Genomic DNA, 114,565 nt, shown 5'->3' on the forward strand with positions numbered 1-114,565 from the left:
TTCAGGGTTACAGGTTTTATGTTCCTTATGGGGAGAAATTCGCCATCAACCCTTTTGGTTGAGTGGAAATCGCCTATTTAGTTTAATTCAAGCCTTATTAGCCTTAGCATGTTTTGGCTGTTTAGCCTACGCTTTTATCTATGATGATTTCAGCGTTGCCTATGTCGCTGCTCATTCTAATAGTCAACTACCCTCATTCTTCAAATTTGCAGCCACTTGGGGAGGACACGAAGGGTCAATGCTGTTTTGGCTAACGGCATTGGCATTATGGACAGGCATATTTTGCATTTTTTCAGGCAAAATCGACCGCTTGTTTACTTACCGCACCCTAGCCTCTCTCGCCTTAATTATTTTAGGCTTTGCTTTGTTTATTCTCTTGGTCTCTAATCCATTTGAGCGTAGTTTTCCCCCTTCCCCAGAGGGGCGAGATCTTAATCCTATGTTGCAAGATGTCGGATTAATTTTTCACCCACCACTGCTTTATTTAGGCTATGTAGGCTTTGCTGTCACATTTGCAATGGCAATGGCAATGTTGCTTGGTGGCGTGTTTGATTATGCTATTGCTCGTTGGATCCGCCCTTGGACAATGGTAGCTTGGGGATTTCTAACCGCAGGCATAATGTTAGGTGCTTGGTGGGCTTATTATGAACTTGGCTGGGGGGGCTGGTGGTTTTGGGATCCTGTTGAAAATGCCTCTTTAATGCCGTGGTTACTTGGTACTGCTCTGTTACATAGTTTAGTCGTTAGCGAACAGCGAGGCATTTTTAGTTATTGGACAATTTTATTAGCCATCTTTGCCTTTGCGTTAAGTCTGTTAGGCACATTTATTGTTCGTTCTGGGGTTCTTACTTCTGTTCACGCATTTGCAGTGGACGCAGAGCGAGGAATGGCTCTGCTTATTTTGTTCTTTAGCTTGAGCTTTGTTGCATTGACTCTATTCGCTTTACGAGTGAATTTATGGCAAGGCAATGTTCGTTTTCATCTGTTTTCAAAAGAAACGGCATTATTATTGGTTAATGGCTTATTTGCATTAGCCACGCTGGTGGTTATTCTTGGCACATTTTATCCGATGATTTTCAGTGCGATGGGCTGGGGATCCATTTCAGTTGGTGCGCCTTATTTCAACACGATTTTTGCCCCTTTAGCATTGATTTTGTTATGTCTAATGGGATTTGCAATAGTGCTACGTTGGAAGCATATTCCACAACGTCAAATCTTATGGCAACTGGCATTATTACCCGTTGCGGTGCTACTTAGTTTAGGCTTCAGTTATCAAGTTTTGCCACAAGTCTATGTGCATCAATTGCAATGGCAACCTACTCTTTTTATCTCACTCGCGATTTGGGTTGTACTAACTCATCTACCTTATCAGCGATTTATGTGGCAAATCCGACCGCTTGCAATGCGACTGGCTCATATTGGTTTTGCGATAAGTGTGATTGGGGCAATGATGAATAGCTATTATGCTGATGAAGTTGGCGTGAGACTAAAACCAACGCAGTCTGCTGAATTAGCAGGGCTACACTTTGAATATGTCAAACACCACAATGAAATTGGGGCAAACTACACTGCCGAAGTAGCAGAGTTTCATCTTTATGATCAACATCATCAAAAATTGGCAACCTTGTTGCCCGAACGCCGTTACTATGATGTCCGTACAATGACAATGGCAGAAGTGGGGCTAGCCCATTATGGTTTAGATGATATTTATATTGTGATGGGCGATAAGTTTGGTAATAAAGAGTACGCATTTCGTCTGCACTACAAACCTTATGTTCGTATTTTATGGCTAGGCGGTGCAATAATGGTCTTGGCGAGCCTATTGGCATTGGTTGGTTATCGGAGAAAAAAATGAAAAAAGGATTGCTGTTTTTACCGCTTGTTATCTTATTTGCGGTTGTACTTTTTTTAGTAATGCAATTAAAAGAAAAAGACAATGTGTCGTTAAGCGAAGATTGGCAAGGTAAGCCGTTGCCTGAATTTAGCTTAAAACATTTACTGGATAATCAAGCGGTTATCAGTAAAGCAAGTTTACCAAATGAGCCTTTTATTTTAAACGTTTGGGCGAGTTGGTGTACTTGGTGTATTAAAGAGTTTCCGATTTTACTTGAGATGAAACAACAAGGGGTAAAAATTGTTGGGCTGACCTACGCAGATCGCCCCGAAAATGCACGGCAAGCCCTTGCTCAGTGGGGAAATCCATTTGAGCTAGTGATTGATGATTGGGATAAAGGTTTTTTAACGGAAACCCTCAGAATTTCTTCTGCCCCCTCAAGTTATCTCATTGATAAAAATGGTATTGTTCGTTACCAACAAAAAGGCTACAACCCTAATTTTGCTCAAGATTTTATGCCTCGTTTGCAAGCATTGAAGGAACAGGATAAATGAAACGGATCTTATTTTTACTGTTCAGTTTTATCGCCCTCGTAGCTCAGGCAGAAATGGTGGACACCTTTCAGTTTCATTCTGATAGCGAACGTATTCGTGCGATTAACCTAGCGAAATCATTGCGTTGTTTACAGTGTCAAAACCAAAATCTGGTAGAGTCCAACGCTTCTCAAGCCTACAAATTACGCATAGAAGTCTATGAAATGGTCAATCAAGGAAAAAGCGACCAAGAAATCATTCAAATAATGACAGAGCGCTTTGGAGATTTCGTCCATTATCAGCCACCCTTTAATCCTCAAACGTGGGTATTATGGGGAATGCCTGTTGGCTTACTTATTCTACTCTTTAGCCTAATTTTTTGGCTAACACGGAGAAAGCAAAATGATTAGGAACGAACTTAATCGGGATTATTATCAACAAGCGGAACGATTTGCGGATACTTTTGCAGAGAAAGAGCGTACTGAATATTTAGCCGAATTGGCAAGTCGCCAAGCATTTGAACAACAAAATGAAGTTGTATCGCAATGGCAAAAAAATCCACTTAAACGCCCGCTTGTAGTGACTGTTTTGTTGATTGCCCTTGTCTCTAGCATTATCTATTATTGGCAGACAGGGCGTTATAGCCTTGCTATTCAAGGGGAGCAGGCTTTTGCTCAATTTCAACAACAACGTGCAGAAGAAAGTAGCGAACAGCGTAATGATCACTATATTACCAACCTTCAACATCAGCTTCGCCAAAATGCCAATGATGGCAAACTCTGGTTTGAACTAGGGCAGGCTTATTCGCTCAATAACGATTTTGAAGCAGCCTTAACCTGTTTTCACAATGCTCAGACCGTGCTAGGCGAAAAGGCGAGTATTTTAGGTGCAATGGCAACAGCCGATTACTATTTAAATAAACAACGACTTTCCCCACAAGCAAAGGCTTGGCTTGAACGAGCGTTACAAATTGATGACAAAGAGAGTGCTAGCCTACTTCTGCTTGCCTCCGATGCTTTTTTACATAACGATTTCAAACAGGCAATTCATTACTGGGAAAAAGTATTAGACAACCAGAACGAAGCCTTAGATCGTAAAGAGATCATTCAAAGTATAAAAATGGCGGAGCAGATGTTACGTGAGAAATAGCGCCATTTATGGCTATTTGATATTGATCATCACAATAATATTTTAAAAGATTCTAAATTTTTAATCTTAGTTTTTCTTTATAACAAACAACACCAACTCTCTCATCTGGAAACTTACCGATACTTTTGCTTCCAGTGGCAAATCCGCCGTTTGGTAAGCGGTGACATTTGTGCCGTTTATTGCAATTTGATAACGGTAGAATTGCCCTAAGAACAGTTTTTCAACCACCACACCTTGCCCGTTGTCATCGGCTTTCAGGGTAATCTGCTCAGGGCGGAGCAACCAATGATAATCACCAAGCGGATACTCGATTTCAGGGAATTGATAAGTACCAATCGGGCTTTCAAGGAAGTGATTTTCTAACACTTTGCACGGCAGGTAGTTTGTACCACCTAAAAAGTCAGCAACGAAGGCATTCACTGGGGCGTGGTAGAGCTCGGTTGGCGTACTGAATTGTACGATCTTACCTTGATCCATCACTGCAATTTTATCCGCAAAGGCAAAGGCTTCTTCTTTGCTATGGGTAACGAAAATCGCAGGGACTTTTTGGCTTTTTAAGATCTGTTTAATCTCTTGGATCATCGCATAACGGGTTTGGCTGTCGATGTTGGAAAAAGGTTCATCGAGCAGTAATAATTCAGGTTCACAAGCTAAAGCACGGGCAATGGCGACACGCTGTTGCTGTCCGCCAGAGAGTTCGTGTGGGAAACGTCCTTCAAAGCCTTGTAGTTTCACCACTGACAACATCTGTTGGGTGCAACAATGTTGGTCGGATTTACACATTTTGCATAAGCCGAATTGAATATTTTGTGCTACCGTTAAATGCGGAAATAGGGCGTAATCTTGGAAAATCAGCCCGATTTGACGCTGTTCAATCGGTTTTTTCTGCAAATCTTCCCCTGCAAGAAAGATTTTACCTTCACTAATCGGAAGTAAACCTGCAATCGCTTTGAGTAGCGTCGTTTTGCCACAACCACTTGCCCCTAATAGACAGACGATCTCATTTTCGCCTACGGCAAGATCGAGGGATTTTAGTACCACATTGTCGTCAAATTGACAGCTCAAATTTTGAATATCAAGTAATTTCATATTAACGTTCTTTTTGCGATTGAGAGATTAACGAACGGGTCAGCCAAATAACAGGGATTAATCCAACCAACACTAACACGATGGCAGGCAAGGCGGCACGCTCTAATTGTTCATCTGAGGTAAAGGTGAAAACGTGGGTCGCTAAGGTATCAAAGTTGAACGGTCGCAATAACAGTGACGCATTTAACTCTTTCATACTTTCAATAAAGACCATCAAGCCTGCGGTAATAATTCCTTTGGTAATCAAAGGGATATGTACACTTCTAAACATTGATAAGCCTGTTTTTCCCATCGTTTGACTTGCCATATCTAACGACGGCGAAATTTTGCCGAGAGAGGTTTCAAGACTGCCGATTGCCATTGCGGAAAAGCGGATTACATAAGCAAGGACTAAGGCAAACAGTGAACCAGAAAAAATTAAGCCGACAGGGGGTAGATCTAAGGATTTCAGCAGGGCGTGTAGTTGATGATCGGCAAAGGTCAATGGCGACAATAAGCCGATTGCCAGTACAGTCCCTGGAATGGCATAGCCCAATGAGGAAAATTGCAACGATAAGCGGGTTGATTTCGCCCAAAATCTGCGATTGACCGACAGACGATGAGCAAAATGCAGTAACATAGCAAGGGCAACGGTAATGATCGAGGCAATAATGGATACTTTTAAGCTATTTGAGGCAAATTGCACAAAATCTAAATTCCACGACTGTTCAAAATAGTGGAAAGACCAGTAGATTAATCGACCGAATGGAATAAAGAACGCCAGCGCCAACAAGCCCCAGCACCAACCTTGTGCAAGCCACAGTTTCCAACCTGTGAGCTGTTTGAACGAGGTTTTCTTTTCATAGCCACGCTGATAGCTTTTTTGTTTACGACGGCTATATTGCTCAAGGCTGATAAACAGAAAAATCATCAGCAACATAAAAATGGAAATACGGCTTGCAGTGCCGAGATCTTGAAAGCCGAGCCACGAGTCGTAGATGGCAGTCGTCAAAGTTGGCACTGCAAAATAGGACACGGTGCCGAAATCGCCTAAGGTTTCCATTGCGACTAACGCCATACCGACAGCAATTGCAGGGCGAATTAAAGGGAAAGTAATTTTACGGAAAATATCCGCTGGCGATGAACCTAACATTCTGGCACTGTGAGTGAGGTTTTCCGATTGTTCTAATAATGCCACTCGAGCCAGTAAGAAAATATAAGGGTAGAGTACAAGGGCTAGCACAAAGCAAGCACCGTAAAGGGTGCGGATTTTCGGGAACCAATAATCGTGCGGTGTTTGCCAACCGAAAATACCACGCAACATTTCCTGAAATGCCCCAGAATAGTCGAGTAAATCGGTATAAAGATAAGCGATTAAATAAGCAGGCATTGCTAACGGCAAGCAAAGCAACCATTGAAGCGTTTTTTGCCCACAGAATTGATAATTAGCGACGATCCAAGCGGACGGTAATGCAAAAAAAAGTGCAAGGACGACAGTGCCTAAGACTAACAGGCTTGAGTTAAGCAGATAAGTGCCTAGCATTGTATCCCAGAGATGAACGAGATTTTCCATTTCACCTTCAAAAGCGTGATAGCCAATGGCAAGCAACGGAAGAAGGATTAACAGCGTAGTTGCAAGGGCGGAAAGTTGCCAAGTCAGGTATCGGTTTATCATAAATCGATCAAAATCTCATTCCATTAAAAAACAAAATTCCCCCTTTGCGAAGAAGGGGGTAGAAATTAAATTCGACGTATTTGTAGGGACACGAAGCTTCGTGTCCCAATATCCACATTGGTTGTGTATTAGCATTGGACGCCAAGCGTGGCGTCCCTACAAACGTTACAATATTAATTATTTCGCACCGAAATCATCAAATTTAACTTCATCAACTAATTTCAATGCTTTTTCATAGTTTTTCGCAATGTCTTCTAATTTTAATGCATCGGTTGAGTAAGTTCCCCAGCCTTTTACAAGATCAGAAGGTGCAACATCAGCTTTTACTGGGTACTCGTGGTTAAGTTTAGCATATAAAGCTTGAGCTTGGTTGCCACTGAGATACTCAATTAATTTAATTGCATTTGCTTTGTTCGGTGAATGTTTCGCTAATGCTACACCACTGATATTAACGTGTGTACCGTATTGACCGTTAGGGAAGTTAATGATCGCAGACTCAGCCCAAGATCTTTGTTTTTCATCATCTAACATTTTACCGTAGTAGTAGCTGTTACCTAACGCATAATCACAAATGCCTTCTTTGATTGCTTTAACTTGGTCACGGTCGCCACCTTGTGGTTTTTGTGCAAGATTTGCTTTTAAGCCTTCTAAGAATGCTTTGGTTTTTTCTTCACCGTAGTGTTCGATCATTGCAGCAAAGAGAGAAACGTTGTAAGCATTTTTGCCAGAACGAACGCACACTTTGCCTTTATATTCAGGCTTAGCTAAATCTAAATAGTCAAACCCAGCAGGTAATGCACCTACACGATCTTTTGATGTATAAATAACACGAGCACGTTTGGTTAAACCGAACCATTCGCCATTTGAATCACGGAACTGCGCAGGAATATTTTTCTCTAAAGTTTTTGAGTCTACTTTTTGAGCCAAGCCAGCTTTGACAATTTGCATTACACGGCTAATATCTACCGTTAAAAGCACGTCCGCAGGGCTTAATTCGCCTTCTTTTTGTACACGTTCAACTAAACCTTTGTCTGCAAAGATCACGTTTACTTTGATACCTGTTTGTTTTTCAAAGTCTTTTAACATCGGCTCAATTAAGTACGGCTGACGGTAAGAGTAAACATTGACTTCGTTTGCAGCTAACGCAGAAGTTGAAATAACAGAAGATAATGCAAGTGCAAGCACAGAAAGAGATTTTTTCATAAAAATGTCCTCATTAGGAAAGGGATAAACTCACTATAAATAGCGAGCGTTTACAAAACAGTGTGAGTTTAAAATGTTTACATTTTTATGTCAAGTAAGAACTATTTTTATTTACTAATGGGTAGTTAATCTCATTCTTAATAAGATGAAAAGTGAAACCTTTTTGGGGCATCCTATAGTCGCAGCATATTATCCGGTATTATGAATCAAGTGCACAAATACCTCATTTCAATAAAATCTGTGTATAATACCTGCTGTTTTGTTAGCAATAATTTTGCTTTCAATGAAGTTAATGTTTGCTCGTATAATTTTGTACTGCCTTCGTGATTAATAGAGCAACAGACTGTAAAGCCTATGTTAAGCAGAGTATTGTCTTTTTCATTTAAATTATTCCGTAAATTAAGATAGGTTAAAAACTAACTTAATTGTGCAAAAAGAAACAAAATGCAATCAAGATTTAATTGATAAACATTAAATTTAGCGTCTAAAAAATATTTAGAGATGAAAGAAAGGTTTTAACGATTATTCAAATAGCATTTATAAATTAAATCTATTGAATTAGATCAAAATAACCGTAGTTTTTTATAGGGATAATATATTCGCTTTTTACTTTATGGAGTGTTACCAATGAAAAAACTACTGTTATCAGCGATTGCCTTAGGCGTTGCTGGATTTTTAGGGATGGTTGGGTATTTGCATACCTTTGACCAAGACCAAGCAGCAAAACTACTTGCACAAACTAATTTTAGTGGTAAACAGCAAGAAGTGGCGAAAGTCTTTTTTGAAAATGGCTGTCAGTATTGCCACAGTCCTAATGCAGAAATGCCTTTCTATGCCAAAATTCCTGGTGTAAGTTCAATGATGGAAAATGATGTTGCAACAGGCAACCGCTTTTTCCGTTTGGATAAAATGTTAGAAGGAATGAAAGATCCTGCTAAATTATCTGAAGCAGATCTGGCTAAATTAGAAACGGTGTTACGCAACGATACCATGCCAATTGCGAGCTTTGTTCATATTCACTGGGGTTCTCGCCCTGATGAGCAAGAAAAGAAAACGGTGCTTGACTGGATCCATCAACAGCGTGCGGAGCATTTTGTTCCAAAAAATACGGCTGGAGTTGATCCAACTCGCTTAGTTCAACCTATTCCTGATGCATTAACTACAGATCCACGCAAAGTTGCCTTAGGGGATCAAATCTATCATGACGGGCGTTTATCAGGCGATGGCACTGTGGCTTGTAGCAACTGCCACCAATTAGATAAAGGCGGTGTGGACGGCTTGACTACATCAACAGGTATTCGTGGGCAAAAAGGCGGTATCAATGCCCCAACGGTATATAACGCAGCCTTTAACCACTTGCAATTCTGGGACGGTCGTGCGAAAGATTTAGCGGATCAAGCAAAAGGCCCACCGCTTAACCCTGTCGAAATGGGTTCACATAGTTTTGATGAAATTTTAGCGAAATTCAAACAAGATCACGCTTTTATGCAAGAGTTCTTAGCGGCTTATCCTGAATTAACCGCAGACACTTTAACAGATGCCATTGCAGAATTTGAGAAAACGTTGATCACGCCAAACAGTGCTTTCGACAAATTCTTAAAAGGCGATCAAAATGCCCTGAATGACGCACAAAAACGTGGTTACGAAGCATTTAAAGCGGCGAAATGTGACACTTGCCATACAGGTACCGCAATGGGTGGACAATCCTTTGAATATATGGGCTTATATGATGATTATTTCAAAACGCGTGGCACACCAATTACCGCAGACGATCACGGTCGTTTCTCACAAACCAAAGATCCTGCTGATATGCATCGCTTCAAAGTACCAACCTTGCGTAATGTGGCTTTAACCGCCCCTTATATGCACGACGGTAGCGTTAAGGACTTAAAAGAGGCTGTTCGAGTAATGGCTCACTATCAAAGTGGTAAAACCTTAACCGATCAAGAGTTGAACGATATTACTTCATTCCTAGAAGCCTTAACTGGTGAATATCAAGGTAAAGTATTAACTCGTCAGGATTAGCATAAATTGCTAAGTCGTCACAAAAACGATATAGGAGAAATTAATCTCTGACATATCGTAAGAACAAGAAACTAAAAGGGCTGAAATCAATATAATATTGTTTTCAGCCCTTGATTAATAATTTAGATTTATACAAACCTTCCTTGCTTAATTTTCATCAAACAAGAATTTTTCAAAACATTAGCGACGTAAACCTAAACGTGCGATAGTTTCTGAGTATTTAGCAAGATCAGTACGTTTTAAGTAGTCTAATAATTTACGACGACGTGAAACCATACGTAATAAGCCACGACGACCGTGGTGATCTTTCTTGTGCTCAGCAAAGTGTGCTTGTAAGTGGTTAATTTGTGCTGTTAAAAGAGCGATCTGAACTTCTGAAGAACCAGTATCTTTTGCATCACGACCAAATTCAGCAACGATTTTTGCTTTTGCTTCTACGCTTAGAGACATTTTTTACTCCTAAAAAGTAGTTAAGTTTATATTCATCAATAGCCGATCTCTAATTCAGCTACGACACGAAGTTGCGTATTCTAAAGAGAAAAGCTGTCAAGAGCAATGCTTTTCTCTCAGAATAGCTTAAACTAATGTTTGGTATCCGATTGACTTTGTGGTTGTAGATATTCTTCTCGATTCGGATCAACTTGTTTTGATTTACGAATCATTGGCTCAATAGTTGTACCTTGTACCAAAATAGAGAACATCACAACAGAATATGTCATCACCAGAATTAGATCTTTAACATCAATACCATTTGCATAAGCAGTTTTGGCTGGAATAGAAAGTGCCATTGCTAATGCCAAACCTCCACGTAATCCGCCCCAGCTCATGATTTTTAAGGTATATGGATTGTAAGTACGGAACTGTTGTAGCGCCTTATATGGTAACCATAAGCTGATATAGCGAGATGCTAGACAAATCGGAATTGTCAGAATCATCATCACAATACCGTAGATATTAAAATCGACGAGTAAGATCGCAAAACCGATAAGGAAGAAAAGCAGAGAATTTAAGAAATGGTCAATCATTTCCCAGAAGTGATCAAGATAACGTTGGCTCTGTTCAGAAAAGCCTGAACGACGGGTCCAGTTACCAATCATAATGCCTGCCACAATCATTGCCAACGCACCTGAAACGTGCAGAACATTGTTTGCAAACATAAAGCCTGCGGTTGGAATGGTCAAAGTTAATAAAATTTCTAAGCTACCATCATCGGTTGATGAAATTAAAATATGAGCAAGGAAGCCTAGCACAAATCCAAACAGGATACCGCCGATAGCTTCATGCAAAAAGAGGCTCATAATTCCACTAAAACTGGCTTCTTGACCACCAAATGCAACAGCAAACACAGTGACGAAGATAACTAAACCAACACCGTCATTGAAAAGCGACTCACCTTCTACTTGCATAGATAAACGCTTCGGTGCTCGTAAATTTTTGATGATCGCAAGTACAGCAATTGGGTCAGTTGGAGAAATCAGAGCACCAAAAACGATACAGTAAATCAAATCAATTTGTAGCCCAATTAAGTTGGCTACCCCATAGACGAAGAAACCAATAATCAAAGTTGAAGCTAAGGTTGAGAATAACGCAAAAATGGTAATTTCCCATTTTTGATCTTTAAGAACAGGGAGTTTAATTCCTAGTGAACCTGCAAAGAGTAGGAACCCTAAAATACCGTTAAGTAAGAAACTCTTGAAGTCGATCTGTTCCATGACTTCTGTTGCGACAGCATCAAGGTTAAACCAGCCGAAAGTTCCGAGTAACAGTAGTAAGAGAGAACCGATCATTGCTGCAGCTGTAATAGCAATGGTCGATTGGATTTTATCGCTGATTTTATGAGTAATGAAACCTAATAAAATAGAAAGTGCTGATAAAAAACAGATATAAGTATAAATACCCATGATGGTATCCTTATGGAGACAAAAAAGAAAGATCCTTGTTATAAATAGTCTGCAAATTAAACCAAATTTTTAATCTGATTGCAAAAAAATAAAAGATATTGAGTGAGCTATTTCACAAGTAACAATTTGAGAATTTTCCACTTTAACGGTATAATTAAGAGTAGTTTTTTGTAATTTTAGGGATCATAAAGATGATTGAAAAAATGCATGAGAAATCTGGTGGGTGGGTATTTAAAATCATTTTTGCATTAGTTTCTCTTTCGTTTGTATTAGGCGGTATTGGTGGTGGGTTGATGGCTACAGACAATTCCGTTGCCAAAGTCAATGGAGAAGAAATTTCTCAACAAGCATTTAGCCGAGCAAAAAATCAGCAGCAAAATATCCTAAATGCTCAATTAGGTGAGCGTTTTTGGGATTTAATGGACAATCCTATTTATGTCAAACAGTTCCACGAGAGTATTTTAAATGGTTTAGTTGATGACGAGCTTCTTCGTCAATACGCTAAGAGCCTTAAAATTGACGTTAGTGCCGATCAAATTAAATCAGAAATTGTAAACAGTCCTGCTTTCCAACAAGATGGTAAATTTAATAATAATTTATATCAGCAAGCATTACGTAATAATGGTTTAACGGCTGATGGTTATGCTGCAATTGTTTATGAAGGCATGCTATTTGCGCAAATTCAAGAGGCTATTGTAAATAGTAGTTTTACCGTTCCTGCACAACAAGAACTATTAGCGAAATTATTGTTACAAAAACGTCAAGTACGTCTGGCGACCTATTCAATTGCAAAAGAGGTGAACAATCAAACCGCTTCTGCAGAAGAAATGCAAGCCTATTATGAGGCAAATAAAGCGAATTTTGTTAATCCAGAAAAATTGACCGTAGAATATATTTCTATTGAACCAAAGGATTTGGCTAATAAAATTCAAGTTACTAACGAACAAATTGACACTTATTATCAAACAAACAAAGCTAAATATACGACAAAAGGCGAAGCGAAAATCGCACATATTCAAGTAGCCACTGAAGCTGAAGCAAATGAAATCGTACAAGCGCTCGCTAAAGGTGAGGATTTTGCACAATTAGCAAAAGCAAAATCACAAGATAAATTATCTGCTGCTCAAGGTGGAGATTTAGGTTGGGCGAAAGCGGGCGTCTTCCCGAAAGCCTTTGAAGATGCGGCTAATATGTTAGACGCTGGAAAAACAAGCCAACCAATCAAGGTAGATAATGCTTTCCATATTATAAAAGTATTAGAACGTAATGTAGAAACTGTTGTGCCGTTAGAGAAAGTAAAAGCTCAAATTACGGATACAATTCGTAACGAGTTACTTTTAACGGAGTATTCAAACATCACCCGTGAAATGGCAAACGTAGCATTTGAAAATAGTGGCTCACTTGAAGCGGTCGCAAAAGTAGCGAATGTTCTAGTTCATAAAACAGATGCTTTCACACGTGAAACTGTACCTGCTGAACTTGATAACGAGAAAGTCCTACGCGTTTTATTCGACAGTGAAGTGCGCCAAAATGGGCAAAATTCAGAAGCTATTGATTTAAGTGATGCCACAAATACTAAAACGATGTTTGTTCGTGTAAGTCACTATCAAGTTGAAAACGTACAAACTTTTGACGAAGCAAAATCAGCAGTTGAACAAGCAGTGAAACAACAAAAAGTGCTCAAAGTCTTAGAAGAGAAAGCCACTACACAAGTTGCAGCATTGAATAAAGGCGAAACAGTAGAAGTCGCATTTGGTGCCTCTGAAGAACTTGTCTTTGCACAGGCACAAATCACTGAACCGGCTTTAGCACAAGCGGTCTTTTCAATGGCAAAACCTGCAGAAAAACCGACATATCAGACCGCTCGTAATACGAATGGTGACGTGGTTGTTATCGCTTTAGATAAAGTGAGCGATGGCACAGCTGACGAGTTTAAACCTTTACAAGCACAGTTTAACCAAGCAGAGCGAGTTGTGTTACGTAATGATTTACTCAAAGATTTACGTGAACGTGCAAAAATAGAAGTAAATCAAGACTTCCTTGATCAACTCGAAAGCAGTAAATAATATGAATGTGAATTTTGTTAAAAATTTGTAATTGACTTTACCTATAAATTTCCGCAAAATTCACGTAAATTTTTTAATCTTCAGGGCAGGGTGAAATTCCCGATCGGCAGTAAAGTCTGCGAGCGGCGGCGAAAGCCAAAGCAGGAACTGGTGAAATTCCAGTACCGACAGTGATAGTCTGGATGGAAGAAGAGCTAGAATGTCTACACTCGAACACTGTTCGAGTGCTTTTCTTATGCTTTTAACGCCTTGAGATCGTGAGATTTCAAGGCGTTTGTTTTTTCCTCTCCCGTTTACGGGAGAGGGAGGAGCCAATTCGGTAGAATTTGCGGAGGGAGAGGGTTTGCAATAAACTTCCCTCTCTCTGCTTTTCGTAAAGCCGTTACTTTGCTCAAAGCTGTCTCTCTCCCGTGAACGGGAGAGAATTATTCTTCTTCCTTGCCCTTCAATTTATGATTTAAAACCCAAAATGACACACTCTATTTTTATGGCTCGTGCCATTGAACTGGCTGAACTTGGTCGTGGCTGGACAAATCCTAATCCGTTGGTTGGTTGTGTGATTGTCAAGGACGGCAACATTGTTGCGGAAGGCTATCACCAACGCTACGGCGAATGGCACGCCGAACGTAATGCGATTTTACATTGTCAGGAAGATTTAAGCGGAGCAACGGCTTACGTTACCCTTGAGCCTTGCTGTCACCACGGATGGACACCGCCCTGTTCTGATTTGTTGATTGAACGGGGGATTAAAACCGTCGTTATCGGCTCAAGTGACCCCAATCCTCTCGTGGCAGGCAAAGGTGTGGCACAACTTCGCCAAGCGGGGATTGAAGTGATTGAAAATGTGATGAAAGCCGAATGTGATGCGTTAAATCCAATTTTCTTTCACTATATTCAAACCAAACGCCCTTATGTGTTGATGAAATATGCGATGACCGCAGACGGTAAAATTGCCACCGCAACAGGCGAGGCCAAATGGATCACAGGGGAGCAAGCCAGAGCCAATGTGCAATGCACCCGACATCAATACAGTGCGATTATGGTTGGAGTAGATACCGTGTTGGCGGATAACCCGATGCTCAATAGCCGAATGCCAAATGCCAAACAGCCAGTACGGATTGTGTGCGATAGCCGGTTACGTACGCCATTAGAGTGTCAATTAGTCCAAACAGCCAAAACCTATCGCACGATAATTGCGACAGTTTCAGACGATTTGCAAAAAATCGCCCAATTCCAACCGCTTGGGGTGGAAGTACTGGTCTGTAAAGCAAAAGACAAGCGGATCGATTTAGCCGATCTTTTGCAAAAACTCGGCGACCAAGGCATTGACAGCTTATTGTTAGAAGGTGGTTCAAGTTTAAATTTCAGTGCGTTAAACGCTGGCATTGTAAACCGTGTGCATTGTTATATCGCCCCGAAATTAGTCGGTGGAGTTACCGCCAAAACGCCCATCGGTGGTGAAGGGATCGGCGTGTTGGCAAATGCGGTGCAATTGAAAAATGCAAAGATCCGCCAAATCGGCGAAGATCTTCTGATTGATTATGAAGTAGGAACACATTGATATGTTCACAGGTATTATTGAAGAAGTCGGCAAAGTCGCCAAAATCCACAAACAAGGGGAATTTGCCGTTTTAACCATCACGGGAAGCAAAATTTTTACGGATATGCACTTAGGCGACAGCATTGCGGTCAATGGTGTCTGTCTAACCGTAACCGAATTTGGTGCGAACCATTTTTCCGCAGATGTGATGTCGGAAACACTCGCTCGTACATCATTGGGCGAATTACAACCGAACAGCCCCGTTAATCTTGAACGTGCAATGGCGGCAAACGGACGTTTCGGCGGACATATTGTGTCGGGGCATATTGATGGCACAGGGGAAATTGTCAGCATTACCCCTGCGAATAATTCGGTCTGGTATCAGATTAAAACCACGGCAAAGCTGATGCGTTACATCATTGAAAAAGGCTCAATTACGATTGACGGAATAAGCCTGACGGTGGTTGATTGTGATGAAAATAGCTTCCGAGTGTCGATTATTCCACATACCTTAAGCGAAACGAATTTAGGCACGAAAAAAGTCGGCAGTATCGTGAATTTAGAGAATGATGTGATTGGAAAATATGTGGAAAAATTGCTGTCGCCGAAACAGAGTGAGCCACAGAGCAATATTACAGAAGAATTTTTAAAGCGGGCTGGATTTTAAGTAGCAATATTACAGAAGAATTTTTAAAGCGGGCTGGATTTTAAGTAGGGACACACTGTGTGTGTCCACAAAATGAATGAATAACGGACACACTCAGTGTGTCCCTACAGTATTAAACGAAAAGGAAAGCAAATGTTTCAATTTTCAAGCGTAGAACAAGCCTTAGACGCATTACGCCAAGGCAAAATTATTATCGTCAGCGATGACGAAGACAGAGAAAACGAAGGGGATTTTATCTGTGCGGCGGAATTTGCCACTCCTGAAAATATCAACTTTATGGCAACTTATGGTAAGGGCTTGATTTGTATGCCAATTTCAACGGCGATAGCCAAAAAGCTCGACTTACCGCAGATGGTTTCTTACAACACCGATAACCACGAAACTGCCTTTACCGTTGCTATCGATCACATTGATACAGGCACGGGCATTTCGGCTTTTGAGCGTTCGCTTACTGCACTGAAAGTGGTGGACGACAACGCCAAACCAAGTGATTTTCGCCGTCCAGGGCATATGTTCCCCCTGCTTGCAAAAGACGGTGGCGTGTTGGTGCGTAACGGACACACAGAAGCAACGGTGGATCTGGCTCGTTTAGCAGGGCTTAAACAGGCAGGGCTGTGTTGTGAGATTATGGCGGACGACGGCACAATGATGAAAATGCCTGAACTACAAGCCTTTGCCACAAAACACAATATGCCGTTTATCACAATCGCCCAGCTTCAAGAATACCGCCGAGCAAAAGATTGTTTAATTGAGCAGATTTCTGTGGTCAAAATGCCTACCAAATATGGCGACTTTACCGCACATAGTTTTATCGAGAAAATCACAGGCAAAGAACACGTTGCCTTAGTGAAAGGGGATATTGGCAATGGAGAAGAGGTGCTGTGCCGTATTCACTCTGAATGTTTAACCGGCGATGCCTTTGGTTCACAACGTTGCGACTGCGGTCAGCAATTTGCCGCTGCAATGAGCCAAATTGAGCAAGAGGGTAGAGGCGTGTTGCTCTATTTACGTCAAGAGGGGCGAGGCATTGGCTTAATCAATAAACTGCGTGCTTATGAGTTGCAAGATAAAGGAATGGACACCGTCGAGGCAAATTTAGCTCTTGGCTTCGGTGAAGATGAACGTGAATACCATATCGGTGCACAGATGTTTCGCAGTTTAGGCGTAAAAACAATCCGCTTGCTAACCAATAACCCAGCGAAAATCGAGGGGTTACAGCAAGTTGGCTTAAATATCGTGGCACGAGAACCGATTATGGTTGAACCGAATAAACACGATTTGGAATACCTTAAAGTTAAACAAGTTAAAATGAGACATCTGTTTAATTTTTAACGTCTACTCTCTCTCGTTTACGGGAGAGAGACAGCTCAAAATAGCGTAAGGCTATTTTGAGCAGAGAGAGGGCAAGCGGTCAGATTTTTTAAAAATTCTGAAAAGCCCTCTCCCTCCGAAAATTCTTCGAATTTTCTCCACCCTCTCCCGTAAACGGGAGAGGGGAATCTACATTCAATATAAGGAAAAGCAAAAATGGCAATTATCACAGGTAATTTAGTGGCAACAGAGTTAAAATTCGGCATTGTGTGTGCGAGATTTAACGATTTTATCAACGACAAACTGTTAAGCGGTGCGATTGATACACTCGTTCGCCACGGTGCAAGCGAAAGCGATATTGATACCGCTTGGGTGCCAGGAGCATTTGAAATTCCGTTGGTTGCGAAAAAAATGGCGGAAAGCGGTAAGTATGATGCAGTAATCTGCTTAGGCACAGTAATCCGTGGCTCAACCACGCACTATGATTATGTGTGTAACGAAGCCGCAAAAGGCATTGGTGCGGTGAGCTTACAAACCGGTGTTCCCGTTATTTTCGGCGTATTAACCACTGAAAATATCGAACAAGCTATCGAACGTGCAGGCACAAAAGCTGGCAATAAAGGCTCAGAATGTGCGTTAGGTGCGATTGAAATGGTGAATGTGTTGAAGGGACTTTGATATTTTTATTCACTAGAGCCTTCTCCTTTTATGGTCACATTATGGCGATCGTCAAATAACACAATAAACTACTTTGGATAATACAATTTACCTTCGCCATATAAAAAGAGTTTATAACAACAACCCATCATCACTCAACTTCTCGTGGCGACTTTGCTCAAATAGACGCAATAAATCTGGTACATCCATCTTCTTGCGGGCATCGCCCGCCACATCAAAAGCCACCTGACCTTGATGCAACATTACAGTTCTATCCCCATAATCTAGGGCTTGTCGCATTGAGTGCGTCACCATTAACGTAGTGAGTTTTTGCTCTCTAACAATTTTATTCGTTAATTCTAACACGAAAGCGGTCGTTTTCGGGTCAAGTGCTGCAGTATGTTCATCAAGCAGTAAAATATTTGAAGGTTGCAACGATGCCATTAATAAACTAACCGCTTGGCGTTGCCCCCCTGATAATCTGCCCATTTGGTCAGTCAAGCGATTTTCCAAGCCTAATCCAAGTAAGGATAATTTCTCTTTGAATAGCTCTCTGACTTGGCGGTTCAGTGCAAAACCTAACCCTCGTTTTTGACCTCGTTGATAAGCTAAAGCCATATTTTCTTCAATGGTTAAGGTTTCGCAAGTTCCTGTCATTGGATCTTGGAAAACACGGGCAACTTGGTTAGCTCTTTGCCAGCTAGTCAATTTACTGACTTCTTTACCTTGAATAAAAATCTCACCGCTATCTATTGGATAATCGCCACTGATGGCATTAAGTAAGGTCGATTTTCCTGCCCCATTACTGCCAATTACCGATACAAATTCCCCTTCGGCAACATTCAGGCTCAATCCTCGTAGTACAGGATTTTCAATCACAGTGCCTTTATTGAACGTAATAAATAGATTATTCAACTCAATCATTATCGACCTCTTTTTGCTGTGAATTTGTGCTTGAATTTAGGTAACGCAAGAACCGCTACAACCAATAATGCTGTGATTAAATTAAGATCTTGAGGTCCAAAACCGATACCACTTAGCGTTTCATTATTTAAGGCTAATGCAATGAAAAAGCGATAAAGAATAGAGCCAATAATTACCGCAGCAGTTAGACAAATAATACGTTTTGCAGAGAAAATCGCTTCACCGATAATCACTGCAGCCAATCCGATCACGATAGTACCGACCCCAATCGAAATATCAAAGCCACCGTTACTCTGTACATAAAGCGAGCCTGCTAATGCGATCAATCCATTAGAGATAGCCATACCAAGCAAGGTCATCTTATTAATTGCAATACCTTGAGCTTTTGCCATACGGGGATTTGTCCCTGTAGCACGCACAGCTAAACCAATTTGTGTCGCAAAGAAAAGATCGAAAATCAACTTAGCAATAATCACCACAAAAATTGCCATTAACAGTCGCACCATTGCTAATTGAACATCATCTTCAGCAGTTATCGCATCATAAATCGTCGCTTCGCCCAGCAAAGAAACATTAGGCGATCCCATAATTCGTAAATTGATCGAATAAAGTGCAATCATCATCAAAATGCTGGCTAACAATTTTTCGATTTTAAAACCAATATGCAGACTTGCTGTAATCATACCTGCAACAGCACCAGCCAACATTCCGCACAACGTGGCGATCCAAGGATCGATATGATGCAAAATGCAAAGCACACAAACACCGCCACCTAAAGGAAAAGAGCCATCAGCGGTTAAGTCTGGGAAATCTAGAATTTTGTACGAAATCAGCACCCCTAGAGCAACTAAAGCATAAATCAAGCCCAGCTCTAAAGCCCCTATCCAAGTAACATTGGTGAAATAAGTCGTCAAAAATTGAAGTAAGGAATCCATCTTAAAAATACTATTTTACTAGTACAACAATGTTTCGCATTGTACGCTATTTCAGATAAAAAAACAGTAAAAAAATAGATTTTTGTAAATTTTTTCACGCAAACCTTTGCTTTTCAATGGGTTGCCGACAAGAGAAAAAATAAGCGGTAGAATAAGCAGTAGATTTTTCAAATAATAGAGGATACAAATAAAATGAACGCAATCGAAATTTTAGGCTATGTTGCAATGATTTTAGTCGCAGGTTCTTTCTTATTAAAAGACGTAGTAAAACTTCGTTTAGTGAATGCACTTGGTGCTGTATGTTTCGTGATTTATGGTATTTTGATTAATTCATTCCCTGTAACAGGATTAAATATCTTTGTGGTGTGTGTGAATGGGTATTATATTTGGAAGAGTCGCTGTTCCAAATAAAGAGTTCATTTAGAATTGCTAAATAATAGGCATTTGATTTCATAAGTAATCAGATGCCTATTTATGTATAGTAAAGAGTCATTCATGTAGAGCTCTTCTAGAGTTCTATATTTTCAATGTTGCTGACCTAATATCACAAAGCCAATGCGGCGCCGTTGTGCGATGCAAGATTTTAAACGATGAGCTTGCAAAATTCGGCGATATTTACTGATAGTTAAGCGTTTAACACGCTGTTTCAATTTACGTTTTATCATAAATACTCCTTATTTACTCTATTTTTAATTGATTTTTATGATTTCCTGTGTGTTATTTGAGTTTGATATTTCTTGCTCTTTCACTCTCTGATGATTGATCAAGCTATTGTAATAACGTCGGATATTTTCTACATATTGAAAGGCTTCAAATCCACGAGCATATCCGTATTTTAGTTGAGTATAGTAATGTTTTTTAGCAAGTAGAGGCAAATTTTTCTTTACATCAAGCCAATTATCTGGATTTCCTCCAAGTTGTTTAGTTAAACGCCGCACATCAATCAAATGTCCCATTCCCATATTATATGCCGCCAAGCTAAACCAAATACGATCTTCCGATGCAATACTTTGAGGTAGCTGATTCATTAATAAATGTAGATATTCTGAACCAGCTTTAATACTTTGTTCAGGATTAATACGATCTGTTACATTCATCCTTTCTGCGGTATCTTTAGTGAGCATCATTATGCCTCTCACCCCTGTTGGTGATGTTGCCGTAGGATCCCAATGAGACTCTTGATAAGCAATGGCCGCAAGCATCTGCCATTCTAATATTCCTCGGTATTTTTCAAATAAATGTAAATATTTAGGCAAAACAGTGTCGATAGCTTTTAAATAGCTTTGGCTATCCACATAGTCAAAGCGATTTAAATAATTGAAATATTTTTCCTCAATTCTTGCTATTAAGCCTGTTTCATTCGCATTATCCATAAAACTTAATACGGCAGCTTGCAGTTCACTATACCCGCTATTTTGTAAATACCATACAACAGGCTCCTCATCGGTTAAATCAAATCCAACGGCAACATCAGGTTTAATATGTTGTGCAGCTGAGACATCAATAGACACGGCTACAGTATAAGGAATTTTGCCATCGGCTACTTGTATTAATAATTCCTCTTGAGTGAAATTGTCTGTTACTTTCCATTTCAATGAGGGGTACTGTTCTTGCAATGTTGTTAAAATTGGAATAACAGCTGAACCTGCAGGGATTAGTAATTCATCTTTTAAATCACCAATGCTGTAAGGGCGCTGACTTCCTTTTTTATACACAATCTGCCATGAGGCAGAATAATAACTTGGACCAATTTGGAATTTATCTGCATTTTCTAATTGATATAGCAATCCTGCAGCGGCAATATCAATTTCATTGAGTTTCAAACCATTAAATAATTGTTCGCTATTATTGTAGTTTTTAACTTCTAACCCGACACCTAAATATTCAGAAAACGCTTTAGCAAGCTCATATTCTATCCCTGCGGTTCCTTCTGCTCCCTCAAAATAAGAGATGGGGTGATTAATCATTCCCACCTTCAGTATTTTACGTTGTTGGATCTGCGTATAACGATTTTCTTCTGCCTGCATTGCTTGTTGCCAAGGAAATACCATATCCCATGCCCACAGCAATAATGCAATCCCACATGCAATTCTGATAGCTAAGCCTTTCAATTTCTCCTCTCTAACCTTCACTCTCAACAGAGTGCTGTAGTTTAGCAAATCTATTATGAGTTCAATATGAATATATTCTTAATAAATCAATTTAGTTTAACCAGTATTCCCAGTTTGAAAAGAGGAATTAGGGGTTGATATGTCGTTGATAAGCTAGAAGCGTATTTTGCATTAACATAGCAACGGTCATTGGTCCAACACCACCTGGTACTGGAGTAATGAATTTTGCCTTTTGGGAAGCCGCTTCATATTCAACATCTCCTACCAATTTTCCCCCAATACGATTAATGCCCACATCAATCACTATGGCATTTTCTTTAATCCATTCCCCAGGAATTAAATTAGGCTGTCCAACTGCGACTACTAATAAATCGGCCTGGCGTACATGATTTTCTAGATTCTTTGTAAAACGATGAGTGATAGTGACAGTACAGCCTCCTAGTAATAGTTCCAATGCCATTGGACGCCCAACAATATTGGATGCTCCAACGATAACGGCATGTTTTCCATAAAGATTCTCCCCTGTTGTTTCTAAGAGCTTCATTACACCATAAGGGGTACAAGCTCTTAATGTTGGAATACGTTGGCATAAACGCCCAACATTATAGGGATGAAAACCATCGACATCTTTATCTGGAGAGATGGCTTCAATGATTTTTGTTGTATCAACATGCTCGGGAAGAGGGAGCTGAACTAAAATACCATCAATTTTTTCATCATTGTTTAATTTGTTGATTAAAGAGAGCAGTTGTGTTTCCGTTGTGTCTGCAGGTAAATCATAAGATTCAGAATAAATTCCTAATTCCGCACATGTTTTACGTTTACTCCCAACATATACCTGTGAAGCGGGATCTGAGCCAACGAGAATGACGGCTAAACCAGGAGCACGGTATCCTTGTTGCACGTAAGACGCAATGTGTTCAAAAATTTGAGTTTTAATTTGTTGTGCAAGTTTATTACCCGAAATAATTTGTGCGGACATGACTAATTTTCCCTATGTAATTGACAATATACATTCGGTATTCTCTCAAAAAAATTGCTTTTTAGTAAGCATTAATCTTGAAGATGTTTAAAGAACGAACATTTAATTGCAATTACTTAAAAACTTATTGACCTTAATAATAAAATTTTTATAATAGCACGCACCTTTTTTCAAGACAAGGCGGCGAGTAGCGCAGCTTGGTAGCGCAACTGGTTTGGGACCAGTGGGTCGTAGGTTCAAATCCTATCTCGCCGACCATTCTATCGTTTTCAAACTACTATCTTATCATAGTGCAATGCGCCCTTAGCTCAGCTGGATAGAGCAACGCCCTTCTAAGGCGTGGGTCAAAGGTTCGAATCCTTTAGGGCGTGCCATTAAATTATTTTAAAATCAATCACTTACAAACTATGCAACTAATCTTAATCGTGGTTCATTTTGCGAATGTTCCGTAAATGTACCGTAAATTTCGACCTTGTTTGCGTGTTCCAGTAAATGATCTGCATTTAAATGAGCATACTTTTTAACCATTTCTAAGGTTTCCCAACCGCCTAATTCTTTTAATGTGAAAAGTGGTGTTCCTGCTTGAACGTGCCAACTCGCCCAAGTGTGCCTTAAATCGTGAAAGTGGAAATCAGTTAATAAGCATTTTTTTGTAGCCAAATTAAATGCTTTTCGGTTAATATCCTGTAAAGGATTGCCGTTTCTGCCCACAAATACATATTTAGAATGGCGGTTGCGGATAGACTCAAGAAGTTTTATGGCTTCTTGGTTCAATAATAGCGATCGTGCCTTACCTGACTTTGCAACATCATTAGTCACGATTGCTACTTTCCTTTCAAAATCTATCTTATCCCAAGTTATTGTTAAAATCTCTGTGCGTCTTGCTCCCGTCATCAAGGCAAATTTGCAGATAGATTTCATCCAGTCTGAACTTAATTTATCTATGAGCTGTTTTGCTTGTTGTTTCGTGATCCAACGCACTCGAATTGGCGGTTCTTTCTTTTTCTGTATATATGGCACAGAATCCAGCATACCGAGCTTATGAGCGATATTTAATACTCTCAATAAAGATTTTACATACTTGTTTTGCGTACTATGAGATAATGGGTTCTTAGTATTCGCATTCTTTTTTGGGATATTTAAGATAATTTCTTGTGCTGTTAAAGAGCTGAGTTCTCGCCCTGCGAATTTAGAGAGCCAGTATTCTGCGTGTCGCTTTTTCGTGGCTTTATCCTTTAATTCTTCAGCGGAACGGACATAATGTAATAAAGCATCTTCGAAGATGTATTTTCTCTTTGTTTCGAGCTTATCTTCTGCCCACATTTCTTGCTTGAGTTTGTCGTGATACTGCTGTGCTTCACGTTTTACAAACGTGCGAGTGCTTCTCTTAATTCTCTTGCCGTTTGGGGTTGTGATATCAACCCACCACGGACCGTTTGCTTTTCGTCTGTAGATCGACATTTTCTTTTCTCCTCGACCGACAGAGATACCCCACGGTCATTATTCGCTTGTTTTTTTTACTCGGTCAAGATCTGAACGTTTAACCCGCCAAACTTTAGATCCTGCCATTTTAAAAAATCCCCAATCTGCCAAATGCTGGCGGACGGTATTTGGGTGGCAATTTAACTCTTTGGCGACTTGGTTAATTGTTAAGTGTTCTATATGTGTCATTCTTTTTACCCAATAAAAAACCTAGCTTTCGCTAGGCTTGTTCGTTGATCCATAAAATAAAACCGCCCATAAAGAGCGGTTGGTTGTGGTTAAAAGTTTGTTAATCGTTGTTGATTAAGCTGGGGTAGGGCTTGCTCAATGAATGGGTCAAGCCACACGTTAAACTCGTGTGCGATGTTGTAGGCTTTTCCTGCAATATCGTTTTTAACATAGCGAGAAATGCCTAAATCTTCATGCAATTTGCGATGGAATACTTCTACTTCTTTTGCAAAAGCTCTTGCTCTTACTAGGTATTTGGCAATTTGTTCTGCATCTAAACCTGCAATGGTGATGTCTTTTTTACTGCGGTCAATCGGGCGGTATTGATTGCCGAGTGTGTTTAAGAAGTTGATAACGCGTTCAAACATTGTTTGCGGTAGTTGGTCATACTTCGCTACGTTAAAAGTGCTTTTGAGCCGAGAGTAGATTTCTTGCCAGTGTAATCCTGTTCGATAGTGAGCCTGTTGTACCGCTTCCTGTATAGCTCGTTGTTGCTCAGGGGTGATTGTAAGCGGTGCGATTTGTTGTTCATTTTGCGAAATTTCACGATCAAGAATATCCAGCACCCATTTGCGAAAATCTTTGGCGACTTTGGTGCGGGCGAACATTGCGATAAGGTGAGCTCCACGCAAAGAGAAGACGCGAACTTGTTGTTTTCCGCCTGCGGTTTGCAGTTCGATAAGTGCGGTCATTTCTGCGGTAAATTCGTCTGCGTTGCGGTCGTAGATTTTTACGATTGCTTTTGTAGGATCAGCGTATTCTAATGCTGTACCTAAATCGTTTGCTGTTAAGAATGTGTGGTTGTTTTTATTGATAACCGAAAGAGTAGTGTTTTGAAATGTTAATGTAGTCATTTTATTGTTCCTTGTGTTTGTTTTAAAACTCATCACAAGCTACTGCAATAACTGGTGATGAACTGGCTAAGGTTTGCAGTAACCGTTACACAAGGAAGACGGCAGATCTTTCGATCTCCTTAACCAGCCCATCATTGACTACTTTTAAAGGGGTTCCCCAATTTGGGGGGACCTTTGAAAGGTTTGATTTGACTAGATTTCGGCTATAAAAAAAGTCGCTTTGAGCGACTATCATTTTTCACCGCTCTTGGATATTCAGGACTGCGATCCCGACTTTCTGTTGAAAGTGGGGGTATCTTAAACTGAATTGGGTGACGGTGTCAATAAAAAAGCCTGCGTGGTGCAGGCTTTTAAAATCAATTATTATTTTCTTCGGTGTTATTTGACTTTGGTGCTTCAATTTTTTTGCCGATCACAAACACCCCTGCAATAGTCGCCAACACACTAATCATTACTGTTGCAGCTAATCCTGGGTGACCTTGTGAAACAAGATAAAAACAGAAGCCTGCTACAATAACAACACTCAACATACCAAACCATAAACCGAGTGATTTTTGTTTTAGTGAGGTTTTATTTAATTCAAAACGTTCATTTTTTGCCTGTTCGGCATAAGTCATCACTCTGTCGCCAAAGTTAGGAATATGCTTGGCATATTCTGCCATTTCTCTTGCTGGTGGCAGTGGACCGTGGTGTAAAGACATTGCTTGTTGAACAATGATTGTTTGTGCTGCATCGGTATTGATAACTTCAGCAAGTAATTCTGGGTCTTTAGTAACAACTTCGACGATTTCTTGTTTATTTTCGCTGTGCATTAACAACTTCTCCTATCCCTTTTCGTAAATCATCGCCAAGCTGCCTAAAATCATTCTGCATATTTTTTAAGTCATCTTGTGGAGAACCGATATCAATTGAAGCAAATAATGGGGCGATATTGAACATAGAACCAAAACCAATAAAGAAATTGGCAATGCATTGATGTTTTGTCATTTTCATATTGATTTCCTAAATTAAAGTTATTAAGCCACACACAAAAAAAGCCTGCAAATGCAAGCCCTGTCACGTTCTGTATTTTAAAAAAGCACTTTCTGTTGAAAGTGGGGGTATCTTAAATCAAAGGGCGGTGGGTGTCAATACTAGATAAAACAAAGGGGAGCCTTTTAGCTCCCCACTTCACGATTAAGTTAGCTTGTTATCGCTTTGCTTAATCGACCAAACATTTTTCAGCTTGGTTTTACAAGCCCCTTTCGGGTTCACTGTTAATTTAACTTAACTTTAAGGCTTTAGCAACTGCTTTTTTGATATTTGCAAAATCTTCATCATCGATCACAGGTACGACATATTCACGTTTTTTTAGCTTATAACGATCTAATCTTGATAATGATACTGTATAAACCATATCACATTTAGCCCAACATTGAATATTGCTTTTATCAGGTAACGGGTTATTAGGCATTGGGTAGTGATAGGGCTCTAATGGCTCTGGTTTGGTAGTACTTAATGGCACAATGGTAACCAATTCGCTATTTTTCTTGTGCTTTGATATAACGACAACAGGACGAGTTTTCACCATTTCAGGGGCAATAAAACCCGAAAAATCGCACATTACAACGGCTTTTTCTTTAGGTTGATATTTTAATGCCATTTTAAAATCCTTGTAATAAAAAAGCCGTAAAATACGGCTTGAAAGTGCGGTTATCTTAATCCTAATTGGCGGTGGGTGTCAATATCAATAAATTATATAAATAATGCTTGTATTTTGTTTTTATTATTTATATAATGAACTTGTTTTCGGAATGGTTCTGAAAATAAGAAGCCCGACTGAAATCGGGCCTTTAAAAAAGGAGCTAGGATTATGTTTTGGAAAATCGCAATCCTAGTTATCTTGTTAGTGGTAAGCTCAAATGCTTACTAGTTAATGGATAACCCTGCGGGGGATATGTGAGAGTGTCCCCCAACGGCTCCTAATATAACAACTTCAGTTTTAAAAATCAACCAAAGGTAATAAAAATGGCAAACGCTCAAACAGAACATTCTCGTAAACTTCGTGCGGAAACTTCACGCCGATTAAATGATAAAGCCTTAGCAGAAGGTAAGGCACGCCGTATTTTAATGCAATTACCTTCGGAAGTTGCCGATGAATTTGATGCCATTTGTGCTGAAATGGGTGTTTCTCGTCCACAGGCGATCAAGGCTTTATGTGCGTTGTATCGGGGGAAGTAGGGGAGGTTTTTTCTCCTGTTAAAAATTAAACCCCTGCCCGTGTGTTACGACTTTTTCGATTTCTTCGTAGCGGCGGACGTTAAATTTCTCAAACTCTAATACTTTGACTAGGCTTTCTGCTTTAGCCTTGAGTTGTTCGAGTTCTTGCTGTTGTTTGAAATTCTGTGCGACAAGTTCTGAAATGTGTTCGTTTGCTCGAATAACGGCAAGGGCTTGCCGTGAGCAGAGTGTTACATAATAGTTTAACTGCTTACGCAGTTTGAAAGGATTGAGGGTTTTCATAGTGGTTCCTTTGGTCAATCGAGTTAGTTAAGAATTCTACTTTGAGCAACTTCGATCAGTAGTTTGTATTCGTGATGGGTCTTGTCGTCGTGGACTTCTTTTGATTTTGATAAAAACTCGTCCACCGTGCCTGTAAAGCAACCACGAGTAACAATTAACCCAAATTTTCCATTAGAGACCGTAAGCGTTCCATTTTCTGAACCAACATTACTTGCCCAAAAAATCATTTTCCGTTCAGAGATAACTGCAAAAGATCTCACCCAAGCATTACCGAACACCCGAGCGTTACCGTACACCAGAGCATCACCGTACACCCAAGCGTCACCGTACACGCAAGCGTCACCGTACACCCGAGCATTACCGTACACCCGAGCGTTACCGTACACCCAAGCGTCAGCGTACACCCGAGCGTTACCGCACATCCAAGCATTACCGAACACCCGAGCATTACCGTACACCTGAGCATTACCGTACACCCGAGCGTCACCGTACACCAGAGCATTATCGTACACGCAAGCATTACCGTACACCCGAGCGTCACCGTACACCAGAGCATTATCGTACACCCAAGCATTACCGCTATGATCTAAATTCTTTTCGGTTTCGATATAGCCGCCTAATTGGCCTGCTCCAACTAAACCAAATGTAATAAGTGCTTTAATTCGATAGAGCGTTCTGCCGAAATGTTCTACTGTGTCATCTTTGAGTAGTTCGTATTTCTTTTGTGTAGTTTGTTCTGTCATTTTTAATCTCCTTGCAATAAAAAACCGCCTGTATTGCTACAAGCGGTTGGTTTTCGTGAAAATGTTGCAATAAAAAAGCCACCGTAAAAACGATGGCTTTTCTTAAAACTTCTTGATTTTGTTAGTACACTAATCTATAATGCACTTGTTTTCAGCAATGGTGCTGAAAACGAGCTGGGTCTGACCTTAAATCTAACCCAACTTTTGGAGGGATAACATATGCTTTACCGCATTATCCTAGTTATCATTCTCTTAGTAATTAGCTCCCCAGCATACTAAGTTGAATGAACTAAGCAGGGGGAGAAATCTCCCTGCTCTTCAAAACTGATATTAAGGATTTATTATGGCATTGTCAAGAAGTGAGATTGTGGCTCGCAGTGATGCAAAAAAGGGGATGCAAGCCAAAACCTATAAACTTCCGCAAGCGTTGGTGGCTGAAATTGAGTTGTTGGCCAAACAGTGCGGTATCTCTCAAGGATTGTTAATTGCTCAAGCCGTTGAGCTGTTTAAGCAATCGCAGAAAGGGGCGTAATGCCCTTTATTAAAACGCCCTCAAAATCAAGGGCGTTGCCATTAATTCACTTTCAACGCCTTCAGCGTTTCAATAAATTGCGGAATGTACTTATCAAAGGCTTTCATCAACACAGGATCGGGGTTTTCGGTGTGGATAAAAAGCGTTTGTTTTTGATATTCGGGGCAGTAGCTGACAAAATCCCAACTGTCATACCCCGTAACCCATAAGGCGACTTGTACCTGTATGATGTACTCACTGGGTACCACGCCCTCAATGATATATTTGATGTGGGTTTTCATTTTGGGGCATTTAATTTCTAAGCCTTTTCGTAAGGTTGGGATAAGTCCATCTGGGCTTACCATCATATCTTTGTCGGCATTACGATATACACCACCAACCTGAACGACATCATTGCCTGTGGCGAACTCATACGCCATTCTTGCTTGTTCTTCAAGCTGATTACCTCGCAACATATCGCTGGATTTAAAGCCTTCCGTTAAGCCCTCAATGCTTTCTGCGACAAGTTCGGCAAGGTAGCTTGTCCACGCACTTGATTTTTTACCGCTTGGGGTGACGATATTTGACACCCCTGTTGCAGTGGGAATACCTAATCGTGCGGTAAGCCATTCTTCTGAGCCTTGCTCACAGTTGAGTGTGATCAGGTTTTCTATCATAACGGTATATTTTCCCCTAGGTTTTCGCTTTGTGCCTGTAATTTATCAACACGCTCATTCAAGATTTTGATTAAATGTTCAGCTTTGTCTTTCGGTAGTTGATCAAGGCTGTTTACACCATAGTACGCAATAGCTTTGGCGACATCGGTTTGTGTAATTTGGATAAGTTGATCGAGTTGTTGGCGTTGTTCATCAGCGATCCTAACAACGCCATCTACATCGATTACGGTTTGTTGTGGTGAAGCTGGATTAATAGGCTCTTCAGTTATCTCATCAGCAGTGATTACACCGCCCAATTCATCAGGAAATGCTTTACGCAATGCACCCGCTTCAGCACATTTAGCAAGCTGCCCTCGAGGGCGTTTCGTCCACATTGAATTAACTTTATATTTTCCTGTTCGTTGTTTGTCTTTCCATATTTCTGTTATTGCACAGGCTTCAGTAAAATACTCAGTATGAGAAAATGCACAACGTTCACCATTAACAAAACGATAAACAGTTACTTTGCACCATTCAGGAGCATTCACACCAAGATATTCTATAGTATCGCCAAATACAGGATCATCTTGTCCTGCCATTTGCCCGGTACGAAATGCTGTAATTCGTTGTTCATAAATACCCGGCATAATTACATCACGCCATTTTTTTCTCCTGTTTTTGCATCCGTTACGCTCATTGGCACAATATGACAAGGTTTCTTGAGAATATCCATTTTACGAGCCTTGCAATAATCAATCGCAAGTAAAATACTTTCGTCTTTCGCACCAGGGAAAATACTGTTTTGTAACGTATTCCATATTGCATAATCTATGCCACGTTCAGAAAGTGCGGTTTGAATGTTGGATGGTAAGTTTGTTGTCATAATTTATCCTTATTTTGCTTTATTAAGTGAAACACAATCCCCAAATCTCCCTTTAAGCTCACGAGCAATATTAACAGCGTGGGATTGAATGGTTTGATTTAATCGAATGGTTATCACAAAATCCCCTAAAGGCTCTGTGGTTTCCGTTTTTGCAAAATCCTGTGGATTTTCGACCGCTTGTTGCTGTGCCATTTCATCTGCAATAGCTTTTGCCTCCGCTTGAACTTTTTCCGCCTCAGCTTTTGCTTTAGCCTCTTGTTCTGCCTTGGCTTTAATTTCCGCCTCTCTCTGTTCTTCTTCGGCAATGCGTTGCTGAATGATTGGCTCTAACTCTTCTTCCCCTGCAATCAACACTAACCAGTCTTTAAACAGGTATTCGTAATGAATTGGAATGAGCTTTCTGCGTGCGGAAATTCGAGCTGCCTCCGCTCCGACTTCTGCGGTAATTGCGGTTTCTTCGGCGTTCACCGCACTTGTTAAAGTTGCCAGTGTACTTCTACGCTTGGTTGCTTCTTCAAGGCGTTTTTTGATATTTTCCTTTGGAATATTACGCTCAAGGGCAAGCGATACATCGCTTTCGTGACTGCCTTTGATTGTTAAAATTGACCCTATCCCAAATTCTGTGTAAACACCCATTTCAACTTAACGGTGATCGCCTAGACGATCACCAAAATCAATCATAAATCGATTCATCGCCAGTTTCCAGTTCTGAATCGGCATTGTCCATTTTTTTGGTGCATCTTTAATCGCAAGCCAAATCACTTTGAAAACTGAATCATCCGTCGGGAATACATTTCGTTTTTTAATCACGCGACGAATCACGCTATTAAGCGATTCCACGGCATTCGTGGTATAAATCGCTTTACGAATATCAGCCGGATAATCAAAAAATGTGGCAATATTTGCCCAGTTATCTTCCCAGCCTTTCGCCACAAGCGGGTATTTTGCCTGCCATTTTTGCGAAAGTGCGGTCAGATTTTCACGAGCTTGTACTTCCGTCGGGGCCTGATAAACCTGCTTTAAATCTGCGGTGACGGCTTTGTAATCTTTCCACGAAACGAATTTCAAGCTGTTACGCACTAAATGCACAATGCAAAGCTGAATCTTCGTTTTAGATAACCAAGATGGTCGGTCAGTTCATCATTTAACGCAGCCTCGACGGTGATTTTCTTGAGCATCCGTGAAAATTGATTGAGGTCTTCTGGTGTTTTTAGGTTTTTGGCAAATTCCGCTTCCAAGGCGTGAAGTTGTTTTTCGTTCATAATAAAATACCTGTGTCTGAATGTATTATCTCAGAAACAGGTATTTACACAAATTGTGGGAGAGGCTCCTTATCTGGTCAAGCATCTACAGAATCATTTACTAACGGTTCATATAACTTAAGCTTCTTTGGACCAAACGCTGAAGAAATTGGCGGTAAAATGTCATTAGATGGTAATAACTACGGCTTAGCAGGCACTCGCGGCGAAATCCAAAAATAATTTGATATTGTAGGTCGGGCATTTATGCCCGACACCCCAATCAATAACCATTTGTCGGGCATAAATGCCCGACCTACATTTTATGAAATCATCTCAATTTCCTTTTATTCTTTTATTTGTAAGTCCGATACTTTTGGCAAATCCTTTTGCTGATCCTGTGAGCTTTGAACGATTGTCACAAGCGGTCGGTTTTGAGCAAAAATTTGCAAAAAAATCGGCGGATCTGACCGCTTCCCCAAAAGCCGTTTTGTCATTGCCTAATCCGCAGAGCCTTGAAGCTCAAATAAACCAAGCGATTATCGAACAACAGTGGCAGCGTTTACCGACATTGTTACAGGCTTATCAACAACAATCTCATTACGATATAACCCTTGTTCATTATGCTTTAGGGGCATTTTATTACGGGCAGCAACGTTATCCTGAGGCGATTGAACATTATCAAGCGGTTTTAGCGCAACAGCCAACATTGGCTTACCCTCGTTTTGATTTAGGAGTAATGCTTTACGAAAATCAACAATACCGCCAAGCTACCGAACAACTTACAATGGCGAAAGCAAATTTAGCCCTGCCAATGCAGCAGCTGACCGAACGTTATTTGGCTAGAATGGCGGAAGAGCAGAGTTGGCAACCAGATTTCAGCCTACAATATGTGCGTACCGATAATGTAAATAATGCTTCCTCTTCGTCTGTGGTAAATATCAATGGACGGCAATTTGTCAAAGATAAAACCGCTTTACCGCAATCAGCGGAAGGTTTTCGTTACGGTATTGGCGTGTCAAAAGCTCATAACTTAGCAGGTAATCACTATCTTAACGGCTCAGTTCATTACAGCGGGGTTTACTACTGGGATAATCAGGATTACAGCGAACAATCGCTCCGTTTTAGTTTGGGCTATCAATATCGCAATGCCAAAATGGGCTTAGGCGTTACACCTTTTATTGAACAAAATTGGTTAGGTAGCCCACGTTATAGCAGACAATTCGGTACAACATTGCACGGTTATCGCTACTTAACGCAAAAATGGATCGTATCCTCTCGTTTAACGCATAGTCAAAAACGTTATCACGATAGTTTAACTGCCAGCCGTTATAATGGTTTTCAAAACAGTGGCGCTTTGACATTACGTTGGCAAGCGGTCAGATCTTGGCAAATTTTTGCAAGTATTGAAGCTAATCGAGATCAAACTAAAGAAAAAGCCTCTTCTTCCCATAAAATTGGGGGAACGCTTGGTGTTATTTACCGTTGGAAAAATTGGGGCAGCGAACTCAGCGGAGGCTATGCCAAACGCAATTTTGAAGGGAAACATTACCTTTACGGCTATAAGCGTGTCGATAATGAATATCGGGCGAATTGGTCATTGTGGAATAAACAATGGACTTGGAAAGGGTTAATGCCGAAGCTGAATTTTAGTTATGTGAAAATTCGAAGCAATATGCCTGATTTCTATTCAAGAAAAACTGGAGAATGGTTTTTGACGGTGGAAAAACGGTTTTAGGCTTGATTTCCTACCACCACATAATCCAACGGCTCGTCCCAACTCTCCAACGGCAAATACTCCAACTGCTGACATTGATGAGCCAACCCAACGCTGATTAACTGTTTAGCTTGAGAAAGGGTGCGGTCGTAAAAGCCGCCACCCATTCCCAGCCGATTGCCTTGTGTGTCACAGGCAACCAGTGGGACGAAGATCATCTCTAACTCATTGAGTGGCAACACATTTCGTACATCTAATTTCGGTTGCAAAATCCCAAAGCGATTTCGTTCTAACTGTGCTTCCCCTTGATATTGGAGAAAAAGCAGTTGGTTGGCTGAAAAGGGGTGTAGCACGGGAAGATAGATTTTTTTGCCTTGTTTGATAAGTCTATCCATTAACGCAAGCGGTGAGATTTCACCGTTAAATGGCAAATAAAAGGCAATATGTTGAGCGGAATAACGTTCAATGAGTTCTAATGATTTTAGGATAATATCTTGTGCCGCAAAGGCTTGTTCATCAGCGGTTAAGGCTAGACGTTTGGCTCGCATCTGCTTGCGAAGTTGATAGCGTTGTTCGCTTATAGAAAGTGGAGAAATATCGTTCATAAAAAAGACCCGAAGTGCCGTCATCAGTTGTGGTCCTTGAACCAGACGGTCCAAGGGAGTCGAACATTATCGTTTTTAGGCTTCTCGTAAACGAGCCTGCTCACCAACAATATAAGAGCTCAACTCAAAGTGTTTTAAATATCGGCTCAGGGACGTAACTAACAACGCACACCTCAGGCAAAGAGAATACTAACGGAATTTGCTAATTTTTCCTAGTGTTCAGATCAATAAAATCATAGAAATTCGCTTTATTCGTTATTTTCTTGACCAACAGAAACCGAATCCATCCCACTAGATTGGAATTTTGCAAGAGAACTATCTAGTTGCTCTACGCACGCCATTAACACATTTTTGTTTTCAGCATTTTTGCGTTGTTCTTGTTCTAATTCATAGTTGAGATTTAAGGCAACGATCGACAACACTTTTTCAAGCTGAATAATACCAGATTGCTCTTTTAGCACTGCAACTCGATCTTCTAACCGCTTGGCTGAAGCCAATAACGCTTCTTGTTGTTCTGGCGGGCAGTATAAACGTAGCACTTGTCCAAAGAGCGATAATTCAATGTTATTTTTCGACATTGTTGAGAAATCCTTACGAACACAAAAATTTTTGCTATTATGCCACCCTTTGAACAAATCACAAATAATCTAATATGGCAATTTCACAATCAAACGACTTTAAACAACTCATTTCTGAGTTACATATCGACTATACCCCTGCTGAATTTCACGGTTTTTTAAGCGGATTAATCGCTGGCGGTATTCAAGATGAGTCTTGGAAAACATTAACCTATCAATTTACCAATGATGGACACGCATTTTCTCAAGCTCCACTTGCAAAATTAACCGAGTTTTATCAACAACTTAGCGATAGTTTTGATGAAGCTAACACACTCTTTTCATTATGGTTAAATGAAGAAGATGGTTTTGCAATGGCAGATGGTATTGCAGAATGGACTGGGCATTTTTTACTTGGGTTAGGTTTAGCACAGCCCACTTTGCAGCAAGAAACTGACGAAGTTGGTGAAGCCATTGATGATTTAGATGAAATCGCCAAATTAGGTTATAGTGAAGAAGATAAAAATGATGAATTGCTTGACTCAGGCGAAGAAATTATTGAGTATCTGCGAGTCGTCACACTCTTTTTACATAGCCATTTCGCCAAACCTAAAATGGCGGAAAAACCAAAGGTTCATTAATATCAGGGGCATACGCCCCTTTTATTATGCCGCTTGGCGATGATAATGCCTTAACGCCTGCTCTTTTTGACGGGCTGAGCTAAAAGATGAAATCCTTTTTAAATAACCGATAACTCTAGTGGCGTGATCGATGTCTTTAGAACCGCAACAGCTACATTGTGAAAGGGTGCGTTTATCAATATGGTCACAGGTGTTACATAAGGTGATTTTCACATTGATACAAAAATAGTTACAGCCCGTTTTTGCCGCAATGTCCAATAGTGAGCGGTAGCTTTGCTGGCTCAGGGCTTCTTCTAAATTCAGATGTAATGCTGAACCGCCATCAAGGTATTCAACCAACGCTTTTCCGTGTAATAGGAATTTATCTAACGCATTGATTTGTTCATCTTCCACCACATAAAAATAAGAGTTATAGCACTCTCTCGGTACAACATAGCCCGCTTCTTTATCCCACTTCGCATTCTTCACCCCTTGTATTAGAATATGGGCAAAAGAAAACCCCATTACGAGTACCTTCATAATGGGGTTATAGAGAAAGTAGAGTTGCTTCGCCCCTTGTGCCATTAAGCACGTAGTGTAGATATAAGCCTACTTTCTCATCCACTATCACCCCGAATGGTATCTCAGGCACGTTTTCCGTAGCCCGCATTCACAAGGTTTGGAGGTCAAATGGATAACCCATTATATTACGTTGGCATTGATATTGCCAAAGCTAAATTTGATGTTGCCATTAAATTACAAAATGGCAAACATAAGCATAAAGTGTTTAAAAATAATCCAGAAGGATTTCAATCACTTATGCAATGGCTCAATACATTTGGTGAAACTTTTCACTGCGTGATGGAAGCCACCAATATTTATCACGAAGCTTTGGCAGATTTTCTGTTCCAACAGCAAATCACCGTTAGCGTGATTAACCCTAAATGCAGTGCAAATTTCACGAAAACCGATAATTTACGCTCTAAAACCGACAAAATCGACGCAAAAATGCTTGCTGATTATGCCGATGAAAAGCGTCATAAATTACCGATTTATCAGCCAATTTCACCTGCTCAACGGGAATTGTTGCGTAAAAATCGCCAACTTGACCACCTGAAAAAACAGTTGGCACAAGAAAAAACACGGCTAACAATGTTGCTTGACAGCGATTGCATTGCTTCAACACAGCAGATGATTGCCTTCATCAAAGCGCAAATTAAGGCTTTGGAAAAAACAATTAAACAGTGCATTAATGCAGATAATACATTGAAAAACAATGTAAAATTACTTTGCACTATTCCTGCTATTGGCTTTGCAACCGCCGTTCAACTGATTGCCCATTTAGGTGATGGAAATCGTTTTAAAAACGCGAAAGCAGCCGCCACTTTTGCAGGTTTAACCCCGATGATTAAAAGTTCGGGGAAAAGTTTAAATACCGTTATTGGTATTTCAAAAATCGGGCAATCCGACATTCGTAAGGCACTCTTTTGCCCTGCAATGAACTTTGCCTTTGGCAGCTACAAAAACAGCGTATATCGCTCGTTTGTGCTGCGATTGCTTGAATGCGGCAAACCTAAAATGGTGATTATCACGGCTTTAATGCGTAAATTAGTCACTATTGCACAGGCTGTTTTGCAAAAACAGACAGCATTTAATTTAGACACATTTATGAAATAAAATTTGTTGTGTCTTATGGTATCTAAATTTTCCGCAGGGACAAATTCGGTATTAAATTTCACGCCGTAGGTTTTGCAAGCGGTCTGATTGGCTTGATAAATTGCAAATAGTCGCTCACGCACAAAATCAATATATTCTGAATTGTACCCCACCTTAATGCCCCGAAACTCTGCCGCTTCGACCATTCCGTTAATACCAATTGTCAGGAACTGCTTATCTAATGAGATAAACCCAGCATCATAAACAGGTAACATTCCCTCATTGAGATAATCTTCCATTAGCTTTCGGTAAGCATATTGATATTGATGGATCTTACCGACTTCTGTCACTAAATCTCGTCCATCTTGCTCCAAACGGTTCATATTGAGTGTAATAACATTAATTGAGCCTGTTGCAACGCCACCAGCCCCTAAGGAGTAAGAAAAGGAGTGATCGGCAATTTCATTGCGTAAACGGCAACAAGATGCAAGCGAATCAGGATTATCCGATTGATAAATAAAGAAGGAATTTCCTTCGGCTAAGGATTTTGCCATTTTATCGGCAAAATCACTGTCTTTGCATTTGCCATTTTCAGTCAGCATTGCCGCTGTCACGACTGGAAAGGTTAAAATCGCTTTTGTCCGCTCTTGATTAAACCACTGCATAAAGAAATCTTGCAACGCTGATGTGGTTTGCCAATTCGGTGCGGTGAGATCAGGAAAAACAAAATTGCCGAACATCGCATTAAAATAGTAATGGTCGTAAATGGAAATATTCCAAAAGACACTTTGATAACCACGAGCGGCAGCAGGTTGATTAATGCTATACACCACTTGCTGTAAATGGTTGGCAATTTCGTGTTGATGTGTTTGAAGATAATTATCGCCATAATCCTTACGAGCAAAACAGTCAAAATAGGTCAAAAACTCGACAGTTGCCACTGCCCCTGCAAATTGAGAGCTAATCGCAAAGACAAGGTTAATAAAAGAACCACAAAAAGAGGCAAGATGTTGTGGTGCTCGAGATTCCCCACCCAGTTTGGTTAAACCGTCTCTTAAAAAAGGATAAAGTGTTACCGATACACAATAAGGCTTCAGACTGGTTTCATCGTGAACATAGATTTCGTGTGCTTCAATTTGACGCAGATATTCGTCCGCAAGGGATTGACCAAAAATCTCTGCAATTTTACCGCTTACTTTGGCTCGATTGATTTGTACAAAGAAATCCTTCATCAATTCCTGTTCCATTGTTGCTAAATTCTTTTGGGTAACGTTAGCATTGGCGTCCATTTTTGAACCGTCCGCTGCATTTTTAGCGTGAATGTATTGGTCGATAAAATTTAATTTGCCGAGTAGTTGCGAATGTTCAAGTCTAATCATTGTTTATCCTGTCTAAAATGTGCATTTAGCACTTCGCCTGTTTGAAGATTAATAAATCGTTGGTTTGTGGTAATACAATTTAATCCGCCAAGTTCAGCAATCCAGCGACCTGTTTTGACATAGTCCAACACTGCTAAAATCTCTTGTGGCAGTTGCTCAAGCTCTAATCCTGTATAAAGACAAGTTTTTAAACCAGACTGACGAACAAGCCGTAACCGTTGTAATAACAATTCAGGCAACCACTCTCCCCCCATAAACAACACACAACTAATCAGCCCTTGATATTGCGCTAATCGCTGTTGTAAGTAAATTTCTGAGAGAATCTGACCGCTTCCAAGTTTCCAACTTTCTATGCTGTGGCAACCTTTACAACCTAAAGGACAGCCTGAAATCAGAAAAGCTAAAGAGGTTTCATTGGGAACTTCTTGCCACACAATCTGTTCTGAAATAAAACGGAGCTGCTTCATTATATAACCACTATATCTTGTGGTTTTAAGCCATTAAAAACACAATATGTAGTATTTTATGCATTTTAATGTAAAGGGGATTGATAAAAATCAAAGTGAGTGAAATCACTTTGATAAGCTCAAAAGAAAAGGAAGAAAATCAAAAGGATAGAAAATGTAAATTTTTTCGTATGATTAATGCCCCAGCCAATTTCTCAACATCTGTTCCCCGTATTCCGTAATAAAAGACTCAGGGTGAAATTGCACGCCATAGATCGCAAGAGAGCGATGTTTAACCGCCATTAATACGCCTTGATCGCAAGTTGCAGTAGCAACAAGCGGTGTGTTTTCTAATGATTTTTGCGAAATTGCCCAAGAATGGTATAAGCCGATATTGAATTGCTTCGGTAAATTTTTAAACAATGGGTTGGCTTGTTGCTGAATTAATGGGCGTTGCTGTCCGTGGCGAACTTGATTAAGATTGTAAAGTTCACCGCCAAAAAATTCGCACAAAGTTTGGTGTCCAAGACAAACCCCTAAAATTGACTTATGTTGGTGATAACGTTCTAGCATTGCAAATAGTTGTGGATATGCTCTTGGTACATCAGGACCTGGTGAAATCATAATATGACTAAAACGTTCCACATCGTCTAAATCTAACTCTTCCACCGACACCACCTGCATTTCAACCCCGATTTTGCGTAATAAATCAACAAGGTTAAAAGTAAAAGAGTCGTGATTATCAATAATAAGCAACATTAAACATTATCCTGTGTTATCGGTTTTTCAACCAGTAAATGTAAACGAGTCGTATCCCAATCGGTTTCAAGTAATTCAACTTGTGGCGTTGTCTGATGTGCTTTAGCGGAAAGCTGTTGGAACCGCTCGACTTTCCCTAGTAATCCCTGTTTACCGACCAGTGCTGTTACACTTTGGTTATATTGATTGCTCGCTGTATTCAAGGTGTTACCCAATTTAGCAAGACGCTCTGCAATGACGCAAACCTGGTTATAAATATCCCCTGCTTTTTCGCTGATCTCTCGTGCCTCTGCATTACCTCGCTCAATTCGCCATAAATTTGCGACCGTGCGTAAAATCGGCATTAACGTTGTGTGAGAAACTAAAATGACATTACGTTCATAACCATAATTAAAGAGCTGTGGATCGTGTTTCATTGCTTCAATATAAGCAGGTTCAATCGGCACAAACATCAGCACGAAATCAGGACTTTTTATCCCAATCAGCTGGCTATAATTTTTCTTAGACAATCCATCAATGTGAGTACGAAGTGAACGGCAGTGTTCATCAAGTGCTTGTTGAATTGCAAAATTATCTTCGGAGCGTACCGCTTGATCGTAGGCAATCAAGGAAACTTTACTGTCTAAAATCAAATGCTTATCGTCAGGCAACTTCACCACAAAATCAGGAGCAAAGCGTTTTCCCTCTTCATCTCGGTAGCTCTCTTGGGCGACATAATGTTCCCCAGCCAAAAGTCCTGCCGTTTGTAACGCACTTTCTAACTGAATTTCTCCCCAGTTTCCGGCAATTTTATTATTGCCTTTTAATGCCGTGGTGAGATTTTGTGCTTCCTGTGACATTGACAGCCCAATCTCAAGCACGCGTTTGATCTCAGCCCCTAAATCCGCATTGCCTTTTATTGCTTCACTATGCACCTCATTGACACGTTTTTGGAAACTTTCGATCTGCTCTTTAAAAGGCTTGAGCAGTAAGTCGAGTGCTGACTGATTACTCTCAGAAAAGGATTTACTCTTTTCTTCCAGAATTTGTTGAGCAAGATGTTGAAATTCAACATTTAACTGCTGGCGGACTTCTAGGAAATTCTTCTGTTGAGTTTCAAAATTTGCCTGTTTTTCCGAAAGTGTCGTGCGTAATTCCGTTAATTCTTGCTGTGATTGGGAAAATTTAGCCTGTAACTGACCGCTTTCTGCTTGCTGATGTTGTAGCTGTAACTGAGTTTGTTGTAACTGTTCTTCCAAACTTTCCGCTTTAGTCTGAGCCGAACCGATCCGCTCTTTTAATTCATTAATATAACGTTCTAGTTGGTCTTCCTGTAATTCTGCCTGCTCAAGCTGTTGCTGAAGTTTTTGAATCGCTAAATCTCGTTCATTTAAACGCTCAAGGGTTGATTCTGCTTTTGTCTGTTGCTGAACAGCAAATTGTTCTACTTGATTTTTTTCAAGGGAAATTTGCTCATATTTTTGCGAGAGCGTTGAAAACTGCTGTTGCAATTGTTCAAGAGCCTGTTGTCGTTCTTGACTATCTCGTTGTGAACGGGAATAGCTAAAAAAGAGCCAAAGTGAGATCAATAAGAGTAATGCTATCGTTGCATAAAGCCAAATTGGGTCGAGATTCATAGGAATAAACACTGTAAAAATAACTAGTGGTATTTTAACGAGTTTTACTGTTAAAAAGCAAGGGGGAAAAGTAGAGTCAGAATGGGACAGCTGTACTCTATATAAAAAATTGCTACAATAGCCCACTATTATAGCCTTGCCTATATACAAGCTATCATTTTTTACAAATAGGATTTTATATGACTCAATATCTTTCAACTTCATTTCCAGCTCACCGCCCTCGCCGTTTACGCAAACACGATTTTAGTCGCCGTCTAGTTGCTGAAAATACCTTAACTGCGAGTGATTTAATTTACCCTGTATTTATCATTGAAGGGGAAAATCAACGTGTAAAAGTGCCTTCAATGCCAGGTGTTGAACGTTTAACCTTAGATCAATTACTGATTGAAGCGGAATTATTAGTCAAATATGGTGTGCCAGCTATCGCACTTTTCCCTGTGGTTGGCGATGCAAAAAAATCACTGATGGCAGAAGAAGCTTATAATCCTGACGGTTTGGCACAACGTGCAGTAAGAGCGTTAAAACAAGCCTTTGGAGAAAAATTGGGCGTGATTACAGATGTGGCGCTTGACCCATTTACGACTCACGGACAAGACGGCATTATTGATGAAGATGGTTATGTGGTAAACGACATTACGACTGAAATCCTAGTGAAGCAAGCGCTTTCTCACGCACAAGCAGGCGCAGATATTGTCGCACCAAGTGATATGATGGACGGACGTATTGGTGCAATCCGCCAAGCGCTAGAAGCTCACGGTTTTATCAATACCCAAATTATGGCATATTCTGCAAAATATGCGTCAAACTATTACGGACCTTTCCGTGATGCTGTTGGCTCTGCGGGTAACTTAAAAGGTGGTAACAAGAAAACCTATCAGCTTGATCCTGCAAATGGAAATGAAGGTCTGCACGAAGTCGCTCTTGATATTCAAGAAGGAGCAGATATGGTGATGGTCAAGCCAGGTATGCCTTATTTGGATTTAGTTTATCGTGTAAAAGAGACGTTTGGTGTGCCAACTTTTGCCTATCAAGTATCGGGGGAATATGCAATGCATATGTCTGCGATTCAAAATGGTTGGTTAAAAGAAAAAGAGTGCATTATGGAATCACTGCTCTGTTTTAAACGTGCAGGGGCAGATGGGATTTTGACCTATTTTGCGAAACAGGTAGCAGAGTGGTTGTATCAAGAAAAGTATAAATGAGCTGAGTTACGGAGAACATGGCGCTACTATTCCAATACCTTCCATATGGAACTTTAATTTTGAAGTAGAATTACTGGACATTGCCCCTATATTGCTTTTAACTCTATACTATTATTTATGATTGATGGAATGTAAAATTTTTCCAATCTGAATATTGGGTAGAATAATTAAATGAATTAATAAAAATTCTGGTATGTCAGGAAATAAAATGCTTATGAATTTGCTACATCCAACCGATTTAAAACAGTGCCAACTCACTCATCTTCATTCCTTCACTAAAGGAATGACCGTATATAAGCAAGGCGAAACCGCTAAAGAGTTTTATTACGTCAATAGTGGGCTTATCGGGCTTTATCACACCTTAGATAACGGCAAAGAGAGCCTTGTTCGCCTATATCAAAAGGGCGACTACTTCGGTTATCGAACTTTGTTTGGCGATAATGGCTACCATTGCAACGCCAAAGTTTTGGTTGAAGCAGAGATCATTCGGATTAAGCCCAAAGACATTGATACTTTCTTCGTAGAAAATCCACAGATGAGCAAATTTTTGTTGCAATCCCTTGCAAATGAACTGCGAGAAGCGGAACAACGCTTGGCAAAAAGTGCCTATTTACGCACCCTTGATCGTGTTATCGACAGCATTTATTTTCTCACGGAAAACTTCCCTTACTATAACTGGACGCACCGTGAAATCGCAGAATATGCCGGTTGTGAAACGGAAACGGCGATCCGCATTACTAAAGAGTTGAAACGCAGCGGGTTATTGCAAGATTGGCATAAACAGAAGTAGGTCGCTATGTTTGAAAACGCCCCCAAAGCCCATTTTCATTTGATGGCAAAGCCGAGTAGCTTTCAATGTAACATCAAATGTGAATACTGCTTTTATCTTGAAAAAGCACATACCATTGAGCAAGATGTACGTTTTATGAATGAAGACACCTTGCGAAATTATGTGCGGAATTACATTCAATCCAGTGCAGGACAGCGAGTAGAATTTGCGTGGCAAGGGGGGGAGCCAACGTTATTAGGCTTGGATTTTTTCAAACAAGCGGTCAAGTTTCAGCAAGAATTTGCAAACGGTAAAACGATCACCAATGCTTTCCAAACCAATGGCATTGCACTAAATCGCCAATGGGCAGAATTTTTCAAAACACATCAATTTTTGATTGGCATTTCGATTGATGGCTTGAGTGAAGTGCATAACAAATATCGCATATCAGTCAATGGTCAGCCGACCTTTGAACGGGTTAAACGAGCGGTAGATTTATTGAAAGACTATGGCGTTGAGTTTAATACATTGACGGTGATTAACGATCAAAATTGGCATAAAGGCAGAGAAACCTACCTTGCTTTAAAAGAGCTGGGTTCAACCTTTATGCAATTTATCCCGATTGTTGAAACAGGCTGTGGCACAACACCTTTTGCAAAAAAGGACACAAAACCGACCGCTTTCTCTGTGCCACCACAGGGCTATGGGCATTTTCTGCTTGAAGTGTTTAAAGAGTGGGTGCAACAGGATGTCGGCAAAATTTATGTGCTGGAATTTGATAATCTGCTTGGGCAATGGCTTGGCTACCCGTCAAGTAGTTGTGTTCATCAGGAGAGCTGTGGCACATCACTGATTGTGGAAGCAAATGGTGATGTTTATTCCTGCGACCATTTTGTTTATCCAACCTATAAAGTGGGTAATTTAAACGAACAGCCGTTGGGCGAGATTGTGCATTCCCAACCACAATACCAATTTGGACAACAAAAAAGAACTGCACTCACTCAGGCTTGCTTAGCTTGTGATGTGCGAACGTTTTGTCACGGCGGTTGCCCGAAACATCGAATGATTAGCTTACCAAATGAAGCAAACAAACACAACTACCTGTGCCAATCCTATCAACTCTTTTTCCGAAAAACCGCCCCATTTATGCGAAAAATGCGAGATATTATTCGTAGTGGTGGATCGGCTGGGGATATTGTGAATTTTATTGGCGATAAAGATGCTAACAAGAATATATAACAAACATTATTCATTGGATAAAAAAAGAATACAGCCATATGACCTTTATGCTAATAAAAGAGTTATAAAAAAGGTAGTCCTGAGGTCAGCTGAAGAAAGAAAAATCTTATATTTATCAATGAGTTTCTAACCTTTATCTAAAAAAGAAGGTGTAATAGACAAAATAGTTGCTGATTCGTCAAAAACTATGCCAAGAGGACAAAACAGTTGCTAATGTTTATTTTCTCTAAATGTTAGCAACACTTTTGTCTACTATGCCTTTTAAGTTAACTACTCACAATCACCCTCAAGCTATCCAATCGCCAATTTGCTTGGTCTAGATGTTTCAGTGATGCTTCTCGCAACTGCTCTAGGGCTTGAATTTCATCAGCACGAATGTTTTTATTCACCGCTTGTAGTGATGTCAAGCGGTGTAATTCAGCACCTAAAGTGTGATCCGCATTCTGTTTTGCCTGTTCAATTAAGGATTGTGCCTGTGGCACAACTTTTTCATCGCTGAATGCAATCAGCTTCTCAATATCACCACGAGCCATCTTCGCAATTTTATTTGCCATCTGTTTATTGACCGGCTTGAGCTGTTTTTCCAACCCTGCAAACGACACCTGCGATGCCATATCGTTGCCTTTGTTATCCAGCAAGATACGCACAGGCGTTGGCGGTAGGAAACGGGTGAGCTGTAAATCTTTTGGTGCTTGGGCTTCTACGATATAGATCGCTTCAAGCAGTAACGTGCCTGCCAGCAAGTTTTTATTAACGAGTAATGAAACAGCACTCTTACCAATATCGGCGGACGTAATAAGATCGATACCGTTGCGGATCATCGGGTGATCCCACGTTAAGAACAACACATCTTCTCGCATTAAGGCAAGTTCACGGTCAAAAGTCACGGTGTTGCCTTCTTCAGACAAGCCTGGGAAATCAGGCACAAGCATATGTCCTGTCGGGCTAATCACAATGCTTTTCTCGCCTAAATCTTCCTGCTCTAAGCCAATTACATCAAATAAATTCAAGGCAAAATTGACCAACTGCGGATTGTCGTCTTGTTCAGCAATAGCTTGAGCTAATTGTTGAGCAGTTTCACCGCCGTTCGAGTTGAGTTCTAACAGACGATCTCGCCCTTTTTCTAATTCCACTTTAAGCTGTTGTTGGCGTTTATGGGTTTGTTCCACAAAGGCTTCGAAGGCTTCGCTACGTTCAGGATTGAGTAGGTAAGCGGTGAGTTCCGCATTAAATTCTCTAAATAACGTTGCCCCCATCGGACAAGTTTCTTCAAAGGCATTTAAGCCACGATGATACCATTCCGCTAAGATCAACTGGGTGGAGTGATTGAAACAAGGCACATAGATTTCAATATCGTGTTTTTGCCCGATACGGTCTAAACGCCCGATACTCTGCTCGAGTAAGTCTGGATTATCAGGCAGATTAAACAGCACTAAACGGCGTGCAAACTGGAAGTTTCGACCTTCTGAACCGATACTTGAGCTAATCAGCACCTGCGCGCCATCTTCTTGTTGAGCAAAGTATGCAGAGGCTTTATCTCGCTCCACAATCGACATTTTTTCGTGGAACACCGCAGAGCGAATAGCTTCTTTTTCACGCAACACTTGTTCTAGCTGAATGGCGGTATCCGCTTGCTTACAAATCACCAGAATTTTTTCATCACGATGATTTTTCAAGAATGTAATTAACCACTCAATGCGTGGATCAAACTCGTGCCACTTCGCATTTGGGTTCATACGTTGGAATAGGCGTTCAGGGTAGAGCAGATCTTCCATCTTATTTCCCCCCATCATACACATTACTTTCAAAGCATTTGCATATTGTGTAGGCATTTCCAACACAATTTCATTGTAAATACGATGTGGGAAGCCTTTTACGCCTTGGCGAGTATTGCGGAATAGCACACGGCTTGTTCCGTGTCGGTCAATTAACTCACTAATTAACTCTTGGCGGACTTCCCGACGCTGTTCTTCGCTAGCATCCGAATTAATAATACGGAACATCGGCTCAACATCTTCTTCCGCCAGCAATTCGCTGATACTTTCCTGCTCTTTGGCACTTAACGGCTTATCGTTAAGCAAGGTAGCGACCGCATCGGCGACTGGCTGATACTGTTTTTGCTCTTCCACAAAGGCTTGATAATCGTAGAAACGGTCAGGATCTAGCAAGGCTAAACGAGTAAAATGGCTCTCTTGTCCTAATTGCTCAGGGGTCGCCGTGAGCAACAAGACCGCTGAAATCTGCTTGGAGAGCTGTGCGACAAACTGATATGCCATACTTGGATTTTGCTCGTCCCATTCCAAATGGTGAGCTTCATCAACAATCAACATATCCCAATCGGTATCAAGCACTTGTTTTGCACGCTGTGGATTTGCCGATAACCAATCGATAGAGGCAATCACTAAGGCTTCCGTTTCAAAAGGATTTTCACTGATGTCGTTATTATCTTCATCTTTCTTCGTGAAATCGGCACAACGTTCTTCATCAAACAGCGAGAAATTCAGGCTAAAGCGACGAAGCATTTCAACCAGCCATTGATGTTGCAAACTTTCCGGCACAAGCACCAATACACGATCTACTCGTCCGGAGAAAAGCTGTTGTTGCAAAATCATACCTGCTTCAATGGTTTTACCCAACCCCACTTCATCTGCAAGTAACACACGGGGAGCAAGACGTTGCCCGACTTCTTTGGCAATATGTAATTGATGGGGAATTAGGCTTGCACGAATACCACGCATTCCACGCAGTTCAGATTGAAACTGGGCTTGTTGATGCTTCAAAGCACGATAACGCAGGGCGAAACGATCACTGCGATCAATTTGGGCAGAGAATAGACGATCCTGCGGTTTACTAAAACTCACTTTATGATCGAGTTGCATTTCAGGCAGAACGCTCTCTACTTGAGTATCGACACGTTTACCTAAATAGAGTGCAACCCCTTGATTTTCAACGACATCTTCAATATCTAACTGCCAGCCATCAATACTGGTAACACGATCGCCTTTTTGGAATTGCACACGGGTTAAAGGGGCAACGGCAACAGCGTACACACGTTGTTCGTCCGATGCAGGAAATGAAAGGGTCACAGTGCGGTTATCCACTGCAGTGACAATGCCTAATCCTAAGTTATTTTCCGACTCACTAATCCAACGTTGTCCGACTACAAAGCTCAAACTTACCTCTCTGCGGTTCTACTAAAATTTTCGGAGACTATCTGATCTTGGTGGAGTAAGCGGTCAGATTTTGCCATTATTGTTTCCATAATTTGAACTGATTAATCAAACCATTCGTTGAACTGTCGTGGCTAGTAATGGTTTCGTTATTTTCTAGCTCTGGCAAGATACGGTTAGCAAGTTGTTTACCTAACTCAACACCCCATTGATCAAAGCTATAAATATTGAAAATTACGCCTTGAACGAAGATTTTATGTTCATACATTGCAATCAACGCTCCTAAGGTGAATGGGGTGATTTTTTGGACTAGAATTGAGTTCGTTGGTTTGTTGCCCGTAAATACTTTAAATGGCACAATTTCTACAACTTCTTCTAAAGATGTACCCGCTTGTAAGAACTCTTGTTCCACTACTTCTTTTGACTTACCAAAAGCAAGTGCTTCAGTTTGTGCGAAGAAGTTTGAAAGCAATTTAGGGTGATGATCGCCAATCGGATTATGGGTTTGTGCAGGTGCAATAAAATCACAAGGGATCAATTTTGTACCTTGGTGAATTAATTGATAGAAGGCGTGCTGTCCATTTGTACCTGGTTCACCCCAAATGATAGGCCCTGTTTGGTAATTGACAAATTTTCCATCTCGCCCAACATATTTACCGTTAGATTCCATATTGCCTTGTTGGAAGTAAGCCGCAAAACGGTGCAGATATTGATCATAAGGTAAAATTGCTTCTGATTCTGCACCTAAGAAGTTATTGTTCCAAATACCGATAAGGGCGAGTGTCAATGGGATATTTTGCTCTGTTGGAGCATTAAGGAAATGTTTATCCATTGCGTGAGCACCATCAAGTAGTTGCTCAAAGTGTTCAAAACCGATAGAAAGAGCAATAGATAACCCAATCGCAGACCAGAGTGAGTAGCGTCCACCAACCCAATCCCAAAATTCAAACATATTTTCTGTATCAATACCAAATTTAGCGACCTCTTTGGCATTCGTTGAAAGAGCTACGAAATGTTTCGCCACAGCAGATTCGTCTTTTGCAGTATCTAATAACCATTGACGTGCTGAAAGAGCATTCGTCATTGTTTCTTGAGTAGTAAAGGTTTTTGATGCCACAAGGAAAAGGGTTGTTTCTGGATTGATTTTCGCTAAGGTCTCAGCAATATGCGTGCCATCGACATTAGAAACAAAGTGCATTGTTAAGTGATTTTTGTATGGACGTAATGCTTCAGTGACCATATATGGGCCTAAGTCTGAACCGCCAATCCCAATGTTTACCACATCAGTAATCGCCTTGCCTGTGTAGCCTTTCGACACCCCTGAAATAACACGCTCACAGAAGCCTTTCATCTTCGCTAAAACTGCATTCACTTCTAGCATCACATTTTTGCCATCTACTTCAACAGGGGTATTTGAGCGGTTGCGTAAGGCTGTATGAAGCACCGCACGATTTTCCGTACGGTTAATTTTTTCGCCATTAAACATTGCGTAAGTGGCTGATTTAACTTGGCATTCATCGGCTAATTGACGCAATAGTGCAAGGGTGTGCTGGTTGATCGCATTTTTAGAAAAATCAACGAGAATTTGATCTTCAAAACGTAAGGAATATTTATCAAAACGTTTTGGATCTTCATTAAATAGTTGTGGAATCGTCAAATTCTCAGCTTTGTGCTGTTCAAGGGCATTCCAAGCGAAAGTTTGGGTTGGATTGATGTTTTGCATTGAATTATCCTCTAAAATTTAATTTTGTGATTCAGTTGATGATGTTGAGCTTAGTTCATCTAAGCGTTTTTCTAATTCATTCAATTTTTCACGGGTACGAAGTAAAACTTGAGATTGAACTTCAAACTCTTCACGAGTGACCACATCAAGTTTAGCAAGCTGGGCTTGTAAGATTTGTTTAAATTTTTCTTCTAAATCATTGCCTACATTTTTTAAACCTTGTGGTAATGCGTTGTGAAGTTGCTGTGCGATAGACTCTAAATTTTTTGGATTAAGCATAATGTTCCCCTTGTAAATTAGGGCATTAATTCTAAAGAATTTCAGTAAAGATAAAAAGCAAAGAATAGAGAGAATTTGAAAAATCAGAGAATTATTTGATCTAGAGAAATAAGAAGATGGCTGGGGTACTAGGATTCGAACCTAGGAATGCTGGGATCAAAACCCAGTGCCTTACCGCTTGGCGATACCCCAAAAGAAAAAAACTAACTTGCGTTAGTTCATTCGATTTGAAATAAGATGGCTGGAGTACTAGGATTCGAACCTAGGAATGCTGGGATCAAAACCCAGTGCCTTACCGCTTGGCGATACTCCAGTCGTTTTATTTGCAAGCTTAAAATGGTGCGGGACGAGGGACTTGAACCCACACACCTCTCGGCGCCAGAACCTAAATCTGGTGCGTCTACCAATTTCGCCAGTCCCGCAAATGGTGGCTACAACGAGATTCGAACTTGTGACCCCAACATTATGAGTGTTGTGCTCTAACCAGCTGAGCTATGTAGCCATTTGCGTCACCATATCGGCTTTGCGGGGCGTATTATGCTGATTTCACTCTACCTCGTCAAATACTTTTTTGAAAAAAGTAAATTTTTCTGCTTGTTTGACTAGAGATTCGGCAAATTGTCAGAAAAAACAACAATAATCTCTATAAAAGACTGATTTTATAATAAGTTAACGATTGCCGTTTTAAAATTCCATTTCTTGTTTTATCTGTTTTAATATAGGTTCAACATCTGGTAATACATCTTCCCACAACTGAAACGTATAAGCTGCTTGTCCAACTAACATTCCTAAACCATCTTGGTATTGTGTTGCCCCTTGTGAACGGGCGTATTCAAGAAATGGGCTCTGCATATTTGGAGCATATTGCATATCATAAATGTTGGCTTGTGTAAGTAATCGTGCTGGCAATTCGACGCACTTGCCTTGCAATCCAAGCGATGTCGCATTGATAATTAAATCGAACGACTGTTCGGGAAGTTCATCGAAACAAGCGGATTGAATTTGCCCAAACTTTGCAAACTTTTTAGCTAAACTGGCCGCTTTATCTGCCGTTCGATTGTAAATGGTGATCTGCTGTTGAGCTTGTAATAAGGGATAAAGCACACCTTTGGTTGCTCCCCCAGCCCCTAAAATCAGTATCCGTTGATGTGGTTTAAGCCAACCTAAACGGGCAAGATCGGACACTAATCCAACACCATCAGTATTATCCGCATATAAACGCCCATCATCTAACCGCTTGAGCGTATTACAGGCTTCGGCTTGTAAGCAACTTTCGCTATAAAGATCCGCAAGGGCAAAGGCTCTCTCTTTAAAAGGGGCTGTGATATTTGCACCTTTCGCACCTTCTGCAAAAAATTGTTTGAGTTGCTGTTCAAACTGTTGTTCATCGCCTAATTTCGCTACATAAGAGATCGCTTTGCCCGTTTGTTGCCCGAAAAGTGTATGTATTCTTGGGGATTTGCTTTGTGCAATCGGATTTCCCCACACTGCGTACTGGTTCATTGTCTATCCTTGTCGAAAAATATGTTGGCTAAAAATGTCACGGATTTCAGACGGATTTGATTTTCCGCCTGTGGCTTGATCTAATACTGGGAACGAGTTGCCAAATTGCTGTCGCACTTCGTCGGCAGTTCGGCAAGGTGGGAGCGTCGTTAAATTTGCACTGGTAGAAGTGAGTGCAAAACCTGTCGCTGTACAAAGTTCAACAACCGCTGGCACTTGGCATAATCGCACGGCAATGGTTTCAAACTGCCCTTTCAAATAACGTGGAACCGTTGCTTTGGCTGGCATTATCCAAGTAATCGCCTGCTCGCCAAGCGTTTCAAAACGTTGCCATTCCACCTCTGTCAAATGTGTATCATCAATGTAGGGCAGAAGCAGTTCTTTATGGTGAGCAATTAAAATCAACCCCTTGTCTTCTGGACGATTTTTTAATTGAAGCAGGGATCTCACCGCTTGTTCACTTTGCGGATTGCAACCTAATCCAAAAACGGCTTCAGTAGGATAGGCAATCACTTGATTTTGTTTAAGTTTTTCAATAAGTTGATTAAAAGAATACATTATTCGCTTTCACTAAATAGATGCTGACATTTTCTGTTTGCACAGAGAAAATAGGTTTTCCCACGCACTTTTTTTATGGTGGCGAGTTCACCCAAACATTGTGGGCATTGTTGTTTTACAGGCTTGGTAGGTAAGGTAAATTTACACTCAGGAAAACCTGAACAGCCATAAAATATTTTACCTGAACGCCCTGTGCGTGCCACTAATTTATGTTTTTGACATTCTGGGCAGTCAAATTCTTCTTCGATTTCAGTTTCTTCGTGTACCGTAAAATGGCAGTCAGGATACTGGCTACAACCGATAAACATACCAAAATGCCCTTGTTTTAATTGCAATGGCGATTGACATTCAGGGCATTGTTCATCAAGGGTTTTGATGATATGACTTGCTTGGTGGATAGGTTTGAGATAATCGCATTGCGGATAGCTACTACACCCTAAAAAAAGTCCCTGCTTTCCCCGTTTTAGTTGTAATGGGGAATGGCATTGCGGACATAATTCTGTCTGTTTCGTGGACTTAAAAAGGCTCATTTTTAAACTATATTAACTCAAATTCAATCACAAAAAAGTCGTTATCGTTCGGGTAAATCTCTTTGATCACTTGTTTTAGTTCGGCAAGTGTCATATTTTCCTGTTTAGCATGTGTTTCATTAAGCCGTTCAAACTGAATAGGGGTAACAGACAGCACACGAATACGGGCAAACAAGCGGTCTGTTTCATTTGTAAAAACACTCAACTCTTGACCCGCTTGAAAATAGCTTTCTGACTTATCTCGAATGGTAATGGTCTTTTTACCACTGACAATATCTGCTTCAAAACGGCTAAAAAAAGTAATTTTATTCATCATAGTCACCATAATCCAGATCCAATAAATGCCTAAAATGATCGTTATAAAAACCGTGGCTAACCATATATCGCCACATTTTTTGCTTCGCTTTTATATCCCAATGTGATGGTCTTTTTTTCTCAAAAAGACGTTCGGCAAGTTCAAAAAAATCAACTTCCGCTTCATCAATGGCTTGGCTAATCACCCACTCTTTTACCCCTTTGAGCTGTAACTCTTGTTTTAGACGGCGTGGTCCATAGCCTTGTTGTGAACGATAGCGGACGTAACTTATCGCAAAGCGTTCATCACTTTGCCATTTATTCGCTTTTGCTTGTTCAATGGCTTGCTCAATTTCTTGTGCATTATATTCTTTAAGTTGTAATTTGCGGCGAATTTCAGCTTCGCTATATTCTCGTTTAGAAAGTAGATAAAGCAAATAGCTATTCGCAGAATATTTATGTGTCATTTATTTACCGCAGTAAAATAAAAATGCGGTTTTCACAAACCGCATTTCGCTATTATAGTTCTTCTTCGTTAAACTCTTCGACATCGCTCTCGTCGATACTGTCGCTTGCCGTTACTTTTAATAGGCTATTTGGGTTTGAAGCCAGTGTATTTCGGATTTCTTGTTCGAGTTTATCTGCAATTTCAGGGTTCTCTTTTAACCATTTCACTGCATTATTTTTACCTTGTCCAATTTTCGTTCCATCATAAGAGAACCACGCCCCTGATTTCTTAATAAAGCCGTTTGCTTCAGCTAAAATCAGTAGTTCGTTCATACGAGAAATTCCTTCGCCGTACATAATATCAAATTGTACTTCACGGAATGGCGGTGCAACTTTGTTTTTCACCACTTTTACTTTGGTTTCACTACCAATAATTTCATCGCCATCTTTGACTACACCGCAACGACGAATATCTAAACGAACAGAGGCATAGAATTTCAATGCATTACCGCCTGTTGTCGTTTCTGGATTACCAAACATTACGCCAATTTTCATACGGATTTGGTTAATAAAGACCACTAAACAGTTGGTATTTTTGATATTTGCAGTGAGTTTACGCAACGCTTGTGACATTAAACGTGCTTGTAAGCCCATATGCGAGTCGCCCATATCCCCTTCAATTTCAGCTTTTGGCGTAAGTGCAGCGACAGAGTCCACAATAATAACATCAACTGCCCCTGAACGAACTAACGCATCACAGATTTCAAGAGCTTGTTCACCATTATCTGGTTGAGAAATCAATAAATCATCTGTATTTACCCCTAAATTGCGAGCATAGACAGGATCTAAAGCGTGTTCAGCGTCAATAAAAGCACAGGTTTTATTGCCTTTTTGAGCTTGAGCAATTAAAGAAAGTGTTAATGTTGTCTTACCTGACGATTCTGGCCCATAGATTTCAACAATACGCCCCATTGGCAAGCCACCAATACCTAAAGCAAGGTCTAGCCCTAGTGAGCCTGTTGAAACAGACTCAATATCTAATTGCTCAGTCTGCCCTAATTTCATAATAGAGCCTTTACCAAATTGTTTTTCAATTTGAGCTAGTGCCGCTTCTAAGGCTTGTTGTTTCTGTTCTGGTGGAACTTGTTTAATGACGGTATTGTTTTTTGAAGATTTTTTATTCTCAGCCATAATGCTTTCCTTTGTTCATTGTTTGGATAGGGCAAATGCATTGCCATAAAACTGTAAATTATTATACTGTTTAACCATACAGTTGCAACTGTTTTTTTCAGTTTTTCGATCTATATCACAAAATTTACAACTTTATCGAAAAATCCTATCGCTTGTAATCGGCACTGCCCTTTGAAGATCAAAAGGATTTAAGGCATTAATCACCATTATTTGTTCATAATCAAAAAGTGCTTCTACAGGTATATCAATTAAGCTAATTTTTTGTTCGTCTAATAAATAACTTAGTTGTGTACCTTTTAATAAATAATGATTTGGGCTATACCATTTTCCTTGTTTTAAAAAAAGTAAATTACCAATAGAGCAATCACTAATAAAGCCATTATTAACAAGAATAATTTCATCACCAGCGGTTTGTTTTAATTTATCTAATTCAACTCGGTCAGTATATTTGAATTGATAATCAAAATTTTCTACATAAACGCATTGAAAGGTTTTTATTGCTTTAGGTATATAATGGAAAAACTGAACTTGATATTCTTTTGTGTTATAATCAATACGACAACGTACTAATCCTTTTTGATATGCTTCAGGCACTTTAATAATATCTAACAGTTCAAAACTATTTTCGTGCTTAAAATAATATATAAATGCATTATTCATTCGTTGTTGATGATAAAAAATATTTTGTATCTTACCATCAATAATTGCTACCGTTTCAAAGAGTGGATATTGGCACATAAACTTTCTCTAAAATTTCATTATATTCTCCATCTAGCTGACTTAATGCAGTAATTCCGCCACCGCTACGAAAATAATATGTATCCCCTTGTTTTTCAATATAGCGAATAGCCACCGCACTCTCTACATTTTCACCATCAAAATAACCGAAAATCCCCGTATAATAACCACGTTCTTGTTGTTCTGCTTGTTGAATAATTTCAACGGTTTTCACTTTAGGCGCACCGCTAATTGAGCCTGCTGGCAAGAGTTTATCCAACATTGTGCCAATATTTTCTTGCCAATTTTCATCAAGTTCCCCACAAATTTCAGAACTCGTCTGATAAATCGCCCCACGATGTGTTTCCACTTTTTCAACATAGCGATATTTCGTGACCTGAATATATTTTGATACTAAAGCTAAATCATTCCGAATTAAATCAACAATGGTATTATGTTCGGTAAACTCTTTTTCTGAATTTAATAATTTATTTATCGCATCTTCTTCATTTGCATTTATTGTTCCTTTCATAGGATAAGAATAGATTTTATTCGCTTTAATACGAATGAAACACTCAGGGGAAAAACAGACAAATCTTTCATCTAATAACAATTTGTATTTAGCTTTACTTTGCTGAAAAATTTGTGCTAAATGATAATTTGTTTTAATTTCAGTTTGCTGAGTTAAGTTTAAAAGATAACTATTCCCAATTTGGATCTGTTGTTGAACAAAATCAAAGGCTTTTTTATATTGTGGATAATCAGGTGGAATAATCTCTAACTCAAAATTTCCATTTATTTTTAATGGTTGAATGAACTTTTGTTGTCCATTAAAATCAAAATAAAGCCCTTTATCTTCAATTTCAGATAAAGGATAAATTAATGGTTTCTGTTTTTCAAAATCAATTAAAAAGAAAAAAGGCAAACGCATTTTCCCATATTGATTGGCTATTTGAATAAATTGTTGCATTTTGATATTTCTATTATTCGGAGTTAAAACCTATGTCCCATTCACATTCTTATATGGAGACGCACGCCCAACAAAATAAGACTATCCTATTGATTAATTTAGCTATTATAACGACTTTTATGGTTGTTGAAGCAATCTCTGGCTATTTCTTTAATAGCCTTGCCTTACTTGCTGATGCCAGGCATATGGCAAGCGATAGTTTATCGCTCTTATTGTCACTTTTTGCATAACCTTGCAAAACGTTTTCACGAAATGGATATTCACGCTACATTGCAAAATGATTTAGCCGTTTATTTTGAACAGCACGGAAAAACAGAGAGCACCCACCATCATTAACTATTTGATATTAATCAAATAGTTAATAAAGACCGACTAAAATAGTCGGTTTTTTGTTGCCTTTAGTTTAAAAAAGCATAACATTTTCAACATAGTGCAACTTTGGAGAAAAATATGGACAACTTAATTTGCTATAAACAGATGCCAGTTTGGGATAAGGAAAGCCTACCACAGATGTTTCAAGAGAAACATAATACTAAAGTAGGAACTTGGGCGAAATTAACAATCTTAAAGGGATCATTGAAATACTATGAATTAACTGAGGAAGGTGAAATCGTCAGAGAAATGATTTTCGACGAACAAAACCAGCCACCTTTTGTGGAGCCACAAATTTGGCATAAAGTTGAGCCATTAAGTGAAGATCTGGCGTGTCAGCTCGCTTTTTATTGCTCGCCGGAAGATTATTTCGCTAAAAAATATAATCTCACTGCAACACATTCTGAAGTATTAAATGCGATAAATTATCTTTCGACAGGCAAAGTGTTAGACCTTGGCTGTGGAAGAGGGCGAAATGCACTTTATCTTAACTTAAAAGGGTTTGATGTAACCGCAGTTGATCAGAATGAAGAAAGTATCCATTTCCTCAATTCAATCATCGAAAAAGAAGATGCACAACATATCCAAACGGGTATTTACGACATTAACCAAGCCAATATACAAGGCGAATTTGATTTTATTGTTTCCACTGTCGTAATGATGTTCCTAAATCGTCATTGTATCCCTGCAATTATCGAAAATATGCAAAAAAATACCAAAGTCGGGGGATATAATCTTATTGTCTGTGCAATGAACACGCAGGATTTCCCTTGTCCAATGCCTTTTTCATTTACATTCCAAGAAGATGAACTGAAACAGTATTATCAAGGCTGGGAACTTGTTAAATACAATGAAGATTTGGGGCATTTACATAAAACCGATGAACACGGCAATCGTATTCAGCTACGTTTTGTGACAATGTTGGCGAAGAAGTTGGGGTAGATCGCCTAGTTCTAATCTTCAACTCAATTTTATGGCATAATGGAAACTTTATAAGAATCTATTGTTATCAATGACAATAGATTTAGACCATTGACAAACTATATATTAGATGGATTGAATATTGTAGGGTGGGTTTTAACCCACCAATAAAATCAATATGTTACGGCTATATGGTGGGTCAAGACCCACCCTACAAGCTACTTTGTAAATAATCTGAATCTATTGTTATCAATAACAATAGATTCTTCGTTTTATACATTATTTGGATTTTATCAATGCAAGAACCTTACTATCGCAGGCGTTTTTCCGTTGCACCAATGCTCGATTGGACAACTCGCCACTGTCGCTATTTTCACCGTCAATTTACTCAACATAGCTTACTTTATAGTGAGATGATTACCGCACCCGCAATTTTGCACGCGAAATATGATCTGCTTGCTTACGATCCCACAGAAAACCCTGTGGCGTTGCAATTAGGGGGAAGTGATCCTGAACAGTTAGCGAAATGTGCAAAATTAGTGGAAGAACGGGGCTATGCGGAAATCAATCTGAATGTCGGTTGCCCATCAGATCGTGTTCAAAATGGTATGTTTGGTGCCTGTTTAATGGGAAAAGCGGATTTAGTCGCTCGCTGTGTAGAAGCGATGAAAAACGAAGTGAGTATTCCTGTTACCGTTAAACATCGTATTGGCATTGACGATCTAGATAGCTATGAATTTCTATGCGATTTTATTGAGAAAATTCAGCCTTACTGTAACGATTTTATTGTTCACGCGCGTAAAGCGTGGCTGTCAGGTTTAAGCCCGAAAGAAAATCGTGAAATCCCACCGCTTGATTATGAACGAGTTTATCAACTCAAGCGGGATTTTCCACATCTTAAAATGAGCATTAACGGCGGGATTAAAACGATTGAAGAGATCAAACATCACTTGCAATTTGTTGATGGCGTGATGGTTGGGCGTGAAGCCTATCAAAATCCGTCTTTGCTTGGTTATATTGATCGAGAACTGTTTGACCCAAACGCCGATATTGTTACACCAAAACAAGCCGTTGAAAGAATGCTACCTTATATTGAACAGCAACTTTCACAAGGCGTTTATCTCAATCATATTGTCCGCCATATTCTTGGAGCATTCCAAAACTGTAAAGGGGCAAGACAGTGGCGTAGGCATTTAAGTGAAAATGTGTGCAAACAAGGGGCGGGTGTAGAAGTGGTTGAACAAGCATTATCTTTTTTGCCTTACTAGTTGCAAAATCTATTAAATACTTAACGACTCAGGTGCTTATGGTTTATTGCAGGTGTAATAGACAAATTTGTTGCTAAAAAGTGGCTTAAAGCCTTATAGTACAAGGATTTAAGCCCTCTTTTTGAAATATGAACAAAAAACTGCCCATTTTGCCAAAGTCAGAAAATAAAGAAACATGGAATAAAAAATAATACTCAACGTTATTTTTGTAATGAATGTCATAAAACCTTTATCTTAAAATCTAAATTAGATCCAATTAAAATTTGGACTGATTACACATCCGGAAAACAAACCTATCAACAACTTGCCGTTAAATATCATTGTTCAGTCAGAACGATTCAAAGATATATTGATAAAGCCCCTAAAACACCTTTAAAACCGCCTTTAAATCGATACCTAAACATCATTATGGATACAACGTTTTTCTGTCGTTATTTTGGCGTATTAGTGCCAATGGGTTCTAATTCAAATAATGTGATTTCTCATTATTTTGTGTGAACCGAAAAAGATATTTACTACAAACTTGCTCTAAATAGGTTAAGAGAAAAAGGCTATATAATTCAATTGATTACCTGTGATGGTAGACGTGGTTTGATGAAAGATTTATTTAATACACTAGTACAGATGTGTCAATTTCATATGGTGGCAATTGTGATGCGGAAATTAAGAAAAAAACATCAATCACAAGCGGGTAAAGAATTAAAAATAATTGCAAAAACACTCACAAAAAGCTCAAAAAATGAATTTTATCGGCGATTACACTCTTGGTTCATAAAACACCAAGCATTTTTAAAAGAAAGGAGTGATAAAGCGAATGAAAAAGGCTATTTTCCTTATAAACATCGCAATATAAGAAGTGCTTGTGCCAGTTTAAAGCGTTATATGGATTTTATTTTTATCTATGAAAAACATTCTGAATTAAATATAGAAAAGACGACAAATAGCTTAGAGGGATTATTTAGTGAACTTAAACGAAAATTAAATAATCATAATGGATTAACGAAAAAGCGTAAGATTATGTTTATACAGGATTTTTTAAATAAAAAGAGTTGCTAACATTTAAAGAAAATAAACATTAGCAACCATTTTGTCTACTATGCCCCTTTATCTACTATACTGGATTAACCATTAATCATCTAAGAAACTGCGTAGAGTTTCGGAACGGCTAGGGTGGCGGAGCTTGCGTAACGCTTTTGCTTCAATTTGACGAATACGCTCACGAGTTACATCAAATTGTTTACCCACTTCTTCAAGGGTGTGATCGGTATTCATATCAATACCAAAACGCATACGCAATACTTTTGCTTCACGAGGTGTTAATCCCTCCTCTAATACAGCATTCGTTGCAATTCGCAAACTTTCTGCTGTTGCAGAATCAAGAGGCAACTCAAGAGAGCTATCTTCGATGAAATCCCCTAAATGTGAATCATCGTCATCCCCCACTGGTGTTTCCATTGAGATTGGCTCTTTAGCAATTTTGAGGACTTTACGAATTTTATCCTCTGGCATTCCCATTTTTTCTGCTAACTCTTCAGGTGTTGCTTCACGTCCCATCTCTTGTAAGCATTGGCGAGAAATACGATTTAATTTGTTGATCGTTTCAATCATATGCACAGGAATACGAATAGTACGAGCCTGATCTGCAATTGAGCGAGTAATCGCTTGGCGAATCCACCAAGTCGCATAAGTTGAGAATTTATAACCACGGCGATATTCAAATTTATCTACTGCTTTCATTAAGCCGATGTTACCTTCCTGAATTAAATCAAGGAATTGTAAACCACGGTTGGTATATTTTTTAGCAATAGAGATAACAAGACGTAAGTTGGCTTCTACCATCTCTTTCTTCGCTTTGCGTGCTTTTAATTCGCCATCTGCAATGCGTCCGCCAATTTCACGGATTTGCGTAATGGTTAAACCTGTTGTTTCCTCAAGTTTCTGCAAGTTTGCGATATTTACACGAATATTATCTACATAGTTGGCTAATTTTGGCACACCACCCTTTTTAGCATTGATCGCTTTATCAATCCACGCCTCAGATAATTCATTACCTTGGAATACTTTGATGAAATCCGTCTTTTTCATGCCTGCATATTCTACAGCATAGCGTTGAATTTGACGTTCTTCTGCTCGCACTTGCTTCATCATTTTTTGCATCGTTTCCACTAACAAATCAAATTGTTTTGGCACTAAGCGAAATTCACGGAAAATATCGGAAAGTGCTTGAATTTGATCTCTTGAACGCTTGCTAGTACGTCCATGTTTTTGGATTGCTTGTAAGGCTTTTTGATGTTGCTCTTTTAATAGCGTAAATTTCTCACGAGCAAGTTCTGGATCAATGCTATTATCATCACCACCATCGCCTGATGATTCACCATCTTCACTTTCATCATCAATATCTGCAACGGTATCACTTTCGCTTTCTTCATCTAGATCGGCATCGAGGTCATCTACAGGGGTACTTTCTACCGCATTCGGATCAACGAAAGCGGTTACAAGATCGGATAAACGTACAGTGCCTTCTTCGACTTGATCATAACGAGCAATTAATTCACTTAAGGCCTCAGGGTATTCTGCAATGACACACTGAACTTCGTTAATTCCTTCTTCAATGCGTTTTGCAATATCAATTTCACCTTCACGTGTAAGCAACTCAACCGTTCCCATTTCACGCATATACATACGAACAGGATCGGTAGTTCGACCAATTTCAGATTCTACCGTAGAAAGTACTTTAGTCGCCTCTTCCACTACGTCTTCATCGGCAATATTGCCTGCAAGCATCAAATCATCGGCATCAGGGGCAGTTTCCAGCACCTTAATCCCCATATCGTTAATCATTTGAATAATGTCTTCAATCTGATCTGCATCGACAAGTTCTTCTGGTAAGTGGTCGTGAACTTCTGAAATCGTTAAGTATCCTTGCTCACGCCCTTGAGCGATAAGAAGTTCTAACTGAGATTGTTGTTCTTCTAATTGAGAGTATTGTTCCATAGCTTTATCCGTTCTTAAGAGCAAAAATAAGTAGTGGATTATACCACTGCTTGAGGTGCGATAAATAGTTTTGCAAAAAATTATAAGTATTTGACCGCTTACCGCCCAGTCAATAACATCATTAATTCCTGTTTTTCCTGCTGATTTAAACCTGTTGTACGATCTTTTGCCATTAAAATTTCAATTTGTCGATCAAGCAGTTTCTTATAGAAAAAATCAAGCGTATCAATAAAAGTGTTTTCGACATTTTCAGAAGATACCAAGTGATCCCAATTTGCCAGCAGTTCCAAGTGGCGATAGTTTGGACTCTCTCGCAAATGTTCCAATACACCGCCCATCGAAATACCCAGATTAGCGTGACAAATATTGACTAATTCCAGAAAAAGATCGAAACCTTTTTCCTGCAAACTCTGTAAAAATGTCACATCTTCAGGCACATTTTGAACCAAATGAGGATTTTGAAGTAGTAACGCAATCAGTAACCGCATCGGTGTCCTTTCAATATGTGGCATATTGTGGCGTTTAGGTGCAGTTTCAACACTTTTCTGAGGCAACATCACCTCTAATTGTGTTGGATCAAGAATACCTAGTTTTTGCCCCAATATATTTCGTAAATACAAACGTAGCATTTCACCTGGGATACGCTTGATCAAAGGCAATGCTAATGAAGCGAGCTTAGATTTTCCCTCTTTAGTAGAAAGATCGACCTGCGTAAGCAAAGAATCAAATAAAAATTCACTCAATGTCAATGCTTGTTCCAAATAGCGTTCAAAACCCTCTTTACCCTGAGAGCGAATAAAGGTATCAGGATCTTCCCCATCGGGTAAGAAAATAAATTTCAGTTGTCTGCCATCGTGTAAATAAGGCAACGCATTTTCTAATGCTCGCCACGCAGCATCTCGCCCTGCACGGTCGCCGTCGTAGCAACAGATCACTTGCTCTGTTGATCTGAACATTAACTGAATTTGTTCACCTGTTGTCGCCGTTCCCAAAGAGGCAACAGCATTATTCACCCCAAATTGAGCTAAAGCCACTACGTCCATATAGCCCTCAACGACAAATAAAAAGTCAGGGTTTTCATTATGTTGTAAGGCTTGATACAAACCATAAAGCTCATTGCCTTTATGATAAGTGGCAGATTCAGGGGAATTAAGATATTTGGGTTTTTCGTCGCCTAATACACGCCCACCAAAAGCAATCACTCGACCACGCTTATCTCGAATTGGAAACATCACACGATTACGGAAACGATCATACACATTGCCACGATCATTTTTAGAGAGCATACCCGTATCAAGCAACTTTTGAACTTCTTCAGGATTATTTCCAAAGCGACGAAGCACTGCGTCCATCGCATTCGGAGAAAAACCGATTTCAAAGCGATCAATAATCTCTTGAGATAAACCTCGTTGCTGCAAATAGGCTTGACTAGCACTATCTTGCGTTAATTGCTGTTGATAGAACTTAGCGACCAAATCTAACAATTCATAAAGATTACGCCGAGTTTTATAACTGGCTTGTGGTTTGCCATCTCTATTGATCACATTTTCACGAGGCACTTCTAACCCGTGCAATGCAGCAAGTTCCTCAATTGCTTCAGGAAACTCTAACTTGTCATATTCCATTAAAAAGCTAATCACATTACCGTGTACACCACAACCAAAACAGTGATAAAACTGTTTAGATTGGCTCACTGTAAAAGAGGGACTTTTTTCGTGATGAAAAGGACAACAGGCTTGGTAATCTCGCCCTGCTTTTTTGAGTTTAACACGACTATTGATCAGCTCGACAATATCGGTTCGAGCAACAAGATCATCAATAAATGAACGAGGAATAGAGCCTTTCATTGATTATCTCCTTGCTAGCAAGTGGGTAGTTTCGCAAACTTTTTTACAATGCTCACCGCTTGTAATGGACGGTATAAACATTGAAACCGTGATTCCTTAAAGGTTTCACGGTTCCAATTTAACTTCTGTTACCTAATTTAAAATTAGTATAAACGAGTGTTACGCGCGTTCTCACGGAAGTTACGTTTAGCGTGACGTTTTGCTAAAGACGCTTTTTCACGTTTACGAATTGTAGTTGGTTTTTCATAGAACTCACGAGCACGAACTTCAGCTAAAAGACCTGCTTTTTCGCAAGAGCGTTTAAAACGACGTAATGCTACGTCAAATGATTCATTTTCACGAACTTTAATTACTGGCATAAGCCATCACCTCAGGAAATATATGTTTAAATGAAGCCGCACAAATTGGTGGCGGCATAGAACTAAAAAAGGTGAGGCATTTTAGCTTAGACTAACTAATAAGTAAAGAGCACCTTGTCAAAATAATCTACAAACATACAGCTTTTCCAAAATAACTTTACTTTGGTATTCACTGAACAATAATCTTGGAACCATTAGAAAATACGATGCTTCTTGCCTCATAAATTGCATTTAATGCAATATTATTTCTAAAACTATCCTGTATATTCTGAGGCAAAGTATCCAATGAAATAGAAAAGCATTTTCCTATATATTTACAATCTTACTCCATCACCAACTGGTAACTTGGTTTTAGAAAACATGTATAAAAACGAAGTATCTATAAATTCTTAAAAATACTTCAATACTTTTATTCTTGTAAAGAAAAAATACCGATTTTCTAATAATCTCAAAAACTGGTATTTACATAAATTACTCCTCAATATCTAAATATCAATCTTATTGAATTTTGTTTATAGAGAAGTATATTTCATTTCAATTATACGAAATGGACAAATATTATTTAGTATCTATGACTGGTGTTGCTTCTTCAGTCTGAGAAGACACTGCGTCCTTTATCCCATCCACTTTAGTTTCAACTAATTGTTTAGTTTCTTCTACTTTAGTTTCTGTTGTTTGTTTTACCTCAGCAACTTTCTCTTTTGCTTGATCACAAGCGGTTAAAGAAAGTGTTGCTGCACCTAAAACTAAAGCGGCTAATAAAGATTTTTTCATAAAAATAATTCCTATAAATTAAGGTTTAAATTGCCACATTTAGAGTAAATACTTAGGAATTAGTTCCCTAAGCATTTACAAGTGATTAAAGATCAACCTTTTATTTTTGCACCCCTAGGTGCAGAATAAACGTGGCTCACTGCACTACTATGTCCGCCAAAGCCTTTTCCGTAGAAATAGTATTTTGAGTTCTGCCACTCTTTTGCTTGAATTAAGGCAATTTCTTCCGCTGGTGCTGCTGCAACCGTCATTTCTACTTGCGTATGTGCAACACGAGAGAATGTGCCTAGTTTCCCTTCAAACTGATATTGACTTTGATAAACCTTAATCGGTTTTGGAATCGGAGCTGCAACTTTCTGCTCAGATTCGACCGCTTGAGGCCCTAGTTCTTCCAATTTAATATGGCGACGTTCGTGATTTTCTTTAACTAAATCTCGGTTAGTCGGTTGAGAAACCACAAGTCCGAATGGTTTAGCCGATAAAGCCACTGCTTTCGGATCAACTTCTGCGGATTCTGCTTCAACTTTCGTACGACGTTTGTGGTTGTCTTTGACTAAATCACGATCTGAACTTTGAGTTACGAAATAACCAAATGGTACCGCTGAATCTTGATGAGCCTGAGTGTTAGCTTCCTCTTTTGCGGGTTCAGCTACTTCTCTTGCTACAGATTGAACTGGCTGTTCTTGCTGTTGTAACATCTCATCAACAGATAAGAAACGAGGTTTCTCTTCCGCAACAGCTTTTGGCATTTCGCTAAATTTAATCCAAACCTTACCGCTTGCAAGTTCAGGCGAAGCGACAGCCGAAGTTAATGGCATTACTGCTTTTACTTCCTCACGACGCTCACGACGACGCTGATTGCCTACGCGTAAATGGCGAGGTAAACGGCGTTGGCGAGGCTCACGTTGCTCTGTACGCTCTTCTACTACAGGCTCTGCCACAAATGAATCAGCCGCATTCTCTTCTGCTGGTGGTAAAGAAGCGGTAATTTCCGCTGAATGTTCTGCAGTTTCAATTCGCACTTTCTTACGTAAGTCACGACGCTGGCGACGCTCAGCCACTTTCGCTTCACGCTGTTGCGGAACTGAAACACCTACCACTTCTTCTACAATTTCACGACGTTTCTTAGGCTCTACTGGAACGACTTCAGCTTCTTTCGTTGCTTCAACGACCGTGTTTTTACGCTCTTGGCGTTCGTTGCGGTTTGGTTTTTCACGGCGTTGCTGACGACGTTCACGCTGGTTACGAGCCTTACCTTTACCTTGCTTCTTCTCAGGTTCTTTCTCTTCGCTTGCAAACATTGCTTTGATTTTCGCAATAATTCGACTGATTAACGAAGGTTTTGCTGGCTCAACTGGTGTTGGTGCAGGCTGTAAATTTAACTCTGAACTTTGTAATACTGATTCAACGGTAATCACTGGCTTATTACGGCTAACCAACGCTTCTTCCGAATGGTGATGATGAATGTGATTTTCTTCATCTTGTTCTTGGTAGCGTTTCACTAAATCGTAACTTAAGGTTGGAACGATCTCATTCTCACGCAGGCGATATACGCTAAAGTGTGGGGTTTCCATACTTTCGGTTGGTACAACAATCACTTGGACATCGTGGCGTTTTTCAATGTCGCTAATCGCCTTACGTTTTTCATTTAATAAGTACGAAGCAATTTCCACAGGCACAATAGCGTGAACCTGTACTGAGTTTTCTTTAATCGCTTCTTCTTCTAATAAACGTAAAATGGAGAGTGCAATCGACTCGTTATCACGAATTTTTCCTGTACCTTGACAGCGAGGGCAAACGTGTGATGACGCTTCACTTAATGATGGACTTAAACGCTGACGGCTCATTTCAAGTAATCCGAAACGAGAAATGCGTCCAAACTGGATTCTTGCACGATCTTGGCGTGTCGCTTCACGGATACGATTTTCCACTTCACGTTGATGACGAACTGGAGTCATATCAATAAAGTCGATCACGATTAAACCGCCCAAGTCACGCAAACGTAACTGACGAGCAATTTCGTCTGCCGCTTCTAAGTTGGTATTTAATGCTGTTTCTTCAATGTCTCCACCACGGGTCGCACGAGATGAGTTGATGTCGATAGCTGTCAATGCTTCGGTTACATCAATCACAATAGAACCGCCTGACGGTAAACGCACTTCACGTTGGAATGCTGATTCGATTTGGGATTCGATTTGATAGTGACTGAACAACGGTACTTCACCTTCATACAGGCGAACACGGTTGATAAAATCAGGACGCACAAGGCGGATATGATTTTTTGCTTTCTCAAATACCTTACGATTATCGATCAAAATCTCACCAATATCACGACGAAGATAATCACGGATTGCACGCACAATCACATCACTTTCTTGATGAATTAAGAACGGTGCAGGGCGAGATTCTGCCGCTTTTTTGATTGCTTCCCAGTGATGTAATAAAACTTTTAAGTCCCATTGTAGCTCTTCAGGGGATTTACCCACCCCAGCAGTACGCACAATTAAACCCACATCTTCAGGTACATCTAAGCAATCTAACGCTTCTTTCAGATCTAAACGCTCGTCCCCTTCAATACGACGAGAAATACCGCCAGCACGAGGGTTATTTGGCATTAAAACAAGATAGCTACCAGCCAAAGAGATAAAGGTCGTTAAAGCCGCCCCTTTATTACCACGTTCTTCCTTGCTGACTTGAACAATAACTTCCGCCCCTTCTTGAATAATATCTTTTATGTTTGGGCGACCTTGGAATACATAACCTTGAGGGAAGTATTCACGAGAAATCTCTTTTAACGGAAGGAAACCGTGACGCTCTGCACCGTAATCAACGAATGCTGCTTCAAGACTAGGTTCAACACGGGTAATTTTACCTTTGTAGATATTTGCTTTCTTTTGTTCGTGTCCCGGACTTTCAATATCCAAGTCGAACAGTCGTTGCCCATCAACAAGGGCAACACGCAACTCTTCTTTTTGAGTTGCATTGATTAACATTCTTTTCATTGTGTTTTCTCATTTTATTTTTGTTAGTGCTATTCATAGGGTTTGGGTTTGTATTTTTGCTAATCTGTCAATCTCCCGACTGTCTAAGGACAAACTGACGTGAACCCTATGATCTAAGGTGATCTGTTTTATGTCTTACACTCAAAATCTGACCGCATAATCAATCACGATATTTGCATTTTTAACCGTTGCAAGCGGTACTTTTGTCTGATTTTCTACAATTTTATTCAGTAAAATTCAATAGACAGAAAAAGCGAGTCATTATGGCATTTTAAGAGAAAAATAGAAAGGCAAAAGTAAATAACGTACCATAAATAACATTGAATGTATTTTATACAATGTTTGCGGCTGCTAACGAAAAAGGTAGTCTCTCTAATAACTTCTGATGAATCTGACCAAATGCCCCATTACTCATCACTAAAATATGATCCGTTGGTTTAGCTTCCTTGACAATCAATTCCACTAATTCATCTAGGCTTGCCGACCATTGTGCCGGCTGGCTTAGTGCATCTGTAATCGTGCTGACTTGCCACGGAATGGTATCGGGTTGATAAACAAAGACGGCATCAGCGTCTTTCAACGATGGGCCAATTTCCTCTTTGTGAACGCCCATTTTCATTGTGTTTGAACGAGGCTCTAATACCGCTAAAATGCGTTGTTCTTTACCTACTTTGCCACGAAGTGCGTCGATGGTTGCTAAAATAGCGGTTGGGTGGTGGGCAAAATCATCATAAACGGTAATGCCATTCACTTCCCCTTTGACTTCTAAACGGCGGTTGGCATTGATAAAGCTGTTTAAACCTAAACAGGCTTGCTCAACGCTTACCCCCGCGTGATGTGCTGCGGCAATCGCCATTAAGCCATTGTGCATATTGTGAGCGCCGAGCAAGTTCCATTCCACTTCCCCTGCTTTTTGCTGTTTATGGTAAATCGCAAAATGGGAGTAATCCGAACTTAACGGCTCGGCGTACCAATCTTGATCTTGCCCGATAAATTGCTGCTCGCTATAACAGCCCATTTTTAAGGTGTTTTGGACATTTTCATCTGATGTTGCAGACAAAATGCAGCCATTTTGTGGCATTGTGCGGATAAGATGATGGAACTGGCGTTGAATTGCTTTTAAATCATCAAAAATATCTGCGTGGTCAAAATCAATGTTGTTGATAATTAAGGTTTTTGGATTGTAATGTACGAATTTAGAACGTTTGTCAAAAAAGGCTGAATCATATTCGTCCGCTTCAATCACAAAGAAATCGCTTGAGCCTGCACGAGCTGAAATACCAAAGTTGCCTGCAACACCGCCGATTAAGAAACCTGTATCAATGCCAGCTTGATCTAAAATCCAGCTTAACATTCCCGTTGTGGTGGTTTTGCCGTGCGTGCCTGACACAGCAAGCACCCAACGATCTTTGAGTAAATGATCTCTTAGCCATTGTGACCCTGAAGTGTATGGCAAGCGGTGATTTAAGATATGTTCTACGCAAGAATTACCACGGCTAATCGCATTGCCGATAATAATCATATCGGGAACAGGATCGAGCTGTGCAATATCGTAATGGGGGATAATTTCAATGCCACTTTTTTCCAAAAAGGTACTCATTGGTGGATAAACATTGGTATCTGACCCTGTGACTCTATAACCTAACTCCCTTGCAATAATCGCCACGCCACCCATAAAGGTTCCGCAGATCCCTAAAATATGAATATGTTGCTGTTTCATAGCATTCCTTACATAAAAATTGTGAACAGTATCACAAAACAAAACTTTACTCGAAAACAGGGTTTCAATGGGCGAGTATAATAAAGCAAACTGTATTGAATAGCTAATAAGGAGATAAAAAATGAAAACATTAGGCGAATTTATTGTTGAACGCCAAGCAGAATATCCAGGAGCTACGGGGGAACTCAGTGGTATTCTATCTTCCATTCGTTTGTCTGCAAAAATCATTCACCGTGACATTAACCGAGCAGGTTTAACCCAAGATATTTTAGGTGTATCTGGCGATGAAAACATTCAGGGCGAAACCCAGATGAAGCTCGATGTATTTGCCAACGAAACAATGAAAAAAGCATTAATTGCTCGTGGCGATGTGGCAGGATTTGCATCTGAAGAAGATGATACTTTCGTGGCGTTTGATACAGAACGTGGTAGAAATGCAAAATACATTCTAATGACAGATCCCCTTGATGGTTCGTCCAACATTGATGTGAATGTGTCTGTCGGAACAATCTTTTCGATCTACAAACGTGTATCACCGATTGGCACGCCTGTGACGATGGACGATTTTTTACAACCTGGGCGTAAACAAGTTGCGGCAGGCTATGTGACCTATGGTTCATCAACAATGTTAGTTTATACGACGGGTAATGGCGTAAACGGCTTTACCTATGATCCTTCTTTAGGTTTGTTCATTCTTTCTCACCCAAATATGAAAATGCCGTTTGAAGGCAAATATTATTCGATTAACGAAGGGCAATATCTCAAATTCCCAGAGGGCGTGAAGAAATTCATTAAATTCTGCCAAGAAGAAGATAAAGCAACGGGGCGCCCATACTCTTCTCGTTATATCGGCTCATTGGTTTCAGACTTCCACCGTAACTTGTTAAAAGGCGGTATCTACATTTACCCAAGCACGAAAAGCCACCCGAACGGTAAATTACGCCTACTTTACGAAGGCAACCCGATGGCATTCTTAGCGGAACAGGCTGGCGGTATGGCGACTGACGGGTTTAATCCGATTTTAGACATTAAACCAACTGAATTACATCAACGTGTGCCATTCTTTGTGGGTTCAACAGCAATGGTACAAAAAGCGGGCGAGTTAATGGCTGAATTTCGCTAGTAAATAATGGAAAGAAACCCACCGCTTGTTTACGCAAGCGGTGAGTTTTTTATATCATTTTGTTATAAAGACCACATTTTTGTTCTTTACCTTCAGCAAAATAATCGGTATCTTGCTTGCAATTTTTCACTCTTTATTGGAGATATTATGAAACTAAATACTAAATTCTCTCTCTTAGCCACGACATTATTGGTTTCAACTGTTGCTCAAGCCGCAGATAAAACGTTCATTAACTGTGTTAGCCGTTCACCAACAGGCTTTAGCCCTGCATTAGTGATGGACGGGATTTCGTATAATGCAAGTTCACAACAAGTGTATAACCGCCTTGTTGAGTTCAAACGTGGTTCAACAGATATTGAACCTGCTCTTGCAGAAAGCTGGAGAGTGAGTGATGATGGTTTAACTTATACCTTTAATTTGCGTAAAGGTGTGAAATTCCACTCAAATAAAGAGTTTACCCCAAGCCGTGATTTTAATGCGGACGATGTGGTGTTTTCATTCCAACGTCAGTTAGATCCAAATCACCCATACCACAATGTATCTAAAGCTACTTATCCGTACTTCAAAGCAATGAAATTCCCAACATTGTTGAAATCAGTGGAAAAAGTTGATGATCATACAGTGAAAATTACCTTAAACCGTCAAGATGCGACATTCTTAGCGAGTTTAGGTATGGACTTTATCTCGATTTATTCAGCGGAATATGCGGATAAAATGTTAGCGGCAGGCAAACCAGAAACCATTGATACAACACCTATTGGTACTGGTCCGTTTGTGTTTGCAGGCTATCAAGTGGATCAAAAAAGTCGCTATTTCGCACATAAAGAGTATTGGAAAGGAAAAGCGGATATTGACCGCTTGATCTTTGAAATTGTCCCTGATGCAACGGCTCGTTATGCAAAATTACAAGCGGGTGCTTGTGACTTAATTGACTTCCCAAACGCTGCAGATCTTGAGAAGATGAAAACCGATCCGAAAGTGAATTTACTTTCTCAATCAGGGTTGAATATTGCTTATATTGCGTTCAATACTGAAAAAGCACCGTTCGATAATGTGAAAGTACGCCAAGCGTTAAACTATGCGGTGGATAAAAATGCCATCATTGATGCCGTTTATCGTGGTGCAGGTGTGGCGGCGAAAAACCCACTTCCACCAACAATTTGGGGCTATAACAACGAAATCACTGGTTATGAATATAACCCAGAAAAAGCAAAACAGTTATTAAAAGAAGCTGGCTTTGAAAATGGTTTTGAAACGGATATTTGGGTACAGCCTGTGGTGCGTGCTTCTAACCCGAACCCACGTCGTATGGCAGAATTAGTGCAAAGCGACTGGGAAAAAGTAGGCGTGAAATCAAAACTGGTTAGCTACGAATGGGGCGACTACATCAAACGTACCAAAGCAGGTGAATTGACTGCGGGGACTTACGGTTGGTCGGGTGATAATGGCGATCCGGATAACTTCTTATCGCCACTATTCGGCAGTGAAAACGTGGGTAACAGTAACTACGCTCGCTTTAAAAATCCTGAATTAGATGCGTTGTTACACAAAGCGGTTGGTTTATCTGACAAGGCAGAGCGTGCAAAAATTTATGAACAAGCACAAGTATTGTTGAAAGAACAAGCGCCTTGGATCAATGTGGCACACTCAATTAACTTTGCCCCAACAAGTAAACGTGTTCAAGACTATAAACAAAGCCCATTTGGTTATACTTACTTATATGGTACGAAGTTGGCGGATTAATCTGTCTTAACAGGAAAGGGAAGCAAAATAAGCTTCCTTTTTCATTTTATTACCGATGAGAAGATAAATCAGCTATAATTCTTCCTAAAAACAAAGAGATAAAATACACATCTTAAATAAGGGAGAATATATGGAAATTAAATCATCACGGAAACGCTTGACCCTCAATGATATTGCACAACTTGCGGGTGTATCAAAAACCACAGCAAGTATGATCTTAAATGGGCAGGCAGAACAATTTCGCATTAAGCCTGAAACCCGCCAAAAAGTTGAAGAAATCGCAAAACAGCACGGTTACCGTGCAAATGCTTATGCAAAAGCACTTAAACTACGTCGCACCAATGTTATTGGTCTGGTCATTCCTGATTTAACCAATTATGGCTTTGCCTCTACAGCAAAGACTTTAGAGAAATTGTGCCGAGAGAATGGTTTGTACTTAGTCATTGCTTGTTCTGATGATAATCCTCAACAGGAGAAACAAGCGATAGATCGTTTACTTGACCGTCAAATTGATCTCCTAATTACCGCTCCAACACATCAAGATCCAAAATACTATAAATCCGTATTAAAGCATACTCTTCTACTACAACTTGACCGCTATGTTCCTCAACTTGAATTAGGTTATGTGATTAGTGCTGATACCGAAAAAATTGCAGAACTAGTATCTCTAACGATCCAACGCTATCAACTTAAAGAATATTTTTATTTTGGCGGTCAATGCTCACTTTCTCCTAGTGAATCTCGTTTAGCTGGTTTTCGCCAAGGCTTAAAGCAAGGTAACTTACAAGAAGAAAGCGGTTGGATTTTACATAAAAATTACCAACCTGAATCAGGTTATCAGTTGATGGCAGAGCTGGTTGAACGTTTAGGGCGTTTGCCTGAAGCAGTATTTACCGCGTCTTATACCATTTTGGAAGGTGTTCTACGTTACCTCACTGAACACAAGCAAATGGATAAACTGTTGAACGGTCAATTACATTTAGCCACTTTTGATGATCACGATTTACTTAACGCTCTGCCGTTTCATATTCATTCGATTAAACAGAATCATCAACAAATTGCATTTTCGCTGTTTAATCTGATACGCCAAAAGTTGCAAGGAAAGCCAATGGAGCAGTTAAAAGTAGAATGTGAAATTATTTGGAGAAGATAAGATGATTACAAGTATAGCCTAGATTTTTCTCCCTACAATAATAGTTAATCCATTCTTGTCTTACTATATTGTAAACAAAAATTTCCAAAATTCTTTTTTCGGAGTATCATAAGCGGACAGATCAAAGGCTTATTTTACAAAAGGAAGAGAAGATGCGATTTGCGATTGAGTGTATTGAACGTGTGGGCGTTGCTCAAGATATTTTAAGTTTATTGGCAACGAAAGGCATAAATTTAGAAGGGATCGAACTGCAAAAATTAGGCGAAAAAGGGCTTGTTTATTTGCGTACTAAAGCAATGGAGACTAGCCAGCAAGCTAATTTTGTCAAACAGTTGAAGAAAATTCCAAGTATTACTGCTGTTCAAGAAATTCATCATCTTCCACAAGAACGTAAAAATCTTGAGTTGAGAGCCTTAATTGAGGCGTTGCCTAATCCTGTTTTATCGCTTGATCTCAACGGTAAAATTGCCTTTGCTAATTCTCAAGCCTGTAAAGTTTTATTACCGATTTATCGCCAGTCGCTACCTAAGAAAAAACAAGAGCAAATTCTTTCTCTTGAAGGCGTTGATCTCAACGAAATTATCGTCAATCTCAATCGCACCAAATGGTATCAGTGGGTTTTGCAACAAGGGCGTTCTATTTTACCGACAACGTTACAGCCAATTTCTCACCCTATTCAATTTAATGATCAAGTATGGCGAATGGATTTACTGCCGATTGAATTGTGGGAGGCGGCACAAAACCGACCGCTTGGGTATGTTGTTACTCTGCAATCTCAGCAAACAATGCAACTCGATTTACGTCAATTTATGGCAAATCAAAACAGTGATTTCGATCATATTTTGACGAAGAGTGCCAAAATGAAAGCGGTGATTGAACAAGCCAAGAAATTTGCGACACTCAATGTGCCTTTGCTTATTCAAGGCGAAACGGGAACAGGTAAAGATTTGTTTGCCAAAGCGTGCCACCAATTTAGTTTTCGTCGGGATCAAAAATTCATTGCCGTTAATTGTGCTGGATTGCCTGAAGAAGAGGCTGAGAGCGAAATGTTTGGACATCACGGTGGCGACCGTACGCACGTTGGCTTTTTTGAGTATGCCAATGGCGGAACAGTATTGCTCGACTCGGTTGCAGAACTATCCCTTGAAATGCAAGGCAAATTATTACGTTTTTTGAATGATGGATCATTTCGCCGCGTAGGTGAAGATAAAGAAATTCAAGTTGATGTGCGTGTTATTTGTACATCACAAAAACCGCTTGCGACCTTAGTTGCGGAAGGAAAAGTACGCGAAGATTTATACCATCGCTTGAATGTGCTTACCTTGAATTTACCGCCGTTGCGTGAAAGACAAGGGGATTTAATGCTACTGACCGATCACTTTATTACCCAAATCAGTCAGCAACTAGGCATTCGTAAACCGCTTTACGATGAACATTTTATCAAAGCTATGCAAGCCTATCATTGGTCTGGAAATTTACGCGAACTTTATAATGCAATTTATCGAGCTTGCTCTTTAGCTACCGATCAACTTAAATCGAGTGATCTTAACTTGCCTGAAACGGTACCAAGCCATTTTGAAATTTCACATTTAGAGCAAGGTTCATTAGAAGAGCTGGTTAATCGTTTTGAAGCCTCACTGTTACGCAAGTTCTATACGGAATATCCAAGTACGCGTAAATTGGCTCAACGCTTAGGTGTTTCACATACTGCAATTGCCAATAAATTGCGGAGTTATGGGATCAGCAAATGATGAAACAACTTATGCTATGGGGATTTGCATTTTTAGGCACATATCTTACCGCTTACGCATCTCCTAAAATTCCACAAGCGTTACTGACAGACAGTCTGGTTTACTGTACCAGTGCCTCTGGTTTTTCTTTTAATCCTCAAAAAGCCGATGTTGGTTCAAATATGAATGTCGTTACAGAACAGATTTACGACAAACTGATTGAATTTGATCCCGAACAAAACCAGCTGAAGCCTGCCCTTGCAGAACGCTTTGAAATGAGTGAGGACGGTTTAACCATTACGTTATATTTACGCAAAAAAGTCTCTTTTCATCATACAAAATGGTTTACGCCAACACGCTATTTGACAAGTGAAGATGTGATCTTTTCTTTAAATCGAATTTTAGGCAAAGTTGGGGAACTGCCTGAGCTTAATCGAGAAGTACAACATCAAGTTCGTCACCGAATTGCAGACCGCACCCATTTCTCTTATTTTGAAAGTGTCGATCTTGCTAATCAGATCGTCGAGATTTCAGCGCCTTCATCGCATATCGTTAAAATTCGTTTGGCACAGCCTGATAGCTCAATTTTGGCTCATCTTGCCAGTCAGTATGCGGTGATTTTATCGAAAGAGTATGCCTTACAACTCAATGCCGATGATAATTTAATGCAACTCGATATTCTGCCTGTTGGCACGGGGGTATATCAGCTTGATAATTATGTACAAAACGATTTTGTTCGCTTACAGCCTAATCCTCGCTATTGGGGCAAAAAAGCCAATATCAGTAATTTAGTGGTGGATTTCTCTACCTCTGGCACAGGGAGAATGGCAAAGTTTTTGAACAACGAGTGCGATATTTCTGCCTTTCCAGAACCAAGTCAGCTCTCTATTTTGGATAAAACGCAAGGCTATGTAATTGAAACGGCTGGGGCAAACCTTGCCTTTTTAGCCTTTAATTTCCGCCAAGATAAAATGAAAGATCCAGCATTACGCCAAAAAATTGCGACAAGTATTGATCGTGAGCGTCTGGCGCGTATTCTGTTTTACGGCGTTGCTGAAGTACCACAAAATGTACTGCCGAAGGCGTTGTATGCGCAAGAAAATCCAACAAGCTACCCTTATTATCCGCCTGATACGAGTAAAAAAATGGAGGAAACAGACCGCTTAACGCTATGGGTAATTGATGAGAAACGTGTTTATCACTTGCACCCGTTAAAAATGGCGGAATATCTGCGTGCAGAGTTGGCGAAAGTGGGGATTACACTCAATGTTCGCCAAGTGAGCCGAGCCTACTTAACTCAGCAACTTGAAAATCATCAGGCAGACTATGATTTAATTCTAAGTGGTTGGTTAGCCAATAATTTTGATCCTGATAGTTTTCTCTCTTCGATTTTAAGTTGTCGCTTGCAAGATGCGGTGACCAATCTATCGAATTGGTGTAGCGTGGAATTTGATGAATTGCTTAAATTAGCAAGAACCGCTGAAGATCCACAAAGCCGAATGCAATATTATCAACAACTTCAAACTCTACTTGAAGAACGCTTACCGCTGTTACCTTTGGTGAATGTCAAACGGTTGTTAGTTGCCAATAACAGCGTTAAGAATGTCAAAATCAGTGCGTTTGGGCAGGTTAAATTATCTGACATTAAGGTGAAATAAAATGTTGTTCGTTCTTATTCGTAAGCTCTTGTTAATCATCATTTCACTGATGATTTTATCGCTTATCAGTTATTTTATTTTGCTGAGAAATCCGCATTATTCTGTCATTGAACAAGGCTTCTCAGGCTATGCAATTTATTTGCAACAATTGCTTGAAGGGAATTTAGGCGTTAGCGAAATGACAGGTGAGCCTTTAACGAAATTAATTTTAAATGTCTTTCCAGCCACGATCTCGCTCTGTTTATCGGCTATGTTACTTTCGCTGATGCTAGGCATTCCGCTTGGCTTTTTTGCGGCGCTACAACGGCAAAATATGATTGGCAAACTGTTAGGCTCACTGGGATCATTAAGCCTTGCTGTGCCTGTATTTTGGCTTGCCATTGTCTTATTGGCGTATGCTTCTAGCCATCATTGGGCAATTTCAGCTGTCGGCGAACTCCACCCCATTTATGCGGTGCCAACAATCACAGGCGTTAAAATTTTAGATATTTTTCTTTCAGATGCACCACATAAATTAAAAATGATGCAAAGCGCCTTGCATCATCTTGCACTGCCCACCCTTGTATTAGCTGTGCCAGCGACGTTAGAAATTATCCGAATGACAAAACAACGTACGGAATATGTGCTGAAACAAAATTATGTCAAAGTCGCTCGTACACGAGGCTGGTCGCCACTTAAAATCTGGTGGGTGCATATTTTACGCAATACCTTGCCTCCACTTATTCCGATGATCGCAAGAAATATCACTTTAATTTTCGCCTTTGCTATGCTTGTCGAAAATGTGGTGAGCTGGGGAGGCGTAGGACGTTGGATAGTTAATGCCCTTGCACTAAAAGATTACAATGCGATTTCCGCAGGCGTGCTTGCGATTGGTATTTTTGTTCTCAGTGTGGATTTACTGGCAAGCCTATTAACTACCCTACTTGACCCATCGCAGAAAAAAGATTGGTATGCCAAGGTATAAGAAACAATGGGGACTTTTAGGGGTGCTATATCTCGTGCTGTTAAACATTTTTTACTCTGCTAATACGCTTTGTTTTCTGCATTTAATTTAGAAAATAAAGTTTGTTGTGTCTCATTGTATCTACTCATTCTTCCGTGCATTTGCTATACTTTTATCCCTTTAACTTATTTATTCATCGGATACTGCAATGCAATTAAAATCCTACCCAGCGCCAACCTACGCACAACGTGCCAAAATCGCGTTTCAATATATGATGCCACAGCTGTACTTAACCCAAGCAGCAGGCTGGCTTGCGGAACGTAAATGGGGAGTAATCACTCATTTCATCATCAATGTTTTTGCGAAAAAATACCAAGTCAATTTAGCAGAAGCAGAAAAAACTAAGGCTTCTGATTATGCATCATTTAATGAATTTTTTATTCGTCCATTAAAGGAAAATGCTCGCCCAATTAACCAAAATCCACAAGCACTCTGTTTACCTGCAGATGGTCGAGTGAGTGAGTTGGGTAAAATTGAAGAGAACCAATTATTACAAGCGAAAGGTCACCAATTTAGTTTAGAAACATTACTTGCTAATGATCTTAATCTGGCAGATAAGTTCAAAAACGGCAATTTTATTACCACTTATTTATCGCCAAGAGATTATCATCGTGTGCATATGCCGTGCGATGCAACGTTGCGTAAGATGATCTATGTGCCTGGTGAGCTGTTTTCGGTTAATCCATTTTTAGCAGAACACGTTCCAAATCTTTTTGCGCGTAATGAACGTCTGATTTGTGAATTTGAAACGGCATTTGGGCCTATGGTGCAAATCCTTGTAGGGGCAACTATTACCGCCAGTATGAGTACTGTTTGGGCAGGAGTAATCAATCCGCCAAGAGCAAAAGAAGTGACAGTTTACGAATATCTCCCTACAGGCGAAACCGCAGTACATTTGAAAAAAGGGCAAGAAATGGGGGCATTCCGTTTAGGCTCTACGGTGATTAATTTGTTCCCGAAAGGTGCTGTGGAGTTGGAAGCTCACTTAAAAGCAGGCGAACCAACCAAAATGGGTGAACGTTTAGGTAAAATCAATCTCTAAAAGTGGGGCGTTCATATACGCCCTTTGTTATGTGTAAGGAAAACAGATGAAAGCCAAACTACTTATTCCGCTGATTGTTTTTTTGGGGTTAATTATCGCCTTTACTATTCAGCTTCAACGCAATGCCAATGGGGAAGATCCCAAAGCTCTTGAGTCTGCACTCATAGGTAAAACGATCCCTGAATTTAAGTTAGAGTCGTTACACGAAGCAACACAGATGTTAGATTCATCTGTGGTTAAAACAGGAACGCCACGCTTATTAAATGTATGGGCAACTTGGTGTCCAACTTGTTTTGCGGAACATCAATTTTTAACTGTTCTTGCTAAACAAGGGATTGAAATTGTCGGGATAGATTACAAAGATGAGCGTGCTAAGGCATTAAAATTTTTAAAAGATTATGGTGATCCTTACAAAGCCGTTGTTTATGATCCAAAAGGCTCTTTAGGGTTAGATTTAGGGGTTTATGGTGCACCTGAAACCTTTATTATTGACGGTAACGGCAAAATTCATTACCGCCATACAGGTGATGTGAATGAAAAAGTGTGGAATGAAGTGCTAAAACCCGTTTATGAGAAATTGAAGTAATGGCTATGAAGAAATTATTTGCACTCTTATTGCTTGTCCCTGTATTAAGTATAGCTTCGACGGATATGCAACAATTTGATAATGCACAGCAAGAATCTGATTATCGTGCGTTAATCCAAGAGCTACGTTGTCCCCAATGTCAAAATAACAATATTGCAGATTCAAATGCAACCATTGCGACAGATATGCGTAACAAGACCCTTGAGCTACTGAAACAAGGTAAAAGCAAAGATGAAGTCGTTAGTTATATGGTAGAACGTTATGGTAATTTCGTGACTTATGATCCGCCTATCACACCAGCAACTATTCTACTCTGGCTTATGCCGTTATTGTTAATTGGGGTAGGTTTAGGCATTATGTTTAAACGTAAAAAGCGTGTACAAGCGGTCAGTTCTGAGCAGAAAAATGCAAATGTGGTTGATACAGCTCGCCTTAATCAGATTTTAAACGAAAAGGATAAATAATGAATTTTTGGATTTTAGTCACGATTATTACGCTGATTATTGGCGTGGTGGCGTTTTACCCTTTATTGAAACAGCGTCAAAATTTAAGCACACAAAAGCGAGATAGCCTCAATAAAGCCTTCTACTTTGACCGTTTAAAAGAAGTGGAACAAGAAGCGGAAGCAGGTATTATTGAAGATAGCGAGCAGACGAAGCTCGAACTTCAACAAAGCCTGCTTGATGATATTCCTGAGCATCAAACACAAGCGGTAAGTTCGGCAAAATCATTTGGACATCTTGGCAAATTATGGTTTATCGCCTTGATTTTATTGATTGGCGGTATTAGTGCTGGGATCTATTGGAACATCGGTTCGTGGTTTAGTGGCACAATGCTTGAAATGAGCCACAAAAAGCTTGATTATTTTTATGAAAGAGTAAAAACGGAAGAAACCGATCCCCTTTCAGAACAAGAGCTGAACCAATTTGCAATGGCACTACGTGTTGAGCTACAAAAAAATCCGAATGACGATAAACATTGGTTTATGCTAGGTCAGTTAGGAATGGCGTTGGATAATGGACAGCTAGCTCTTGATAGTTTTGCTAAAGCGAGCAAGCTAAAACCAGAGAATATGCAGTATAAGTTACGTCACGCTGAAATTTTATTGTTCTCTGAAGACCCAAAAGATAAATCGCAAGGTGAGTTATTGCTCAAAGAAGTGATTAGGGCAGATCATACAAATACCAATGCCTTGAGCTTATTGGCTTTCCGTGCGTTTGAACAGGAAGACTATAAAATGGCGGCAATGACGTGGGGAATGATGTTGAAGTTAATGCCTGAAGATGATCCTCGTCGCCCTACGATTGAGCGTAGTATTCAATCTGCGTTGTCGATGATAAAACCAGGAGAAATAAAAGCCCCCTAACTCACCGCTTGTTATTTTATAGACTAGATGTAATGCAAAAACCTCTCGCAATTTTTTTAATGGGGCCAACGGCATCGGGGAAAACCGATCTTGCCATTGCCCTACGCCAGCAGATTCCTGTTGAGGTAATCAGTGTTGATTCCGCCTTGATTTATAAAGGTATGGATATAGGCACGGCTAAGCCGAGTAAGGCTGAACTCGAACTTACCCCCCATCGTTTAATTGATATTCTTGACCCATCAGAAAGTTATTCTGTTATGAATTTTCGTGAAGATGCGTTACGAGAAATGGCAGATATTACGGCTCAAGGTAAAATCCCCTTGTTGGTGGGGGGTACAATGCTTTATTACAAAGCATTGCTTGATGGCTTGTCGCCATTGCCTTCGGCAGATCCAGATATTCGGGCAGAAATTGAAGCAAAAGCAGAGCAAATCGGTTGGGCAGGTTTACATCAAGAACTGGTTAATATCGACCCAATTTCGGCTAAGCGGATCAACCCTAATGATAGCCAGCGTATTAATCGGGCGTTAGAGGTCTTTTATATTTCGGGAAAAACAATGACGGAACTCACCGCTCAACAAGGCGAAGGTATTCCTTATGAGATAATGCAGTTTGCGATAGCTCCCCAAGAGCGAGCTGTGCTACATCAACGGATTGAACAACGTTTTCATAAAATGATCGATTTAGGCTTTGAACAAGAAGTTCGACAGCTTTATCAACGGGGCGATTTAAATGTTGATCTGCCTTCTATTCGCTGTGTCGGTTATCGACAAATGTGGGAATATTTGGAAGGTCAAACTTCTCTTGATGAAGCAATCTTTAAGGGAATTTGTGCAACTCGTCAGCTTGCTAAACGCCAAATCACTTGGCTAAGAGGTTGGACGAGTGAGCTAGAATGGCTTGATAGTTTAGATCCTGAAAATTCTTATAAAAAAATGATCGAAAAAGTACAGCAAAAGCATTTGAAACTGTGGTAATATCGCAATGCCTTTGGCAAAGCATTAAACAACAATAATTAGAAGGAACATAAAATGGCAAAAGGTCAATCTTTACAAGATCCATACTTAAATGCACTTCGCCGTGAACGGATTCCAGTTTCCATTTACCTCGTGAATGGCATTAAATTACAAGGTCAAATTGAGTCTTTCGATCAATTCGTTATTTTATTAAAAAACACAGTGAGTCAAATGGTTTACAAGCACGCAATTTCAACCGTTGTGCCAGCTCGTGCGATTTCTCACAACAATAACTCTAACCACGCTCATCAAGCCGCACCAGTGCAATCTGCTGAAGTGGTAGAGAAAGTGGAATAATTTTATTACTACATTAGACCTCTTGAATGAACCAAACACCGCAAATTCTGTGTTTGGTTTTCCGTTGCCTGAAAAAACACAAAACACGCCTGACAAAGAGCGTGCTATTGTAGTACATCTTTATCTCTCTCAAACTAAAGATGTGGAAAATCTGATGGAATTTCAAACTCTTGCCGAGTCCGCAGGGGTAGAGGTTGTCGCTACATTGACAACCACACGTTCCGCACCCCATATCAAATACTATGTTGGTCAAGGTAAAGCCCAAGAAATTGCGGATGCAATCAAAGATTTTGATGCGACCGTCGTTTTAATTAATCACCAACTCAGCCCTGCTCAAACACGTAATCTACAATCCCTTTGCGATTGCCGAGTGGTGGATCGTACAGGCTTGATTTTGGATATTTTTGCCCAAAGAGCAAGATCTCACGAAGGTAAGTTACAAGTCGAGCTGGCACAGCTTCGCCATTTATCCACTCGCTTAGTCCGCCGTTTAGGTAACCAAGATCAACAAAAAGGCGGTGCGGTAGGCTTACGAGGCCCAGGGGAAACCCAGTTAGAAACAGATCGCCGTTTAATTAAAGTGCGTATTCAGCAGTTACAAAACCGCTTGGAAAAGGTAAGTAAACAGCGTGATCAGAACCGCAAAACTCGTCAAAAAGCAGACATTCCAACCATTTCCCTTGTGGGTTATACCAACGCAGGTAAATCAACCCTATTTAATGTGATTACTGATGCAGGTGTTTATGCGGCAGATCAACTGTTTGCTACCCTTGACCCGACATTAAGACGAATTCAAATTCAAGATGTTGGCACAGCGATTTTGGCAGATACCGTTGGCTTTATTCGCTTTTTGCCCCACGATTTAGTTTCTGCGTTTAAATCCACCCTACAAGAAACCACAGAAGCGACATTGTTGCTACACGTTATTGATGGTGCAGACGACCGTAAAAATGAAAATATTGATGCAGTTAATCAAGTGTTAGATGAGATTGAAGCATTAGAAATTCCGACCTTGCTCGTGTATAACAAGGTGGATCGCTTGGACAGCATTGAGCCACATATCGAATACAACGATGACGGCAAACCTGTGGCGGTTTATCTTTCGGCACAACAAAATCAAGGCATTGATCTGCTATTTGAAGCAATGCGAGTCAGACTTAAAAACGAGCTGGTCTGTGAAAGAGTACTGCTACCCACAACAAGCGGTCAGATTTACACTAAATTTTACCAACAGCAATGTATCAAATCAGAGCGTTTCACCGAATTTGGCGATCGTTTAGTGGAAATTGAAGTCGATAAAATTCAATGGCAAAAGTGGCTTAAACAATACCCTGAACTAACGGAATTTGTTGAGTTTGCGAAATGGGAAGCAGAGAGTTAATATTGACCTAAAAACAAAATATCGAGCGTATCTCACCGCTTGGTTAAGGAAATAAGATGACGAAACAATTCAAATTAATCGGTTTTGACCTAGATGGAACGCTAGTCAATAGCCTGCCCGATTTAGCCTTATCGCTTAACTCTGCCTTCGCCGAAGTTGGCTTGCCACAAGCCTCTGAAGAGCTTGTTCTGACTTGGATCGGCAATGGAGCTGATGTGCTTTTTGCGAAAGGAATGGAATGGACAGGAAAAGCAGATGAATTTTCACAGGAAGAATTAGCCCAAATTAAACGCCGATTTGGATATTTTTATGGCGAAAATGTCTGCAACATCAGCAAACTCTATCCAAATGTTAAAGAAACATTAGAAACACTTAAAACACAGGGCTATATTTTAGCCGTAGTCACAAACAAACCAACTAAACACGTTTTACCTGTGTTGCAAGCCTTTAAAATCGATCATCTCTTTTCTGAGGCTCTTGGTGGACAATCTCTGCCTCAAATAAAACCACACCCAGCCCCACTTTATTACCTTTGTGGCAAATTTGGTTTATATCCCCACGAAATGTTATTTGTCGGCGATTCTAAAAACGATATTTTGGCAGCGAAAGCGGCTGGTTGTAAAAGCGTAGGTTTAACCTATGGCTATAACTACAACATTCCCATTAGTGAATCTGAGCCTGATTATGTTTGTGAGGATTTTGCTGAGATTTTGAACGTCATACACCAGTAACTAGTAAGGTAGCATTTGAATAATAGGCATAGTAGGCAAATTTATTACCCATCTATCAAAAATTATTGGCATAGTAGACAAGAGTGTTGTTTTTTTGCAAACTATGCCTCTAATGGACAAACGTTGAACAGTTCTAATGGAACAGTGATATTTTTCGGATAATTGTTTATAGGTTTGTTTTCCTATTGTGTAATCATCTATTGGATTTAATTTATTTGTGGAAGAAAATGTTTTATGGCAGGACGAACAAAAGTATCTCTGAATATTATTTTTATTTCCATACTTTTGGATATTGTTCTTAAGGCAAAAAGGACAGGTTTTTATTCATATTTCAAAAAGTGGCTTAAAGCCTTATAGTACCAGGCTTTAAGCCACTTTTTACCAACGCTTTTGTCTACTATGCCTAATCATATCTAATGATATCAGCGGTAAAACATTTAATAATGTAATAATCATTATATCTGTTTTTGATTTTCAGCCCACCAAGCTGCACCTATCAATCCAGCATCTTGGGCATAATAAGCAGGAACAACATCAGGGCGATAAATTTCAGGCATTTCGGAAAGGAAATGGGTTACTCTGGCTAAATAACCTTCTGCTAATCCAACACTTCCGCCAAGAGCAATTCGTTGAATATCTAAGTTAATTTTGAGATCGGCAATTAAGTGAGCAATCGCTTTTGCAGATTTATCCACTAAAGCAGCCGCTTGTGGATCGCCTGCTCTAAAGCGTGCAAATACTTCAGGCGGTTCGCAAGGGTTATCCCATTTAGCTGCATCACGAGCAATCGCACGCCCTGCAGCAACCGCTTCGACACAGCCGACACGTCCACAGCCACACACTTCCCCATTTGGATCAGCAAGGCTATGTCCGATATGTCCAGCTACGCCGTTTGTGCCAGTAAAGAGTTTGCGATTTAAGATAATACCGCCCCCTACGCCTGTCGAAACGGTAATAAAGGCAAAATTTTCAATGTCATCTTGACGTAAAAATTCAGCACAACCCGCCGCTTGGGCATCATTTAACAGCGTAATCGGCTTGTCCGTGTGTTTGGCAACGCTTTGCTCAAGAGGAAAGAATGCCAGATTGCCTAAATTTTTCGGGTTAAGTGCGGTTAGAATACCCTTTTGAATAATTCCCGTTGAAGCCACCGAAACCTGATCAAATTTCCCTTTGAACTGCGTTAAAATTTGTGCCAAAGCGCTGTCTAGAGCTTCTGCACTTGGATTTTGTGGTGTGTGAATTTGTGTACGTTCCGCCACTATTGCTTCTTTTCCCTTTAAGGTAACAAGAGCGGCAGCGATTTTGGTTCCACCCACGTCAATGGCTAAACAAGCGGTCATATTAGGCTCCTGTTTTGCGATTATCAATGGCGGTCACAAACCAGCTTACGATATGCTCAAGACGAGTTAAAGCTGAGCCAACGGTTACAGCATAAGCCCCATTTTCAATCGCAACGGCAGCAAGTTCAGGGGTATTGTAACGCCCTTCAGCCATTACACGACAACCACTGGCGACTAAATCACGCACCAGTTGAACATCTGGTTCATCAGGGGTTTCACCGCCTGTATAGCCTGACATTGTGCTACCGATTAAATCTACGCCTAACTCTTGGCAGTACATACCTTCTTTGTAGTTTGAGCAGTCCGCCATTGACATTGCTCCTAACTCTTGGATACGTCTTGCACAGGCTTTAATCGTGGTTGGACGAACACGATCTGTACCATCAAAGGCAATAATATCTGCCCCTGCGTGATACAAATCGTCAATATCTTGTAAGAATGGCGTGATACGAACAGGGCTGTCAGGTAAATCACGTTTTACGATACCTACAATCGGCACATCAACGACTTTACGCACCGCTTTTAAATTATCAATGCCTTCAATACGAAGCCCTGCCGCTCCGCCAATGACTGATGCTTTTGCCATTGCCGCTACAATCTCTGGCGAGTCCATCGGACCGTCATCAACAGGTTGGCAAGAAGCAATTAAACCATTTTTTAATTGTTCTAAAATTTGTTGTTTGGTTAATCTCGACATAAAAACTCCATTAGCATTAAACAAAAAGAAAATTTACTCCAAAGCATACCCCTACAAATGAAGTAATGCAATCAATAGCATTAAAAAGTGAGAGATAGATCAAATTTTTCTACAAATAAAAAACAAAACGGTGAATTTATTACAAATTCACCGTTCAAGATAAGTCGTTATAAAACGAGTTTTAATCGATTATTTAAAAAATTCAACGGCTAAACGAGCACCGACTTTCGCATTATTTTTCACCAGCTTGATATTCGCTTCTAAGCTCTTGCCTTCGGTCATTTCAACGATTTTACCGAGTAAGAATGGCGTAATATCTTTACCTATAATGCCTTTTTCTTCGGCTTCTTTTACTGCTGTATCAATAATACCGTTGATATAACTTGGTGCTAATTCATCTTCTTGTGGAATTGGGTTTGCAACAACCACGCCACCTTCTAAGCCTAGCAGCCATTTCACTTTGATCATTTCAGCAATTTCAGTTAATTCTTCACACGATAATGCCAATGGTAAACCGCTATCACGAGTAAAGAATGCTGGTAGATTTTTGGTTTTATAACCAACGACAGGCACGCCTTTGGTTTCTAAATATTCTAAGGTTGCATCAAGGTCAAGGATAGATTTCGCCCCTGCACAAATAACGGTTACGCTTGTTTGTGCTAATTCATCAAGGTCCGCAGAAATGTCTAATGTGGTTTCCCAGCCTTTATGTACGCCACCTAATCCTCCTGTTACGAAGAATTTAATACCTGCAAGGTGAGCACAAATCATTGTAGAAGCAACCGTTGTTGCCCCTAATTTTTTAGACGCAATAATCTGTGGTAAATCACGGCGAGAAACTTTTGCGATCCCTTTGCTGCTACCAAATAACTCTAATTCATCATCAGAAAGACCAATACGGATTTTGCCGTCAATGATTGCAATCGTCGCAGGTACAGCACCGTTATCACGGATAATTTGCTCAACTTCCCTTGCCATTGCAACATTTTGTGGATATGGCATACCGTGAGAAATAATGGTCGATTCTAAGGCAACAATCGGCAAGCCTTGAGCCATACCACGTTGCACTTCATCAGATAAAATAAGGTAGTTATTCATAATAATGCTCCATTTCGGTTTCTAATTGAGATTTGGTTAAATTTGGTCGAACAGTAAATTCCGACTGAATTGTATGATAGGCGTTGGTTAAACCAGCTAAGATCGCCTTGTCTTGCTCATAATTATTAAGCCAAGCATAAATAAATGCTCCACTAAAAGAGTCGCCTGCACCTGTGACATCAATCACTTTGTGGCTATCCATTTTTTTAACGGAATACCAACGGGTTTCATCCTGAGATGCACTCAAAATAGCTTTAGAACCTGCGGTTAATACAATTTGTTTTACGCCTTTTGCTAACAATATTTTAGCGGCTTCTTCAATTTTTTGATCGGTATCTAATAGCATATCTAAATAGGCTGCAAGTTCCCCTTTATTGATGATTAAGCAACTTACACCTTGTAAATCTTGAGGAAGACGATCCATTTTCGGTTCGGAAACGGCAATCAACACCAAAGGAATGTGATAACCTTCGGCACTTTTGCAAAGGTATTCAATGGTCGCTTTTGGGCAATTTAGATCAGCCACAATACAACGAGCATTTTTAATTAATGCAGCGTGTTTATTCAAGGCTTCAGGGGTTAAGCTGTCATAAATCGACATATCCGCTAAGCCTAGATACATTTCGCCTTCTTTGTCTAGTAATGCGGTATAACAGCCTGTAGATTGTCCTTCTACGGTAATCACATTATTCATATCCATAAACTCAGACGAGAAGGATTTAATTCTCTCCCATTCAGGATCGTTGCCAACCGTAGAAATAAAGCTCACTTTCTGCCCGAGTCTGCCTAAATTCTCAGCCACATTACGAGCAACACCGCCAATCGTTGTTGTGGAATTTACTGGGTTTGACGTATAACCTCGAAGTTCTTCGTCCGTTTTAATTTTTTTATCAACATTCGCCGCACCAATACATAAAATAGCGCTACGCTCATTAAGAACATAAGCTCTGCCTAATAAATATTCTTTTTTTATTAGGGCGGAAATGATGTTGGCAATCGCTGAACGAGATAATCCCATATATTCAGCGAGTTCTTGCTGTGAAATGAAAGGGTTTTGACGTATTAAATCTAAAATCGTTTTTTCGTTCTGATTCATTTCCGAACTCCATTAGGACAAATGTTTTAATGAAAGGACATTTGTCATATTATTAAATCCATTAGAAACAGCGTCAATGTCTTTTTCAAAAATTTGTGAACAAGCTCACAAAAATAAAGACTGAATCCTGTTCAGCCTTATAGAGTATTGCAAAAAACTTGAAGAATCTAACCGCTTGTATTATTGAAGTCGTTTAATCGCATCAATCACGAGATCCCAAAAACGCTCTCGATCTAAAACTTTTGCCACATAAGTGTTACATTCTTTTGGCGGATAACGGAAATCTGCTACCGTCATTCCAAGTGTATGTGTTCCTGTTAATTCAATATTCACAGGGACTTTTTGTGTTTCGATAAGCGTCGGATCAATCACATAAGCTACAGCACAAGGATCGTGAACAGGTGGATAATCAAACCCTTGAGCCTGTTTATACATTTTGCCGAAGAAGTCTAACAGCTCCACCACAAATTTGGCTAAAGCGTTTCGAGAAACTTTTTCCAAGGTTTGATTGCCAACCACCGTTGTTACAGCCAATAAATCAATATCTGGATTGCCGTAAGCAAGCAAAATGGCAATAGCATCATCGTGTCCAGGATCGCAATCCAAAATAATTTTTTTACGCATATTATCTTCCTTTAGTTCAGTAAAAATTACCGTGGGTAAACTACAATAACTCTAACTCTATAAGGTGTAAAAGAAGCTGGCGTGAAAAAATGAGAGCTACTTCACATTTTTGATAAATAAAGTCCATTTTCTGTCAATTTATTTTTTAACTATGTAAAAAGTTAAAGATCTTAGTTTGAAAACTTGGTATATTGTGCAGCCCATCATTTTTGATGAGTTAGTTGTTATAATCACTATAACATTTATCATATATCTCTTCTCTTTCTTTGAATGGAGTCCTTAAATGGGTACGTTAAATAGTTTATTGGGTATAGTTGTTCTACTAGGAATAGCTTTTCTTTTGTCAAATAACAAAAGAGCAATTAACTTCCGCACAGTTTTTGGTGCATTAGCTTCACAAATCGGTATTGCCGCATTAATTCTTTACGTTCCAGTGGGTCGTAATGCATTAGGTGCAATGGCAGAGGGGGTTGCTAAAGTGATTAGCTATGGTAACGAAGGCGTTGCTTTCTTATTTGGCGGTCTTGTTAGCGATAAAATGTTTGAAGTCTTTGGAGGCGGTGGTTTCGTCTTCGCATTCAGAGTTCTTCCTATCATTGTCTCCTTCTCTGCATTAATTTCATTACTTTACTATGTTGGAATTATGCAATGGGTCATCAAAATCATTGGTGGTGGCTTACAAAAAGTACTTGGTACATCTCAAGCGGAATCAATGTCAGCAGCTGCGAATATTTTCGCAGGTCAATCAGAAGCACCATTAGTGGTTAAACCTTACATCAGCAAAATGACTGAGTCAGAACTTTTTGCAGTAATGTGTGGTGGTTTAGCTTCTATCGCAGGTTCTGTAATGGCAGGTTACGCAGGTATGGGGGTTCCACTTACATACTTGATTGCGGCATCATTTATGGCTGCACCTGCAGGTCTTTTATTCGCTAAAATTATTCTTCCACAAACAGAAAAATTCAATGACAGCATTGAGAACGTTGAATTAGAAAAACCAGCAAACGTATTAGATGCAGCTGCTGCTGGTGCAAGCTCAGGTATGCACTTAGCATTAAACGTAGGTGCAATGTTAATTTCGTTCATTGCATTAATTGCATTAATCAATGGTGTTTTAGGCGCTGTCGGTGGCTGGTTCGGTTATGAAGGTCTAAACTTAGGTCTAATTCTTGGTTGGATATTTAAACCATTAGCTTGGGCAATCGGTGTTCCTTGGAATGAAGCTGAAGTCGCTGGTCAAATGATCGGTCTTAAATTAGCGATCAATGAGTTCGTGGGTTACTTAGAATTTGCTAAATACTTAGGCCCCGAAGCTCCAATGGCATTAACAGACAAAACTAAAGCTATCGTTACTTTCGCACTTTGTGGTTTTGCAAACTTTAGCTCTATCGCAATCTTAATCGGTAGTTTAGGTTCTATGGCACCAAATCGTCGTGGTGATGTAGCTCGCTTAGGTATCAAAGCGGTAATTGCAGGTTCTCTTGCAAACTTAATGAGTGCTGCGATTGCAGGTCTATTTATCGGAATTGGTGGTGCGGTTTAACACTCTCAATTCTTGAACGAAACACCACAGGAAACTGTGGTGTTGTCGTTTATGGCAAAGTTAAACGATTGCTTTAAGTAAGGAATAAAGAATGAGTTTAAAATCTATTGCAAAACAAGCCTTATCTTTAATGGATTTAACCACATTAAATGATAATGACACCGATGAAAAAGTGGTAACATTATGCCAACAAGGCAATACGCCATTTGGTACGCCTGCGGCGGTGTGTGTTTATCCACGTTTTGTGCCTATTGCACGCAAAACCTTAAAAGCACAAGGTACAGAACAAGTTAAAATTGCGACTGTCACCAATTTCCCTCACGGTAACGATGATATTGACATTGCAGTGGCAGAAACCAAAGCTGCGGTGGCTTATGGTGCTGATGAAGTCGATGTGGTTTTCCCATATCGTGCATTGATCGCAGGTAATGAACAAGTCGGTTTTGAGCTTGTCAAACAGTGTAAAGCGGCCTGTTCTGCCAATAATGTTGCATTAAAAGTGATTATTGAATCAGGCGAGCTGAAAACAGCGGAATTAATTCGTAAAGCGAGTGAGATTTCAATTAAAGCAGGGGCAGATTTTATCAAAACATCAACGGGTAAAGTGCCTGTGAATGCTACCCTTGAATCTGCTCATATTATGCTAGAAACCATTCGTGATTTAGGTGTTGCAGATAGCGTTGGTTTTAAAGCCGCTGGCGGTGTAAAAACCACCGAAGAAGCAGAGCAGTACCTCGCATTAACTGCTGAAATTTTAGGACAAGATTGGATTAACCAAGCTCATTTCCGCTTTGGTGCATCTAGTTTATTAGCGAATTTACTTGCTACATTAAACGATGAACAAGTAAATCAAAATGTAACGGGATATTAATCTCTCAACAAACAACGAGGAACAGACTATGACTCCACATATTAATGCACCAGCAGGTGCATTTGCCGATGTTGTATTAATGCCAGGTGACCCACTTCGTGCTAAATATATCGCTGAAACTTTCTTAGAAAATGCAGAACAAGTCACTAATGTCCGTAATATGCTCGGTTATACTGGAACTTACAAAGGTCGTCGTATTTCTGTAATGGGACACGGTATGGGTATTCCATCTTGCTCAATCTATGCGAAAGAATTAATCACCGAATACGGTGTGAAAAAAATTATTCGTGTAGGTTCTTGTGGTGCAGTACGCCAAGACGTGAAATTACGCGAAGTCATTATCGGTGTTGGTGCTTGTACTGACTCTAAAGTAAACCGTATCCGCTTCAAAGACAACGACTTTGCGGCAATTGCTGACTTTGATCTTACTTTAGCGGCTGTACAAGCAGCAAAAGCGAAAGGCATCAATGTGCGTGTAGGTAACCTTTACTCTGCAGATCTTTTCTACACTCCAGATGTAGAAATGTTTGATGTAATGGAAAAATACGGTATCTTAGGTGTTGAGATGGAAGCGGCTGGTATCTACGGCGTTGCTGCAGAATTTGGGGCAAAAGCATTAACCATCTGTACTGTTTCAGACCATATCCGTACGCACGAACAAACTACCGCAGAAGAGCGTCAATTAACCTTCAACGATATGATTGAAATTGCGTTAGAGTCTGTGTTGATTGGTGATCAGCAAGGTTAATTAAAGGCATACCCCCTGATTGATTAATCCGCATTTTTGTGAAATGAAGTATTACAAGAATGCGGATTTTATCATAACTGTGCCGTAAAGTTCTCTCCTTCAGAGCGGAGATATAAGATATAAACGGTGTGGGTCGTTTCAAATCTAATTAATCAGGTATTTGTTGTTGCTTGATGTATTGGTGAATAATCGAATGGGGGAACCACCGCGGCTGCCAGCAAATCGTGTTTAATTTCAGTTTCTTCTTTTCATAGATCAAATATAAAATGTGGAAAATCACGCTCTAAACTTTGTTAATGCAATTACGCAAAGCCTTTAAGTTCGAGATAATGCCCAACGGCGAGGAAATCCGCATAATTAAACAGTTCTGCGGCTATGCTAGGGCATAGTAGACAAAATGGCTGCTAATTTCGTGAAAACTATGCCTATATGACAAAGTGGTCGCTAATATTTAAGGAATACAAACATTAGCAACTATTTCATCCGCCCATGTGTTCAACATGAGTAAAAAGAATTTAACAGACAAAGTATGTGATTGATATAAGATTCATTTAAATTCATAACGAGGAATTGTTTCTAGTCTATTCATCTCATTTATATGCACACGGCCCCCACTGTTGCATGAGCATCGTACTTCCTATTTATTGTTACTAATTCACCATTGTCTTTTTTTATAGTAAGTTTAACTGAATCAAAAGATAGATATTCGCTGGTTACAATAGTTGCATTACCTTCAGATGTATATTTTTCAGCCGTACACGCTGCTGATATAATGCCTATTAATAAAATACTAGATAACTTTTTCATATAAGCCCTTTGTATAAAATAAGCCAATTTTAAAGAAGTGACACATTTAAATCATAAGGGTGCAACTTAAGACAGCAAAAATTCTGATAAGTTGCATTTTTGAGTGAAATTGCCACACTTGGATTAGGTAAACGTTCGCCTTCGACTTGTGGTTGGCTGATTTTGATCTTTAATTCGGGATTAGCTTGCAAATAAAATTGCTCATCTATCCGCTTACACCACTGCTCAACGTTCTCGTTTTCGTACATTGGGATAATAATTTCAATATGCTCCCAGCCTTCTTCTGGATAGCTTTTACCTTTAGGGAACGGCAACTCAATCACGGAAACTGCCTGTCCGCAAAAATGCACTGGCTGATTTAGAGTAAACAAACCTATCGGGCGACCATTAACTTCACTCTCTTTTAATAAGGTTGAGCCAGTCAGCAGCATTGCTTTCCATTGGTTAGCGACTTCATCACTATTCATTCGCACCGCCAGATGATCGATCTGATATTGGCTCAAATCAATCTGAGCAATCTTAGCAATCTGCGCTATTTTTCGCTCAAACTCAGCAAGATCACCAAAACAAGCGGTTAGATTTGTGAAAAAGTTTGCAAATTCGGAGCATTTATCAGTATTTTTTAGTATCATTGCACACATTTTTTAGTATTGAAAATAGGTATAAACGTGAATATTCAACACATTCTATCGGAAAAAATCAAGCAAGCAATGATTGTCGCAGGGGCAGAGCAAAATGTTGAGCCATTAGTGCGTCAATCAGGCAAAGTCCAATTCGGTGATTATCAAGCGAACGGCATTATGGGGGCAGCAAAAAAATTAGGCTTAAACCCGCGTGAATTTGCTCAAAAAGTAGTGGATAACGTTGATTTAAACGGCATTGCAGAAAAATTAGAAATCGCAGGCCCAGGTTTTATCAACATTTTCTTAGCCCCAACTTGGTTAGCTCAACAAACAGAAAACGCATTCAGTGGCGATAAATTAGGCATTAACTTAAATCAAGCTCAAACGGTGGTGGTCGATTATTCATCACCAAACGTTGCTAAAGAGATGCACGTTGGGCATTTACGTTCCACCATTATCGGCGACGGCGTAGTGCGTGCCTTAGAATTTTTAGGCAACAAAGTTATTCGTGCTAACCACGTCGGCGACTGGGGAACGCAATTTGGTATGCTGATTGCTTACCTAGAAAAAATGGAAAACGAACACGCGTCCGAAATGGAGTTAAGTGATCTTGAAGCCTTTTATCGCGCAGCAAAAGAGCATTATGATAGTGATGAAGTCTTTGCGGAAAAAGCTCGAAATTATGTGGTGAAATTGCAAAGTGGCGACGATTATTGCCGTACGATGTGGAAGAAGTTGGTAAACATCACAATGCAACAAAACCAACATAACTACAACCGCTTGAATGTGACGCTTACTGAAAACGATGTAATGGGCGAGAGCCTTTACAATCCAATGTTGCCTGAAATTGTGGCGGATCTAAAAGCTCAAGGTTTAGCCGTTGAAGATGATGGGGCGTTAGTGGTTTTCCTTGACGAATTTAAAAATAAAGACGGCGACCCAATGGGCGTGATCGTGCAGAAAAAAGATGGCGGTTTCCTTTACACCACCACCGATATTGCTGCTGCCAAATACCGCTTTGAGACCTTAAAAGCAGATCGTGCGTTAGTCTTTTCCGACACTCGCCAAAGCCAACATATGCAACAGGCTTGGTTAATCACTCGCAAAGCAGGTTATGTGCCAGACAGCTTCAGCCTTGAACATCACAACTTCGGAATGATGTTAGGCAAAGATGGCAAACCATTCAAAACCCGTACAGGTGGCACGGTTAAATTAGCGGATTTACTTGATGAAGCCGTTGAGCGTGCAGAAAAATTAATTGCAGAAAAAAATCCAGATTTAACCGCTTGCGAAAAACAAGCTGTGGTGGAAGCCGTGGCAATCGGGGCGGTGAAGTACTCCGATCTCAGCAAAAACCGTACCACAGACTATGTATTTGACTGGGATAATATGTTGAGCTTTGAAGGCAACACCGCACCTTATATGCAATATGCCTATACCCGTGTGCGTTCGATCTTCAGTCGTGCAGGGATCGACCCGAACAGCTTAACAGGCAATATCGTTTTAACCGACGAAAAAGAACGCAACCTTGCGATTAAATTATTGCAGTTTGAAGAAGCGGTGACGGTGGTTGCCAAAGACGGTACACCGCACGTTCTCTGCCAATATCTCTATGAATTAGCAGGTATTTTCTCTAGCTTCTACGAAGCCTGCCCGATACTTAATGCCGAAGAAAGTATTAAGCAAAGTCGCTTGAAACTCGCTCACTTAACGGCAAAAACCTTAAAACAAGGGTTGGATCTGTTGGGTATTAAGACGGTTGAGAAGATGTAAGGCATAGTCCGTAAAAAACAACACTTTTGTCTACTATGCCAACAAAAATATCGGCATAGTAGACAAAATGGTTGCTAAAAAGTGGCTTAAAGCCTTATATTACGGGCTTTAAGCCACTTTTTTGAATTGTGAACCAAAAAATGTCATTTTTGCCACAGTAGCGACATTCACAAACATGGTATAAGAAATAATATTCAACGCTATAAATGTAATGCCTGTAATAAAACATTTACCCTTAAAAAGAAATTAAATCCAATAAGTATTTGGAATGATTATTCAATAGGAAAACAAACCTATAAACAACTTGCCGAAAAATAGCATTGTTCAATTAGAACAATTCAAAGATATCTCGAAAAAGCCCCTAAAACAGCATTAAATCCACCACTATCACGTGATTTAAATATTATTGTAGGATACTACCTTCTTTGGTCGTGAATTTAGTATTTTAGTCCTGATGGATTCGCTTTCTAAAAAAGTGGTTTACCATCGTGTCATCAAAACGGGAAAAGATGTTTATTACAGAATAGCGTTTAATTCACTTCGTATGAAAGGCTATAAAATTCAATCAATTGTCTGTGATGGTAGACGTGGTTTGATGAAAGATTTATTTAATACACCAGTACAGATGTGTCAATTTCATATGGTGGCAATTGTGATGCGGAAATTAAGAAAAAAGCATCAATCACAAGCGGGTAAAGAATTAAAAATAATTGCAAAAACACTCACAAAAAGCTCAAAAAATGAATTTTATCGGCGATTACATTCTTGGTTTATAAAACATCAAGATTTTTTAAAAGAAAGGAGTGATAAAGCGAATGAAAAAGGCTATTTTCCTTATAAACATCGCAATATAAGAAGTGCTTGTGCCAGTTTAAAGCGTTATATGGATTTTATTTTTATCTATGAAAAACATTCTGAATTAAATATAGAAAAGACGACAAATCGCTCAGAGGGGCTATTTAGTGAACTTAAACGAAAATTAAATAATCATAATGGATTAACGAAAAATCGTCAGATATTGTTTATACAGGATTTTTTAAATAAAAAGAGTTGCTAACATTTAAAGAAAATAAACATTAGCAACTGTTTTGTCCACTTGGTATAGTTTTTGACGAATCAGCAACTATTTTGTCTATTACACCAAATAAAAGGGCTGAATACGATTAAATATCGCATCCAGCCCTTAAGATAACAATCTAATCTTCTTAAACTAAAAACAGATTATTTGATGATTTTCGCAACAACACCCGCACCTACTGTACGACCACCTTCACGGATAGCGAAACGTAAACCTTCGTCCATTGCGATTGGGTGAATTAAGCTTACTGTCATTTTGATGTTGTCGCCTGGCATTACCATCTCAACACCTTCTGGTAATTCGATAGTACCCGTTACGTCAGTTGTACGGAAGTAGAACTGTGGACGATAGCCTTTGAAGAATGGAGTATGACGACCACCTTCTTCTTTTGATAATACGTAAACTTCTGATTCGAAGTCTGTGTGTGGAGTGATAGAACCTGGTTTAGCTAATACTTGACCACGTTCGATTTCTTCACGTTTGGTACCGCGTAATAATGCACCTACGTTCTCACCCGCACGACCTTCGTCTAATAATTTACGGAACATCTCAACACCAGTTACAGTTGTTTTAGTTGTATCCTTGATACCAACGATTTCAACCTCTTCACCTGCTTTAATGATACCACGCTCAACACGACCTGTTACTACTGTACCACGACCTGAAATTGAGAATACGTCTTCGATTGGTAATAAGAATGGTTTATCAATCGCACGCTCTGGCTCTGGAATGTAGTTGTCTAAGTGATTTGCTAATTCAAGAATTTTCTCTTCCCACTCGGGCACGCCGTTTAACGCTTGTAACGCTGAACCACGCACGATTGGTGTGTCATCACCTGGGAAGTCATATTGTGAAAGAAGTTCACGAACTTCCATCTCAACTAATTCTAATAACTCTTCATCGTCAACCATGTCGCATTTGTTTAAGAATACGATGATGTATGGAACACCTACTTGGCGACCTAATAAGATGTGCTCACGAGTTTGTGGCATTGGACCATCTGTTGCTGCAACTACTAAGATTGCGCCGTCCATTTGTGCCGCACCAGTAATCATATTTTTAACATAGTCCGCGTGTCCTGGGCAGTCAACGTGTGCATAGTGACGTGATTCTGTGTTGTACTCAACGTGTGAAGTATTGATGGTAATACCACGCGCTTTCTCTTCTGGTGCGTTGTCGATTTGATCAAACGCACGCGCAGCACCACCGAATTTTTTCGCAAGAACGGTTGTGATTGCTGCTGTTAAGGTTGTTTTACCGTGGTCAACGTGACCGATTGTACCTACGTTTACGTGGACTTTATCGCCACGATTAAATTGTTCTTTAGCCATTGTAAAGTTTCCTTTGTTGATGAAATCCCGTAGCACGATATGCACCACAGGGTTTAGAGTAAAAACCTATTATATTGCCATTTATGTTATTTATGAACTTATTTTTTAAACGATATTGGTTTAAAAAAGTCCAGTTAAACAAATATGGTCAAGATGGCATTCTACCACATTAACCAAATTTAGAAATCAAATACTTATTTATGCTAAGGAAAAGATGAAGATAGAAAGTAATGAAGTGGTGCTGATAGGCGGACTTGAACCGCCGACCTCACCCTTACCAAGGGTGCGCTCTACCAACTGAGCTATATCAGCGTTTGGAGCGGGCAGCGGGAATCGAACCCGCATCATTAGCTTGGAAGGCTAAGGTAATAGCCATTATACGATGCCCGCTGTTCTAAATTCGTCTGTCCCAAAGAAATTCAATTAAAGAAATGGTGGAGGGAGAAGGATTCGAACCTTCGAAGGCTGAGCCAACAGATTTACAGTCTGCCCCCTTTGGCCACTCGGGAATCCCTCCACGATAATTGAATACTTGATAACGCTAGAATGGTGCCGACTACCGGAATCGAACTGGTGACCTACTGATTACAAGTCAGTTGCTCTACCTACTGAGCTAAGTCGGCGTTGCGTCGTAAGCAATTAAGGCGCATTATAGGGATTTCGAAAAACCTTGCAAGCATTTTTTTCAAAAAAATTAAAAAATCCATTCTTTCGCTTGTTAAATACGCAAATTGCTGATTTTTTAGATGTTTTTGCTCAATATTGTAAGCTAAAATAGCTACTTTTATTATTTCTATTGTATATTTCGGGTTATTAAAACCGTCGCAATATAAATTATATTCAGCAAAAATAGAGAACTTGGCAATGGGCATCACTAAAATTACGCCTTTTTTAACCTTTAATCGTCAGCAGTGGGCTGCATTACGAAAGTCAGTGCCGTTAAAACTGACCGAACAGGATTTAAAACCGCTTTTAGGTTTTAATGAAGAGCTTTCCCTAGAAGAAGTTAGTACAATTTATCTTCCACTTGCTCGTTTGATCAACTATTACATTGATGAAAATCTCAAACGCCAAGAAGTGTTACATAAATTCTTAGACGTAGAATCGCCGAAAGTTCCCTATATTATCAGCTTAACGGGCAGTGTTTCTGTCGGAAAAAGCACTTCTGCCCGTATCTTACAAGCCTTACTGTCAGAATGGCCTGAAAAACGTAAAGTAGATTTAATTACCACAGATGGCTTCCTCTATCCATTAAAAACGCTACAAGAGCGAAATTTAATGAAGAGAAAAGGCTTTCCTGAGTCTTATGATATTCATCGCCTTATTGAATTTGTTTCTGATATTAAATCGGGCAAACGCAACGTCAAAGCCCCCGTTTATTCACATCTCACTTACGACATCATCCCCGATCAATTTAATGAAGTTGATCAGCCTGATATTGTGATTTTAGAGGGGCTAAATATGTTGCAAAGTGGTATGAACTACCCACATAGCCCACATAGTGTCTTTGTTTCCGATTTTGTTGATTTCTCAATTTATGTTGATGCTGATGAAACCTTATTGAAAGATTGGTATATCCACCGTTTCTTAAAATTCCGTCGCAGTGCATTCTCTGATCCTAATTCTTACTTCCATCACTACTCAAAGTTAAGTGAACAGGAAGCAATCACAACAGCTTCAACAATTTGGGACGAAATTAATGGATTAAATCTACGCAAAAACATTTTGCCAAGTCGAGAGCGAGCAAATTTGATTTTAGTAAAAGGCGAAGATCACGCCATTGAAACCGTCAAATTAAGAAAATAGTAATGAGTGGCTTTCAGTTCAAACAGTTTTTCATTGCACACGACTGCTGTGCAATGAAAGTCAATACAGACGGCATTTTACTGGGCTCAATTGCAGATCCTAGCAATGCACGCCACATTCTCGACTTAGGCACGGGGACAGGGCTTATTGCAATAATGTTAGCCCAACGTACCGCTAGTGCACAAATTACTGCACTTGAACTGGAAGAAAACGCGTTTCACCAAGCTCAAGAAAATGCCCAACATTGTCCGTGGAATAACAGAATTGACGTACTACAAGCGGATATAATGACGTGGAAATCTACCAAAAAATTCGACCTTATCGTATCGAACCCACCTTATTTTGAACATAGTCTCGCAAGCCGAAATAAGCAACGAGATCTTGCAAGAGCTGTGACTTATAGCCATTTTGATTGGCTAAAACGGGCTCAACAGTGGCTAAACCCAAATGGCAGAATTAGCTTTATTTTGCCTATCGATGCTGGAAAAAAATTGTTGGAACAAAGCCATTTATTAGGGCTATATTGTATTGAATACTGGGAAATCTGCACAAAAATCGGACTATCACCTAAACGAGTTATCCTCACTTTTTCACCGCAATATGCTGAAATGGCTTTGCAGACATTGACGATTTATGATGAAAATCAGCGATATACTGCTGACTTTACTCAGTTCACAGAAATATTTTACCTAAAAGTAAACTCTAAATAATAGGTATGTGGTAAGTATGTATCTATATGATACACATAACTAGCTCTAAAATTCCCTTGAAAACTTTCTTATGTGCACCATATGATTTAATTTTCACTTCACCAACCCACCGCTTGCTTGTAAATCTGCGTGGTAGGAAGAGCGGACGAAAGGCCCACAGGCGGCGTGTTCAAAGCCCATTTCGTTGGCTTTTTCACGGAACATATCAAATTCCGTTGGGTGAACGTAACGTGCCACGGGTAAATGGTGGCGACTTGGTTGTAAATACTGCCCTAATGTCAGCATTGTGACACCGTGATCACGCAAGTCTTGCATCACCTGTAAAATCTCTTCGTTAGTTTCCCCTAAACCGACCATAATGCCTGATTTAGTTGGAATATCTGGGAAAACCGCCTTAAATTCTTTGAGTAGTTTGAGCGACCATTCATAATCCGCACCTGGACGAATTTCTTTATACAGGCGTGGCACGTTCTCAAGGTTATGGTTAAATACATCTGGCGGATTTTCTTTTAAAATTTCAATTGCTTGTTCAACACGACCACGGAAATCCGGCACTAAAATCTCAATTTTAATCCCTGGGTTTAACGCACGGATCTCTTTCACACATTCCGCAAAATGCCCTGCACCACGATCAGGCAAATCATCACGATCCACAGACGTAATCACCACATATTTGAGCTTCATATCCTGAATGGTTTCCGCCAGTTTCTTCGGCTCGTCTTTATCTAAAGGCAACGGCTTGCCGTGAGCCACATCGCAGAATGGGCAGCGACGAGTACAAATTGCACCCATAATCATAAAAGTTGCCGTGCCGTGGTTAAAACATTCGTGTAAGTTCGGGCAAGAGGCTTCTTCGCACACAGAGTGCAAGCCGTGGCGACGCATACCGTTTTTGATACTTTCAATTTTTGCTGAGTTGGCTGGCAGTTTAATCTTCATCCACTCAGGTTTTTTCAGTAATTCTTGGTTGGGATCGATATTTTTAACAGGAATAATGGACGTTTTAGCTGCATCACGATATTTCACGCCACGTTCCATTTTAAAAGGTGTACCCATTCGATAATTGTCCTATTTGTTAATAATTTGTTGCTTATTATAGCCGAGAATTTGGGTAAAGTAATCGACCAATTTAGGCGAAACCTTGTCGCAATCGGCTTCAGCTTCAGCGACAAAATCAGCTAATTGACACATTTCCAATCCTGCATAGCCACAAGGATTGATATTGCGAAACGGTGTTAAATCCATCTGGATATTCAATGCCAGTCCGTGAAACGAACAGCCTTTGCGAATGCGTAAACCAAGCGAACAGATTTTCTTACCGTCCACATACACCCCAGGTGCGTCTGGTTTGGGATAGGCATTAATTCCATAATCAGCAAGGGTTTTCACTACACATTGTTCCAATGCTGTCACCAAATCTCGCACGCTCAAATCGTTACCTTTTGTCTTGTGGCGTTTGATGTCGATCAGCACATACATAATTTGCTGTCCTAAACCGTGATAGGTAATCTGCCCACCACGATCCGATTGTACCACGGGGATATTCGTGGGATTGAGCAGATGCTCAGGTTTCCCAGCAGAACCTTGAGTAAACACCGACGGGTGCTGAACCAGCCAAATTTCGTCGGCTGTTTGTTCATCACGGCTATCGGTAAAATCCTGCATTTTGTGCCAAATTTCTTGGTAATCTTGCACACCAAGTTGGCGAATGATAAGTTGGGGCATAGGTTACAATACCATTCTCACGCCTTCAATTTTGGCTAAGTCGGTATAGAGTGTTTCGACTTGTTCGATATTTTCGGCTTGAATAGTGATGGATACAGAGTGATAAGTGCCTTTGCCACTCTCTTTAAGAGATGGATTATAGTCGCCTTTAACCACTTTTTGTACTTCGCTAACGACATCATCGATTAAACCTTCACGAGCCGCACCCACCACTTTGAAAGTGAATGAACAAGGAAACTCGAGCAAGTCTTTGAGTTTTTGTTGTGGAATATCGGCTAAATTTACGCTTTTTGTTTCAGTCATTTTATTGTCCTTTATGAATATGAGAGCGGTGTGATTTTGCAAAAAATTTGCAAGATCGCACCGCTTGTTTGAATGGCACACTAAATGAGGGCAATTCTGATAATTACAAGGGGTTAATTAAACAGACCTTTAACCGTTAAAACGATCCAATCCCACGCTTTGCCAAAGATACCTGCTTCTTGAACATCGTGCATTACTTGTAAATCAACACTCGCCACATCTTTGCCATTGAGTTGATAAATCACTTTTCCAACGACTTGCCCTTTCACTAACGGGGCTTCCAAATTTGTTTTTTCTAGGGTATAGCGAGCTTTAAGTTCTGCTGTTTTACCTTTTGGAACGGTAATGTAACTATCTTGTAATGTGCCTAGTTGAGCTTTGCTTAAATCACCATAATACACCGCTTGTTCAAGCACGCTTTGCCCTGCTGAAAGTGGTTTGACAGTTTCAAAGTTAGCAAATCCCCACTGTAACAGTTTTTTACTTTCCACTTCACGCCCTTTATAGGTTGGTACGCCCATAACCACTGAGATTAAACGGGTATTACTATTGTATGCTGAGGCTACAAGGTTATAGCCTGCTTGATCGGTATGTCCTGTTTTCATTCCATCGACATTGATGGATTTATCCCACAATAAGCCATTGCGGTTAGGTTGGGTAATTTTGTTGTAGGTAAACTCTTTTTCTGAATAAATTTTGTACTCTTCAGGCAAGTCACGAATGATATGAGCGCCGATAATCGCCATATCTCTTGCTGATGAGTATTGTTCTGGGTGGTCTAAACCGTGTACAGTCGCAAAATGCGTATTTTTCAAACCAAACTTCTGCACAAATTTATTCATACTATCAATGAATGTTTGCTCTGAACCCGAAATATGCTCTGCAATCGCAACACAAGCATCATTACCCGACACAACGATAATCCCTTTGTTCAAATCTTCAACAGACACCTGCTGATTAACATTCAAGAACATTTTAGACGAGCCTGGGAATTTTTGTCCCCAAGAGTTTTCGGTGACGGTGACTAAATCGCTGTTTTTGATTTTACCTGTTTTCAAGGCTTCACCAACCACATAGCTCGTCATCATTTTGGTTAAACTTGCAGGTGCTTGGCGTTGATCCGGATTAAGGCTGGCTAATACTGCACCAGAATTGTAATCCATTAAAATATAGGTTTGAGCATTAAGTTGGGGGGCTGCAATGCCATAATCAATATCTTGAGCATAAGCCATATTCACACTTGAATAAGCAATAGCACATAGACTGACCGTTTTGAGTACTTTACTTTTTAACATATAAAAAATCCTATCTATTTTTCTGAATAACTGAATACAGTGTAACCTAAACGGTTGAGCTGCTGTTTAACGTGTTGAGCTTCTTCAGCTGAAGAAACATCAATAATCACTTCATATCTCTTTTCTTTCGTGACAATATGGCTATTCACTGTCGAAATCACTTTCTGTACTTTTTTCGCCATACGTTCATTCTTAAGTTGAGTGACCTTTAACACAAATTTTGGCTGAGAAACAACCGCTTGCGGTGTAGGTTCGGTATCGGCTTTAATGGCAAGTGTTTCACCATCCCCTTTCACTTTAAGGTTCAACCCTTCTTGTTGTGCAATTTGATAGAGTGCTTCCGCCCCTTTCCCAATAATATAGCCTTCTTTATCTACCTGCATAGCTTCCACTCGTACTTTTGCTGTACCAGCACCCACCATACCAATCACTTTAGCAGCACCTTTAGATAAATCAATAATGCGAGTTTTACTAAATGGCCCACGATCATTAATCCGTACTATTACTTTTTTGCCATTGCGTAAATTTGTTATTAAAGCATAAGATCCCAGCGCAAGAGTTTTATGAGCCGCAGTATAACCATTTTTATCAAAAATCTCACCGCTTGCGGTTCTGCGTCCGTGGAATTTATCCGCATAATAACTTGCAGTTCCAACTTCGCTGTACTGACGAGAAGCTTCTTTACCCATTACCGTATGCGTTGTCCCCTTCTCTTGATAGGATTTTTGATTATTTGATATTTTAACGCGTTCTAAATCTGCTCCTTTTACCCCATAAAGTTTTTTTGTTTGATTATCACTAGGAACGGTTGTTTTTGTACTTTTAGTGTTAGAGCTTACAGCTTTCTTCTTTACCTTTTTCTTAGATGTTACTTTTTTTGTCGATTTTTTCTTTACGATAAGCTGCGTTTTAGTTGTTTGTTTCTTTGTATTTGTTGCCATTGTTTCCAATGGTGTAAACATTATCATTGCAGCTAATAATAGCGTAACAATTTTGCCTATTTTCATTAAATTCCCCTTTTAATCATAGAATATTTATTTTTCTGCTAATTTATATGGATTGCTTTTCTCTTTTCGTTCACGATGAACATAACTCGACATCATTAAACCAAAAGCTGCCATTAAGGTAACATAAGAGGTTCCGCCATAACTAAACAACGGCAATGGAACGCCAACTACAGGTAAAATACCGCTTACCATACCGATATTCACAAACACATATACAAATAATAAGAGAGCGGTTCCTCCCGATAAAATTCGTCCAAAGGCTGAGGCAGATTTTGCCCCAATCATTAATCCCCTTGCGATAATAAATAGGTAAATAGCTAATAATACCAAAACACCAATTAAACCAAATTCCTCACTGAGTACCGCAAAGATAAAGTCCGTATGTGGCTCGGGCAAAAAATCTAACTGAGATTGCGTACCTTCCATCCAACCTTTTCCTTCAATACCGCCAGAGCCAATAGCAATTTTGGATTGAATAATGTGATAACCTGTTCCTAGCGGGTCTTTATCGGGATCAATTAACGTCATTACCCTTGTCTTTTGATAATCGTGCATCAAATAAAACCACATTATCGGAATAAATCCTGCTAGAAAGACAATACCAGCCCCAATAAGTTTCCAACTTAACCCAGCAAGAAATAAAACAAACAGCCCAGCGGCACAAACTAAAATAGAAGTACCCAAATCAGGCTGCATTGCAACTAATAATGTTGGCGCAATAATAATCGCCAGAGCAATACTGGTATCGCGTAGATTTGGCGGTAAGGAACGATTACCTAAATAGCTTGCCACCATTAACGGTACAGAAAGTTTGGCAATCTCTGAGGGTTGAAATCGAATAAATCCAAGATTTAGCCAACGTTGCGCGCCCTTACTGATTTCACCTGCCACATCAACCAAAATCAGCAAAATAATACAAACCACATATAGGCAGGGTGATACTTTTTCGTAAAAACGAGGGGGGAACATCGCCATCACAAACATTACCCCTAAACCCAGACACACTTGGATTACTCTGTTGGTAAACATTTTTTCACTGCCACCGCTTGCACTATATAAGACTAACAAACCATAGCCAGTAATTGCCAGCAAGCCGATTAATAGCCATAAATCTAAGGCAAAGATCTTCCAAAATCGTCCTAAAAATGATGATTTATTCACTCAATTCCTCTGCTTCTGGGGGTTCACGTTCTTCTACAGGCAACGGTGCTGTAGCTTCGGTTTGGTGTAACAAAGCATAATCCATAATCTGTCTTGCTATCGGTGCTGCGGTACTACCGCCACCGCCCGCATTTTCTAAAATAATGGAAACCACAATTTTAGGGTTATCATAGGGAGCATACCCAATAAACCAACCGTGATCGTGTAAATTCTTTTTTAAACCTTTGGCATCATAACTTTGTCCGTTTAAACTAAAGACCTGAGCTGTTCCTGTTTTACCTGCAGCTCGATACGCAGTACCAGCAAAGGCTTTTCGCCCAGTACCGTTGCTCGCATTAATTACGTTATACATACCCAGTTTTGAGATCTGCCAATAAAGGCTTGGCACATCAGAAATATCCTCGTATAACAACGGATCTTTATAAGGAATAAGCTCACTCGACATTATCTCTTTCATCAAGTGAGGCGTATTCACCCGCCCATTGTTAATCAGCACTGCCGTTGCTTTTGCCAGCTGTAACGGTGTTGAAATCCAATAACCTTGCCCAATGCCGACGGAAATAGTATCCCCTTGTAACCAAGATTTTCTATAACGTTTCTGTTTCCACTCACGACTTGGCATAATTCCGACGGACTCTTCAGCCAAATCAATCCCCGTTTTCACACCAAAGCCGAATTTCTTCATCCAATCCGACATCTTATCAATCCCCATATCATAGGCGAGTTGATAGAAAAACGTATCAGACGACTCGACAATCGCCCTATTCACATCAGTTCTACCGTGCCCCCCTTTTTTCCAGTCACGGAAACGCTGTGTAGAACCAGGTAAAATCCAAAAACCAGGGTCATAAATTGTCGTGTTTGGAGTAATCTTACCTTCCGTTAAACCTGCTACTGCCATAAACGGCTTAATGGTTGAAGCGGGTGGATAAGTCCCTTGTGTTGCACGGCTATACAATGGGCGGTCAGGATCTTCTAACAACTGCTTATAATCTTTACCCGACACCCCATCAACAAACAGATTATTGTCATAACTTGGGTTTGTCACCATCGCCAAAATACTGCTGTCAGTCGGATCTAAAACAACCACCGCCCCTTTCTGATTATCCAATAAGTTCGCCACATAGCGTTGCAAATCAATATCAAGGCTCAAACGAATACTGCTTCCAGCCACTGCAGGCTGATCACGCAATTTACGAATAACTTTACCACGGTTATTAATTTCCACTTCCTCAAAACCTGTTACACCGTGTAACTGCTCTTCATAAAATTTCTCAATGCCCAGCTTCCCAATATCGTGCGAACCCGCATAATTTCCAAATTTCCCTTCCTCTTGCAAACGTTTCTTATCCCGATCATTAATCTTCGCAACATAACCGAGGATATGGGTCAAAATATCCCCATAAGGATAATTTCGTTTAAAATAAGGGTGAACGTCCATACTTGGAAAACGATACTGATTAACCGCAAAACGAGCCATCTGCTCTTCGGTTAAATCAGGCTTTAATAAAATCGGAGTATAACGAGTTGTACGTTTTTTCTCTTTATGAAAGTTCTCAATATCTTGATCGGTTAAACCCACCAATAATTTTAATTCTTCAAGGGTCTGATCTAGGTTATAGATCTTCTCTGGCACAATATACAAACCAAAATAGGTCAAATTTTCAGCTAAAACCTTACCATTTCGGTCATAAATCAGCCCCCTTGTCGGAGGCACAGGCAATAACTTAATCCGATTTCCATCAGAACGAGTTTGATAAGAGGCATAATCAACAATTTGCAAATGATAAAGATTTGTTAGCAAAATACCTGTTAAAGCAATCACCCCCACAAACGCAATCAAGGCGCGACGTACAAACAGATTTAACTCTGCTTGCCCGTTACGCACCTTGTCATAATTTTGCGGTTTTGCGAATTTACCAAACATTTGCCATTATTCTCGATGATAAGGGTGATTTGTTGTCAAAGACCACGCACGATATAAACTCTCAGCCACCACCACACGCACTAATGGGTGAGGCAAGGTTAATGGCGACAGCGACCAACTCTGCTCTGCCGCCGCTTTACATTCAGGTGAAAGCCCCTCTGGACCACCAATCAATAGACACACATCACGCCCATCATTCTTCCAGCTCTCTAACTGCTGGGCGAGTTGCTCTGTCGTCCAAGGCTTACCAGGAATATCAAGGGTCACAACCTTCGCACGCCCACAAGCTGCCAACATCGCCTTGCCTTCTTGCTCTAGAATGCGTTTAATATCCGCATTCTTACCACGCTTACCTGCAGGGATCTCAATCAGCTCAAAAGGCATATCTTTTGGAAAACGACGCTGATATTCCTCAAAACCTTTGGTAACCCAATCAGGCATTTTAGTTCCCACTGCCACTAATTGAATTTTCATCTACACCCAAAGTTTTTCTAATTGATACATCTCACGACTATCTTGTTGCAAAATATGCACAATCGCCTGCCCAAAATCGACCACGATCCAGTCAGCAACTGCTTTACCCTCGTGAGCAAACACTTCCACACCAGCTTTCTTACTTTCCACAATCAAATTATCTGCAGTAGAAGCAACGTGACGACTTGATGTCCCCGTACACACAATCATCGTTTCAGTAATGCTCGATTTCCCTCTTACATCAATCGCTTGAATATCCTGAGCTTTCAGCCCTTCGAGGGTTTCTGTTAAAAATTGAACTAAATTTATGGTCATATCTTCTATTCAGTCTATCAAAAATTGGTGGATTATAGCATATAAAAGGACGCGATCAGGAAAAAGTAATATGTTTACAAAGGTTTCATAAGTATCATCTCTCTTATATGATGATTTAACTATTTACCTGTAATAGCAAGTATCTACTTATCAGTATTTAAGAAAGTCATAATATAAATGCCCACACTATATCATTAACACTTAATAGAAAAATCCTATTACAGATGCATGAATTTTAAACGTACAACAACCATTATTAATATTTTTATTTGACAGTTAAATTAAATTAATTAGAATAGGGTAAAAAAGCATTATGACACAAATGACTTACTCTATGCGGGAATAGCTCAGTTGGTAGAGCACGACCTTGCCAAGGTCGGGGTCGCAAGTTCGAGCCTCGTTTCCCGCTCCATTATTGTGCCCGAGTGGCGGAATCGGTAGACGCAAGGGATTTAAAATCCCTCGCCTTTCGGGGCGTGCCAGTTCAAGTCTGGCCTTGGGTACCATGTTAAATCTCTTTGAGAAATTCTGTTAAAAAATCACTTAATTAATACCCTGAAGTTTGAAAATTACCCCTAGTTATTTCCGAAGAGGTTTTAATGCTCTTTCCGACACTCTCGTCTGGCATACTAATTCAACGCTATAAACGTTTCTTAGCTGATGTAAAACTTCCAAACGGAGAACAAATCACAATTCACTGTCCCAATACTGGAGCTATGACTGGTTGTGCTAATCCTGGAGACATTGTTTGGTTTTCAACATCAAATAACCTCAAACGTAAGTATGCCTATACTTGGGAGCTCACTCAAACTCAGTCAGGTGATTTTATTTGTGTAAATACACATAGAGCAAACCAACTTGTTTCTGAAGCATTAAAGAATAAATGGATCCGTGAACTCGTAGATTACGATGAAATCTTACCCGAACAGAAGTATGGTCAAGAAAATAGTCGCATTGATTTCCTCTTAAAACAACAAAATTTGTTGGACTGTTTTGTAGAAGTAAAAGCAACTACGCTACTCACTGAAAACGGTATTGGAATGTTCCCTGATACAAAAACTGAAAGAGGACAAAAACATCTAAGAGAATTGATAGCAATTTCCCAGCAAGGGCAACAGGCAGTCATTTTTTTTGCTATTTTACATACAGGTATTAAGGCCTTTGAGATAGCTAAGAAAATTGATGCAAAATACGCTCAAATTTTTAAGGAAGGGATGGATAATGGGGTAAAAATGTTGGTATATAAAACTGAAATGCTTTTCTCTGGAAAAACACCAACAGGAATAGAATTAATTACCCCTTTAATTTAGACACTCTAAATATTTTTTTAAAATAGCATTAATCGCATTCGCATAGCTTTCAGATTTTGTGCCAAAAATAACGTGTACGTTATTTTCAACAATTTGTACCACTTCTGCGGCACCAAATGCTTTTAAGCCTTTACGGTCAATTTTATCTTTTGATTTTAGTTGAACTCTTAATCGAGTTAAACAGAAATCAAGATATTCTATATTTTCTGCACCACCTAATGCAGTGATAATTTTAGGGGCGATTTCATCGGCAGAAAGAGAAAGTTCTACCGTTTCTTTTTCTGAGTTAAACAGGTTTTTTAATAAATTTGAACATAGCGAACTCCTATAAAGTGAAATATGAACAGCGTATATTTTAGACCTAATTATGATAAATTCTATTCATTTTACAAAAATATTGGTTAATATTACCGCTTACACTTGAAACTGATGATATTGCCCTTAAATATGCACGCAGTTTTTTAGAAAAATAGGAATTTCAATGACAACGATTGTATGTGTTCGCAAAGATGGCAAAGTCGCTATCGGCGGTGACGGACAAGCAACTTTAGGCAATTGCGTAGAAAAAGGTACAGTGCGTAAAGTTCGCCGTTTATATAAAGATAAAGTGGTAACAGGCTTTGCAGGCTCAACGGCAGATGCCTTTATTTTGCGTGATCTGTTTGAGAAAAAACTTGAATTACATCAAGGGCATTTAGTCAAATCTGCGGTTGAACTTGCAAAAGAATGGCGTACCGAGCGCTCACTTCGCAAATTAGAAGCGATGATGATCGTCGCAAACGAAAGTGAGTTTTTGCTGGTTTCAGGTAGTGGCGATGTAATTGAGCCTGAATTTGATGTATTAGCCATCGGCTCTGGTGGTAACTATGCAAAAGCTGCTGCTCTTGCCCTATTAAGAACGGAAAATAATCTTTCTGCTAAAGAAATCGTGGCAGAAGCGTTAAAAATTGCTGGGGATATTGATATTTACAGCAACCATAATCACGTGATTGAAGAAGTATAGTAGAGACACACTGCGTGTGTCCAAAAATAAATATATTGATGTGAATTAACGGACACACGCAGTGTGTCCCTACAAAATGGAATAAAACTATGTCAATGACCCCTCGTGAAATTGTGTCTGAATTAGACGCACATATTATCGGACAAAATGAAGCTAAACGAGCAGTAGCTATTGCCTTGCGTAACCGCTGGCGCCGTATGCAGTTGCCAGAAGAACTGCGTCAAGAAGTGACCCCGAAAAATATTCTGATGATCGGTCCAACAGGCGTAGGTAAAACCGAGATCGCTCGCCGTTTGGCAAAACTTGCCGATGCACCGTTTATTAAAGTTGAAGCCACGAAATTTACCGAAGTCGGCTATGTGGGTAAAGAGGTGGACTCGATTATTCGTGATCTTGCTAATGTTTCAATGAAATTGGTTCGCCAACAAGCGGTCGAAAAAAACCGTATGCGTGCGCAAGATGCAGCGGAAGATCGCATTTTAGATGTGTTATTACCGCCAGCGAAAGATCAGTGGGGAAACGTGCAAGAGAGCGATAACACTTCTACTCGCCAAATCTTCCGCAAAAAATTGCGTGAAGGTCAGCTTGACGATAAAGAGATTGAAATTGATGTCGCAGCCCAAGTGAGCGTTGAAATCATGACTCCACCAGGTATGGAAGATATGACTTCTCAACTGCAATCTCTCTTTGAGGGAATGTCGCCAAACAAAACGAAAAAACGCAAAATGAAAATTAAAGATGCGTTAAAAGTGATGGTGGACGAAGAAGCGGCGAAGCTGGTTAATCCTGAAGAGTTGAAACAGCAAGCGATTGAAGCGGTTGAACAACACGGTATCGTCTTTATTGATGAGATTGATAAAATCTGTAAAAAAGGTGAACACAGTGGCGGTGATGTAAGCCGTGAAGGCGTGCAACGTGATTTACTGCCGATTATCGAAGGTTCTACGGTCAATACTAAACACGGTATGGTCAAAACCGATCACATTCTCTTTATCTGTTCCGGTGCCTTCCAAGTGGCTCGTCCGTCTGATTTACTGCCAGAATTACAAGGTCGTTTACCAATTCGTGTAGAGCTTAAATCACTTAATAAAGAAGATTTTGAGCGTATTTTAACCGAACCGAATGCGTCTTTAACCTTACAATACCGTGAGTTAATGAAAACCGAAGGCGTGGATATTGAGTTTACCAAAGATGGTATCAGCCGTATCGCCGAATCCGCATTCCGAGTGAACGAAAAAACTGAAAACATCGGTGCAAGACGTTTGCACACCGTGTTAGAACGCCTAATGGATAGTATTTCATTCGATGCCAGCGAACGTTCAGGCGAGAAAATCGTAATTGACGAGAAGTATGTGTCTGATGCGTTGAATGATGTGGTTGAGAATGAAGATTTAAGTCGGTTTATTCTTTAACTATATACTTACAGTACAAATGGAAATTAAAATTACAAAAATATGCATTACAAGCGGTGAAACTCTCTCAATTTTTTACAAAATTTTGCTACAATCTATCTACTCACATTCCATTTGCAAAGAGATGAATAATGACAAACATCAGCACTTTTAACCGTTCTTGGTCACGAGTTATTTTAAATGCTTTACTCCGCTACGGCGTAAAACATATTTGTATTGCCCCAGGTTCACGCTCAACGCCTTTAACCCTTGAAGCATTACATCTGCAAAAACAAGGTCAAGCTGAATGCCATAGCCATTTTGATGAGCGTGGTTTAGGCTTTTTTGCACTAGGACTTGCAAAAGCAACGCAAGATCCCGTTGCAATTATTGTAACTTCTGGAACTGCGGTCGCTAATCTTTACCCTGCGGTGATCGAGGCGAGTATCACACACCATAAACTTATCGTGCTTTCCGCAGATCGCCCCCTTGAGCTGATCGGCTGTGGGGCCAATCAAGCGATTGAACAGCAACATATTTTTAGTCATTATCCTATTGCAAATCTCAATTTACCAAAACCAAGTTCGCAATATAGTGCAAGCTGGTTAGTTGGTCGTGTAGAGCAAGCCTGTTCTAAACAAGCTCAAAAAGGTGGTGTTATCCATATTAATGTGCCATTTGCAGAGCCTCTTTATGAAGCTGATGAGGAAAGCATTGGACAAGATCCGTGGTTGCACGCTATTCAAGGTTGGCTGAATAAACCTCAAGTGAAATGGTACGATCAACAAGCAACCCAACAAGATGTGTTGATGCACGAAAATTGGGATTATTGGCGAACCAAACGTGGGGTAATTGTAGTAGGTAAGTTACCGCTTGAGCAGGGAATGGGATTAAAACTGTGGGCGGAAACGCTTGGCTGGTGTTTGATCAGCGATGTGCAATCTGGGGTTGATGCATCTCTACCTTATGCAGACATTTGGCTGTCAAACAAAACAGTAGAACAACGTTTATTACAGGCGGACATTGTTATTCAGTTTGGTTCACAAATTGTGAGCAAGCGAGTTAATCAATTTTTATCGGCTTTTAAAGGCGAGTTCTGGCTGGTTGAGGAAACGACAGATTATCTTAATACCTATGCTCATCAACAAACTCGTTTTGTAGCAAAAGCACACCACTTTACCCGTGTTCACCCACCACTTCGTCAAAAACCGTGGCTGTTGGAACCTTTGGCTCTTTCACAATTCTGTGAAACCTTTATTGAACAGCAGGTGGGTGGCAATCTCAATGAAGCCTCTCTAGCACATCATATTGAACGAGTGTTGCCAGCTAATGGTAATTTATTTATTGGGAATAGTTTATTTGTCCGCTTAATTGATGCCTTGTGTAAATTGCCTGAAGGCTACCCGATCTATACCAATCGAGGTGCAAGCGGTATTGATGGGCTAATCGCAACCCTTGCAGGTATTGTAAAAGGTAGCGGACAGCCGACAGTTGCAGTGATTGGGGATATTTCCGCCTTGCACGATTTGAACTCCGTATCACTCTTACGCCAGATTAGCCAGCCGACCATTTTATTTGTCATTAACAATAATGGCGGTGCAATTTTTGATATGCTTCCGGTCGATCAAAAAGCGAAAGATAAATTCTATCGTCTTAGTCATAATCTTGAGTTTTCACAGATTGCGACAATGTTCGGTTTAGAGTATCTACGTCCTTATACTTGGGCGGATTTGGGAACAAAACTTAAACAAGCCTATGCTCGTCGAGGTGTTACTATTGTGGAAATCAAGGTGAATGATCAGGAAGGTAGTAGCCTTTATAAATCCTTGATTGAACAGATCTCTCGTGCTTCTATCGACTAATGTTAGCAACAACTTGGCACAGTCATTCAGGAACACCCGTGGTCTTTCTCCACGGTTTTCTTGGTTCTCAACAAGATTGGCAACCCGTCCTCTCGCTATTGCAAAATGAGATTGCAATCCGACCGCTTACCCTTGATCTTGCTGGTCACGGTCACAGCCAAGCTATCTCGTGCCATAGTTTTCAGCAAGCCAGAGAACAGCTTCACCACATCTTGCAACAACATCTTGCTGAACAGCCCTTCTATCTTGTCGGCTATTCATTAGGCGGTAGATTAGCTTTAGATTACGCCCTCACAACCCAAAATCCTTATCTTAAAGGGATCCTACTCGAAGGGGCAAATATCGGCTTAAGCAGTGATGAAGAAAAAAAAGCACGTTGGCAAAATGATTGCCACTGGGCAGATCGCCTAAGCAATGAACCGCTTGCAAATGTTTTAGAAGATTGGTATCGACAGCCTGTCTTTGCCAATTTAAGCGAAAGCAAGCGGACAGATTTCATCAAAAAAAGGCTAAATAATCACGGGCAAGCACTAGCTCAAATGCTCAAAGCCACTAGCCTTGCAAAACAATCCTATTTTTCCCCAGAGCAATGTCATCAGTTTCACGGGAAAATGCTATTTATTATGGGAGAGCGGGATAGTAAGTTTCATCAAATGGCAGAACAACATCAGCTCCCCTATCATCAAATTGCAAATGCAGGACATAACACCCATTATGAAAATCCAGGTGCATTTGTAAAACACCTTATTCAGTTTATATCAAAGTAGGAATTACAATGGCTTTACATCGTTGCCCCGAATACCGTAAAAAAATCAGTGAAAGTGCCGTTACTTGCCCACATTGTGGCTTTTCGTTCAATGAAGCTGATTTGGAAATTTATAAACAAAAGCTAGAACAGCGTCGTTTGCATAATCAAGAGATAAACCGCAAAAG

At 40.0% G+C, this 114,565-nt stretch carries 116 protein-coding genes, 12 tRNA genes, 1 other RNA gene, 4 pseudogenes and 1 riboswitch (2 of these 134 running past the window's edge); of the genes and pseudogenes, 57 read left to right on the forward strand and 76 right to left on the reverse strand.

All coding sequences use genetic code 11. The features are described from left to right. The 4 genes in view from J1G47_RS02325 to J1G47_RS02340 are tightly spaced (each overlapping or abutting the next) and all read left to right on the forward strand, a layout consistent with a single transcriptional unit that may run on beyond the window. Positions 1-1,855, forward strand: the 3' portion of a protein-coding gene (locus J1G47_RS02325; protein ID WP_062924297.1) for a heme lyase CcmF/NrfE family subunit. 47 nt of this gene lie to the left of the window's left edge; only the last 1,855 of its 1,902 coding nucleotides appear in the window; its start codon lies off the left edge, out of view; the stop codon is at positions 1,853-1,855. After that, entirely contained in the window at positions 1,852-2,388 is a 537-nt protein-coding gene (locus J1G47_RS02330; RefSeq protein WP_035495677.1) for a redoxin family protein, read from the forward strand. Before J1G47_RS02325 ends, J1G47_RS02330 begins: the two co-directional genes overlap by 4 nt. Beyond that, positions 2,385-2,777 (forward strand): heme lyase NrfEFG subunit NrfF, encoded by a 393-nt coding sequence (gene nrfF, locus J1G47_RS02335; protein WP_075630622.1) that lies wholly within the window; start codon positions 2,385-2,387, stop codon positions 2,775-2,777. The genes J1G47_RS02330 and nrfF overlap by 4 nt, the downstream gene beginning before the upstream one ends. Beyond that, on the forward strand, positions 2,770-3,516 hold the full coding sequence (locus tag J1G47_RS02340) for a TPR domain-containing protein (RefSeq protein WP_207326731.1): 747 nt from the start codon (positions 2,770-2,772) through the stop codon (positions 3,514-3,516). Before nrfF ends, J1G47_RS02340 begins: the two co-directional genes overlap by 8 nt. A gap of 66 nt (positions 3,517-3,582) precedes the next feature. Here the strand turns inward: J1G47_RS02340 and J1G47_RS02345 are convergent, their stop codons facing one another. The 3 genes from J1G47_RS02345 to J1G47_RS02355 form a co-directional block, all read right to left on the reverse strand. Next, positions 3,583-4,605 (reverse strand): ABC transporter ATP-binding protein, encoded by a 1,023-nt coding sequence (locus tag J1G47_RS02345; protein ID WP_021113966.1) that lies wholly within the window; start codon positions 4,603-4,605, stop codon positions 3,583-3,585. Position 4,606: 1 nt separating this feature from the next. Further along, the gene (locus tag J1G47_RS02350; protein ID WP_207326732.1) at positions 4,607-6,259 is read right to left on the reverse strand and encodes an ABC transporter permease; all 1,653 of its coding nucleotides are present in this window, start codon (positions 6,257-6,259) and stop codon (positions 4,607-4,609) included. 177 nt (positions 6,260-6,436) lie between these two features. Continuing rightward, the gene (locus tag J1G47_RS02355; protein WP_010786216.1) at positions 6,437-7,462 is read right to left on the reverse strand and encodes a Fe(3+) ABC transporter substrate-binding protein; all 1,026 of its coding nucleotides are present in this window, start codon (positions 7,460-7,462) and stop codon (positions 6,437-6,439) included. A gap of 627 nt (positions 7,463-8,089) precedes the next feature. Between J1G47_RS02355 and J1G47_RS02360 the strand changes: the two genes are divergently transcribed. Then, positions 8,090-9,487 (forward strand): cytochrome-c peroxidase, encoded by a 1,398-nt coding sequence (locus tag J1G47_RS02360; protein ID WP_021109847.1) that lies wholly within the window; start codon positions 8,090-8,092, stop codon positions 9,485-9,487. 180 nt (positions 9,488-9,667) lie between these two features. Here the strand turns inward: J1G47_RS02360 and rpsO are convergent, their stop codons facing one another. Together rpsO and J1G47_RS02370 are read right to left on the reverse strand one after the other, a co-directional pair. Then, entirely contained in the window at positions 9,668-9,937 is a 270-nt protein-coding gene (rpsO, locus tag J1G47_RS02365) for a 30S ribosomal protein S15 (RefSeq protein ID WP_005597777.1), read from the reverse strand. 131 nt (positions 9,938-10,068) lie between these two features. Further along, positions 10,069-11,388: a cation:proton antiporter gene (locus J1G47_RS02370; RefSeq protein WP_005712132.1), complete on the reverse strand. Its 1,320-nt coding sequence runs from the start codon at positions 11,386-11,388 to the stop codon at positions 10,069-10,071. Positions 11,389-11,579: 191 nt separating this feature from the next. Here J1G47_RS02370 and J1G47_RS02375 point away from each other — a divergent pair, with 191 nt between their 5' ends. The 5 genes from J1G47_RS02375 (at position 11,580) to ribH (ending at position 17,650) form a co-directional block, all read left to right on the forward strand. Beyond that, positions 11,580-13,454: a SurA N-terminal domain-containing protein gene (locus tag J1G47_RS02375; RefSeq protein ID WP_207326733.1), complete on the forward strand. Its 1,875-nt coding sequence runs from the start codon at positions 11,580-11,582 to the stop codon at positions 13,452-13,454. 72 nt (positions 13,455-13,526) lie between these two features. After that, positions 13,527-13,652, forward strand: a riboswitch (FMN riboswitch). 271 nt (positions 13,653-13,923) lie between these two features. Further along, entirely contained in the window at positions 13,924-15,015 is a 1,092-nt protein-coding gene (gene ribD / locus J1G47_RS02380) for a bifunctional diaminohydroxyphosphoribosylaminopyrimidine deaminase/5-amino-6-(5-phosphoribosylamino)uracil reductase RibD (protein ID WP_207326734.1), read from the forward strand. A 1-nt stretch (position 15,016) separates the two neighbouring features. After that, complete coding sequence (ribE, locus tag J1G47_RS02385) at positions 15,017-15,661, forward strand: riboflavin synthase (RefSeq protein WP_026916558.1); 645 nt, start codon at positions 15,017-15,019, stop codon at positions 15,659-15,661. 132 nt (positions 15,662-15,793) lie between these two features. Beyond that, entirely contained in the window at positions 15,794-16,993 is a 1,200-nt protein-coding gene (locus J1G47_RS02390; RefSeq protein ID WP_021113975.1) for a bifunctional 3,4-dihydroxy-2-butanone-4-phosphate synthase/GTP cyclohydrolase II, read from the forward strand. A gap of 195 nt (positions 16,994-17,188) precedes the next feature. Then, positions 17,189-17,650, forward strand: coding sequence for a 6,7-dimethyl-8-ribityllumazine synthase (ribH, locus tag J1G47_RS02395; protein ID WP_010786211.1), 462 nt, complete (start codon positions 17,189-17,191; stop codon positions 17,648-17,650). A 111-nt stretch (positions 17,651-17,761) separates the two neighbouring features. Here ribH and J1G47_RS02400 read toward each other — a convergent pair whose 3' ends face one another. Beyond that, positions 17,762-18,553, reverse strand: a complete 792-nt coding sequence (locus J1G47_RS02400) for an ABC transporter ATP-binding protein (RefSeq protein ID WP_062924291.1) — start codon at positions 18,551-18,553, stop codon at positions 17,762-17,764. Next, on the reverse strand, positions 18,553-19,488 hold the full coding sequence (locus tag J1G47_RS02405; RefSeq protein ID WP_207326735.1) for an ABC transporter permease: 936 nt from the start codon (positions 19,486-19,488) through the stop codon (positions 18,553-18,555). Before J1G47_RS02405 ends, J1G47_RS02400 begins: the two co-directional genes overlap by 1 nt. Positions 19,489-19,680: 192 nt before the next feature. Between J1G47_RS02405 and J1G47_RS02410 the strand changes: the two genes are divergently transcribed. Next, positions 19,681-19,899: a YgjV family protein gene (locus J1G47_RS02410; RefSeq protein WP_005712153.1), complete on the forward strand. Its 219-nt coding sequence runs from the start codon at positions 19,681-19,683 to the stop codon at positions 19,897-19,899. A gap of 113 nt (positions 19,900-20,012) precedes the next feature. Here J1G47_RS02410 and J1G47_RS02415 read toward each other — a convergent pair whose 3' ends face one another. The 3 genes from J1G47_RS02415 to folD form a co-directional block, all read right to left on the reverse strand. After that, the gene (locus J1G47_RS02415; protein ID WP_005712155.1) at positions 20,013-20,153 is read right to left on the reverse strand and encodes a hypothetical protein; all 141 of its coding nucleotides are present in this window, start codon (positions 20,151-20,153) and stop codon (positions 20,013-20,015) included. A 24-nt stretch (positions 20,154-20,177) separates the two neighbouring features. Next, positions 20,178-21,599 (reverse strand): membrane-bound lytic murein transglycosylase MltF, encoded by a 1,422-nt coding sequence (gene mltF / locus J1G47_RS02420; RefSeq protein WP_010786208.1) that lies wholly within the window; start codon positions 21,597-21,599, stop codon positions 20,178-20,180. A gap of 127 nt (positions 21,600-21,726) precedes the next feature. Further along, entirely contained in the window at positions 21,727-22,581 is an 855-nt protein-coding gene (gene folD / locus J1G47_RS02425) for a bifunctional methylenetetrahydrofolate dehydrogenase/methenyltetrahydrofolate cyclohydrolase FolD (protein ID WP_010786207.1), read from the reverse strand. Between the two features lie 181 nt (positions 22,582-22,762). On the opposite strand from folD, the gene J1G47_RS02430 reads away from it, so the two are divergent. After that, positions 22,763-22,839, forward strand: a tRNA-Pro gene (locus tag J1G47_RS02430). A gap of 39 nt (positions 22,840-22,878) precedes the next feature. Beyond that, positions 22,879-22,955: transfer RNA gene (locus tag J1G47_RS02435), tRNA-Arg, on the forward strand. 31 nt (positions 22,956-22,986) lie between these two features. Here the strand turns inward: J1G47_RS02435 and J1G47_RS02440 are convergent. The 6 genes from J1G47_RS02440 to J1G47_RS02465 all read right to left on the reverse strand — a co-directional run bounded on the left by J1G47_RS02440 (position 22,987) and on the right by J1G47_RS02465 (position 26,787). Then, positions 22,987-24,042 (reverse strand): tyrosine-type recombinase/integrase, encoded by a 1,056-nt coding sequence (locus J1G47_RS02440; RefSeq protein WP_010786206.1) that lies wholly within the window; start codon positions 24,040-24,042, stop codon positions 22,987-22,989. 39 nt (positions 24,043-24,081) lie between these two features. After that, on the reverse strand, positions 24,082-24,252 hold the full coding sequence (locus tag J1G47_RS11730; protein WP_005712162.1) for a helix-turn-helix domain-containing protein: 171 nt from the start codon (positions 24,250-24,252) through the stop codon (positions 24,082-24,084). An 89-nt stretch (positions 24,253-24,341) separates the two neighbouring features. Next, entirely contained in the window at positions 24,342-25,145 is an 804-nt protein-coding gene (locus tag J1G47_RS02450) for a BRO family protein (protein WP_010786205.1), read from the reverse strand. Positions 25,146-25,501: 356 nt separating this feature from the next. Next, positions 25,502-25,957 (reverse strand): hypothetical protein, encoded by a 456-nt coding sequence (locus tag J1G47_RS02455; RefSeq protein WP_015939641.1) that lies wholly within the window; start codon positions 25,955-25,957, stop codon positions 25,502-25,504. Further along, positions 25,941-26,138, reverse strand: a complete 198-nt coding sequence (locus tag J1G47_RS02460; protein ID WP_015939642.1) for a hypothetical protein — start codon at positions 26,136-26,138, stop codon at positions 25,941-25,943. The genes J1G47_RS02455 and J1G47_RS02460 overlap by 17 nt, the downstream gene beginning before the upstream one ends. A gap of 268 nt (positions 26,139-26,406) precedes the next feature. Further along, positions 26,407-26,787: a type II toxin-antitoxin system PemK/MazF family toxin gene (locus J1G47_RS02465; RefSeq protein WP_005712166.1), complete on the reverse strand. Its 381-nt coding sequence runs from the start codon at positions 26,785-26,787 to the stop codon at positions 26,407-26,409. A 365-nt stretch (positions 26,788-27,152) separates the two neighbouring features. Between J1G47_RS02465 and J1G47_RS02470 the strand changes: the two genes are divergently transcribed. Next, on the forward strand, positions 27,153-27,365 hold the full coding sequence (locus tag J1G47_RS02470) for a ribbon-helix-helix protein, CopG family (RefSeq protein WP_010786204.1): 213 nt from the start codon (positions 27,153-27,155) through the stop codon (positions 27,363-27,365). Positions 27,366-27,383: 18 nt separating this feature from the next. On the opposite strand, the gene J1G47_RS02475 is transcribed toward J1G47_RS02470, so the two are convergent. Continuing rightward, positions 27,384-27,647: a hypothetical protein gene (locus J1G47_RS02475; protein ID WP_005712171.1), complete on the reverse strand. Its 264-nt coding sequence runs from the start codon at positions 27,645-27,647 to the stop codon at positions 27,384-27,386. A gap of 23 nt (positions 27,648-27,670) precedes the next feature. Continuing rightward, the gene (locus tag J1G47_RS02480) at positions 27,671-28,390 is read right to left on the reverse strand and encodes a polymer-forming cytoskeletal protein (RefSeq protein WP_207326736.1); all 720 of its coding nucleotides are present in this window, start codon (positions 28,388-28,390) and stop codon (positions 27,671-27,673) included. A gap of 343 nt (positions 28,391-28,733) precedes the next feature. Here J1G47_RS02480 and J1G47_RS02485 point away from each other — a divergent pair, with 343 nt between their 5' ends. Beyond that, positions 28,734-28,922, forward strand: a complete 189-nt coding sequence (locus J1G47_RS02485) for a hypothetical protein (RefSeq protein ID WP_010786201.1) — start codon at positions 28,734-28,736, stop codon at positions 28,920-28,922. Between the two features lie 41 nt (positions 28,923-28,963). Here the strand turns inward: J1G47_RS02485 and J1G47_RS02490 are convergent, their stop codons facing one another. From J1G47_RS02490 to J1G47_RS02510, 6 genes and pseudogenes are all read right to left on the reverse strand, one after another. Continuing rightward, on the reverse strand, positions 28,964-29,578 hold the full coding sequence (locus tag J1G47_RS02490; RefSeq protein WP_010786200.1) for a YqaJ viral recombinase family protein: 615 nt from the start codon (positions 29,576-29,578) through the stop codon (positions 28,964-28,966). Beyond that, positions 29,575-30,204 carry a recombinase RecT gene (locus tag J1G47_RS02495; protein ID WP_269152141.1) on the reverse strand — a complete coding sequence of 210 codons (630 nt, stop codon included), beginning with the start codon at positions 30,202-30,204 and terminating at the stop codon, positions 29,575-29,577. Before J1G47_RS02495 ends, J1G47_RS02490 begins: the two co-directional genes overlap by 4 nt. A 2-nt stretch (positions 30,205-30,206) precedes the next feature. After that, on the reverse strand, positions 30,207-30,440 hold the full coding sequence (locus tag J1G47_RS12000; RefSeq protein ID WP_021115185.1) for a recombinase RecT: 234 nt from the start codon (positions 30,438-30,440) through the stop codon (positions 30,207-30,209). Between the two features lie 9 nt (positions 30,441-30,449). Continuing rightward, positions 30,450-31,076: a hypothetical protein gene (locus J1G47_RS02500; protein ID WP_207326737.1), complete on the reverse strand. Its 627-nt coding sequence runs from the start codon at positions 31,074-31,076 to the stop codon at positions 30,450-30,452. Positions 31,077-31,082: 6 nt separating this feature from the next. Further along, a pseudogene (locus tag J1G47_RS02505) lies at positions 31,083-31,553 on the reverse strand (transposase); the annotation flags it as partial. After that, positions 31,520-31,702 (reverse strand): hypothetical protein, encoded by a 183-nt coding sequence (locus J1G47_RS02510; protein ID WP_035499627.1) that lies wholly within the window; start codon positions 31,700-31,702, stop codon positions 31,520-31,522. The pseudogene J1G47_RS02505 and the gene J1G47_RS02510, both read right to left, overlap by 34 nt. Before the next feature lie 12 nt (positions 31,703-31,714). Between J1G47_RS02510 and J1G47_RS02515 the strand changes: the two genes are divergently transcribed. Together J1G47_RS02515 and J1G47_RS02520 are read left to right on the forward strand one after the other, a co-directional pair. Then, positions 31,715-31,921, forward strand: a complete 207-nt coding sequence (locus J1G47_RS02515) for a factor H binding protein domain-containing protein (RefSeq protein ID WP_131266089.1) — start codon at positions 31,715-31,717, stop codon at positions 31,919-31,921. Positions 31,922-32,054: 133 nt separating this feature from the next. Next, entirely contained in the window at positions 32,055-33,416 is a 1,362-nt protein-coding gene (locus J1G47_RS02520) for a surface lipoprotein assembly modifier (RefSeq protein WP_234822183.1), read from the forward strand. Here J1G47_RS02520 and J1G47_RS02525 read toward each other — a convergent pair. The 3 genes from J1G47_RS02525 to J1G47_RS02535 all read right to left on the reverse strand — a co-directional run bounded on the left by J1G47_RS02525 (position 33,413) and on the right by J1G47_RS02535 (position 34,578). After that, positions 33,413-34,000, reverse strand: coding sequence for a 5-formyltetrahydrofolate cyclo-ligase (locus tag J1G47_RS02525; RefSeq protein WP_041603256.1), 588 nt, complete (start codon positions 33,998-34,000; stop codon positions 33,413-33,415). The genes J1G47_RS02520 and J1G47_RS02525 overlap by 4 nt on opposite strands. Positions 34,001-34,002: 2 nt before the next feature. Beyond that, positions 34,003-34,183: non-coding RNA, 6S RNA (ssrS, locus tag J1G47_RS02530), on the reverse strand. A gap of 65 nt (positions 34,184-34,248) precedes the next feature. Then, complete coding sequence (locus J1G47_RS02535; RefSeq protein WP_005713118.1) at positions 34,249-34,578, reverse strand: cell division protein ZapA; 330 nt, start codon at positions 34,576-34,578, stop codon at positions 34,249-34,251. 74 nt (positions 34,579-34,652) lie between these two features. Between J1G47_RS02535 and J1G47_RS02540 the strand changes: the two genes are divergently transcribed. Continuing rightward, positions 34,653-35,198, forward strand: coding sequence for a UPF0149 family protein (locus J1G47_RS02540; protein WP_075592571.1), 546 nt, complete (start codon positions 34,653-34,655; stop codon positions 35,196-35,198). A 24-nt stretch (positions 35,199-35,222) separates the two neighbouring features. On the opposite strand, the pseudogene nrdD (J1G47_RS02545) reads toward J1G47_RS02540, so the two are convergent. Then, a pseudogene (gene nrdD, locus J1G47_RS02545) lies at positions 35,223-35,669 on the reverse strand (anaerobic ribonucleoside-triphosphate reductase); the annotation flags it as partial. 198 nt (positions 35,670-35,867) lie between these two features. Between nrdD (J1G47_RS02545) and J1G47_RS02550 the strand changes: the two are divergent. Beyond that, on the forward strand, positions 35,868-36,854 hold the full coding sequence (locus J1G47_RS02550) for an IS110 family RNA-guided transposase (RefSeq protein ID WP_005714908.1): 987 nt from the start codon (positions 35,868-35,870) through the stop codon (positions 36,852-36,854). Positions 36,855-36,877: 23 nt separating this feature from the next. On the opposite strand, the pseudogene nrdD (J1G47_RS02555) reads toward J1G47_RS02550, so the two are convergent. The 4 genes and pseudogenes from nrdD (J1G47_RS02555) to rmuC all read right to left on the reverse strand — a co-directional run. Continuing rightward, positions 36,878-38,212 (reverse strand): annotated as a pseudogene (gene nrdD / locus J1G47_RS02555) (anaerobic ribonucleoside-triphosphate reductase); the annotation flags it as partial. After that, positions 38,209-38,679, reverse strand: coding sequence for an anaerobic ribonucleoside-triphosphate reductase activating protein (nrdG, locus tag J1G47_RS02560; RefSeq protein WP_075620722.1), 471 nt, complete (start codon positions 38,677-38,679; stop codon positions 38,209-38,211). The pseudogene nrdD (J1G47_RS02555) and the gene nrdG, both read right to left, overlap by 4 nt. Before the next feature lie 174 nt (positions 38,680-38,853). Further along, positions 38,854-39,417: an anthranilate synthase component II gene (locus J1G47_RS02565; RefSeq protein WP_005713111.1), complete on the reverse strand. Its 564-nt coding sequence runs from the start codon at positions 39,415-39,417 to the stop codon at positions 38,854-38,856. After that, on the reverse strand, positions 39,417-41,033 hold the full coding sequence (gene rmuC / locus J1G47_RS02570) for a DNA recombination protein RmuC (RefSeq protein WP_207326739.1): 1,617 nt from the start codon (positions 41,031-41,033) through the stop codon (positions 39,417-39,419). The genes J1G47_RS02565 and rmuC overlap by 1 nt, the downstream gene beginning before the upstream one ends. 179 nt (positions 41,034-41,212) lie before the next feature. Between rmuC and hemB the strand changes: the two genes are divergently transcribed. From hemB to J1G47_RS02585, 3 genes are all read left to right on the forward strand, one after another. Next, complete coding sequence (gene hemB / locus J1G47_RS02575; RefSeq protein ID WP_010786187.1) at positions 41,213-42,235, forward strand: porphobilinogen synthase; 1,023 nt, start codon at positions 41,213-41,215, stop codon at positions 42,233-42,235. A 208-nt stretch (positions 42,236-42,443) separates the two neighbouring features. Further along, entirely contained in the window at positions 42,444-43,025 is a 582-nt protein-coding gene (locus J1G47_RS02580) for a Crp/Fnr family transcriptional regulator (RefSeq protein WP_005713104.1), read from the forward strand. A gap of 6 nt (positions 43,026-43,031) precedes the next feature. Continuing rightward, the gene (locus J1G47_RS02585; protein WP_112062794.1) at positions 43,032-44,243 is read left to right on the forward strand and encodes an anaerobic sulfatase maturase; all 1,212 of its coding nucleotides are present in this window, start codon (positions 43,032-43,034) and stop codon (positions 44,241-44,243) included. Between the two features lie 266 nt (positions 44,244-44,509). On the opposite strand, the gene rapA is transcribed toward J1G47_RS02585, so the two are convergent. The 15 genes from rapA to J1G47_RS02660 form a co-directional block, all read right to left on the reverse strand. Continuing rightward, the gene (rapA, locus tag J1G47_RS02590; protein ID WP_207326740.1) at positions 44,510-47,416 is read right to left on the reverse strand and encodes an RNA polymerase-associated protein RapA; all 2,907 of its coding nucleotides are present in this window, start codon (positions 47,414-47,416) and stop codon (positions 44,510-44,512) included. A gap of 76 nt (positions 47,417-47,492) precedes the next feature. Beyond that, the gene (gene pgi / locus J1G47_RS02595) at positions 47,493-49,136 is read right to left on the reverse strand and encodes a glucose-6-phosphate isomerase (RefSeq protein ID WP_160414848.1); all 1,644 of its coding nucleotides are present in this window, start codon (positions 49,134-49,136) and stop codon (positions 47,493-47,495) included. 18 nt (positions 49,137-49,154) lie between these two features. Next, complete coding sequence (ubiK, locus tag J1G47_RS02600) at positions 49,155-49,415, reverse strand: ubiquinone biosynthesis accessory factor UbiK (protein WP_010786182.1); 261 nt, start codon at positions 49,413-49,415, stop codon at positions 49,155-49,157. Between the two features lie 117 nt (positions 49,416-49,532). After that, positions 49,533-49,607, reverse strand: a tRNA-Gln gene (locus tag J1G47_RS02605). A gap of 46 nt (positions 49,608-49,653) precedes the next feature. Then, positions 49,654-49,728: transfer RNA gene (locus tag J1G47_RS02610), tRNA-Gln, on the reverse strand. Between the two features lie 24 nt (positions 49,729-49,752). Further along, a tRNA-Leu gene (locus J1G47_RS02615) sits at positions 49,753-49,837 on the reverse strand. A 3-nt stretch (positions 49,838-49,840) separates the two neighbouring features. Next, positions 49,841-49,917: transfer RNA gene (locus tag J1G47_RS02620), tRNA-Met, on the reverse strand. A gap of 182 nt (positions 49,918-50,099) precedes the next feature. After that, the gene (gene aroE, locus J1G47_RS02625; protein WP_035489993.1) at positions 50,100-50,918 is read right to left on the reverse strand and encodes a shikimate dehydrogenase; all 819 of its coding nucleotides are present in this window, start codon (positions 50,916-50,918) and stop codon (positions 50,100-50,102) included. Positions 50,919-50,921: 3 nt separating this feature from the next. Beyond that, complete coding sequence (locus J1G47_RS02630) at positions 50,922-51,476, reverse strand: Sua5/YciO/YrdC/YwlC family protein (RefSeq protein ID WP_010786180.1); 555 nt, start codon at positions 51,474-51,476, stop codon at positions 50,922-50,924. Beyond that, positions 51,476-52,006 (reverse strand): DNA topoisomerase family protein, encoded by a 531-nt coding sequence (locus tag J1G47_RS02635; protein ID WP_035523682.1) that lies wholly within the window; start codon positions 52,004-52,006, stop codon positions 51,476-51,478. The genes J1G47_RS02630 and J1G47_RS02635 overlap by 1 nt, the downstream gene beginning before the upstream one ends. A 7-nt stretch (positions 52,007-52,013) precedes the next feature. Beyond that, positions 52,014-52,319 (reverse strand): N(4)-acetylcytidine aminohydrolase, encoded by a 306-nt coding sequence (yqfB, locus tag J1G47_RS02640; RefSeq protein ID WP_015939656.1) that lies wholly within the window; start codon positions 52,317-52,319, stop codon positions 52,014-52,016. Then, on the reverse strand, positions 52,312-52,767 hold the full coding sequence (gene recX / locus J1G47_RS02645; protein ID WP_015939657.1) for a recombination regulator RecX: 456 nt from the start codon (positions 52,765-52,767) through the stop codon (positions 52,312-52,314). The genes yqfB and recX overlap by 8 nt, the downstream gene beginning before the upstream one ends. 52 nt (positions 52,768-52,819) lie before the next feature. Continuing rightward, a complete protein-coding gene (gene recA / locus J1G47_RS02650) occupies positions 52,820-53,938 on the reverse strand; it encodes a recombinase RecA (protein ID WP_015939658.1) in 1,119 nt (372 codons plus the stop codon). Positions 53,939-54,070: 132 nt separating this feature from the next. After that, positions 54,071-54,676 carry an aminotransferase class IV family protein gene (locus J1G47_RS02655; protein WP_015939659.1) on the reverse strand — a complete coding sequence of 202 codons (606 nt, stop codon included), beginning with the start codon at positions 54,674-54,676 and terminating at the stop codon, positions 54,071-54,073. Next, the gene (locus J1G47_RS02660; protein ID WP_160404851.1) at positions 54,654-55,625 is read right to left on the reverse strand and encodes an aminodeoxychorismate synthase component I; all 972 of its coding nucleotides are present in this window, start codon (positions 55,623-55,625) and stop codon (positions 54,654-54,656) included. Before J1G47_RS02660 ends, J1G47_RS02655 begins: the two co-directional genes overlap by 23 nt. Positions 55,626-55,657: 32 nt before the next feature. On the opposite strand from J1G47_RS02660, the gene J1G47_RS02665 reads away from it, so the two are divergent. From J1G47_RS02665 to J1G47_RS02685, 4 genes are all read left to right on the forward strand, one after another. Next, positions 55,658-55,855, forward strand: a complete 198-nt coding sequence (locus tag J1G47_RS02665; RefSeq protein WP_075592578.1) for a cation transporter — start codon at positions 55,658-55,660, stop codon at positions 55,853-55,855. Positions 55,856-56,075: 220 nt separating this feature from the next. Next, complete coding sequence (tehB, locus tag J1G47_RS02670; RefSeq protein ID WP_010786177.1) at positions 56,076-56,939, forward strand: SAM-dependent methyltransferase TehB; 864 nt, start codon at positions 56,076-56,078, stop codon at positions 56,937-56,939. Positions 56,940-57,214: 275 nt separating this feature from the next. Beyond that, positions 57,215-58,186, forward strand: a complete 972-nt coding sequence (gene dusA, locus J1G47_RS02675; RefSeq protein WP_160402965.1) for a tRNA dihydrouridine(20/20a) synthase DusA — start codon at positions 57,215-57,217, stop codon at positions 58,184-58,186. Between the two features lie 558 nt (positions 58,187-58,744). Then, on the forward strand, positions 58,745-59,242 hold the full coding sequence (locus J1G47_RS02685; RefSeq protein ID WP_457769183.1) for an IS256 family transposase, variant Zn-binding type: 498 nt from the start codon (positions 58,745-58,747) through the stop codon (positions 59,240-59,242). A 72-nt stretch (positions 59,243-59,314) separates the two neighbouring features. Here J1G47_RS02685 and rpoD read toward each other — a convergent pair whose 3' ends face one another. The 6 genes from rpoD to mpl all read right to left on the reverse strand — a co-directional run bounded on the left by rpoD (position 59,315) and on the right by mpl (position 68,882). Beyond that, positions 59,315-61,180 carry an RNA polymerase sigma factor RpoD gene (rpoD, locus tag J1G47_RS02690; RefSeq protein ID WP_005712186.1) on the reverse strand — a complete coding sequence of 622 codons (1,866 nt, stop codon included), beginning with the start codon at positions 61,178-61,180 and terminating at the stop codon, positions 59,315-59,317. Between the two features lie 98 nt (positions 61,181-61,278). Next, positions 61,279-63,027: a DNA primase gene (gene dnaG, locus J1G47_RS02695; RefSeq protein WP_015939664.1), complete on the reverse strand. Its 1,749-nt coding sequence runs from the start codon at positions 63,025-63,027 to the stop codon at positions 61,279-61,281. 143 nt (positions 63,028-63,170) lie between these two features. Continuing rightward, the gene (gene rpsU, locus J1G47_RS02700; RefSeq protein WP_005712190.1) at positions 63,171-63,386 is read right to left on the reverse strand and encodes a 30S ribosomal protein S21; all 216 of its coding nucleotides are present in this window, start codon (positions 63,384-63,386) and stop codon (positions 63,171-63,173) included. 558 nt (positions 63,387-63,944) lie between these two features. Beyond that, positions 63,945-64,160 (reverse strand): hypothetical protein, encoded by a 216-nt coding sequence (locus J1G47_RS02705; protein WP_005712192.1) that lies wholly within the window; start codon positions 64,158-64,160, stop codon positions 63,945-63,947. A gap of 92 nt (positions 64,161-64,252) precedes the next feature. Further along, complete coding sequence (gene rne / locus J1G47_RS02710; protein ID WP_010786173.1) at positions 64,253-67,162, reverse strand: ribonuclease E; 2,910 nt, start codon at positions 67,160-67,162, stop codon at positions 64,253-64,255. Between the two features lie 331 nt (positions 67,163-67,493). Next, positions 67,494-68,882, reverse strand: a complete 1,389-nt coding sequence (gene mpl / locus J1G47_RS02715) for a UDP-N-acetylmuramate:L-alanyl-gamma-D-glutamyl-meso-diaminopimelate ligase (protein WP_207326741.1) — start codon at positions 68,880-68,882, stop codon at positions 67,494-67,496. Positions 68,883-69,003: 121 nt separating this feature from the next. Here mpl and fbp point away from each other — a divergent pair, with 121 nt between their 5' ends. The 14 genes from fbp to J1G47_RS02785 all read left to right on the forward strand — a co-directional run bounded on the left by fbp (position 69,004) and on the right by J1G47_RS02785 (position 83,711). Continuing rightward, positions 69,004-70,005, forward strand: coding sequence for a class 1 fructose-bisphosphatase (gene fbp / locus J1G47_RS02720; RefSeq protein ID WP_021114086.1), 1,002 nt, complete (start codon positions 69,004-69,006; stop codon positions 70,003-70,005). Positions 70,006-70,152: 147 nt separating this feature from the next. Further along, entirely contained in the window at positions 70,153-71,748 is a 1,596-nt protein-coding gene (locus J1G47_RS02725; RefSeq protein ID WP_207326742.1) for an ABC transporter substrate-binding protein, read from the forward strand. 130 nt (positions 71,749-71,878) lie between these two features. Beyond that, positions 71,879-72,901: a LacI family DNA-binding transcriptional regulator gene (locus tag J1G47_RS02730; protein ID WP_005712203.1), complete on the forward strand. Its 1,023-nt coding sequence runs from the start codon at positions 71,879-71,881 to the stop codon at positions 72,899-72,901. Positions 72,902-73,710: 809 nt separating this feature from the next. Continuing rightward, positions 73,711-74,652, forward strand: coding sequence for a sigma 54-interacting transcriptional regulator (locus J1G47_RS11735; RefSeq protein ID WP_234924182.1), 942 nt, complete (start codon positions 73,711-73,713; stop codon positions 74,650-74,652). Continuing rightward, positions 74,649-76,289: an ABC transporter substrate-binding protein gene (locus tag J1G47_RS02740; protein ID WP_035493464.1), complete on the forward strand. Its 1,641-nt coding sequence runs from the start codon at positions 74,649-74,651 to the stop codon at positions 76,287-76,289. Before J1G47_RS11735 ends, J1G47_RS02740 begins: the two co-directional genes overlap by 4 nt. A 1-nt stretch (position 76,290) precedes the next feature. Beyond that, positions 76,291-77,253 carry an ABC transporter permease gene (locus J1G47_RS02745; RefSeq protein WP_010786166.1) on the forward strand — a complete coding sequence of 321 codons (963 nt, stop codon included), beginning with the start codon at positions 76,291-76,293 and terminating at the stop codon, positions 77,251-77,253. 187 nt (positions 77,254-77,440) lie between these two features. Beyond that, a complete protein-coding gene (gene asd / locus J1G47_RS02750) occupies positions 77,441-78,334 on the forward strand; it encodes an archaetidylserine decarboxylase (RefSeq protein WP_075605447.1) in 894 nt (297 codons plus the stop codon). Between the two features lie 46 nt (positions 78,335-78,380). Continuing rightward, entirely contained in the window at positions 78,381-78,920 is a 540-nt protein-coding gene (locus J1G47_RS02755) for a DsbE family thiol:disulfide interchange protein (protein ID WP_075605446.1), read from the forward strand. A 5-nt stretch (positions 78,921-78,925) separates the two neighbouring features. Then, positions 78,926-79,384 (forward strand): cytochrome c-type biogenesis protein, encoded by a 459-nt coding sequence (locus tag J1G47_RS02760; protein WP_035499438.1) that lies wholly within the window; start codon positions 78,926-78,928, stop codon positions 79,382-79,384. Continuing rightward, positions 79,384-80,286: a c-type cytochrome biogenesis protein CcmI gene (ccmI, locus tag J1G47_RS02765; protein ID WP_021109885.1), complete on the forward strand. Its 903-nt coding sequence runs from the start codon at positions 79,384-79,386 to the stop codon at positions 80,284-80,286. Before J1G47_RS02760 ends, ccmI begins: the two co-directional genes overlap by 1 nt. Before the next feature lie 32 nt (positions 80,287-80,318). Continuing rightward, on the forward strand, positions 80,319-81,263 hold the full coding sequence (gene miaA, locus J1G47_RS02770) for a tRNA (adenosine(37)-N6)-dimethylallyltransferase MiaA (protein WP_080691044.1): 945 nt from the start codon (positions 80,319-80,321) through the stop codon (positions 81,261-81,263). Between the two features lie 54 nt (positions 81,264-81,317). After that, positions 81,318-81,599 carry an RNA chaperone Hfq gene (hfq, locus tag J1G47_RS02775; protein WP_005712219.1) on the forward strand — a complete coding sequence of 94 codons (282 nt, stop codon included), beginning with the start codon at positions 81,318-81,320 and terminating at the stop codon, positions 81,597-81,599. A 49-nt stretch (positions 81,600-81,648) separates the two neighbouring features. Continuing rightward, positions 81,649-82,980: a ribosome rescue GTPase HflX gene (gene hflX / locus J1G47_RS02780; RefSeq protein ID WP_457591950.1), complete on the forward strand. Its 1,332-nt coding sequence runs from the start codon at positions 81,649-81,651 to the stop codon at positions 82,978-82,980. A 56-nt stretch (positions 82,981-83,036) separates the two neighbouring features. Further along, a complete protein-coding gene (locus J1G47_RS02785) occupies positions 83,037-83,711 on the forward strand; it encodes a phosphoglycolate phosphatase (RefSeq protein WP_207326744.1) in 675 nt (224 codons plus the stop codon). Here J1G47_RS02785 and J1G47_RS12270 read toward each other — a convergent pair whose 3' ends face one another. From J1G47_RS12270 to J1G47_RS02810, 6 genes are all read right to left on the reverse strand, one after another. Continuing rightward, a complete protein-coding gene (locus J1G47_RS12270; RefSeq protein ID WP_416037114.1) occupies positions 83,712-84,035 on the reverse strand; it encodes a transposase in 324 nt (107 codons plus the stop codon). It abuts the gene before it with no gap. A gap of 131 nt (positions 84,036-84,166) precedes the next feature. Next, positions 84,167-85,054: an N-acetylmannosamine kinase gene (locus J1G47_RS02790; RefSeq protein WP_207326745.1), complete on the reverse strand. Its 888-nt coding sequence runs from the start codon at positions 85,052-85,054 to the stop codon at positions 84,167-84,169. A gap of 1 nt (position 85,055) precedes the next feature. Beyond that, positions 85,056-85,751 carry an N-acetylmannosamine-6-phosphate 2-epimerase gene (locus J1G47_RS02795; RefSeq protein ID WP_005712229.1) on the reverse strand — a complete coding sequence of 232 codons (696 nt, stop codon included), beginning with the start codon at positions 85,749-85,751 and terminating at the stop codon, positions 85,056-85,058. Between the two features lie 189 nt (positions 85,752-85,940). Next, positions 85,941-86,849: a pseudouridine-5'-phosphate glycosidase gene (locus J1G47_RS02800; protein ID WP_021109892.1), complete on the reverse strand. Its 909-nt coding sequence runs from the start codon at positions 86,847-86,849 to the stop codon at positions 85,941-85,943. Further along, entirely contained in the window at positions 86,842-87,945 is a 1,104-nt protein-coding gene (locus tag J1G47_RS02805) for a PfkB family carbohydrate kinase (protein ID WP_010786155.1), read from the reverse strand. The genes J1G47_RS02800 and J1G47_RS02805 overlap by 8 nt, the downstream gene beginning before the upstream one ends. Before the next feature lie 180 nt (positions 87,946-88,125). Beyond that, a complete protein-coding gene (locus J1G47_RS02810) occupies positions 88,126-88,569 on the reverse strand; it encodes a nucleoside hydrolase (protein ID WP_021109894.1) in 444 nt (147 codons plus the stop codon). A 283-nt stretch (positions 88,570-88,852) separates the two neighbouring features. Here J1G47_RS02810 and J1G47_RS02815 point away from each other — a divergent pair, with 283 nt between their 5' ends. The 4 genes and pseudogenes from J1G47_RS02815 to J1G47_RS12075 all read left to right on the forward strand — a co-directional run. Further along, positions 88,853-90,112, forward strand: coding sequence for a NupC/NupG family nucleoside CNT transporter (locus J1G47_RS02815; protein WP_160428919.1), 1,260 nt, complete (start codon positions 88,853-88,855; stop codon positions 90,110-90,112). A 91-nt stretch (positions 90,113-90,203) separates the two neighbouring features. Further along, positions 90,204-90,983 (forward strand): deoxyribose-phosphate aldolase, encoded by a 780-nt coding sequence (deoC, locus tag J1G47_RS02820; RefSeq protein ID WP_016527487.1) that lies wholly within the window; start codon positions 90,204-90,206, stop codon positions 90,981-90,983. Between the two features lie 28 nt (positions 90,984-91,011). Continuing rightward, a complete protein-coding gene (gene deoD / locus J1G47_RS02825; RefSeq protein ID WP_016527486.1) occupies positions 91,012-91,731 on the forward strand; it encodes a purine-nucleoside phosphorylase in 720 nt (239 codons plus the stop codon). Positions 91,732-92,027: 296 nt separating this feature from the next. Continuing rightward, positions 92,028-92,114: pseudogene (locus J1G47_RS12075) on the forward strand (helix-turn-helix domain-containing protein); the annotation flags it as partial. Positions 92,115-92,325: 211 nt separating this feature from the next. Here the strand turns inward: J1G47_RS12075 and J1G47_RS02835 are convergent. Together J1G47_RS02835 and J1G47_RS02840 are read right to left on the reverse strand one after the other, a co-directional pair. Next, positions 92,326-92,538 (reverse strand): deoxyribose-phosphate aldolase, encoded by a 213-nt coding sequence (locus J1G47_RS02835; RefSeq protein WP_234885586.1) that lies wholly within the window; start codon positions 92,536-92,538, stop codon positions 92,326-92,328. A 29-nt stretch (positions 92,539-92,567) separates the two neighbouring features. After that, on the reverse strand, positions 92,568-93,170 hold the full coding sequence (locus tag J1G47_RS02840) for a VOC family protein (RefSeq protein ID WP_160435162.1): 603 nt from the start codon (positions 93,168-93,170) through the stop codon (positions 92,568-92,570). A gap of 36 nt (positions 93,171-93,206) precedes the next feature. Here J1G47_RS02840 and argS point away from each other — a divergent pair, with 36 nt between their 5' ends. The 3 genes from argS to J1G47_RS02850 all read left to right on the forward strand — a co-directional run bounded on the left by argS (position 93,207) and on the right by J1G47_RS02850 (position 95,991). After that, complete coding sequence (gene argS, locus J1G47_RS02845; protein ID WP_075605440.1) at positions 93,207-94,934, forward strand: arginine--tRNA ligase; 1,728 nt, start codon at positions 93,207-93,209, stop codon at positions 94,932-94,934. A 180-nt stretch (positions 94,935-95,114) separates the two neighbouring features. After that, the gene (locus J1G47_RS12275; protein ID WP_416037120.1) at positions 95,115-95,252 is read left to right on the forward strand and encodes a hypothetical protein; all 138 of its coding nucleotides are present in this window, start codon (positions 95,115-95,117) and stop codon (positions 95,250-95,252) included. Positions 95,253-95,388: 136 nt separating this feature from the next. Continuing rightward, positions 95,389-95,991: an IS256 family transposase, variant Zn-binding type gene (locus tag J1G47_RS02850; protein ID WP_207326699.1), complete on the forward strand. Its 603-nt coding sequence runs from the start codon at positions 95,389-95,391 to the stop codon at positions 95,989-95,991. A gap of 164 nt (positions 95,992-96,155) precedes the next feature. Here J1G47_RS02850 and tuf read toward each other — a convergent pair whose 3' ends face one another. From tuf to J1G47_RS02875, 5 genes are all read right to left on the reverse strand, one after another. Continuing rightward, the gene (gene tuf, locus J1G47_RS02855) at positions 96,156-97,343 is read right to left on the reverse strand and encodes an elongation factor Tu (RefSeq protein ID WP_015939681.1); all 1,188 of its coding nucleotides are present in this window, start codon (positions 97,341-97,343) and stop codon (positions 96,156-96,158) included. A 236-nt stretch (positions 97,344-97,579) separates the two neighbouring features. Continuing rightward, positions 97,580-97,655: transfer RNA gene (locus J1G47_RS02860), tRNA-Thr, on the reverse strand. Positions 97,656-97,658: 3 nt separating this feature from the next. After that, positions 97,659-97,733 (reverse strand) — tRNA-Gly (locus J1G47_RS02865). Positions 97,734-97,775: 42 nt separating this feature from the next. Further along, a tRNA-Tyr gene (locus J1G47_RS02870) sits at positions 97,776-97,860 on the reverse strand. A gap of 30 nt (positions 97,861-97,890) precedes the next feature. After that, positions 97,891-97,966: transfer RNA gene (locus J1G47_RS02875), tRNA-Thr, on the reverse strand. A 241-nt stretch (positions 97,967-98,207) separates the two neighbouring features. Here J1G47_RS02875 and coaA point away from each other — a divergent pair. Together coaA and J1G47_RS02885 are read left to right on the forward strand one after the other, a co-directional pair. Continuing rightward, the gene (gene coaA / locus J1G47_RS02880; RefSeq protein WP_005713772.1) at positions 98,208-99,149 is read left to right on the forward strand and encodes a type I pantothenate kinase; all 942 of its coding nucleotides are present in this window, start codon (positions 98,208-98,210) and stop codon (positions 99,147-99,149) included. 2 nt (positions 99,150-99,151) lie between these two features. Next, positions 99,152-99,859 carry a tRNA1(Val) (adenine(37)-N6)-methyltransferase gene (locus J1G47_RS02885; protein WP_075592156.1) on the forward strand — a complete coding sequence of 236 codons (708 nt, stop codon included), beginning with the start codon at positions 99,152-99,154 and terminating at the stop codon, positions 99,857-99,859. Positions 99,860-99,952: 93 nt separating this feature from the next. Here the strand turns inward: J1G47_RS02885 and lipA are convergent, their stop codons facing one another. The 9 genes from lipA to rsfS all read right to left on the reverse strand — a co-directional run bounded on the left by lipA (position 99,953) and on the right by rsfS (position 108,066). Continuing rightward, positions 99,953-100,915 (reverse strand): lipoyl synthase, encoded by a 963-nt coding sequence (lipA, locus tag J1G47_RS02890; protein ID WP_005713775.1) that lies wholly within the window; start codon positions 100,913-100,915, stop codon positions 99,953-99,955. 12 nt (positions 100,916-100,927) lie between these two features. After that, positions 100,928-101,584, reverse strand: coding sequence for a lipoyl(octanoyl) transferase LipB (gene lipB, locus J1G47_RS02895; RefSeq protein WP_005713777.1), 657 nt, complete (start codon positions 101,582-101,584; stop codon positions 100,928-100,930). Positions 101,585-101,587: 3 nt separating this feature from the next. After that, the gene (ybeD, locus tag J1G47_RS02900) at positions 101,588-101,887 is read right to left on the reverse strand and encodes a DUF493 family protein YbeD (protein WP_010786144.1); all 300 of its coding nucleotides are present in this window, start codon (positions 101,885-101,887) and stop codon (positions 101,588-101,590) included. Between the two features lie 113 nt (positions 101,888-102,000). Continuing rightward, positions 102,001-103,182 carry a serine hydrolase gene (locus J1G47_RS02905; protein ID WP_010786143.1) on the reverse strand — a complete coding sequence of 394 codons (1,182 nt, stop codon included), beginning with the start codon at positions 103,180-103,182 and terminating at the stop codon, positions 102,001-102,003. A 14-nt stretch (positions 103,183-103,196) separates the two neighbouring features. Next, a complete protein-coding gene (locus J1G47_RS02910; RefSeq protein ID WP_005713783.1) occupies positions 103,197-104,189 on the reverse strand; it encodes a septal ring lytic transglycosylase RlpA family protein in 993 nt (330 codons plus the stop codon). A gap of 27 nt (positions 104,190-104,216) precedes the next feature. Next, positions 104,217-105,350: a rod shape-determining protein RodA gene (gene rodA, locus J1G47_RS02915; RefSeq protein ID WP_005713785.1), complete on the reverse strand. Its 1,134-nt coding sequence runs from the start codon at positions 105,348-105,350 to the stop codon at positions 104,217-104,219. Continuing rightward, positions 105,343-107,277, reverse strand: a complete 1,935-nt coding sequence (mrdA, locus tag J1G47_RS02920) for a penicillin-binding protein 2 (protein ID WP_010786141.1) — start codon at positions 107,275-107,277, stop codon at positions 105,343-105,345. Before mrdA ends, rodA begins: the two co-directional genes overlap by 8 nt. 6 nt (positions 107,278-107,283) lie before the next feature. Next, positions 107,284-107,751: a 23S rRNA (pseudouridine(1915)-N(3))-methyltransferase RlmH gene (rlmH, locus tag J1G47_RS02925; protein WP_005713791.1), complete on the reverse strand. Its 468-nt coding sequence runs from the start codon at positions 107,749-107,751 to the stop codon at positions 107,284-107,286. Continuing rightward, on the reverse strand, positions 107,752-108,066 hold the full coding sequence (rsfS, locus tag J1G47_RS02930; RefSeq protein ID WP_015939686.1) for a ribosome silencing factor: 315 nt from the start codon (positions 108,064-108,066) through the stop codon (positions 107,752-107,754). A gap of 336 nt (positions 108,067-108,402) precedes the next feature. Between rsfS and J1G47_RS02935 the strand changes: the two genes are divergently transcribed. From J1G47_RS02935 to sfsA, 3 genes are all read left to right on the forward strand, one after another. Next, positions 108,403-108,478, forward strand: a tRNA-Gly gene (locus tag J1G47_RS02935). A 7-nt stretch (positions 108,479-108,485) separates the two neighbouring features. Beyond that, positions 108,486-108,572 (forward strand) — tRNA-Leu (locus tag J1G47_RS02940). Positions 108,573-108,665: 93 nt separating this feature from the next. Then, positions 108,666-109,376, forward strand: coding sequence for a DNA/RNA nuclease SfsA (sfsA, locus tag J1G47_RS02945; RefSeq protein WP_005713797.1), 711 nt, complete (start codon positions 108,666-108,668; stop codon positions 109,374-109,376). On the opposite strand, the gene J1G47_RS12195 is transcribed toward sfsA, so the two are convergent. Next, positions 109,368-109,757 (reverse strand): PTS transporter subunit EIIB, encoded by a 390-nt coding sequence (locus J1G47_RS12195; RefSeq protein ID WP_080724036.1) that lies wholly within the window; start codon positions 109,755-109,757, stop codon positions 109,368-109,370. The genes sfsA and J1G47_RS12195 overlap by 9 nt on opposite strands. A 100-nt stretch (positions 109,758-109,857) precedes the next feature. On the opposite strand from J1G47_RS12195, the gene hslV reads away from it, so the two are divergent. The 5 genes from hslV to J1G47_RS02975 all read left to right on the forward strand — a co-directional run. Then, positions 109,858-110,379 carry an ATP-dependent protease subunit HslV gene (gene hslV, locus J1G47_RS02955; RefSeq protein WP_005713804.1) on the forward strand — a complete coding sequence of 174 codons (522 nt, stop codon included), beginning with the start codon at positions 109,858-109,860 and terminating at the stop codon, positions 110,377-110,379. 89 nt (positions 110,380-110,468) lie between these two features. Continuing rightward, on the forward strand, positions 110,469-111,791 hold the full coding sequence (gene hslU, locus J1G47_RS02960; protein ID WP_075620634.1) for an HslU--HslV peptidase ATPase subunit: 1,323 nt from the start codon (positions 110,469-110,471) through the stop codon (positions 111,789-111,791). Between the two features lie 131 nt (positions 111,792-111,922). Continuing rightward, a complete protein-coding gene (gene menD, locus J1G47_RS02965; RefSeq protein ID WP_160405383.1) occupies positions 111,923-113,632 on the forward strand; it encodes a 2-succinyl-5-enolpyruvyl-6-hydroxy-3-cyclohexene-1-carboxylic-acid synthase in 1,710 nt (569 codons plus the stop codon). Further along, positions 113,632-114,399, forward strand: coding sequence for a 2-succinyl-6-hydroxy-2,4-cyclohexadiene-1-carboxylate synthase (gene menH / locus J1G47_RS02970; protein WP_035498130.1), 768 nt, complete (start codon positions 113,632-113,634; stop codon positions 114,397-114,399). The genes menD and menH overlap by 1 nt, the downstream gene beginning before the upstream one ends. Positions 114,400-114,407: 8 nt before the next feature. Beyond that, positions 114,408-114,565, forward strand: partial view of a zinc ribbon domain-containing protein gene (locus tag J1G47_RS02975; RefSeq protein ID WP_207326746.1) — the 5' portion only. Its footprint extends 73 nt past the window's final position; only the first 158 of its 231 coding nucleotides appear in the window; the start codon lies at positions 114,408-114,410; the stop codon falls past the right edge of the window.

This window comes from Glaesserella parasuis, from assembly GCF_017352235.1.
GTDB classification, from domain to species: Bacteria; Pseudomonadota; Gammaproteobacteria; order Enterobacterales; family Pasteurellaceae; genus Glaesserella; species Glaesserella parasuis.

Bases quoted from the DNA above. Each gene is read 5' to 3' on its own strand.
- J1G47_RS02480 (WP_207326736.1), bottom strand. From the start codon at position 28,390: ATGACAGAACAAACTACACAAAAGAAATACGAACTACTCAAAGATGAC.
- sfsA (WP_005713797.1), top strand. From the start codon at position 108,666: ATGCTCTTTCCGACACTCTCGTCTGGCATACTAATTCAACGCTATAAA.
- J1G47_RS02795 (WP_005712229.1), bottom strand. From the start codon at position 85,751: ATGTCGAGATTAACCAAACAACAAATTTTAGAACAATTAAAAAATGGT.
- J1G47_RS02730 (WP_005712203.1), top strand. From the start codon at position 71,879: ATGGAAATTAAATCATCACGGAAACGCTTGACCCTCAATGATATTGCA.
- ribD (WP_207326734.1), top strand. From the start codon at position 13,924: ATGACACACTCTATTTTTATGGCTCGTGCCATTGAACTGGCTGAACTT.
- ribH (WP_010786211.1), top strand. From the start codon at position 17,189: ATGGCAATTATCACAGGTAATTTAGTGGCAACAGAGTTAAAATTCGGC.
- J1G47_RS02565 (WP_005713111.1), bottom strand. From the start codon at position 39,417: ATGTTGCTTATTATTGATAATCACGACTCTTTTACTTTTAACCTTGTT.
- coaA (WP_005713772.1), top strand. From the start codon at position 98,208: ATGGGCATCACTAAAATTACGCCTTTTTTAACCTTTAATCGTCAGCAG.
- J1G47_RS02465 (WP_005712166.1), bottom strand. From the start codon at position 26,787: ATGGCATTAAAATATCAACCTAAAGAAAAAGCCGTTGTAATGTGCGAT.
- ccmI (WP_021109885.1), top strand. From the start codon at position 79,384: ATGAATTTTTGGATTTTAGTCACGATTATTACGCTGATTATTGGCGTG.
- J1G47_RS02400 (WP_062924291.1), bottom strand. From the start codon at position 18,553: ATGATTGAGTTGAATAATCTATTTATTACGTTCAATAAAGGCACTGTG.
- asd (WP_075605447.1), top strand. From the start codon at position 77,441: ATGCAATTAAAATCCTACCCAGCGCCAACCTACGCACAACGTGCCAAA.
- J1G47_RS02340 (WP_207326731.1), top strand. From the start codon at position 2,770: ATGATTAGGAACGAACTTAATCGGGATTATTATCAACAAGCGGAACGA.
- J1G47_RS02905 (WP_010786143.1), bottom strand. From the start codon at position 103,182: ATGTTAAAAAGTAAAGTACTCAAAACGGTCAGTCTATGTGCTATTGCT.
- J1G47_RS02355 (WP_010786216.1), bottom strand. From the start codon at position 7,462: ATGAAAAAATCTCTTTCTGTGCTTGCACTTGCATTATCTTCTGTTATT.
- rpoD (WP_005712186.1), bottom strand. From the start codon at position 61,180: ATGGAACAATACTCTCAATTAGAAGAACAACAATCTCAGTTAGAACTT.
- J1G47_RS02450 (WP_010786205.1), bottom strand. From the start codon at position 25,145: ATGACTACATTAACATTTCAAAACACTACTCTTTCGGTTATCAATAAA.
- ribE (WP_026916558.1), top strand. From the start codon at position 15,017: ATGTTCACAGGTATTATTGAAGAAGTCGGCAAAGTCGCCAAAATCCAC.
- J1G47_RS02540 (WP_075592571.1), top strand. From the start codon at position 34,653: ATGGCAATTTCACAATCAAACGACTTTAAACAACTCATTTCTGAGTTA.
- J1G47_RS02475 (WP_005712171.1), bottom strand. From the start codon at position 27,647: ATGAAAACCCTCAATCCTTTCAAACTGCGTAAGCAGTTAAACTATTAT.
- hemB (WP_010786187.1), top strand. From the start codon at position 41,213: ATGACTCAATATCTTTCAACTTCATTTCCAGCTCACCGCCCTCGCCGT.
- J1G47_RS02745 (WP_010786166.1), top strand. From the start codon at position 76,291: ATGTTGTTCGTTCTTATTCGTAAGCTCTTGTTAATCATCATTTCACTG.
- nrdG (WP_075620722.1), bottom strand. From the start codon at position 38,679: ATGAAGCAGCTCCGTTTTATTTCAGAACAGATTGTGTGGCAAGAAGTT.
- J1G47_RS02345 (WP_021113966.1), bottom strand. From the start codon at position 4,605: ATGAAATTACTTGATATTCAAAATTTGAGCTGTCAATTTGACGACAAT.
- J1G47_RS02330 (WP_035495677.1), top strand. From the start codon at position 1,852: ATGAAAAAAGGATTGCTGTTTTTACCGCTTGTTATCTTATTTGCGGTT.
- lipB (WP_005713777.1), bottom strand. From the start codon at position 101,584: ATGCCCCAACTTATCATTCGCCAACTTGGTGTGCAAGATTACCAAGAA.
- J1G47_RS02580 (WP_005713104.1), top strand. From the start codon at position 42,444: ATGCTTATGAATTTGCTACATCCAACCGATTTAAAACAGTGCCAACTC.
- J1G47_RS02535 (WP_005713118.1), bottom strand. From the start codon at position 34,578: ATGTCGAAAAATAACATTGAATTATCGCTCTTTGGACAAGTGCTACGT.
- J1G47_RS02790 (WP_207326745.1), bottom strand. From the start codon at position 85,054: ATGACCGCTTGTTTAGCCATTGACGTGGGTGGAACCAAAATCGCTGCC.
- tehB (WP_010786177.1), top strand. From the start codon at position 56,076: ATGGACAACTTAATTTGCTATAAACAGATGCCAGTTTGGGATAAGGAA.
- J1G47_RS02635 (WP_035523682.1), bottom strand. From the start codon at position 52,006: ATGAGCCTTTTTAAGTCCACGAAACAGACAGAATTATGTCCGCAATGC.
- J1G47_RS02495 (WP_269152141.1), bottom strand. From the start codon at position 30,204: ATGCCGGGTATTTATGAACAACGAATTACAGCATTTCGTACCGGGCAA.
- nrfF (WP_075630622.1), top strand. From the start codon at position 2,385: ATGAAACGGATCTTATTTTTACTGTTCAGTTTTATCGCCCTCGTAGCT.
- J1G47_RS02455 (WP_015939641.1), bottom strand. From the start codon at position 25,957: ATGCACAGCGAAAATAAACAAGAAATCGTCGAAGTTGTTACTAAAGAC.
- J1G47_RS02760 (WP_035499438.1), top strand. From the start codon at position 78,926: ATGAAGAAATTATTTGCACTCTTATTGCTTGTCCCTGTATTAAGTATA.
- ubiK (WP_010786182.1), bottom strand. From the start codon at position 49,415: ATGCTTAATCCAAAAAATTTAGAGTCTATCGCACAGCAACTTCACAAC.
- J1G47_RS02370 (WP_005712132.1), bottom strand. From the start codon at position 11,388: ATGGGTATTTATACTTATATCTGTTTTTTATCAGCACTTTCTATTTTA.
- J1G47_RS02525 (WP_041603256.1), bottom strand. From the start codon at position 34,000: ATGAACGATATTTCTCCACTTTCTATAAGCGAACAACGCTATCAACTT.
- yqfB (WP_015939656.1), bottom strand. From the start codon at position 52,319: ATGAATAAAATTACTTTTTTTAGCCGTTTTGAAGCAGATATTGTCAGT.
- J1G47_RS02660 (WP_160404851.1), bottom strand. From the start codon at position 55,625: ATGCAACAATTTATTCAAATAGCCAATCAATATGGGAAAATGCGTTTG.
- J1G47_RS11730 (WP_005712162.1), bottom strand. From the start codon at position 24,252: ATGACACATATAGAACACTTAACAATTAACCAAGTCGCCAAAGAGTTA.
- dusA (WP_160402965.1), top strand. From the start codon at position 57,215: ATGCAAGAACCTTACTATCGCAGGCGTTTTTCCGTTGCACCAATGCTC.
- J1G47_RS02630 (WP_010786180.1), bottom strand. From the start codon at position 51,476: ATGTATTCTTTTAATCAACTTATTGAAAAACTTAAACAAAATCAAGTG.
- deoC (WP_016527487.1), top strand. From the start codon at position 90,204: ATGAGTTTAAAATCTATTGCAAAACAAGCCTTATCTTTAATGGATTTA.
- J1G47_RS02405 (WP_207326735.1), bottom strand. From the start codon at position 19,488: ATGGATTCCTTACTTCAATTTTTGACGACTTATTTCACCAATGTTACT.
- J1G47_RS02350 (WP_207326732.1), bottom strand. From the start codon at position 6,259: ATGATAAACCGATACCTGACTTGGCAACTTTCCGCCCTTGCAACTACG.
- J1G47_RS02490 (WP_010786200.1), bottom strand. From the start codon at position 29,578: ATGATAGAAAACCTGATCACACTCAACTGTGAGCAAGGCTCAGAAGAA.
- rpsU (WP_005712190.1), bottom strand. From the start codon at position 63,386: ATGCCAGTAATTAAAGTTCGTGAAAATGAATCATTTGACGTAGCATTA.
- J1G47_RS02585 (WP_112062794.1), top strand. From the start codon at position 43,032: ATGTTTGAAAACGCCCCCAAAGCCCATTTTCATTTGATGGCAAAGCCG.
- J1G47_RS02360 (WP_021109847.1), top strand. From the start codon at position 8,090: ATGAAAAAACTACTGTTATCAGCGATTGCCTTAGGCGTTGCTGGATTT.
- rsfS (WP_015939686.1), bottom strand. From the start codon at position 108,066: ATGACCATAAATTTAGTTCAATTTTTAACAGAAACCCTCGAAGGGCTG.
- J1G47_RS02470 (WP_010786204.1), top strand. From the start codon at position 27,153: ATGGCAAACGCTCAAACAGAACATTCTCGTAAACTTCGTGCGGAAACT.
- miaA (WP_080691044.1), top strand. From the start codon at position 80,319: ATGCAAAAACCTCTCGCAATTTTTTTAATGGGGCCAACGGCATCGGGG.
- J1G47_RS02665 (WP_075592578.1), top strand. From the start codon at position 55,658: ATGTCCCATTCACATTCTTATATGGAGACGCACGCCCAACAAAATAAG.
- J1G47_RS02725 (WP_207326742.1), top strand. From the start codon at position 70,153: ATGAAACTAAATACTAAATTCTCTCTCTTAGCCACGACATTATTGGTT.
- J1G47_RS02755 (WP_075605446.1), top strand. From the start codon at position 78,381: ATGAAAGCCAAACTACTTATTCCGCTGATTGTTTTTTTGGGGTTAATT.
- fbp (WP_021114086.1), top strand. From the start codon at position 69,004: ATGAAAACATTAGGCGAATTTATTGTTGAACGCCAAGCAGAATATCCA.
- J1G47_RS02840 (WP_160435162.1), bottom strand. From the start codon at position 93,170: ATGATACTAAAAAATACTGATAAATGCTCCGAATTTGCAAACTTTTTC.
- ybeD (WP_010786144.1), bottom strand. From the start codon at position 101,887: ATGACTGAAACAAAAAGCGTAAATTTAGCCGATATTCCACAACAAAAA.
- folD (WP_010786207.1), bottom strand. From the start codon at position 22,581: ATGTCCGCACAAATTATTTCGGGTAATAAACTTGCACAACAAATTAAA.
- J1G47_RS02550 (WP_005714908.1), top strand. From the start codon at position 35,868: ATGGATAACCCATTATATTACGTTGGCATTGATATTGCCAAAGCTAAA.
- menD (WP_160405383.1), top strand. From the start codon at position 111,923: ATGACAAACATCAGCACTTTTAACCGTTCTTGGTCACGAGTTATTTTA.
- J1G47_RS02485 (WP_010786201.1), top strand. From the start codon at position 28,734: ATGGCATTGTCAAGAAGTGAGATTGTGGCTCGCAGTGATGCAAAAAAG.
- mrdA (WP_010786141.1), bottom strand. From the start codon at position 107,277: ATGTTTGGTAAATTCGCAAAACCGCAAAATTATGACAAGGTGCGTAAC.
- J1G47_RS02375 (WP_207326733.1), top strand. From the start codon at position 11,580: ATGATTGAAAAAATGCATGAGAAATCTGGTGGGTGGGTATTTAAAATC.
- J1G47_RS02460 (WP_015939642.1), bottom strand. From the start codon at position 26,138: ATGAAAATGACAAAACATCAATGCATTGCCAATTTCTTTATTGGTTTT.
- hslU (WP_075620634.1), top strand. From the start codon at position 110,469: ATGTCAATGACCCCTCGTGAAATTGTGTCTGAATTAGACGCACATATT.
- rlmH (WP_005713791.1), bottom strand. From the start codon at position 107,751: ATGAAAATTCAATTAGTGGCAGTGGGAACTAAAATGCCTGATTGGGTT.
- J1G47_RS02835 (WP_234885586.1), bottom strand. From the start codon at position 92,538: ATGAAAAAGTTATCTAGTATTTTATTAATAGGCATTATATCAGCAGCG.
- J1G47_RS02390 (WP_021113975.1), top strand. From the start codon at position 15,794: ATGTTTCAATTTTCAAGCGTAGAACAAGCCTTAGACGCATTACGCCAA.
- J1G47_RS02440 (WP_010786206.1), bottom strand. From the start codon at position 24,042: ATGTCGATCTACAGACGAAAAGCAAACGGTCCGTGGTGGGTTGATATC.
- hfq (WP_005712219.1), top strand. From the start codon at position 81,318: ATGGCAAAAGGTCAATCTTTACAAGATCCATACTTAAATGCACTTCGC.
- J1G47_RS02705 (WP_005712192.1), bottom strand. From the start codon at position 64,160: ATGAAAAAATCTTTATTAGCCGCTTTAGTTTTAGGTGCAGCAACACTT.
- J1G47_RS02415 (WP_005712155.1), bottom strand. From the start codon at position 20,153: ATGATAAAACGTAAATTGAAACAGCGTGTTAAACGCTTAACTATCAGT.
- J1G47_RS02500 (WP_207326737.1), bottom strand. From the start codon at position 31,076: ATGGGTGTTTACACAGAATTTGGGATAGGGTCAATTTTAACAATCAAA.
- recA (WP_015939658.1), bottom strand. From the start codon at position 53,938: ATGGCTGAGAATAAAAAATCTTCAAAAAACAATACCGTCATTAAACAA.
- rmuC (WP_207326739.1), bottom strand. From the start codon at position 41,033: ATGAATCTCGACCCAATTTGGCTTTATGCAACGATAGCATTACTCTTA.
- dnaG (WP_015939664.1), bottom strand. From the start codon at position 63,027: ATGAAAGGCTCTATTCCTCGTTCATTTATTGATGATCTTGTTGCTCGA.
- J1G47_RS11735 (WP_234924182.1), top strand. From the start codon at position 73,711: ATGGCAAATCAAAACAGTGATTTCGATCATATTTTGACGAAGAGTGCC.
- tuf (WP_015939681.1), bottom strand. From the start codon at position 97,343: ATGGCTAAAGAACAATTTAATCGTGGCGATAAAGTCCACGTAAACGTA.
- hslV (WP_005713804.1), top strand. From the start codon at position 109,858: ATGACAACGATTGTATGTGTTCGCAAAGATGGCAAAGTCGCTATCGGC.
- J1G47_RS02410 (WP_005712153.1), top strand. From the start codon at position 19,681: ATGAACGCAATCGAAATTTTAGGCTATGTTGCAATGATTTTAGTCGCA.
- rpsO (WP_005597777.1), bottom strand. From the start codon at position 9,937: ATGTCTCTAAGCGTAGAAGCAAAAGCAAAAATCGTTGCTGAATTTGGT.
- aroE (WP_035489993.1), bottom strand. From the start codon at position 50,918: ATGAACCAGTACGCAGTGTGGGGAAATCCGATTGCACAAAGCAAATCC.
- J1G47_RS02805 (WP_010786155.1), bottom strand. From the start codon at position 87,945: ATGAATCAGAACGAAAAAACGATTTTAGATTTAATACGTCAAAACCCT.
- J1G47_RS02885 (WP_075592156.1), top strand. From the start codon at position 99,152: ATGAGTGGCTTTCAGTTCAAACAGTTTTTCATTGCACACGACTGCTGT.
- pgi (WP_160414848.1), bottom strand. From the start codon at position 49,136: ATGCAAAACATCAATCCAACCCAAACTTTCGCTTGGAATGCCCTTGAA.
- J1G47_RS12000 (WP_021115185.1), bottom strand. From the start codon at position 30,440: ATGACAACAAACTTACCATCCAACATTCAAACCGCACTTTCTGAACGT.
- deoD (WP_016527486.1), top strand. From the start codon at position 91,012: ATGACTCCACATATTAATGCACCAGCAGGTGCATTTGCCGATGTTGTA.
- J1G47_RS02810 (WP_021109894.1), bottom strand. From the start codon at position 88,569: ATGCGTAAAAAAATTATTTTGGATTGCGATCCTGGACACGATGATGCT.
- rne (WP_010786173.1), bottom strand. From the start codon at position 67,162: ATGAAAAGAATGTTAATCAATGCAACTCAAAAAGAAGAGTTGCGTGTT.
- menH (WP_035498130.1), top strand. From the start codon at position 113,632: ATGTTAGCAACAACTTGGCACAGTCATTCAGGAACACCCGTGGTCTTT.
- J1G47_RS02910 (WP_005713783.1), bottom strand. From the start codon at position 104,189: ATGAAAATAGGCAAAATTGTTACGCTATTATTAGCTGCAATGATAATG.
- J1G47_RS02740 (WP_035493464.1), top strand. From the start codon at position 74,649: ATGATGAAACAACTTATGCTATGGGGATTTGCATTTTTAGGCACATAT.
- recX (WP_015939657.1), bottom strand. From the start codon at position 52,767: ATGACACATAAATATTCTGCGAATAGCTATTTGCTTTATCTACTTTCT.
- J1G47_RS02785 (WP_207326744.1), top strand. From the start codon at position 83,037: ATGACGAAACAATTCAAATTAATCGGTTTTGACCTAGATGGAACGCTA.
- J1G47_RS02510 (WP_035499627.1), bottom strand. From the start codon at position 31,702: ATGAACGAAAAACAACTTCACGCCTTGGAAGCGGAATTTGCCAAAAAC.
- J1G47_RS02815 (WP_160428919.1), top strand. From the start codon at position 88,853: ATGGGTACGTTAAATAGTTTATTGGGTATAGTTGTTCTACTAGGAATA.
- mpl (WP_207326741.1), bottom strand. From the start codon at position 68,882: ATGAAACAGCAACATATTCATATTTTAGGGATCTGCGGAACCTTTATG.
- J1G47_RS02655 (WP_015939659.1), bottom strand. From the start codon at position 54,676: ATGTGCCAATATCCACTCTTTGAAACGGTAGCAATTATTGATGGTAAG.
- J1G47_RS02800 (WP_021109892.1), bottom strand. From the start codon at position 86,849: ATGAATAACTACCTTATTTTATCTGATGAAGTGCAACGTGGTATGGCT.
- J1G47_RS02850 (WP_207326699.1), top strand. From the start codon at position 95,389: ATGGATTCGCTTTCTAAAAAAGTGGTTTACCATCGTGTCATCAAAACG.
- lipA (WP_005713775.1), bottom strand. From the start codon at position 100,915: ATGGGTACACCTTTTAAAATGGAACGTGGCGTGAAATATCGTGATGCA.